The sequence below is a fragment of the Archangium violaceum Cb vi76 genome (assembly GCF_000733295.1).
GTDB classification, from domain to species: domain Bacteria; phylum Myxococcota; class Myxococcia; order Myxococcales; family Myxococcaceae; genus Archangium; species Archangium violaceum.
In genome coordinates, this window is sequence record NZ_JPMI01000046.1 from 1 (window position 1) to 81,674 (window position 81,674).

Here is an 81,674-nt window from a genome sequence, read left to right on the forward strand (position 1 = left end):
CTCTTATGGGGGCTATGCCGCCCTGGCCGCCGGTCGCGAACTGGTCCGCCGCCGCGAGGTCCCGGCCTGCCTCGTCGCCGGAGCCGAGTCGATGATGTGCGCGCGCACGTTGATTCGGCTGTATGAGCAGCGACGACTACTGACCGAGGACAACTCCGACGGTGTCATCCCCGGCGAGGCAGCCGCCTGCGTGCTTCTTGCAGCACAGAAGCAGGGACTGGCCGTCATTCGAGGCATGGGATTCGCTCAAGAGCCATCCTCTTTGGAGAACGATGTGCCGTTGCGCGCCGACGGGCTCACTGCCGCTGCACGGACCGCCCTGCAGGAGGCGAGACTCGCGCTCCACGACATCGACTTCCGCTTCTCCGATGCGGCGGGTGAGAGCTTCTATTTCAAGGAACAGACGCTGCTCGTTTCCCGGGTGCTGAGGGAGCGCAAGGAAGACTTCCCTCTCTGGCTGTGCGCCGAGGGGCTCGGCGACACCGGCGCGGCGGCGGGACTTTGCGGCATGGTATGGGCCATCGCGGGTTGGGCGCGTCACTATGCGCCAGGAACCCGAGCCATTGGCCTGGCTGGCAACGCACAGGGCGGACGTGCCGCGGTGATCATCGAAGCCATGGAGTAGGAGACATCATGGGCAAAAAGGTCTTCGCGAACGGGATGGAAATCGCCCACAAGGCAGGAGACGCCAAGGTCATCTCGGCGTTCCCTGACGTATGCCTGAGCCCACCCCCACCGCCGACGGGCCCGGTTCCAGTTCCCTATCCGAATACGTCCTTCGCCAGGGATTTGAAGCAGGGCAGCACCAGCGTCACCATCGGAGGCGAGCCGCTCGCGCTCAAGGGCAAGAGCTACTACCAGAGCTCACCGCTGGGAGACGAGGCCGCGACCCGTAATTTCGGCGGTAGCGTGCTGACACATACCATCACGGGCAAGACGTACTTCCAGGCCCACTCGATGGACGTCATGGTCGAGGGGAAGAACGTCTGCAGACACCTCGACATCACCACCAGCAACCACGCGAGCTACCCTGGAAGCACCCCTCCCATGCCGAATGCGGAGGAGATGATCCAGCTCGCATTGAAGCGAGCTGCCGAGAAGAAGTGTCCCTGCTGCGGGAAGACCAAGTGCAAGGCCGCCTTTCAGGAAAATGAGACACCGCAGAGCCTGGAAGACTTCTACGGGTTCAACGAAAAAGGGCCGGACGGCAATCCGACTCCTGAAGCAGCCGACAAAATGAAAGTCTATCAGACCCTACTCGGAATGAAGGCCAAGAACTGCACGTGCAATGGGCGTGTATTCCCGGAGGCCCCCTGTGATGTTTTCAGAGCGCCCAACCCAGGCCGGACCAAGAAAATCAAAGAACATTGGGAACAGCCCGAAGTGATGGCGAAGTTCTACACGCAATTCACCACCACCAATCCAAACACGATCTCTGACTTCCGCGCGGCCAACCCGGCAGAAGCGCCGCCCAGCGCAGGGCCAACCTTCAGCAAGACAAATCATCTGACACCCAAGGGAGCAGGTGGCTGCCCGGATAATCCGGGCAACCTACAGCCACACGACACCCTGTGTGCGACCTGCAAGGTTATTGACGATACATTTGGCAAATGGCAAGACCCAAACATCGAATGGCGTAACAAGAAGAACGGCTGGGCAGATTTTTGGAACAAGGCCTTCCGGGCATCTGGTATCAAACGACGGCGCGTGGCCGGATTTACTCCGGGGTGGTGGTAGACATGAACGAGATACCCATTGAAGCTCGCCCGACGCTGAAAGAAGCAGGCCTGGACTTCAATCACTTCGCCTACTTCACCCGGCCGATTGCGGCTGCTCTGCCATCGAGAACGCCCGGAGCCGCAGACATACACTGGATACAACTCGAAGCGCTGATCAACAAACTCAAGTCGGGAGATTTCTCGGCGGCGGAAGACATCTTACGCCTTTGCCGTGAGACCACGGATTGGCAAATGAAATTCGCCGCGACGCGAGTCCTGGGACACGCGGGCACCATCGATTGCTTCAAACGCATGCGGGAGGAACTTGAGCAGCACCCAATGCGCAAGCAAGAGAGTATCGATGTCCCGTCTCGCACACTCGTCCTGACCTATTGCCGCGCCTTTGCGCTATGGGGCCGTCTCGATGTGATACCAGTATTGATGGACCAGTACCTTGCTTTGCGACTGAAGCAGACGCCGGAGATCTCGTTACTTCCACTCTTGATGTCGGATTTGCTGGTCGATGACGACAGTACCATGATTGCGCACGATCCGCCGGAAGACGCCCTGGAAGATTATCTCAACCTGGTCATGAACCAGTACGACGCCGTCACCGCGAAGCACGGGTCCGACAAAGTGTTTGTCTTCCGTGGTGACCTCTACTCAGTGCGCGCAATCGCAGAGCGGATGCGACATCTCACCACGCCGTACCAGGCAGCGGACCTGACCACGCTGCGCGAGCGTTTCGAGCCTGCCACTGGAATCGATTGCAGCGTGATCTTCAGTGAGGAAGATGTATCGACACTGGCAGCGGCCACCATCGCGGAATCGTTCCTGGAATCGGATGATGGGAAGAAATTCGAGCCAGGTAGACGCTACTTCTTCGGCCATCCGATTCCCGAATAGAGCGCGACGCGCGTGCTACACGCTCCAGCCCCTTACAATCCGGTACGCATGGAACACATGAGCCACACGCTGATGGATGTGCTGGAGGAACACCTGGACGAGGCCGCCTTCCTCTGGCTGCAGTGGGAGCGAAGCCTCGTCGCCCCCACCTACGTGCTGAACGAAGTGGCCGGGCTCGAGGAGCGGCTGCTGGCCCATGTGGATGGCCTCGTCCTGGGTGGAACTTCCGCGACCGAGAAGCTGCTGATTCCAGCATTGGAAGCACACGAGGACGTGGAACGCGTCACCGCCGCGGCCTACACCCTGCTGGGCTCCGAGAACCCCTCGGGCGCCGAAGCGGTACGAACGGCCCTGGAGACCGCGGCTCCAGAGGCCCTCCCCGCCTTTCAGCGAGCGCTCGAGCTGAAAGGGTACGAGGCACTGCCCTCCTGGCTCTCCACACTGCTCAAGCAGGACGAGCCCCTCAAGCTGGCCCTCGCACTGGAAGTGCTCGCCTCCCATGGCGTGGATCCAGGCCCAGCGCTGCCGGACCTGCTCCGACACGAGGAGCCCCAGGTGGCGGCAGCTGCCCTGCGGGCGGCCGCTCGCCTCCGCGCTCCCCTGGAACGCCAGGTGCTCCAGGCGGGCCTGACGTCACCCGTCTCCGCCCTCCGGGATTCCGCCATCACAGCGGGGTTGCAGAAGGGCCATCGGGCCGCCTGGACCGCCTGCCAGGCAGCCGTCGACAGCGGGGCTCCCGGGTTGCGGCTGCCCGCCCTGGTGCTGGCTTTGAGTGGAGATGCTCGCGAGGTGGAGCGGTTGAAGCGCCTCCTCGAGGAGCCCCGTCACCGTCCGGATGCGCTCTGGGCCCTGGGCTTCAGTGGCCAACCCGCCGCCGCCGAGCTCTGCCTGCAATGGATGGAGGATGATGCCGTGTCCCACCTGGCGGCCGAGGCCTTCTGCGCCATCACCGGACTCAGCCTGGAGGGCCGTCTGGCCGCACCGCATGTCGAGGAAGAGCCCCTGCCTCCGCTGGAGGAGGAGGCCCTCGATGTCGATCTCACGCCCAAACCGGAGGATGACCTTCCCCGGCCGGTCGCGGCGGAAGTGCTCGCGTGGTGGAAGGAGTCACGCAAGAACTTCGAGCTGGACCGGCGCTACCTGCACGGAAGGCCCTTCGGAACCGAGGCCCTCCTCGAGTCGCTGATGACGGCTCCGATGCGCCGGCGCCATGCGCTGGCGCTCGACCTGGCGCTGCGCAGCCGGGGAGAACCGCGGGTGCCAACCCGGGCCTTCACCCCCTATCAACGGAAGGCCCTGGAGGCAGTGCGCACAACGGCTCCATCCGCGCTGAGCCGCCCCTTCACCGAAGGACTTCATTCCTCCTGACGCAAGGACGTGACAGCCCATCCCGATCGCACCGGCAGTACGTATCCCCCGGCCCCGTACGGACCCGCGGCCACACCCCGGGGGTTTTCACCGTCGCTTGATTGATAGATTCGCCGCCCTCCAGTTAGCTGATCGCCATGCTCAACCGAAGACTCGCCACATCACTGCTCACCACGGGTCTCCTGGGTGGAGCCTGGCCTCTCGCCGCGAACGCGAAGGACACGAAGGACACGTCCCTCCCGCCGCCTGCCGTCAGCTACAACATCCCCATCGACGTCGTCGCTCCGTTCCAGAGCCCCGAAGCCAACCTGCCCTACTTCGATGACTTCTCGTGGCGGGAGTTCATCGCGCTCACCTGGCCGGTCACCGTCAGCACCAGCGCGCCGTATTCCCGCGGTCTTCCGGACGTCAAGAAGAAGTACGGCGATGTCTCGGTGCCGGGTGTCTGGGAAACGTGGAAGGCGGACTACGAGCTCTTCCTTCCCGATGGCGCGGCCCCCGCGGAATGGAAGAGCTTCGCGACTCCCTCCCCCTGTGGCGGCCCTGGCACCCTCGTGCCGTACGAGAAGGTGCTCGGCTCGTTCAACACGTACCACGGCTTCAACCAGGCGAGCATGACGGACGCCGCCGGTCCCCTCGTGAGCCAGAACCGCCAGTACGTCCGCTACGAGACCCGGGTCAATCAGGCCGAATTCAATTACATCACCAACCCCGGCGCTTCCTATCCCGGCCCCTTGTACCTGCTGAAGAACCTCCCCGGGACTGGCTCGGCCAATCCCGCGCTGAAGTTCCCGAGCGGCTCGGTGGAGGTCAAGGCCTCCTGGCGCGTGATGACGGGCGTGCCCGCCAGGCAGCGCAAGCGCTACTACGTCACCAAGGCGAAGGTGCTCGATCCCGTGAGCGGCAAGTGCACCCTGACCGATGTCGGCCTCATCGGGCTGCACATCGTGAACAAGACCCCCTCCTTCCCCCAGTGGATCTGGTCGACCTTCGAGCACGTCGACAACGTGCCCGCCCTCCAGGATGAGCGCACCCGGAGCCGGCCTCCCTACTCGCTGAACGACAACGACCCGAAAACGCCGCCCTCGGAGATGGGCCAGCCCATCAGCCAGTGCAACCCGCCGCAGCGGAAGCCGGCTCCCACCCAGGTGGTGCGCAAGCGGCCCATCGCGGCCTCGACGCAGAAGACCAATCAGGTCTACCAGCAGGCCAACGGCGTGAAGGGGACCGTCTGGGAGAACTACCAGCTCGTGCTCACCCAGTGGCCCGTCAACGGCACGGACACCTTCCCCAACGTGACCCAGCCGCGGCCCCAGATCAATACCGCCAACGTGGCGACGGAGACCTGGGTCCAGGACTCCACGGCGACCTCGTGCATGAGCTGCCACAGCGTGTCGAACAGCCACCAGTATGATTTCGTCTGGTTCCTCCCGCTCGGCGCCTGGCCCCAGAGACAGACGCCCTGCGCGCCGCAGGTGGCCTCGGCTCCGCCGGCAGCCCAGCCGGCGGACAAGCTCGCCGCCCCACCTCCCGAGTCCACCGTCGCCGCCGAGCGCCGGGACAAAGCCATCCTCGACTTGCGCGACCTCCTGAAGCGGACACAGCAGGGCCAGGCCACGGTGGGGGAGTGAGCATCGCTTCCCAATTGCCGGGCTCTTGCCGATAATCCCTCACGTGACACGCGGCGTCAGCGACACCTCCCTCCGGAGGGCCGCGCACGCCCGGCCCTGGCAGGTGCCGTGCCGGTCGTCCGTGAAAGGAACGGAACGTGAGGGTCCCCGCGAAAGCCGACTTCATCGGCAATGAGCGCTTCCAGGTCCGCCGTCCCCTGGGCCAGGGCTCGTTCGGCCATGTCTACGAGGTCTTCGACACCCTCTACAACACGGTGGTGGCCCTCAAGCTCCTCCACGAGCCCCGGCCCATCGCCCTCTACCGCTTCAAGCAGGAGTTCCGGCTGTTGGGGGATCTCGTCCACCCCAACCTCGTGACGCTCTACGAGCTGCACTCGGAGGGAAACCAGTGGTTCTTCACCATGGAGTACGTGGAGGGCGCCCACTTCACCACGTACGTGCGCTCCATGAGCGCCTCCCTGTCCCTGAGTGACTCGCCCCAGGACAGGACCGAGACGGTGATTCCGAGCCCGCGGCCGAGCGACCCGGGCGCGAGCGGCCCTCACGACGCGACGGCCACCTTCTCCTCGGAGGAGCCCTCGAACGAAGTGCCCATCGCGCGCGAGCCCCGGCCCACGGCGTCGCCCTTCCTCGTCGACCCCGAGCGCCTGCGCGCCGCCTTCTACCATCTGGCCCAGGGCGTCCGGGCCCTCCACTCCGCCGGCATCGTCCACCGGGATCTCAAGCCGTCCAACGTCCTGGTCACCCCCACCGGCCGGGTCGTGCTGCTCGACTTCGGACTCGCCAAGGAGCTGGCTCCCGCGCCCCAGGACCAGGCCCCGGAGGGAGTCGCCGGCTCCCCCTCGTACATGGCGCCCGAGCAGTGGGCGGGCGAGGGCATCTCCGAGGCCACCGACTGGTACAGCGTCGGGGTGATGCTCTACGAGGCCCTCAGCGGCATCCGCCCCTTCTACGGAAACTCCTCCGAGCGGCGCGAGCAGCAGCAGCAGGGGCCCGCCCCCCTCTCCCAGGTGTCGCAGGACATTCCGAAGGATCTCTCGGAGCTGTGCATGCGCATGCTCGAGCCCGAGCCGAGCCGCCGGCCGGGATTCGAGGAGATCCTCGCCTGCTTCGCCCCGCGGGGTGGAGGCACCGGCGCGCGCGGGTCCGTGGCGCTGCCGGAGCGGGGACGCACGCTGGTGGGCCGAGAGGCGGAGCTGGCGGTGCTGGAGGAGTCCTTCCAGCGCAGCACGGCCGGAAAGCCCGGCATCGTGTACCTGCACGGACCGCCCGGCATGGGCAAGAGCACGCTCCTGCGCGGCTTCGTGGAGTCCGTCCACCAACGCGGGGCCATTGCCCTCATGGGCCGCTGCCACGAGCGCGAGTCCGTGCCCTACAAGGCCCTGGACAGCCTGTTCGACTCGCTCGTGCGCTTCCTGCTGCGGCTCCCCCCCGAGGAGGCCCGAGCGCTCCTCCCGGAGCGGTTCCATGAGCTGCTGCCGGTGTTTCCCGTGCTCCGGGTGGTGGCGGAGCGGCTCGACCCCACGCCGGCTCCGCCCGGGCCGCAGGAGCCCCTCCAGGCCCGCAGGCACGTGGACACCGTCCTCAAGGAGCTGCTGCGGCGCATCTCCGGGCGGGGACCGCTCGTGCTCTGCCTGGATGACCTGCAGTGGGGTGACGTGGACAGCGCGCAGTTGATGGCGGAGCTGCTCTCGCCGCCCGACATGCCCACGCTCCTGCTGGTGGCGAGCTACCGCAGCGGGGAGGCCCGGAACAGCCCCTTCCTGCGCGAGCTCGAACGGCTCCTGGCGCACTCGCTCGTGCTGGAGACGCCGCGCGAGCTCGTGTTGGGGCCACTGCCGGCGGAGGAGGCCACGCGGCTGGCGCTGTACCGGATGGGTGCCTCCTCGCACGAGGCCCGGCTCCAGGCCGAGCGCATCATCCGCGAGGCCGAGGGCAACCCGTTCTTCATCGAGGAGCTCGCCCGCGCCGAGCCGGGCGGCAACGCCATCGGCACGGAGCCCGGAGAGCACGTCACCCTGAACGGTGTCCTGGCGCGACGGCTCCGCCAGCTCCCCGAGGGCGCCCGCCTCCTGCTGGAAGTGGCGGCCGTGTCCGGCCGGCCCACGGAGGAGGCGGTGGTGCTCGAGGCGGCCCGCGTCGGGGACACCGCGCTCTCCTCTCTGGTACTCCTGCGCGCCCAACACCTGCTCCAGGGCCGCACCGGCGACTCCTCCCGCCTCGAGGTGGCCCATGACCGCATCCGCGAGAGCGTGCTGGCCCAGCTCGAGCCCACCACGCTCGCCCACCACCACCGGCGGCTCGCCGAGGTGTGGGTCCAGCGGCCCGAGCCAGACCCCGAGCTGCTCGCCCTGCACCTGCATGGCGCGGGAGAGCTGCGCGAGGCGGCCGTGCAGGCCTTCCGCGCGGCGGAGCGGGCCTGGAAGGCGCTGGCCTTCCACCGTGCCGCGGATCTCTTCGGCTCGGCGCTCGAGTGGAGTGGTGGCGCCGCGAACGCCGCCCTGCCCGAGCCACGCCTGCTGAAGCTGCGCCGCGCCGAGGCGCTCGCCAACGCGGGCCGGGGTGGCGAGGCGGGACCGCTCTTCCTCCAGGTGGCCGAGGAGGGACCCGAGGAGCACGGGTTGGACCTGCGGCGCCGGGCCATCGAGAGCCTGATGCTCAGCGGCCGGATCGACGAGGGGCTGACGCTGGTGCGGCCGGTGCTGACGCGCGTCGGCCTGTCCTACTCGGACTCCAACGCCGTGGCGCTCGGCGGAGTGGCGTGGAACATGATGCGCCTGATGGCGGGCGGCGCGAAGCTGCGCCAGCGGCCGGACCCCGTCCCCGACGCGCTGCGCGCGCGCATGGACGTGACGTGGGCCCTGGGCAAGTCCCTGGCGAGCATCGAGTCGCTGCGCGCCATGGGCTTCCAGATTCAAAGCCTGCGCATGGCGCTCGAGTCCGGAGACCGCGCCCGGGCGTCCCGCGCGCTGACGGCCTTCGGGGCGTTGTGGCTCTGGCAGGGCACCGCCGGCTCGGTGAAACGGGGCGCGCGCTACCAGGAGCAGGGCAAGGCACTCGCGCTCGAGCTGAACGATCCCGCCCTCATCGGCTTCGCGGAGGCGTACCAGAGCACCCACTCGTACGTGCTCGGCGAGTGGAGCACCGCCCTGGCGCAGGCGGACCACGGGATGAAGCTGCTGCGGGAGCACGGCCTGGACGTCATCTGGGAGACCAACGTCGGACGCACCCAGGCGTGTCTGGTGTTGCAGGCCACGCACGGCCTGCGAGAGCTGGGGCAGCGCGCCTCGGAGTGGTTCCGCGAGGCCAACGAGGTGGGAGACCTCTTCTCCCGCGTCACCGCGTCCTTCTCCACGGCCCTGTGCCTCATCTCCCAGGGCCAGACGGACGAGGCCCGCCAGCTCATGACCGAGATGATGGCGGGCTGGAGCCGGCTCGGCGCCATCCAGCACGGCTTCCAGGTGCTGCGCGAGACGCTGGCGGAGCTGTACGAGGGCAAGCTGGACCAGGCCCGGGAGCGGCTGGAGAAGGCCTGGCCCTCGCTGGTGGCCGGACAGTGGCTGCGCGGGCAGCTCGGCCGCTTCGAGCTGTATGGGCTGCGGGCCCGCCTCTCCCTGGCCCTGGCGGAGCGGGAGCCCCCACGGCGTCAGGAGCTCGTGCGGCTCGCGAACAAGGACATCGGCCTGCTCGCCCAGGAGCTCCGGCGCGACACGCCGTCCCTGGTGCACCTGCTCCAGGCGGGAGCGGCCCGGCTCGGTGACCAGCCCGAGCAGGCGCTCACGCACCTGTCGGCGGCCATCGACGGCTACGACGCGGCCGGGATGCCCACGCTGGCCGCCTGCGCCCGCCTGTGGAAGGGCGAGCTGGTGGGAGGAGACGCGGGCAAGGAGCTCGTCACCCGCGCCACCGACACCCTGCGGGGAGAGAACATCCGCGAGCCGCGCCGGTGGGCCGCGATCCTCGCCCCTGGCTTCGGCGCGTAGTTCAAGGTATCCCAGCACCACCCACGAGGGAGGGGACCGTGCTTCTACACTTCATTTCCGATCTGATCCGCAATCCGGAGTTGCAGCGGCAGTTCAGCAAGGATCCGGATGGCACGATGTCGAAGGCCAACCTGTCAGAGGCACAGCGGGAGGCCTTGCACAAGGGCCAGCTCGAATCGGTGATGAAGCTGCTCAAGACGGAGCTCGCCTCGCTGGAGATGTTCGCCGTGGTGTGGGTGAAGGCGGTCGTCCAGGTGAATTCGGCGACCCCGAGCACGGGCTCGTGCGGCAACACGGTCCAGCTGCGCGTGGCGGGGGACTTCTTCACCACGGGCACGTTCGCCGCCCTCAAGCTGAGCGGCATGGATGTGCCCGCGGTGACGCAGAGCGTGGAGAACCCCGGCGGCCGTGGCTCCGTCCTCCACTGCACGCTGAACCTCCCCGCCAACGCGCCCATCGGCGTGTACGACCTGGCCGTGGTCAACCCGGACGGGCACTACGGCATCCTCCCGCAGGCCTTCACCATCGATTGAGCGCGGCTCCAGGGCTTCCCGATGATCGTCCCCATCGATGAGTTGATGAGCCGCCTGAAGCCGTTCCTCTCCAAGGAGCTGGTGGGAGAGGAGGCGTTCGGCCACGTCAACGCGGTGGCCCGGCTGCTTCCGGAGGTCTCGGGAGGCTTCTGCTTCGAATGCCGCATGGAGGCGGGCGCCCCTCGGGTGGACTACATGGTCTGCTGCATGCGGACCGATGGAGGTCCCCAGGCGCTCGCGGACGCGCTCGCGAGGACGCGCGAGCAACTCACCGGGCCCCTCTGGGACGGCGTGCGCGAGTTCTCGCGGCAGTGGGTGGATCCGGGCTCGCCGTTGGCGCGCGTGCCCGTGCTCTGGCTCGAGTACGACGTGGAGGGTCCGACGTCCAACCCCAAGCCCTTCGCCTTCGCCTGCGTGCAGCCCGAGTTCGGGCAGAAGCCGCCCGGCTCGCGGCGGGAGACGGGAGCAACGGTGGACGAGTCGCTCCAGCTCACCTGGCGAGCGCTGGAGGCCTTCCAGGGTGCACCGGTGCGCCCGGCCATCGCGCGCACCGTGTCGCGCTGCTTCGAGCAGTTGCCCGACTTCGCGGAAGTGGAGCACGTGGCCTCGCTCGCCTGCCGCGGCTCGGACGCGGTGCGGATGATCATCGGCATGCCCCGCGAGGAGGTGGGCGGGTATCTCGAGCGCATCGGCTGGCCGGGTTCGCGGGCGCAGGTGGAGGAGCTCACGAAGACGTGGCTCGACTACCTGCACTTCGCGGAGGTGAACCTGGACGTGGGCGAGACGGTGGGCCCCACCATCGGGCTGGCGCTCCCCTTCCCCGAGAAGCCGCACGAGCCGTGGGCGAAGGAGTTCCTCCAGCGGATGGTGGACCTCGGGCTGTGCACCCCCGAGAAGCGCGAGGCCATCCTCCAGTGGCCCGGGCGCGAGCGCGTTCCGCTCACGGGGCACCGGTGGCCGAGCAACCTGTGCCGGACCGTTGGAGCCAAGCTGGTGGTCCGGCCGGACGCACCGGTCTCGGTGAAGGTGTATCCCTACTTCGAGTGCCGGTTCTCGCTCTGGAGCGACGTCTAACCGACGGTGAAGAGCTGCTGCAGCATGAAGGAGCTGGAGCCCAGGCTGGTCTGGACGTACCCGAAGACGATGGAGCGCACGGTGTTCCCGTGGGTCCTGGGGTCATAGAGGTACGTCTGGGAGAAGCCGGTCATCGCGTTGCCCGAGGGCGGGGAGCCAAGCGCGGTGACCGAACCCGAGCAGTAGAACCTGAACGAGTCCGTGGGGTTGGTGAGGCCCACGTACAGCTGGGTGATGGCGTCCGTCTGCGCGTTCTTCGGCGCGACCGTGCAGGAGACCGCGAGCTGGCCCTCCAGGAAGGTCACCGTCCAGTTGCTCGTCACGACCAGGTCGTTGTTGCCATAGCCGTAATCGGGATTGGTCTCGCTGATAGCCATGTCGTTCCCCTCCGTTCCGCTCTCGAGCCGATGATAGCCGGTTGAGTGCCCGCCCGGGATTAGACTGGGGCCATGCAACGCCGCGACTTCTTGTCCTTCTTCCTCGCCACCCCGAGCCTGGTGGATGTGCCACGAGCCGACCCCGGAGGCTCGGGCCAGGACGAAGAAGCGGAGTGGCTGGGAGCCATGAGCGGCCTGCTCGGACAGAACCGATGGGACGCCTTGCTGGAGCTTGCCCAGCGGCTCTACGAAACCGCCCCCCGCGGGGACGCACCGGGCAGCGCGAGGGAAGTGGCCTGCTACCTCATCTTCCAGGCCCATCTGGTGCTGGTCCACCGCGAAGAGGCCTTCCACGCCGGGGAGCGCTATCTGGAGGAGTACCCGGAGGGCATGCATGCCTTCGCGGTGCGCTTGAACCTCCAGGTCCAGCGAGAGCAGGAGTCCGCCCGGGAGGATGCGCTCGCGTCCGTCAGGGGGGAGCTGGACAGGATTGAACGGGAGCTCTCCGCCATGGACGCGCAATGGGCCACGGCTCGACTGGAAACACCGGAAGCCGCCGCACAGCTCCAGGAACAGTTCGCACTGCGGCGCGCGGTCACGGAGTTCCAGGTGTGCACGCTGCTGGCTTCCCACAAGCTCCACGCGCAAGCGGTTCGCGCGTGCACCCTGTTCGCCGAGAAGTACCACCGAAGCGAAGACGCGAATATCCCACTGCTCGCCCGGAGCGCGCTCCACATGGCGATGATGCAGGAGGCCGCGCAGGGACACTTCCAGGAAGCCCGGAAGCTGGGAGCCCGACTCCAGGCCTGGGCCCCTCAGTTCGCACACGAGCACGGCGTCACGACACTGATGCTCGTGTGGCCCCACTGAGCCCGCCCCATGAAGCCCCCCGCGTTCCCATGACCCCAAGGCCCCTCCGCGCATGGCTCCTGCCCGGGCTCACACTCGCCACGGCGGCGCTGCACCTGCTCTTCGCCCACCGCTATGGCTACTTCCGGGACGAGCTCTACTTCATCGCCTGTGGCCAGCGGCTCGACTGGGGCTACGTGGATCAGCCCCCCCTCATCGCCGTGGCCGCCCGGCTCGCCACCACGCTCTTCGGCCATTCCCTCACGGGACTGAGGGTGCTGCCCGCGCTCGCCTCCGCGGGGCTCGTGGCCCTCACCGGACACCTCGCGCGGCGCTTCGGGGGTGGAGGCTTCGCCGTGGCGCTCGCCGCACTCCCCGCCGCGCTCGCTCCCATCTTCCTCTTCGAGGGCCACACCCTCACCATGAATGCCTTCGAGCCCCTCCTCTGGACGGGCTGCGCCGCCCTGCTGGTGCACCTGGTACGCACGGAGCAGCCCCGGCCGTGGCTCGCCCTGGGAGCACTCGCGGGCGTGGGGATGCTCAACAAGTACTCCATGGCCTTCTTCACCGTGTGCCTCGTGGTCGGCGTGCTCCTCACGCCCGCGCGGAGGCTGCTGGCCAGCCGCTGGCTCGTGCTCGGCGTGCTGCTGGCCACCGCGCTCGTCCTGCCCAACCTCCTCTGGCAACACGGACACGGCTGGCCCATGCTCGAGCTGCTGCGCAACGGCCAGCTCTACAAGAACGCCCCCTTCCAGCTCGGCGACTTCGTGCGCGGGCAGTTCCTCCTGTTGCACCCGCTCTCCGCGCCCCTGTGGCTCACCGGGCTCGGCGTCCTCTTGTTCTCCCCCGCACTCCGGCCCTACCGCGCGCTCGGAATCGCCTACGTCCTGCTCTTCGGCCTGCTCGTCTTCCTGCGCGCCAAGGACTACTACCTGGCCCCCGCCTACCCCATGTTGCTCGCCGCGGGCGCGGTCCAGGCCGAGCGCCTCATCCAGCGCCCCGTGGCACGCGCCGCGGTGCTCGTCCCGGGCCTCGTGGGCTTCGCCGCCCTCGCGCCGCTCACCCTCCCCGTGCTGCCCGTGGACACCTTCATCTCCTGGCAACGCACGCTGGGCATCGAGCCCACCCAGCACGAGCGCCACGAGTACGGCGTCCTGCCCCAGCATTACGCGGACCAGCACGGCTGGGAGCAGCTCGTCGCCTCCGTGGCCGAGGTGTACCAGCGCCTGCCTCCAGAGCAGCGGACGCGCACTACCCTCTTCGCACAGAACTACGGAGAGGCCGGGGCGCTCGACTGGCTCGGCGCGGCCCACGGCCTTCCCCCCGCGCGCTCGGGCCACAACCACTACTTTCTCTGGGGGCCCGGGGACGCGGACGGGCCTCTCCTCGTGGTGGGGGGCAGCCTGGAGGACCTCCAGCCCGTGTGCGCGCGGGTCGAGCTCGCCGCGCGCGTGCCGCCCAGCCCCTACGTCATGCCCTACGAGAACAACCTACCCATCTATCTGTGCTCGGAGCTGAAGGTGCCGTTGGCCACCCTCTGGCCGCGCGTGAAGCACTACGAGTAGGCGCCCGGACGGCACCGGCACGGGACGGCCTAGGAGCCACCCATCCGTGGGTTCATCCAATCGACGATGCGGCTCAACGTGGCCGGGCGTGGGTTCTCCAGGGAGATCTGCCCGGTGTCGTCCCCCGTCACGGGAACCGGTGCTGGGAGGGACTCGATCCGGCCTTCCATCTTCAGGTAGGGCGACAGCCAGAGCCGGTACGAGAGCGGCATGAAACTGCTGAACGTCTTGTAGGCGATGATGTACTGCCGCCCCTTCCGCACCGGGTACTGGAGCACCGCCGTGCCGGTCTCGAGCGCGTTCTGGACGTAGTTGCCCCCTATCTGGGTGAGGTTCGCGCCATCCTCGATGGACGCGATGGTGAGCGGATACCCGTAGCCATGGACGTAGCCGCTCGGGCCCACCTCGATGACATCGGACATCATGGTCACCACGCCGCTCTCGCGCGCGGTCACCACGAAGGCGTCGTAATGGAAGTACTGAGGCGCCTGCAGGGAGCGGGTGGTGAGCACGCCACGGAAGGAGCGGTCCTCCTGCGGCAACACGCCGGCGGCTACCTCCTCCTCGGGAACCGCGGTCAGGGTATGGGAGGACGTTCCGGCCGGAGCAGGATGGGTCGGTACGGGATTCGGCTCGGTGGGTCCGGGATTCGGCTCGGTGGGTCCGGGCTCCGGCTGGCATCCGGTAACGACCACTTGCGCCAGGAGCAGGAACAGAACGACAGGACGCGACGACTGCGAGTATTCCATGGGTCTTTCCCCAGGTTGGCCGGCCCCTCCGGCATGTTCGGGGACGCGCACCGGGCGGTCAACAGGATGTTGGCGGTGTCCGTGAACGGGTGCGCATCGCTTCCCGACCCTCATCGAGCCAGACCGTACCCGGTCCGTGCACGCCCGGGCCCAGGGAGAACATGTTCACTGCCAGGGTGGTCCACGATGCGGCCACGCCTCCATTGGCCGCTGATGGCCCATCCCCCGACGAATGGGTTTCGCCATCAATCCCAGAAATTCCGTGAGCGGATGAAATCCAGACAGGAGATGGCCCTGGTCTGGTCCCCCCGTAGTTTTTGTGGACGAGGAGGACTTGGCCTTCAATCTGGGCTAAAGACAGTCCTCGCCCAGATGCTCCATTTCATGTGTGCCATGCTCCACAAGAGAATCATCCCCGCCCTGCTCCTTGCCAGCTGGACGCCATTCCCTTCCGCTCACGCGGCTGGGGGAGAGACTGCCTCCGTCACGGTGGCGCCTGTCGCCGGCAAGGAGGAGCCTGCCGCCGTCACGAAGGAGGGTGCCGCCGCTCCGAAGCCGGAGGTGGCTGTCCCCCCCAGGATCTCGATTGGCATGATCAGCCGTGCCTACAAGAACGGTGAGTACGAGCAGGCCCTCGAGCTCATCGGGCTCGCGCGTCAGCACCCGTTGGATACGCCCGAGCTGGTGGCCCTGTCCCTCTACGAGGGAATCCTCTTGTATCAGGTGGGAAGGTTCGTGGAATCCGGAGATGCCTTCGAGATGGCGCTGCTGATCCGGCCCGAGGCGAAGCTTCCCGTGCCGGTCTCGCCCAAGATCGAGAGCCACTTCGAGACGGTCCGGAAAAAGGCTCAGATGGATCCGAGCACCACCACTCCCCCGACTGGCAAGCAGAAGCCTTCTTCGGGGACTTCGTCGAACTGCCCGTCCGGACAAATCATCCCCCCTGGCAGGACCTTGAAAGCACAGCAGTTGTGGCGCCTGGCCATGATGGAACAGATGCTGTGCCTGCGAGATATCCGGGGTGGCGAGGTGGCCAGGAGCTTGTCGGAATTCAAGACCCTGATTTCACAGGCGGGCTCGACGACCGAATGGATCCGCGCCATTCAGGAGATCGACCAGTTCGCCAAGGAGTACTCGGTCTACCCGTTCAACTCGGACTGGCAGCACGTGAAGTCCCTCGTGCCAGAAGAGCGTTGGGAGCTCGGGGACGAGGATCAGGACGTGGCACTACCCGAGGCCCCCGAATCACCCGATGAAGAGCCGGCGAGTCTCTTCGGTTGCCGGGCGGCCGTTGCTGCCGACTGCGAGCGGCTCATGCGACGCCTGCTTCTGCTCCAGGGTCAACTCCCCGGGGTGGCGTCCGAGAACCGGTTCACCGCGAGGACGGAGTTGCTGCGCCTGGGAAGGAAGGTTCGGGAGGCCGGCACCCGCGAGAAATTGAACACCGCCGAGAGAGACATCGATGCCTGGCAGAGCAGGTGGCGGCATTGACGCCCCGCCCTCCACGGTTCCTGAGATGGAGCCGTGGAGTGGACGTGCTCTTCAATCCTCGAGCATATCGATCTTGAGGATGTTGTCCTGCCCGGGTTTGACGTCGAACTCGCGCACGATCGTCCTGCCCGCGTGGACGAACTTGATGACGTGGAGCCCCGCGGACAATTGCAGGGGCTTCATGGGGGTGTCCCCCCTATTCATGCCATCCACGAAGACGGTGGCGTAGGGATAGACGCGCAGTTCCAGGTTTCCGTTGCCCCTGACCTTGGGCGCAGGCGGAGCAGCGGGCGTGGGGTCAACGACAGGGCTCGGCGGGACAACGGGCAAGGATGGCTGAGGGGCGGGTGGTGTCTCCTCCACCTGCGCGGGTGGCGTCTGCACCACCAGCTTGGGCGAAGTCTCCTCCGCCTGCTCGGCTGCCGTCTTCACCACCTGCTCGGTCGAAGTATCCTTCGCCTGTTCGGCTGACGTCGCCTCCTGGCCGGACGCACCCTCGGCGTTCGGCACGTCCGGCATACAACTCCCCGTAGCGCCGAGCAGGAGCATCAACACGCCAAGCGCCCATGACGGCATCCACCGCTGGGGCTTCGTCAGCGCCTGCTGCTGCCAGGGACCTCCATTGGAGGCTGGGATCACGATGGGCCCGGACGGCCGTCGAGGCCTCCCCGGGGCCGTCTGCGGCTCGGACGCGGGGCGCCGGCTCGGGGCTGTGACAAGAGCCCTTGGTGCCTCCTGATTCGAGGCCTGAGGGCCGCGGTGATTCGCCGTCATCGCCTCGTTCGGCGGCGAGGCAGAGCGCTTCCTGGTGAGGCCCGGGGGCACAGGAGTGGGAGTCTTGAGCGGCTCCTTCACCACGGGGATGCCAAGCCCGGGGTCCGTGTTGGCCCGGTTGATGAGATGCGCCACCTGCTGCATCGTCACGGGCGCGCCAACGGAGACAATGAACTTCTCCAGGTCTGCCTGGAAGGCGTGGCAATCCGCGTAGCGTTGATCGCGGTCCTTGGAGAGCACCTTGTTGAGGATGCGCCGCAGCGGAAAGGGAAGATCCTGACGGATCTCCGCCGCCGGGGTGTGCGGCTCGAAGAGGATGGCCTGCATCAGCCCGGCCTCCGACTCCGAGGCATACGGCCGCTGACCCGTGAGCAGCTCGTAGAGCACCACGCCGAGCGCGTACACGTCCGCGCGCCGATCCAACGGCTTCGCGCGCAACTGTTCGGGCGGCATGTACGGGAGCTTGCCCTTGACGACACCGCTCTCCGTCTTGTGGCTCTGCCCGGCGGCCTTGGCGATGCCGAAATCCACCACCTTCACCGCGCCCTGCCGGGACAGCAGGATGTTGTCCGGGCTGATATCGCGGTGGATGAGGCTCTGTGCTTCACCCGTCTCGGGGTCGATGAAATCGTGGGCGAAGGCCAACCCCTCGCAGGCGAGGGCGATGATCCGGGCGCACACCGCGGGGGGAAGAAGCTGCCCCTGGGCCTCGGCACGCTTGATGAGCGTGCGCAGGCTCGGCCCGTCGATGTACTCCATGGCCAGGAAGTAGGTGCCCTCGGACTCGCCGAAGTCGAAGATCTGCACGATGTTCGGGTGCGTGAGCCGGGCGGCGAGCTTGGCCTCGGACAGGAACATCTGGACGAAATCGGGTTCCGCGGCCAGCTCGGGCAGGATGCGCTTGACGACCAGGGTCTTCTCGAAACCCATGGGCCCGGCGGCCTTGGCGAGGAACACCTCGGCCATGCCTCCGGCGGCGAGCTTCCGCACCAATTCGTATTTTCCCAGCCGTTGCTGTTGCGTCACGAGTCCCCTCTTTTTCCCAGCGGTTCCGACAATTCCATGCCGGACTCCCGCGAGGGCGCGCTCTCAAGTTCAGCGGGCGCCTAAATATCAGGCTGCATTCAACTTGTCGTGCTCTTGTCTGAACACAAACCGATCACGGTGCGTTTTAAATCAGTACAGGCCTGGAGATCGGGCAAGCATTGTCTGAGTCAAACAGACTTCAGCGGCTCGCGAGGATGTCAGGATTGCAGTGGCACAGAAGTGAGCTGCCCTCGCTGTAACCATCCCGCCCGCCCGCGGCCTCCACCACTTCACGTTCATCCGCCGCGGCCAGTAGGATCCCGTCCTCTTCGCGTCCAAGAAGGATCCGCCGCATGCACGAGCGTCTGCCTCCGCCCTCCGTCGCCCCCCAGATGTGGGAGACGCTCTCCGACGCAGAGCAGGTCTTCACCCTCTCGATGCCGCGCGGATGGCGGAACCGGGCCTGGGTCCAGAACAACGGGTCCCTCCCCCACCAGCTCGCGACGACCGAGAGCCCCACGGGAGCGAGCACGATGTTCCTGGGCGATCCGACCATCCCCATGTTCGTCGAGCCATCCACGACGATGTTCGGCCCGCCGCCAGGAGCGGTGGTGCGGCCCTACACCTCCATCGAGCACTTCCTGCCCGCCCATGCCCAGTACCGCTTCGGCGGGCTGCCCGGCTTCCGGTGGGGCTCCATGGTGCCGTCGCCGGAGCTGTTCCAGAGGGTCAGTCAGACGCTCCAGCGCTCGGGCGCGGCTCAGGTGTGGGTCACGGCCGGCCGGCTCTCCTTCTCGTTCGACGAGGGACCGCGCCGGGTGCAGGCGATCCTGTTCGGCTTCAGTGCGAACCTCGGCCAGGTCTGCTGGATGGCCGATGTGCTCGGCATCACCACGGTGGGCGACCCCGAGGCCTTCGTCCCGGCGCTGCTGGAGATGCTGGACTCGCGGCGGACGAACCCGGCCGTCCTGCAGCGCCAATTGCAGGAGCGCGAGCGCTCGGCCGCGCAGCACCGCGCCAACATGGCGATGATCGAGCAGGGTTCCGCCCGCCTCCGGGCCAACCACCAGCAGAACATGGCGACACTGCAGAACATGGCGGCGAGCCACCAGGCGCGCATGGCGTCGCTGCACGAGAGCCACGAGGCGCACAACGCGGCCTGGCGGAATCAGCAGATGGTGCAGGATGCGGCCCACCACGCGCGGATGCACACCTCTACCTCCGACGACTCGCACCGCCGCTTCGTCAACACCATCACCGAGGAGCGCACCGTGATCGACGGCGCGGGGAACACCTACCAGGTGGCCGACGGCTACGACCGCTATTTCCGCCGCCGCTCCGACGGTGCCTGGATCGGCACCCGGGACCACCGCGGCCTGAACGACATCCCCGGGGTGAATCCCGATGACTACGAAGAGGTGAAGATCAAGCTGTAGCCGCCGGGCACCCTCGCGAGGCCTGGAAGCAGATGAAGCGAAATGAACAATGAGCGAGGGGGCTCCGGGTGCGCTGGTGGCTCCGTGCCTATGCTCACGGGAAATCAGCGGCCAGAGGCTCCATGCCGAACCTCGACTCCTGTTATGCGCTTCTCGGGCTGAGCCGTGGAGCATCGCAAGAAGAGCTCCGCGATGCATTCCATCGGGTCGCGAAGCAGCTCTACACCGACCCGTCAGGGCCGGACACGACCGCCCGCCTCCAGACGATTGCCGAGGCGTACAGCCGTCTCGAGGTCGCCTCTTCCGGCCAGGACTCCGCCGTCAGCCCGGGCCCATCGCCCCGATGGCTGTGGCGCTTGTGCGGCCACATCTCGTCCGCCCTGGCATGTGGAGGAGTGCGGCTCCTCGGGGACGGGACCGTCGAGCTGTGTCTCCAGGAGGATGAAGCCCTGACAGGGGGCGTGGCGACCCTGTCATTCGATACCGACATCGTCTGCCGGCGCTGCTCCGCCACGCCCGGGGCCGGCTGCGAGCGGTGCGCCGGCACCGGCCGTGAGCGCGAACGGGTGTCCTTCTGGCTCAGCATTCCGGCGCGCGTCGCCAACGGAACGGTGCTGCACCCCTCCGTCGAGCCGCTCAAACTGGCGAAGCCCATCAGCTTCATCGTCCGGGTCTCCCGGACCCGGTGACGCACCGCCACATCTACCTCGTCTACCCGCACCGTCAGCTCACGCCTCCGAAGGTGCGGGCCTTAGCGGACTTCATCGCCCGCTACTTCCAGCGCATCCTGGGTCACGCTCCGGCGTGACCCCGATGCTTCGTCTCACCCCTGGAAGACCTTCGAGAAGAACTTCTCGACGCGCGACTTCTCGGGCTCCAGCGTGGCCGCGGGCGAGGCCACGGCGGTCGCGGCGCCGGCGCCGGGGCGCAGACCGGCCGCGATGCCCGGCTTGATGTGGTGGCGCAGGTCGACCGCCACGTCGCTCTTGAGGTGGGTGCCCACACCCGCCGCCGCGTTGACCTCCGCGGACTGCTTGAAGAAGCCGTTCTCCAGACCGAGCTTCCCGCCCGCCTGGGCCGCCGCGCCCGCCACCACGCCACCGGTGACCGAGCCGTGCAGCCGGCCCAGGTGCCCGCCCGCCGTGCCGTACGCGCCCGCCGTGGCGGCCGCGCCCACCTGGCCCGAGAGCAGCGCCGTGGCCGTCCTCGGGTCCAGGGAAGCCACGCCCTCGGCGTAGGCGGTGGCCGAGGCCTTGCCCTCGCCCTTGATGTAGGCACCCACGTGCCGGTTGAAGTCGTGGCTCGCGCTCGCCGCGACGCCCACGCCCGTCTCCGCCTTGCCCGTCAGCGCGGCCGTGTACGCGTGGCTGTTGGTATCCGCCGAGACACCCGCCTGGGCGCTCGCCTTGAAGGAGTTGGCCTCGGCCGAGAGGTTGCCGGTGGTCACGCCCAGACGGCCCGCGTGCACCTTCTGCAGCTGGTAGGCGGCGTTGGGACCGGCGAGCTCGGCCTGGGCCGAGTAGTGGTGCACGCCACCGCCGCTGTGGCTCGTGGTGGAGGCCTGCATCGAGCCCACGTTGCCGCTCAGCGTGCCCCCGAAGACGTCCTTCTGGAAGGGGTTGCCCGGCCTGTCGATGAACATGTTCTGCTTGGCGCCCGCGGGAGCGGTGAGCTTGTTGTCACCACCGCTCACCATCAGGTTCGAGGACTCGCCCGTGGTCTTCTCCCAGGGGCTGTACGTGGGGCCGCCCTCGGGCATCCCCGGGTGCTTCAGCGGCTTGAGCTCCGGGGCGGCTGGAGCGGCCGCGGCGGGCTTGCCGGCCACGGCGGGCTTGCCGACCTGCGAGTTGGCCGCCGTGGGCGGCAGCGTGGAGGCGCGGGCCGGAGGCGTGAACTGGGACGTCTTGGGCGTGGGGAACGTCGCGGAGCGGGGCAGCTTGGAGCCGATGCGGGCCATGGGATTCCTCGGAAGGTGCGGGGTGGGTTCGGACCAGCGATGTCCTGACCTTTTGCACCCGGCATGCCATGCCCGGATCGCCCTCCGTGAGGAGGGAGTCCAACGTGATTTCAGGGAGTTACGAGGCGGGAGAGCCCTGGAGGGTGGTGAGCACAGTCACCAGCCCCCAGACAGCAGTCACCAGTCCCCAGACAGCAGTCACCACCTCTCGCTCAGGAGTCGAGCAGGACCGAGAACCCGCCGAAGATCATGCGCTTGCCGTCGAACACCATGCCCGGCATGTCCTTCATGCGCGGGTCCTCCATCATCTTCTTGTTGCCCTCGTCGCGGGCGGCCTTGGACGGCCACTCGATCCACGAGAAGACCACCGTCTCACCGTTCTCCGCCTTCACGGCCCCCTTGAAGTCGGTGACCTTCCCGTCGGGCACATCGTCGCCCCAGCACTCGACGACACGGGTCGCGCCATATTCCTTGAACAGCGACAAGGTCTTGGTGGCCATCGCCCGGTAGGCGTCCTTGTTGACGGCGGGCACCGGAATAACAAACCCATCAATGTAACTCATGGCGTCTCTCCTTCTTCGTGGGGTCCACGTCCCGCCTTCGCCGGCGCTGCTCACGAGCCTGACGAGCCATGCCTCGCCCGCCTGTTCCTCCGACAGCGCCTCGGGTCTCACCGACCTGGAGGTATCCGAGTGGAGCGGTTCATCCGGAACCTTCGGTCTGGCGGCCCATGTCCGCAATGCATCGGGAGCGAACCTGGCCTGACGACCGGGAAGGAGGCTCTCCCCGGGCCTCCGTCCCTCCTATACTTCGTGCCAACGTGGGCCTGTGTGGCGGGACGCTCCAGGCCCTGCCCCAGGGAGAGGGAAACCGGTATGGGAATCACGATGTCGCCGCAGGACTACGCCACGGCATTCCGCATCCTCGCGGCCTCCGCCCGGCACCCCGAGAACATCGGGCAGGCCGTCGAGGAACGCATCCTCTCCCGGCTCCCGAGGCAGCCCGCGCTGCTGGACGTCGGCGCGGGCTCCGGCAAGGTGGCCGAACGGCTCGCGCCGCACTTCGGCTCGCTCACCCTGCTCGAACCCAATCAGAACCAGATCGCCGGGTTCAAACACGAGAAGGCGAGGATCTTCCTCGAGCCCCTGGAGCGCTACGAGTCGTCCGAGCAGTACGAGCTCGTCGTGTGCTCGCACGTCCTGTACCACGTGCCCCTCTCCGACTGGGGAGACTTCATCGACAGGCTGCTCACGTTCGTACGCCCTGGCGGATACTGCGTGATCGTCATGGCCGCCGGCCGGGGTCCGACCTTCCGGCTGTGCCGCGACTTCTCGGAGACGATGCTCTTCGGCGAGCAACTGCTCACCACCATGCAGCGGAAGCAGCTGCCGCACGAGGTGCTCGCGACGATGAGCGGGTTCGTGGCGAACACCTTCGAGGAGATGCACTCGCTCTGCCGCTTCTTCGTGCTCGAGGGCTGCTACACGGCGGAGCAGCTCGCGGCCCTGAGCGAGGACGAGGTACGCGCGATGAACGAGAAGATCCGCATGCACGCCGAGCGCTGCCGGGGCGACGACGGAGTGTATCGCCTGGAGCAGGATGAGGATCTGATCATCATTCCCAAGCCGTAACCCCTCCATCGAATGAACTCCCCTCCCCCTTCCCGTGGATTCGAGCAGGTCCCCGTCATCGACGTCCGAGCGCTCGTGGACCCCTCCTCGACGCTTGCCGAGCGCCAGGCCGTCGCGGAGCAGCTGGGCGCCGCCTGCCGGCAGAGCGGCTTCTTCTACGTCGTCGGCCACGGCGTGGACGAGGCCCTCCAGCGGCGCCTGGAGACCGCGAGCCGCCGCTTCTTCGCGCTGCCCGTGGAGGAGAAGCTCGCCATCCGCATGGCGCGTGGCGGAGCCGCCTGGCGGGGCTACTTCCCCGTGGGAGGAGAGCTGACCTCGGGCCGCCCCGACCGCAAGGAGGGCCTCTATTTCGGAACCGAGCTCGGCCCCGAGCACCCGCTCGTGCGCGCGGGCACGCCGCTCCACGGCCCCAACCTCTTTCCCCAGGAGCCGTCCAGCCTGCGCGAGGCCGTGCTCGACTACCTGGCCGCGCTCACGCGCCTCGGCCACTCGCTCATGGGCGGCATCGCGCTCAGCCTCGGCCTGGAGGAGGACCATTTCTCCGCGGGCGTCATGACCGATCCGCTCGTGCTCTTCCGCATCTTCAACTACCCGCCCGGACCCGAGACCGCCGGGGACGGGCAGCCCGCCTGGGGCGTGGGAGAACACACGGACTATGGCGTGCTCACCCTCCTCAAGCAGGACGAGGCCGGCGGCCTCCAGGTGAAGTCCCGCGCGGACGGCGAGGTGCGCTGGATCGATGCGCCCCCCATCCCGGGCTCGTTCGTCTGCAACATCGGCGACATGCTCGACCGGATGACCCGGGGCGTGTACCGCTCCACGCCGCACCGGGTGCTCAACCGCTCCGGGCGTGATCGCCTCTCCCTACCCTTCTTCTTCGACCCGGGATGGAACGCGGAGATCCGTCCGCTCGAGGCCCCTGCCCTTCGCGACACCACCACCGCCGAGGACGCCCACGAGCGATGGGATCAGCGGAGCGTCCACGCCTTCCAGGGCACCTATGGGGACTACCTGCTCGGCAAGGTCGGCAAGGTCTTCCCCGAGCTGCGCTCCGAGGTGCTCTCGAATGGATAGCGGAGCTTGCACTCCAAGGGAGACCCCCACCGCGTCCCTGCATTGAAGGGCGTGGCCACGCGCTTCGCGGGATGCCAGATTGAGGGGATGGAACATCCCGTGCTTGCGCGTCTGGTCGAAGCGCTCCGGCTTGTCCGAGGCCTGGCGGCGATTGTGCTCGGAGGTTCGCGCGCACGGGGCACGGCGGGCCCCGCTTCCGACTACGACATCGGCCTGTACTACGAGCCCGACGCGCCGCTCGATGTCGCGGCACTCCAGGCGGCCATTGCCCCGCTCGTCGATGAGCCCTCGTCGACGGTGACCCGGATCGGCGAGTGGGGGCCGTGGATCAACGGCGGCGGCTGGCTCACCCTCTCGGGTGTGGAGGTCGATCTCCTCTACCGGGATCTCGGACGGGTGCGCGAGGTCATCGCCGAGGCTCGGCAGGGCCGCTTCTCGATGAACTACCAGACGGGCCACCCGCACGGCTTCTGCTCGACCATCTGGATGGGGGAGGTCGCGATCTGCCAGCCGCTGCTCGACCCTTCTGGCCACATCGCGGAGCTGAAGGGCCAAACCTCGCCGTTCCCGGAGGCGCTCAGGGACGCGTTGATTGCCCGCTTCGGCTGGGAGGTGGGCTTCGCCATCGAGAATGCCGAGCTCGCGGCCAGGCGCGCCGAGCAGATGCACGTCGCGGGCTGCGCCTACCGCTCACTGAGTTGCGTGGCGCAGGTGCTGTTCGCCTTGAACGGCCGCTATCTCATCAACGAGAAGGGCGCCCTCACCGAAGCGGCGACCCATCCGCTCACAATCGCGGGGCTGGCCAACACACAGGCCGACATCTGGCGCGACATCGGCAATGCGGACCATGCGAGCGCGCTGCGCCGGCTGCACGGCGTGTCCGACGCTCTGCGCGCGCTCGTCGAACAGGCGGGGACGAAGGGATGAGCGCGGAGGCAAGCCTCCGCAGCGCTCCCTCGCGGATTCGATGACACTGGCAAACAGTGGCGCCGCCTACCGCCAGGTGACTTCGATAAAAATCATTGGACAGATGATGCTGGCGCTGGCCCATCTTGGCTTCCTGCTGTTCGCGGCCTCCCCTCCCGAGGGCGCCAGCGCGGCGACCCTCGAGGACGCCATGCGGCTCTTCCAGGAGCCGTGGACGGCGTTGGTCTGTTGGATTCACTACCTGGTGTTCGACCTGTTCGTCGGCGCGTGGGTGGTCCGAGACGCGCTCCGGCGCAAGGTGCCCCACCTGGCCGTCGCGCCCCGTGTCCTGCTGACGTATCTGTATGGCCCGCAGGGGATGCTGCTGTACTTCATCGTCCGGTTCATCACCCGGAGGGTCCTCACCATGGAGGAGGCAACCGGGCCCACGAGCGCCTCCTCTCTTCCCTCCGCAGAGACTCCGGCCTCGGAGCGCCTGGTGATTTCCCGTGCGTGACGTGACGCGTTAAAACCAGGCTGGCCCGAAAAAACCTTCGTCCACCGGGCGGGCCCGCGGCGTTGTGGGCCATAGAGTGATTTCCGCCTTCCGCCCCAGTCCGATGCGTCCGACCGCGCTCGCTCCCGAGGACACGCCACCCGACTGGCTCGCCCGCTTCCACGCGGGAGAGCCCTCTCTGCTCGGCGAGTGCTACCGGGCCCACTTCGACGTGGTGTCGCACGCGGTGGGCGCGGTGCTGACCGGGGCGGACCGCGAGACGGTGGTCCATGACGTCTTCCTGCGCCTCGTGTCGCAGCCGTCCATGCGCTCGGGGTTCCAGGGCGGTTCACTGGCGGCGTGGCTGAGCGTGGTGGCGCGGCGGCAGGCGCTCGACTTCGCCCGCTCGCGCGCCCGCGAGAACGCCGTGGTGGAACGCTTCGCGGATGAGACGAGCGGGGCGTTCAGCGGGCCGGACGCGGAGCGGCTCGAGCGCCGGCTCGAGGCACAGCGGCTGGTGGAGCGCTTCCGCCAGGAGCGGCTGCCCGCCAAATGGGCACCGGTGTTCGAGGCCATCTTCCTGCGCGGACTGAGCCAGCGCGAGGCCGCCGCCGAGCTCGGCCTGAGCCGCACCACGCTCGCCTACCAGGAGCTGCGCGTGCGGCACCTGCTCAAGAAGTACTTCCTGGCTCCGGAGGGTCCATGAGCTCCACCACTCCCTGTGACTCGACGCGCCTGGTGGACGCGCACTTCGGCCGCGGAGGCCTTCCCCCGAAACGCGAACGCGCGCTGCGCGAGCACCTGCCCGGGTGCGCCACCTGCCGCGCCCGCTACGAGCGGCACCTGCTGCTCGCCGAGGTGGACCGCTCCATCCCCGGCGCCCAGGAGCGGCTCGCGCGTGGGCTCGGACTCCCCGACGCGCCGCGCATCCGCGCCTGGCCCGTGCCACTCGGCTTCGCGCTCGCGCTGGGCCTCTGCGCGCTGGTGCTCGTGCCGCGGCTGGCCGCCCCGCCCACGGCCGACGAGGGCTTCACCCCACGCGGCGGCACCGAGGCCCACGGCCCGGCCGCCGAGCCACCACCCGTGCTCGAGGTGTACCGGGTGCGCGACGGCAAGGCCGAGCCCACCGACGGGAGCATGCGCGCCGACGACGAGCTCGCCTTCGCCTACCGCAACCCGGACGGGCTGCCCTTCCTCATGGTCTTCGCCACCGACATGGCCGGACAGGTGTACTGGTACTACCCGAGCTGGACGGACCCGGACACCTCGCCCACCTCGGTGCCCGCGCGGCAGGGCGAGCACCCCTTCGAGCTGCCCGACGCCATCCGCCACCCGCTGCCCCCGGGACAGTTCATCCTCCACGCGCTCTTCACCCGCGATCCCCTCTCCGTCCACGAGGTGGAAGCGCGGCTCGCCCAGCAGGCCTCGCTCGTCGGCGAGGGCGAACACCTGACCCACCTCCCCCTCCAGGTCCAGCCGTGACGCGCTCGCTCGCCCTCGCCCTCACCCTGGTGGCCGCGCTCGCCCGCGCGCAGCAGCCTCCTCCCCCGCCCACGGAGGGCGAGGCACCGCGCGTGGCCAGCTTCGCGCTCATCCTCGGCGTCAACCACAGCTACGACCGCGCCCAACCGCCCCTGCGCTTCGCGGACGACGACGCCGCACGCTACCTGGACTTGTTCCGCCTGCTGGGCGCACGCACCTATCTGCTCGCGCGCCTCGACGACAACACGCGAAGGCTGCACCCGCAGGCCGCCGCCGAGGCGCTCGAGCCCACGTTGCCCACCCTGCGCGCCCAGGTGCGCCAGCTCGCGCGGGACATCGCCCAGGCGCGCGCGCGTGGCGTGGCCTCCGAGCTGTACGTGGTCTACGCGGGCCACGGCGCGCTGCGCGACGGTGCGGGCACGGTGAGCCTGGAGGACGGGCCGTTGACCGGCACCGAGCTCTCGCGTGACGTGGTGGAGCCCGTGGGCGCCAGCCGCGTGCACGTCATCGTGGACGCGTGCGACTCGTACTACCTGGCCTACGGCCGAGGCCCCGGTGGCGAGCGCCGGGCCCTCAGCGGCTTCGCCCTGCCGAAGGGCCTGGCCGGTGCGGCCAACGTGGGGCTGCTGCTGTCCACCTCATCCGCGCGCGAGAGCCACGAGTGGGAGGGCGTACAGGCCGGCATCTTCCACCACGAGGTGCGCTCGGCGCTGATGGGCGCGGCGGACGCGGACCGCGACGGGCGCGTGTCCTACCGCGAGGTGGCCGCGTTCGTGGCACAGGCCAACGCCGCCATTCCCAACGAGCGTTTCCGCCCGCAGGTGCACGCACGGCCGCCCGCCGGTGGTGACGTGCTGCTCGACTTGCGGCCGGGCCTCGGCCGCCGGCTCGAGGTGGAAGGCGCGCTCGGCGGCCACTACCAGCTCGAGGACGGCAACGGCGTGCGGCTCGCCGAGTTCCACTCCGCCCCTGGCCAGCCGGTGCACCTGGTGCGGCCGGGTCCCACCGACACCCATTACCTGCGGCGTGTGGGCGAGAACGAGCAGGAGTACCGGCTCCCGGCGGGGGACGGTGTGGTGGAGCTCGCCGCGCTCGAGCCACGCCCCCCGCAGGTTGCCTGGCGTGGCGCCGCACACGAGGCCTTCACCCGCCTGTTCACGCTGCCCTTTGGCCCGGAAGAAGTGGCGCGCATGAAGCTGCCACCCGCGCCCATGGCGCCGCGCGTGCCGCCCCCCGCCAGCCCCGCCGTGACTGAACCGAACAGCCTCATCGAGGGCGGCGCGATGGCGCTCGTGGTGGGCGGCGGCGCACTCGTTGGGGCGGTGGGCACCGCCGTGCATGCGCACGGGCTCGCCAACGAGCTGCCGTCCACGGCCCCCCAGTGGATGGTGGCCGAGCAGAACGCCCGCATCCGCGCCGCCAACACCACCATGATGGTGCTCGGCGGAGTGGGGCTGGGGGCGAGTGTCCTCGGCGGGGTGCTGCTCCTGTCGTCGGGTGCGCCCGCCACCACCCCGCTCCCCACCGTCACCGTGGGCCCTGGCGCGGGCGCCCTGTCCTTCAGCGGAAAATGGTGAGTTCGTCCACCGTCACGCCGAGCGGCGTTCCTCTCTCGACATGACCCGAAACCACCTCCGACCCAGGCCATGGCTGGCGCTGTGCGCCGCCCTCACGATGACCGCCGCTGGCTGTACCAGGGAGCTGACCGAGGGCAACCGGCCCTGCCCCTGCTCCGAGGGCTGGACCTGCTGCGCCAACAAATGCGTGCCCGAGGGGCAGTCCTGCGCCGAGCCCAACCCGCCGTCCGACGACCCGCCGTCCGACGACCCGCCGCCCGACAACCTGCCGCCCGACAACCCGCCGCCCGACACCACGGCGCCCGCCGCGCCGCGATTCACCGAGCCGTCGACCGGGCTGCTCACGCGTCAGCGGACCATGACCATCAAGGGCACGGCCGAGGCGAACGCGACCGTGTCGCTGTACCTCAACGCCTCCTGCGGCGGCTTCGCGGCGAAGACGACGTCCGCGGACACGGAGGGGCGCTTCGAGCTGACCGTCACCGTCGGGACCAACTCGCGCACCTCCCTCAGCGCGAACGCGCGCGACGCGGCGGGAAACACCTCGCTCTGCACCTCGCCGGCGCTCACGGTGGACCACGACGACATGAGCCCGATGGTGTCGGGCTGGAGCCTGGAGGGCTCCTCCATCGGGCGCGCCACCTCCGTCACCCTCAGGGGAACGACCGAGGCAGCGGCGCGCGTGAGCCTCTTCCAGGGGGAACGCTGCGAGGGCACGCCCGTCGCGGAGCAGGCCGCGAGCGCGGCCGGAGGCTTCATCTTCGTCGCCGAGACACTTGCCAACCAGACCGCCCATTGGACCGTGCGCGCCACGGACGCGGCCGGCAATGAAGGCGCATGCTTCGGGTGGGTGGCGAGCTACACGCACGACGACGTGGCGCCCGCCGCCCCCGCGGTGACCTCCACACTGCCCGCTTCGGGGACGAGCCGGTCGTTGAGACTCGACGGCACGGCGGAGCCCGGCACCACCGTGATGGTGTGGATGAACGCCACGTGCTCCAGCGACCCGTCGAACAGCGTCCTCGTTCCATCAGGGGGAAGCTGGTCATCCTCTGTCTGGGTGGCGAGCAACACCACCACCCAGGCCTCGGTCCGTGCGAAGGACCCGGCGAACAATCTCTCGGAATGCTTGCCGCTCGGCGGCTACACCCACGATGAGTTGCCGCCCGCCATCCCCTCGCAGCTGGCCACCTCGCCCGCCTCGCCCAACAACGTGACCCGCACGCCGGAGCTGACGGGCCTCACCGAGCCGGGCGCGCGCGTGTTCATCAAGGGCAGCGAGTGCGGTACGGGCAACGGCCAGACGCTCGGCGAGACGCAGGCGGGCGAGAATGGGACATTCCGCATCACGCTCACGCTGCCCGCCGACGCGTGCACCCTGCTCGTGCACGCGCGCGACGCACTCGGCAACACGAGTGGGAGTGCCTCACTGCGCTACGTGTATGACATCACCCCGCCCCCGCCGCCCGAGCGGCTACGGCTCGCGGCACCCTCGCCCTCGGCGGTGGAGACCCGGGTGAGCGTATTCGGCACCGCTCCGCTCGACACGCGCGTGCAGGTCTTCTCCCAGGAGGAGTGCCAGGGGCCCGTGCGAGCCGAAGTCACCTCGGTGCGCGGTCCCACCGCGACCGACCCCACCTGGTTCGAGGCGCCGCTGGAGGCCGAGGCCGAGGCCACGACGCGCTACTCCGCGCGCACGGTGGACGGCGTGGGCAACCCGTCCGGCTGCGTGGCCGTGACCGGCGCCTTCGAGCACGCATCAGGCGCCCCCGGCTGGCGGGCACGCGAGGAGCTGACGTTCGGCCCGCGGCACCTCGCGCACGACGAGCAGGGGTTCACCTTCGCGTTCGATGACCAGAGCACGAGCGAAAGCCCGTACGCGCCCAAGCGTGTGAAGGTGGCACGGCGCGCGAGCGCCGGGGACGGCACGTCCTGGGGTACGCCGCGCGTGCTCACCTCGGGTGCCTCACACGGCGGCGAGCCGCGGCTCGCGCTGAACGCACGCGGCGACGCCGCCGTGGTGTGGGCGGAGGACCATGGCGTGGATCCGGTGCGGCTGGTCCGCTTCGACTCGCGGACGGGCACGTGGACCGAGCCGCTCGCACTCACGGTGCTCGGCAGCCCCACCGGCCAGGTGGCCGTGGCGCTCGACGCGGGTGGGAATGTGACGGCGTGCTGGCTCAGCCAGCACTCGGATGGCATCGAGCGCGTGTGGTGCGCGCGCGTGCCGTCATCCGGCCCCGTGGAAGCCTCGGAGACCCTCGCGAACGTGACCCCGAACGCCCGGCTCGAGGGGGCGCTCACGGCTGGGGGACAGGTGCTCCTGGTATGGAGCGAGGACATCGGTGACGAGAAGCGCACCTACCGCGCGCGGACCCTCGTACCGGGCGCGGGTTGGGGGGCCATTTCGGATCCCACGGAGGGTGCGACGGGCGCGCTACGGCTGGGGGCGACACGCCACGGGCTCGGCTGGGTCGCCTATAGCGGTGTGTTGGGGACCTTCCTGCGCCGGTTCGATCCAGCCGCGGGGGGCCTGCAGGCCGCGGAGCTGGTGGCGCCGCGCGAGTTCGAGCAGTTGAGCGTCCTGCTCGAACCCGAGGGGGACACCGTGATTGGCGCCGCCGGGTGGGGAATCACCACCGTGTGGGTGGGCCACCGGGCGCCCGGCGGCGCCTGGGCCTCGAGCACCCTGACCGTCCCAACGGTGTTCGGCTCCTACAGCGTGAAGCTGACCACGGCCGCCCCGGGCGAGGCCTGGGTGTTCTGGGATGACCGTTACGGCCCCCCCACCCAGGGCTTCAGGAGCAACTACTGGCGCGCGGGCATCTGGGCGCAGCGCTTCCGCGCGGGGACTGGCTGGGGCGAGGTGCGGTTGCTCGAGGTGGACCCGAGCTCGTACGTGCACCTGGAGGCAGCCGACGGTCAGCCTGACGGCCTCGTCACCCTCACCTGGCGGTACGTCAACACCTGGGGCGAGTACCCCAGCGCCCTGCGCATCTTCCGCTGACACGCGCCCGGCACGACGGCCCCCCACGACGGTGGGTGACGGTTCGCTCAGAAGAACGACACGCCCAGGGAGCCGCTGATGACGAAGCCCTCGTGCTGGAACAGGGAGAGGGCGGCCGCCGTGAGGAGATCCGGATCTCCGCCCCCTCGCATCTGGACGTTGTCCTGACGCAGCCGCCAGCTCCACCCCACGCGGGAGGAGATGAAGAACAGGCGGCCGAGAGCCCAGCGCGAGCCCACCGCCACGGTGCCCACGGGCGTGAGCAGCATGTCCGCGCAGGTCCGCACGCCGTCGATCTCCGACCAGGTCTCCCCTCCGAAGTTGAGGCTCATTCCCGCCTCGAGGAAGGGGCTCAAGACCACCTCGCCGAGCGGATGGAGACGCACCTGCGGGCCCACCCGCGTGCCCCATGCGCCCTGGCCGCCACTCAGGCGCAGGCCCAGGATCGGGTACATGCGGTACTCGACCTCCGCACCGTAGATGCCCGAGGGGCTGTTGAAGCCGACCGAGGCCCCGATATCGAGTTGGGTGGCTCCGGGCTTGGCCGAGTAACACCAGAGGCTCTTGCGGGTGGGAATGATCTCGGGAGCGGGCGGAGGGTGCGTCCGGACGATTATTCAAGGGATTGAAAAGCCCTCTTCCTTCGCGCGCCCATCGCTCCAGACGCGGCGTCCCGCACGATGCGGCGGAAGGTGGGGCATTCCATGTGGCTCGGCGCGGGGCAGGCAGCGGCGTGCCGCAGGCCGTCGCGCATGGCGCTGAGCTCGCGGATCGTCCTGTCCAGCTCCTCCGCCTTGGCCTCGAGCATCCGCCGGTCGATGCGCGGCAGCCCATCCGGCGCGAACATCAGCGCAATCTCATCGAGTGAGAAACCGGCGGCGCGTCCCAGAGCGATCAGTGCCAGCCGTTCCAGCACGCCGGGCTCGAACAAACGGCGCAGGCCCCGCCTGCCGATAGAGGCAATCAGCCCCTTTTCCTCATAGAACCGCAACGTCGAGGCAGGAACGCCGGACCGCCGCGCCACCTCGGTGATGTCCAGGTCTTTCATTCTCTTGACCTCAAGTCGACTTGAACTGGCACAGTACGGCTTTCGATTCCCGAAGGCACGCCAAAGGAGAAACGCATGAATGCCGCAAGCCAGACAGGTGACGAGCAGACGAAGTATTGGAATGGCATCGCTGGGCGCGCCTGGACCGAGGAGCAGGAGATGCTCGACCGGATGTACAAGCCGATCGAAGACCTGCTCGTGGCAGCGGTCCCCGCCAATTCCGGGCACCAGGTGCTCGACATCGGCTGCGGTACGGGCGGCATGACGCTCGCGGTCGCGCGGCGGCTCGGCGCGGAGGGCCGCTGCGTTGGCATCGACATTTCGGATCCAATGCTCGCCGCCGCCCGGGCCCGCGCCGAACAGGAAGGCGTGCCGGCAACATTCATCCGCGCCAACGCGCAAGACCACGCATTCGAACCCGCGAGCTTCGACATGCTCATTTCACGTTTCGGCGTCATGTTCTTCGACGACCCCGTCCGAGCCTTCGCGAACATGAGGCGTGCCGTGAAGGACGGCGCCCCATTGCGCTTCGTCGCCTGGCGAAGTCTTTCGGAGAATCCATTCATGACGACGGCCGAGCGCACCGCGGCGCCGCTCCTGCCGAAACTTCCCGCTCGCCGTCCGGACGCGCCTGGGCCGTTCGCCTTCGCGGACCAGCACCGGGTCCACCGCATCCTGGAGGAAAGCGGCTGGGCCGGGATCGACATCCAGCCAATCGATGTGGCCTGCACCCTGCCCGAGAAGGAGTTGGTCCGTTACCTGAGCCGATTCGGTCCCCTCGGCCTGATCCTTCACGAGGTGGACGATCGGCTTCGCACCCAGGTCATCGAAACGGTCCGCGCCGCTTTCGAGCCCTATGTGCACGGAACGGAAGTCCGCTTCAACGCCGCCTGCTGGATGATCCGCGCCCAAGCGCCGAACAAAGCCCTACGATAGGTCTCCTACCCGGAGTTCCCACCCCAGGAGACCGAGCATGAGCGCTGCATCACCGGAAGCGCCCACCGTCCACCCCACCGCGGCCATTGGTCAGGGTTACAATCCATTCGATCCGGCCTTCCAGAGCAATCCCTACCCCTTCTATGCCCGAGCACGGAGCGAGGCGCCCGTCGCCTTTTGCCCGCAGTTCAACGTCTGGCTCGTGACGAGCCAGGAGCTGATCAACCGCGTCCTGAAGAGTCCCACCCTCTTCTCCTCGCTCCACAACCTGGACAGCCCGGTGGTCCTGCCCGCGGAGATAGAGGCCGTGCTCGCCAAGGCCCATTACCCCCTCGCGCCGGGCTTGTTCAACAATGACCCACCGGGCCATACCCGTGTGCGTGCGCTCTGGAGGAGCAGCATGTCGCGGCCCAAAGCTGCGTCGACTACCAGAACTACTACGCTGGCCTGCTCGCGGACCGCGCCGCCCATCCCACCGGGGACCTGACGACGGCACTCGTCCAGGCCCGGGTGGACGGCGAGAAGCCCTTCACGACCGCGGAGATGATCTCACAGATGATGATTCTGCTGAGCGCGGGCCACGAGACGACCACGAGCCTCATCAGCGGCCTGCTGTACAACCTGTTGCGGAACCCCGAGCAATGGCAGGCGGTACGGGATGACCCGAAACTGCTCGAGGCGGCCATCGAGGAGACCGTGCGCTTCACCTCGCCGGTGCAGATGGAGCCCCGCGTCGCCAAGGAGGCCACCGAACTGGGCGGAGTCGCGATCCCCCAGGGCGCGCGCTTGAATATCGTCTACGGCGCGGGCAACCGCGATGAGCGAGCGTTCGCGGACCCGGAGACCTTCAACGTCCAACGTCCGCAGGTGGGCCGGCACCTCGGCTTCGGCTGGGGCATCCACTTCTGCATTGGCGCGCCCCTGGCCCGGCTCGAGGCCCGTGTCGCCTTCGAGGTGCTCCGCGAGCGGCTGCCCCACCTGCGCCTCGCGCCCGGCTTCGTCCCCGAGTACGAGCCCAGCTTCTACTTCCGTGCGCTGAAGAAGCTGGACCTCGTCTGGGACAGATAGGCCCGCCCGTCACTGCAGCAGGAACGTGTTCGACGTGGCCACGTGGCCGGCGAGGTCGGTGACGCGGATGGCCATGTCCGCCTGGGTGGAGTCGACCACGACCTGCTGCGTGAGGACCCCGTCCACGAAGGGCTCACTCACACGCGGGCCCACGGTGCTGCCAACCCCTGTCTCCAGACGCACGTTGCCGCGGAACGCCGCCGCGCCAGCGCCGGTCGCGCGCACCGTCAGCGTGAAGGGCACCAGGCGCCGCTGCGGGCCGATGGGGTCGATGCTGTAGCCCTCCGGCCACTCCCCCTCGACGACGGTGAGGCCGCCCGGGCGTACGGCGGTGCGGCCGTCCCCGAGCGTCACCTTCACGTCGTAGCTGCCGGGCGCGAGCACCGACGGAACGCGGGTGGAAACGACGCCCTCGGGCGAGACGGCGAGCGTGGGCACATCGAGCGACCCGACGCGCACCGACACCTGGGTGTCCACCTCGATGGTCCCCTTGCTGTAGTCGACCGCCGCGGGAAGGATCAGCTCGGCGTCGACGGCGAGCTCCGTGGCCTCGCTCGCGCGCATCTCCGGCGGCGAGACCGAGCGGATGACCGGCTCCGGCCAGTCCTGACAGGCCAGGAGCAACAACGGCGCGGCGATGGAGACGAGCTTTCTCATGGCAAGTGATACCTCACACCGAGGAGCCCCTGCACCCCCGTCGAGCGCCCGGTGACGAAGGGAATGTACGCCTCGCCGAACCCCACCCGCCCGTCGAGGAACGGCTCGATTGCCCCCAGGGGGAAGCGAAGCTGCGCCCCCGCGAGCAGCTCCCAACCGAGCGCCGAGCGCACGGAGCTCTCGGAGAAGTCGCTCGAGAGGTGATGCAGCGCCAGCGACGGCCCCACGCCGACGCGCACGTCCACGCCGAGGTATTTCATACTCACGAGGTTCATCCGCCCCACCGCGAGGAGTGGGAGGGAATGCATGGCGGAGACCCCCACTCCGGCGTCGGGGACATTCGCCTTGAAGCGCGCCAGCCGCCAGCCGAGCTCCACGTCGATGGAGAAGCGACCCCAGCCAGGGGGTGTCAGGGTGAGCTGCACCGAGCCCTGGGGACCGCGGTTGAAGCCACCGCCGTAGAACGCGCCACCCGCGAGCGCGAGGGAGTAACGCAGCTCCTTCTTCTCCTCCGCCGGCTTCGTTGGAGCCGGCCGGGGAGGAGGCTCGGGGCTCGCCTCCCGAGGAGGAGCCTTCGGCTTCTTGCGGGAGGTTCCGCGGGGGGGACGCTCGGGAGCAGCCACGGCTGCGGTAGAGCAGAGCAGGAAGAGGAGCGCGAACCAACGCATGGGGGCAGGCGGTCCGCGGGGGCCAGTGCCGCGGAGGCGGGAGAAGCGAACCCCAGCCAGCGGTGATTGTCGAGCCCCTTCCAACATCACCCTTTCACGCGGCTCCGGGCTCCCTCAGGAGGAGATCGGCGTACAGAGTTCCACGAGCACTCCGTCGAGGTCCCTCACGTAGGCCACCGTCTGCCCCCAGGGCTTCTGCTTGGGAGGCTGCGCGGCCCCGGCGCCCGCCTTCACGGCGCGCTCATAGGCGGCCTTGACATCTGACGTGACGAGCGCCACCTCCACCGCCGCCGCGTCCTCCTTCGGCCGGTTGAAGCGCACGGTGAGGCCATTGTCCTTCGCCATCTCCTCCGCGGCGAACGCCAGCGCCGTCGCACCGGTCTCCATCTCCGCGTACTGGCCACTCTCGTGGAGGAAGCGGCGTTGCAGGCCAAAAGCCTTCTCGTAGAAATCGACGGTGGCGGGCACGTTCGCGACGTAGAGGATGACGTAGCCGAGCTTCATGGTGGCGGACTCCAGTGCACAGGTGGAACAGCGTGCGGCGCTCTTCGCACGACCCGCCCCGGCTTGTCTTGAAGGAATCGGACAGCGCTCATCCCTCGAGCTGAAGCGCCGAGGGTGTGAGGCCCGCCAGGTCTCGGACTTCTCGTGAGAGATGCGCCTGGTCGGCGTAACCGCACGCGAGCGCCACGGCGCTCAGGTCCTCCCCCGCGCTGGAGCACAGCATCGCCACGGCTCGCTGGAAGCGCAGCACCCGGGCCAGCAGCTTCGGTGGCACTCCCGCCTCGTCCAGCACGTCCCGGTGCAGGGTGCGCTCGCTCACCCCCAGCGTCCGCGCCAGCGAGGACATTCGCACCTGTCCTCCCGAGGCCTGGAGCCAGCGCAGGGCCCGGGTGGCGCGGGGCCGCGGCGCCTGCCCGGAGGACGCCAGCCGCCGGGCGACGCTCTCCCGGAGGAGGGCCTGGGCCTCCGCGGATGAGCGGCAGTCCTCGAGCCGCCGCTGGAGCAGGACGAGCGCCGGCGAGCAGTCCGCGACGGGAACACTGAGCCCACGGAGCTCGCGGGGACTCACGCCGAGCAGCGCGAGCGCCCACCCTGGCTTGAATCGGATGCCCAGGCTCACCGAGCCGGGCTCGATGGAGACGAGGGCGAAGCGCTCCATGGGGCCGACCACCTCGAGGGACGGGTTGGCCATCCACACCGGGCTTCCCGTGTCCCGGTAGTGGAAGATGAGGTCGGTGCAGCCGTCCGGCAGTATCCGATGGAGCTCGGGCCCGGTTCCCGCGCTCCGAGGTGGCGCGGAGTAGCGCCAGAACGCATCCACCCCCTCCGCCATGCTGGCTGGGGGAGCCAGCTCCTCGTAGCCCTTCATCTCCGCACCGGCTGTCATCGCGACACCTTCCCCGCGCTACCGCCGCAGCTTCAGCGTGGGATCTCCCAGGACGACCGACGTCGCCATGTGAAACTCGCGCGCCTCGTTCCAGGGGTAGATGAGCGGGACGTTCACGTGGCTCCGGATCGCCGCCCCGAGGCTCTCGCCCCGCGAGAGCGCGGTCGCGATGTTGCGTCCGAAGTACCCATCCTGATTGGTGCCCATGCCACCGGAATTGTTGGTCGTTCCCTTGGCCACGAGCACACGGCTCGTCGGGCTGTAGAGGACTGAGCCCAGGAAATTCTCGCCGCGGTCCAGGTTCCCGACGGCGCAGCCATTGCTCCAGAAGAAGACCGTCTTGACGGGGTTGGACTCGACATGATCGATCGTCAGCTTGCCATGCGCGCCCGCCCATCCATGGGCGTCCCCAACGAAGAAATCGGCCGCGCCGCTGCTCAGAGCGGCATAGCCCTGATCGACGCTCAGGCCCCCCGGCGGGCTGTCGAAGTAGAGGCGGGCCGAGCTTTCCTCGCTGAAGGGTTGCCACGAATAGGTGCCCGAGCTCATGTCGGCCAGGATGCGCTCGTGCTCCTCGCTCGTCGTGGCCGTGAAGTGCTCGCTGACCTCGATGAAGGCGCGTGGCAGCGGATCGACGCCCGTGCGATAGGCGTGGTTCTTGTCGAAAAAGCGGACGAGCGCCGCTTCGGTGTCGCTCACGCTGCTCTGGTAGATGGGCAGCACGCCCACCCAGATCTCCCAATCGACGTCGCCCTCGTGCTGGTCGTATGAGTACGTCCGCCCTTCTGGAGAGTGATACCCCGGCGACGCCGTGAAGCGGCCATCGAGATCGGCGTAGAACTGGTAGGAGATCACCTCCTCGGAAAAGGGAGGGATGCTGGGGTTGGCCGACTCCTGGGTCACATACTGGTAGGCACGCGGGGCCTCGCCAACGAGGATGACGCCATCGAGGCGGCTCCCCAGCGCCGAGTGACGCGCCCGCAGGTGCTCACGCAGTTCCACCGGAGACTCGAACGAACGACGGGTCTCGGTCACCTCGTAGCCGTCCGTGCAGAGATCCTGGGCGAAGCGCTCGAGACCGGGCTCGATGGCGGAACCGAGCTCGGGGTTGACGATCAGCTCGACCGTCCGTTTGGCGGAGGGACAGACCGAGGGCGGCGCGCAGGCGCCGCACCCTGCGAGAACGATGAGGCCCGCGACGACGCCCGTGTGCCAGTGACCGCGCTCGCTTTTCAGTGTCATCACAGGGGCAACGTATCCACCCCGCCGAGCGCCAATCAAGCCCGCCTCCCCCCTCCACCCGTGTCCCCATTCGTCTGGCGCTTCGGGAAGGTGAACGCCCGCCCCTCTTCCGGGTGAGTCTTTCCTTGTCAGGAATAAACGAGACAAGACCATGCCCCAAAGCATCCGCAAGCCCCCACCATCCCTCGTCAAGCTCACGGGCAAGAAGACGTCTGGCATTCATCCGCCTCGTCTCCGGCGAGCTGAACGCGGGGGACACCCTCCTGCTGCTCGGTACCGGCACGGGAGCGAACCTCGCGTGCATGGCCGTGCGGATACTGCATCGGCCGCATTGGGCGGCAGTCGGAGACTCGAGGAGTGTGAGTCTGGGACACACCTAGAATTCACGAGAAGGCCACTTGGCTTTTCTCGCTAGGAATGGTTGTTTTCCCACTTTCTCTTCATCTGGAAAGGACGTCCTCCATGCGGAACTTCCTCGCGGTGTCTGTCTCGTTGATCTCGCTGGGCCTCGCGGCCTGTGGCAGCACGGCTCCCGAGCAGACCCCGTCGCTCGAGCGGCAGACGCAAAGCCTGAACGCCACGGGCACCGGCTGCAACGTCGATTCGGACTGTGCGTCCGGGCTGTGCTGGCACGAGATGGACTCGTATCCCACCTACAACCCGTATTGGATCAGCGCTGACCAGTGTGCCGAGGAGTGCGAGGGTTCGACGGACCACGCGTCCTGCCAGCAGCTCGCTCAGGACCTGAACGCCCCGTATCCGTCGAACGCGCGCTGCATCGCGGCCCGGGGCGTCTACGACAACAATCCCTACGACCACACCGTCTACGTGTGTGATCTCATCCCCGCCGGTCTGGGCAACATCAACTGGGTGGAGTAATCCGCACGGTGACTCGCACTGCCCGGGGAGACGCGAGCCCCCCGGGCGGTGTGGAGGGCCCGGCCGACTACTTGAGCCGGTAGGTCGCCACGACCGCGTCGTGGTCGGAGTGGAGACCGCGCTCGTACTTCGTCCGGACGTGCTCCAGCTCCCGGTCCCGGGTGTGCATGAGGTAATCGAGCGTGCTGCTGCCGTGGGTCCCGATGTGGAGCTTGTTGTCGTAGGCCACGTCGTTGCCGAGCACCTTGTAGTGGTTGCGGTTGAAGTCACCGCCCACCACGACCTTGAGCCCCTTCTTCTCGAAGCGCTCGACCATCGCGTCGAGCTGCTCCATGTGCTTCTTCCACATCTCCTGCCGCCAGGGGGTGGTCGGGCGGCCCAGCTTGGACTTCGTCCAGGCGCCGGAGACGAGGTGGGTGTTGATCCGCACGACCTCCTCACCGGTCTCCTTGTTCTTCAGCTTCGCCCAGGTGATGTACCGATGCGGCGACACCTTGGCCTTACCGTTGTGGGTGCGCTTGAAGCCCGCGTCCTGGAGGTCCCACTCGGACTTCTTCCAGGAGATGGGAACCGGGATGCGGAGGTTGCCATCCTTCGGCATGTAGTGGTCCCACTCCTTGCCGAGGCTCTTGATGGCGTCGAAGTACCGGGGAGGGCTGATCTCCTGCCAGCCGATCAAATCACCCTGCGCCGCGGCCTTGCGCACGTCGTGGAGGACCTGGGCCTGCGGCATCTCCGGGTTGGACTTGATGTTCGCGGTCACCGTCCGGAACGTCCCGGTCTTGCCGGTGTCACCCGCGTTGTCCGGCGCACGGGTTCCGTTGCCCGGGTTGCCGCCGTGCACTGAACCGCCGCCCTGGTTTCCCTTGGGCCCGTCGAAGCGATCGGCGAGCTGGAGCTTGTTGTAGATCCAGCTTCCGACCTTTCCGTCCACCTTGCGGTCGTTGTGGCGCTCGAAGCGCTTCACCGCTTCGGTCGTCCGCCGATCGTAGTGGCCGTCGACGGGGCCTTTGAGCAGCCCGCGCTCCTTCAACTCGTTCTCGAGTTTCCGCACCGCCGGACCGTGCGAACCGTCCTTCAGGACGACCGCTCTGGGACCAATCTTATTGGACATGAAGAATTCTCGGATTTTGGGGACAAAGGTTGCGTCCCCCCCCGAGCGGAGCGGTTTTCGTAGGAGTTCCAGCCACTTACGCCGCCCCCTGGCGCGAAGTAGCGCCCGTTGCGATGGGCGCGGTTCAGCTGAAGGTCGTGGACAGGTGCAGCGGGCCGGCGGGGACACCCACATCGCGGCCCGCGGGGTCATCCGAGGGCGTCTGCCATGCGTTGGCCTCTGTCACGGTGTGACCCGTGGCCTCGTTCGAGATGGACATCTTGCCGTTGTGGCCCGCGGGGCTGATCTGGCTGGTGTCGTAGCCGCTCCAGCCCGTGGCGCCGTTCGCGAACGTCGCCTCGCCCCAGGTCTGACCGGAGTTCGCGCCCGGCTTCGCCGTGCCATCCTTCGATGCGCACCACGCCACACTGCTGTTGGTGTCGAACGCCACCATTCGCGACTCGCCGGGCTGCAGCGTGAACGTCTTGGGCGTGCTCTTGTCGAAGTTCTGTCCGTCGTTCGGGTTGCCGTTCTCGCCCGTCTTGTTCCAGAGGGTGATGGTCTGCGGCTGGTTCGTGTTGTTGGTGAACGTGTTCGTGTACTTGTACTGGCTCTTCTGGCTCGGCTCGATGAGCAGCATGTTGCTGTTGTACGGTGAGCCGACGTTGTTCTTGGCCAGCCACGGCGTGCTCGGATCCACCTGCTCGGTGGACCCGGCGGACGGAGCTCCGAACCCGGGCCCCGCCTCGGAGCCAGGACCCAGGGGCTGGGTGTTGGCCGCACCGGTGGACGCCGAAGCCCTGGCGCCCGAGGGAGCCGCGCCCCCGCTCAGGTCGACGAGCGGGCGTCCCTGCTGTCCCTCCAGACCCTTCCGCAGCTGCATGAGCTCGCCGAGCACCTGAGACACCTGATTCAAGGTCTTCTCGAAGGCACCCAGGACCTCGCCTGGCCTGCGCGGGCCCTGCTCGAAGGAGTCTGTCATGAGCATCCGCCGCAGGTCATTGCCAGGCCGCGACGCCGGGGTGCTCTCCACCCGCTGGGCTGGCGAGGACACGGACTGGAGGTGGGGGGCGACGACGGGACGGTGGGAGACGGAGTGGATGGACATGGCGTGGCTGCTCAGAGCAGGAGGTATGCCAACCCCTGCCTCCACCGCCCGCGCGGGACCAGGCCCCTCTGCGCTCGGAAAATCAGCGGGTTGGGACGAGCACGGCCGTCCTCACGCTTCGCGCGGCATGGTGACGGCATTCACCACCTGGTGTCCGGGGTCACCACCCGCTGCGTCAGGGGAGTTGGCGCCGGGCGGTGCTATCGCTGAACCGGTTGGCGCGGCAGACGTACCGTGAAGGTGGTGCCCTCCTCCGGCGTGGAATGCACGTGGATGCTCCCGTCATGAGCGTGGACGATCTCCTGGGTGATGAAGAGCCCCAGACCGAGGCTGCCCTGACCCGCCCCGGCCTCGGCCCCCCGCCGGTAGGGTTCGAAGAGGTGCGACAAGACCTCTGGCGGGATGGAGTGCCCCGCGTTCTCATTGTGCACCTCGAGCAGGACGCTCGAGCCCTCGCTCCGGGTGGATACCCGCACGGAAGAGCCCTCCGGGCTGTGTTGGAGCGCATTGCCCACGAGGTTGGTCACCACCTGGGCCAACCGGTCCCCATCCCACTGGCCCCGCCCCTCTCCGCTGGCGTGGAACCCGATGTACCTGTCTGGATGGGCGACCCGCACCTCCCTCACCACCCGCAGGACATGAGCGTGGAAGTCCAGGGGCTCGCAATGGACGGGAAGACCCCGCGTGCGCGCCTGGTTGAAGTCGAGCAGGTCCCGGATCATCCGGCTGGCCCGGTCCGCCGCCGCGCGAATGCGGGTGGCGACCTTGGAGGTGCGCTCGTCCGCATCCTCGCGTTTGAGCAGGCTCGTGGCCGACAGGCTGATGGCATTGAGGGGAGTGCGCAGGTCGTGGCTGACGATGGCCACCACATCCTCACGCACCCGGATGGCCTCCTGAGCCTCCTGGTAGAGGCGCGCATTGTCGAGCGCCATGGCCGCGCGCTCGGCCACACCGCGGGCCACCTCCAGGTCCGTGGTGGAGCAGGTGGAGCGGGGCAGGCTCCAGGCGAAGGAGATGAGGCCCAGCTTGCGGTCACGGGCCATCAGCGGGACGAGGATGAGGGACTTCAGGCCAAGCGACTCCAGGAGGGATGGGTGCTGCTTCGTGTTGCCGGAGAGGGCATCCAGCCATTCTGGGGAGGGCTCTGGCTCGGCCACGGGCACGCCTCCCTCCAGGATGTACAGCAGGGCGCTGGCGTCCAGTTGAAGGGAAGGCGGCATGGAGCGGCGGATGAGCTGCTGGCGCTCGGGGTCCCGTGCCGCCACCTCCAGCCGTCGTAACTTCCCGTCCTCTCCCAACAGGTCCACCAGGCAGCAGTCAGCCAGATGGGTCACCACGAGGGAGGCGAGGCTCTTGAGCGTGGTGTGGACGTCGAGCGACTGGGACAACAGCGTGCCCACCTGGATGAACAGGGCCTGAGCCTCCTCGGCGAGCTTGCGCGCGCTGATGTCGCGCACGATGCAGGTGAAGAAGCGTCCCTGGGACAGTCGCGTTTCGCTGACGGAGAGCTCCAGGGGGAAGAGGCTCCCGTCCTCACGGCAGCCCATCACCTCGCGCCCACTGCCCAGCAGCTTGCGCCCTCCCGGCTCGATGTTGCCGCTCAGGTATGGCTCGGGCAGCAGGTGGAGGAAGTCGTGGCCCAGGAGCTGCTCGGGGGAACGGCCGAAGATGCATTCGGTGGCCGGGTTGATGCTCTGGATGCGGCCCCACTCGTCGATGGTGATGATTCCATCCACCGCCGTTTCCAGGATGGCCTGCAGCCGCTGGGTCGTCGCGCGCAGCGCCTCCTCGGTTTGACGGCGGGGGGAAATATCGCGGGTGATCATGGCGAAGCCACGCAGGTTCCCTCGCTCGTCGCGCAGGGCGGTGAGCAGGACATCCGCCCAGAACCGGCTGCCGTCCTTGCGCACCAGGGGCATCTCCGCGCGGTACTGCCCCTCGGTGGCGGCGAGCTGCAGGGTCTGCTCGGGAACGCCAGCCACCACGTCTCCGGGGAGGTAGAAGCGGGAGAGGGAGCGGCCGAGGACCTCCGACGCCTTCCAGCCCTTGATGCGCTCGGCTCCCGGATTCCAGCTCGTCACCCGGCCCTTGGGGTCGAGCATGAAGATGGCATAGTCCTCCACGCCCTCCACCAGGAGGCGGAATCGCTCCTCGGTGGCACTCTCGGCGCGTTTGCGCTCGGTGATGTCCAGCGCCACGCTGGCCACGAGGATGACCTCGCCGGCCCGGTTGCGCACCGGGGCGTGGTTGCAGAGCCAGTGGCGGATCTCTCCGCCCATCGCGGCGAGGGGACCCGTCAACTCCACTCCGAAGACCGGCTGTCCCGTTTCCAGCACCTGACGGCGATGGGGCGTGTGCTGGGAGGCGAAGGAGGGAGAGAGCTCCTCCAGCCGATGGCCCAGGATCCGTTCGATGGGAAGGCCGAGGACATCGGCCTGCATCTGGTTGACGCGCACGTAGCGCAGGTCGCGGTCGAGGAAGGACATCGCCACCGGAGCGGTGGTGAGCAGGGTATCCAGCAGGGCCAGCGCCTCTTCGGCCCTGCGGCGTTCGCGTACCAACTCCGTCACTTCCACCGCATGCACGAAGACGCCATCCACCTGGCCGTCCGACCCATGGGTGGGCGCGTAGACATAGTTGAAGAAGAGCTCCTCGGGCGCTCCCCCACCGGGTGCGTACATCCACACCGGGACCTCATTGTCCGCGATGGGCTTGCCCGTACGGTAGACGTTGTCGAGCAGCTCGCCGTAGCCCTGATCCACGAACTCCGGAAGCGCCTCGCGCATGGGCTTGCCGAGCATCTCCCGGCCACCGAGACGCTGTCTGGTCACGGGATTGACCAGGGTGATGAGGTGCTCGGGTCCCTGCATCACCAGGATGTAGGCCGGCAACTGTTGCTGGAGGATCGAGTCCAGGCGCTCGCGTTGGGCTTCGGCCTCGCGCAGCAGCCGGGCCCGAGCGGCCTCGCTCTCCTTGCGTTCGGTGATGTCCGTGGAGATGCCGCCAATGGCCGTGGGAGTGCCCCCGTTCCCGCCCAAGGGAAACTTCGTGGACAGGTACATGCGCGGTCCCAAGGATTGGTGAAACGATTCCTCCTCGAAGACACAGGTTTGACCGGCCAGGACCTGGGTGTCATGGGCCCGATACATGCCGGCGAGCTCCTTGGAGAAGAGGGCGAAGTCGTCCTGGCCGAGGATTTCCTCGAGCGAGTGCCCCATCAGCTCCTGCAGGTAACGGTTGGCGACGATGAAACGGCCCTCGGCGTCCTTGGCATAGATGGCGACGGGAGCATGGTCCAACAGCTCCTGGAGCTGGACCTCCTTGAGCCGCTGCGACGCATCTCGCTGGCGGGTGTACTCGTCGGCCGCATCGGCGATGCCGTGGATGATGAAGGTGGTAAGCGCCCGGAGCTCGGCCAGGGTGACGCGTGCCCCCGTCTGCTCGATCGAATCGAGAATGCACTCGTGCAGCACGCCGTATTCCCGCGCCAGCACCGCCAGGTCGAAGCCAGTGCACAGGCGCTGGCGGCCGTGCTCCCGGGCCACGTTGCGCTCCTCTGGGACGGCGGCGGCTCCGTCCTGCCCGGTCCGATGCAGCACCGTTGCCAATTCCTGGAGGTAGTCCCCCGCGTGACTCTCCAACACGCTCCGGGTACGAGGCTCCGTGACCAGTTCCTCGCGCAGCCTCTCCACCCAGTGATGGAGGATGTCGTCCCGCCGAGCCTCCAGCACGTCAGCCAGCGATGCAGGCGGTGACCCTGGAAGAGAGGAAGGCGAAGACCCTGGCCAGCGCGTCTCGAAACTCATGGTGGCATTCCTCACCTGACAATGGAGACAGCGGCTCCTTCAGATTGGAGTAATGACGCATGGAAAAGGAATCCCTCCCCGCGGGAGTGGGCAGGCAGACAAGAGCATTCCCGCTCGTAGGAGCCGCCCTCTTGTGTCACACGGGGCGCGGTCGCCACTCCGCCCACGCATGAGCACGAAGAACTCCGATCGTGGGGGTGCTCAGGCGCTCCCTGGTACACCGCCGCACTATCCGTTCGGGCCCGTCCGGGCCTTGGACCTCCACCCGCGGTACGCGGAGCTGTGCCGGGAGGAGCCGGTCACCCGCGTGAGGATGCCGTTCGGTGGTGAAGCGTGGCTGCTGACCGGCTACGCAGAGATCAAACAGTTCCTGGCCGACCCGAGGTTCAGCTCCCTGGAAGCCACGGAGCCGGATACCGCCCGGGTCACTCCATTGCCGCTGCGGCCGGGAAACCTGCTCACGATGGATCCACCGGAGCACTCCAGGATCCGCCGCGTCGTGGCGAAGGCCTTCTCGATGCGGCGGGTGGATCAGCTGCGCGACCGGATCCAGGATGTGGTGGACGAGCAACTCGATCTGCTCGTTGCGCGGGGACCGCCAGCGGACCTGGTCGCCAGTCTCGCGGTCCCGATGCCGGTCGTGATGATCTCCGAGCTGTTCGGCATCCCCGAGACGGATCGGGAGCGGTTCCGCCAGTACTCCGACGTCTTCATCGCCACCACGGCCCACGACGCCGCCGAGGTCGACCGGTCCCGGACGGCGCTGGAGGAGTACTTCCAGGAGTTGCTGGAACAGCGCCGCTCATGCCCCACGGACGACCTCGTCAGCACCTTGCTGGAGGCGATGAACACCGAGCGGCTGACACTGCCCGAGGCCGCTCGAACCGGTATCGGGATCCTCATGGCCGGCCACGAGACGTCGCTCAGCATGATCTCGAACAGCTTCTTCCTGTTGCTCTCCCACCGGGAGCTCTACGCCCGGCTGGTGGCCGAGCCCTCGCTGCTGCCGACGGCGATCGAGGAACTGCTGCGGTACATCCCGCTGCGCTCGACCGGGAGCTTCCCGCGGCGAGCGACGGAGGACGTCGAGCTGGGCGGCGTACTGATACGCAAGGGGGAGACGGTCATCTTCCAGCGCGCGTCCGCGGATCGTGACGAGCGCGTCTTCACGTGCCCCGAGAAGATCGACCTCGCCCGCCGACCCAACCCGCACCTCGGTTTCGGCCACGGGGCGCATTACTGCCTCGGGGCATCGCTGGCCAGGGTCGAGTTGAGCCTCGCGCTCGAGGGCCTGCTCCGGAGGTTTCCGGACCTGCGGCTCGCGGTCCCTGTCGACGAGGTGCCGTGGAAGCCTGGACTGATCGCCCGTTGCCCCGCCCGCCTTCCGGTGACGTGGTGAGCGGCAGCAGCCCTGCCCCTCCGCGTGCTGGCAGCGGCGGGAATCGAACCCGTGAACAAGGCGATAGAAAACCCTAAGCAGGACGCGCTGTTACCCACTATCGCCTTGATTCTCCTCAGGTTCGTCATCCCTCCCCGTCCCACCCCGTGCCCCGTCGCCTCCGCAGGTGCGGCAGTGGGCGTCGGACTCTGTGTCTTGGCGGCGCCGGAGATCATCGTGGGAGCAGTAATCGTCGCGGGCGTGGTGGTGGTGGGATTCGCCATCAAAGAGGCCCTGGATGCGTATGCGCTGGATATGGGCCCCCCCGAGGTAAGGCCCATGCCTGAAACGCGGCCCGTGCCTGAAACAGCGCCCGCCCCGCAGAAACCCTCGCCGGAAAAAGGCCCAAGCCGGAGCCCAAAGGGCCGGACTTCCCTCCCGTGGGGCCAACCGACATCTCTGAACGAGAGCGCCGTCGCAGGTGCGAGCCCATCCCGGAACCGCACGCGGGCGAGGATGACGCGCATAACAGGTGCGCCGATCAGTTTCCGCCCAACCGTTATCCCGGAATGGATGTGCTCGTGGGCGGTGTGAGCTTCGATGCACTGCAAGTCGGCGTGCGTGTGCTGTGGGAAATCAAGACCCATCGATTTGACGCATACCCTGATTTTGTTCAAGACAATGAAATCAAGAAGGAAATGATTCAAATAGAGAAGCAACGAGAAGCTGCGGCGGCATGTGGATATGGTTATGTCGTTGGGGTGAGCACCCAAGCACACAAAGACGCGCTGCTGCGAGAGGACCGAACCCTCAATATCGTCGTCACGGGGTGCAAACGATGACTACGCGAAAAAGACTCGGAATCGTCGTCTACGCGCCTGCGCTTGTGGGCAACGACCGCCGCGCGCTCGATAGCGTCCATGGAATGGAAAGGGCGCTCCCCGGCTTGCGCCTGGAGTGGAGAGTTACCGAGAGGCGACGGCTTGCCGCGTTGCCGCAGCGCGACGCGTGGCTCGTAGAAGGGATTGGGGACGGGGGATTCCCTCTCGTGTGCAATGGGGACGAGAGTTACCCCGTGACGGTTTGGGGAAGGGGAAGATCGGGACTCTTCAGCCCAGGCGGTCAGGCCCAGGTTGAAGTGCACGCAAAGCTGCCACTGGATAAGCCCGTGATCGCGGCAGCGGCGGCTGTGCTTGAGGGCGTGGCGGAGGGGGCGCGTGCGTTGTGGGGGGAGGCGACGCCAGACGACGCTGCGGTGGACATCGCGTATCAGACAGCACCCACGCCGCAAGGGCCACCGTCCCCACGCCGGGGGTTGCCCGCCCTGAAGCTCTTCGAGCACATCCGCTCGCCAGAGATTCCCTATTACCTCGGGTGGCTGAACTACTGGTCGCCCGCGGCCGCAGAAGCCATCGGGTTCCCGGACCCGGCCCGCGACGCGGAGCTGCTGTCACGCTCACGGCGTACCGCGACGGGTGGGTGGGTCGTGCAGCTCACCGATGCGCCGCTCGACCTGGACAACCCCGCTCACCTGGACGCGCTCAAACGTGCCTACGAGCGCTTCCCGGAGATCGGCGGGCGCGCAGCCCCTTCTTGAGCACGTCGGGCGGGCGCGGCTGCCGGAACACCTCCACCCGGCGCGTCCCTCTTGACGTATGACCCACAAGCCAAAAGCTCGCGCTCGCCGGTGCCGCGCCATCCGCGAAGCGCACCGTCACCTTTAAAATCAATAGGTTCGATGTTGGGAGTGCCATTGACCATGGCCAGAGATATGATGACGTCGCGTATTGGCGGATTCGCGGGAGAGAGCAGCAGTTGATTGATTCCCTGGGAGGCGCTCGCTCCGACACTGGAGAGCCCTATCGCACCGAGAATGCCGTACGCGGCGTGGCGAAGGACAATCCGCGAGGCCGACAGTTTCACGAAGCGACCACGGCGTTGTGGGGCCTACTTCACCCATACACGGGAGATTAGCAGATGCCGCGCCTCTACAAGCCCGGGTCGTTCTTGAGAATCCCTCTCGCAGACGGCTCCTTTGGCTACGGCCGGGTGCTGAACATGCCGCATGATGCCTATTACGATTATAGGACCGACACTCCAGATTCAGACTTGGAGCGGATTGCGTCCATGCCCATCCTCTTCAAGATGGCTGTCCGCCATATGGACGAGAGGGGGTGGGAAGTCATCGGGTGGAGGAAGCTGGAAGAGCAGTTTTCTCAACCCATCGTTCAGTTCATGCAGGACCGGGGGAACATCCGCGACTGCTTGATCTTCGACACCGCCGGCAATGAGAGACGTGCAGAACCGCAAGAGTGCATCGGGCTCGAGCGCGCCTCTGTTTGGGAAGAGGTGGGGGTGGAGGAACGCCTTCTCGACACCTTCATGGGACGGCCCAACGCCACGGCAGAGCGGCACAAAGTCCGCCTGGAGTAGGGAGGCCTCGTCATTGAAGAAGCGTGGAAGGCCGCAGCCGCACCTCGCCCCGGTAGGGCTCTCGCGGTGGGTAGAGCAACGTCTCGCGCAACGTGCCCTCCTCGTGCCGCAGCTCGACCAGCGGGTGGCGCACGGGCTCCAGGCTCTGGTCCGGATGCAACAGGGCCCCTCCCCCCGCCGGAATGCCAATCCCTCGAGCCCCCGGGCCGGCCTCCTTCATGGCCCGCTTCAACCCCGCCCACTCCGGCTGCTCGTGCGCTCCCACGATGAAGGGGGCCAGTCCGAGCACCGGGAACAACTCCGGCCCACCAGGCCCGGCCTCACTCCACGCCCGCTCTCCCAGCTGCATCGCCCCCGCGGAGATGCCCATGAGCACCGCGCCGTCCAGGTAGCGCTGCCGGAGCACGGGCTCCCATCCGTTCTTCCGGAAGCTCTCCCAGCCCAGCAGCGGATCTCCTCCCGCCAGCAGGATGACGTGCGCCCCCGCGAGCCACTCGCGGTCCTCGTCCGTGGGCCGCGAGGGAATCATCCGGCAGTGGGTGATGCCCGCCAGCTCCATCGCCGCGGTGAAGAGCTCGAAGAAGGCGGGCACGTCCCCGTTGGATGCGCCCAGGTAGGCCGCCTGGATGGGCGGCACCGCGAGGCCGGCCCCCGTCAGCACGCGAAGACAGTCCAGGAACGGCTTGTCCCCCACGCGCCAGAACAACAGCGAGCTGTCCGCGAGCAGGAACAGCGGCTTGAGCGGTGACTTCATGCGGAACTCTTCGCGGGTTGCAGGACGAAGATGCTGTCGAGCCGCATCTCCCCCCGCTTGCGCGGCGTCTCCACCTGGTAGTCGAAGTCGAAGACCTCCACCACCCGCAGTCCCGCCCGGCGGAACAGGCGCCGCGCCTGCGTCAGGTCGTACGTGCGGAAGTACCAGTGCGTCTCGATGAGCAGGTCATTCCCCGGCCCCGTGATTCTCAGCCGGTTGCGCATCTCCGAGCGTCTCAGGCGGCGCTCCGGCAACCCCTCGTGGGTGTTGCACACCACCGTGTCCTTCCCGAGCCGCTCCACCCAACGCTCATGCTCCGGCTTGCGCCGCGGGTAATGCGTGAGGTGGAAGCCGAGCACGTACAGGCCCTCGGGTTTCAGCAGCCGCCGTGTCCCCTCCAGGTGCGCGAGCGCCGCCGCCTCGCTGTCGAGGTAGCGGAACGTGGACACCAGGTTGAACGCCAGGTCCACCTGCCCCTCCAGCTCCGGCCGGTGGAACGTCTCCATGCGCGAGGCGTAGAGGCGCACCCGCCGGCGCTGCGCCGGAGTGAGGCGCTGGCGCGCGTGGGCCAGCATCTTCTCGGAGATGTCGTAGCCCACCACCTGGCAGCCCCGGCGCGCGGCCTCGGCCACCAGCCGGCCCGCTCCGCACGCGGGCTCCAGCAGCCGCTTGCCTCCCGTTCCGTAGCGGCGGCCCACTTCCAGCAGGAAATCCATCTCCCGCTCGGTGTCCGTGCCGAAGATGGCTTCGTAATACTCGGGATGATCGTACCAGTCGGAGAGTCGTTCCATGGGGCGGGAATGCCGCGCTGGCGGCGCCGCGCATCCTCTGCGCCCCGGGCCGAAAAGCAAGCATGGCCGCGCGCCTTGCTGCCAACCCTAGCGTCCACTATGTGGACGGCCCACAAGGGCCTCACGGCACATGTTCCATGAAGGCAGTGGAGTCGCGGGCCCACGGGTCCGCTCGCGTGGAGACAGCCATGATGGCCCAACCCATCCGCCGCATCCTGGTGGCCACCGACTTCTCGGAATATTCGCGGCGCGCCATGCAGTACGCCCTCTCGCTCGGTGAACGGATGGGCGCCTCCATCGATCTGCTTCACGTCTGGGAGCCGCCCCCGACCCTGGAAGCGGAGAGCCTGATGCTGGGGGCCGGAGCTCCGGGAGCTCCGCTGGAGCCGAGCGGCCTCGCCCACGCGGGCCGGCTGCTACACGCCTGGGCCGAGCGCTACCACGCCAGCGCCGTCCCCCTGCGGCTCCAGTTGGAGCGGGGGTCCGCCGCCGACACCATCCTCCGCCTCGCGAACACCGGGTATGACCTGGTGGTGATGGGGACCCATGGGCGCACCGGACTCGCCCGGCTCTTCATGGGCAGTGTCGCGCAGAAGGTCGTGGCCCGGGCCACCTGCCCCGTGCTGACGGTGCACGGAATGGAAGAAGAGCAGGAGGCCCTACCGGTGGGGTGAGGCGCGCTCGTCTCAGTGCCGCTCGTCCTTGTCCAGCAGGCGGCCCGCGAGCCGGATGAGATCCGTCTCCGTGAGGATGCCCACCAGCCGGTCCCCGTCCTCCACCACCGGCACGCAGCCGAACTTGCGGTCGAGCAGCTTGTGGATCGCCTCGCGCACCGAGCTCCGGGGCCTCAACGTCTCCGGCGCGCGCGTCATGATGTCCCGCACCTGCAGCGGCGGCGAGCCCGGGCTCCGCTCGTGGCGCGCCAGGGCCCGGATGAGGTCCCGATGGCTCACCAGCCCGACGAGCTTCCCGTCCTTCACCACGGGCAGATGGCGGATGTCGTACTCGGCCAGCAGGTCATCCCCCCGGACGATGTCATCGTCCTCCTTCAGGGTGACCAGCTCCCGGGTCATCAGTTCATCAACGGTGAGCATGGGGGTCCTCGCGGTCGCTCCGGGTCCACGACTCAGGGTGGGACTTCGGAAGGCCCCGTGCAGCCAGCGCATCCGCGGCCGGGCCAGGAGTGCGTCCGCTGGCTGCCCACCTGGCGGCCAGCCCACTCGCCCCACGCCCGGAGGGGCTCAGTGTCCGGGGTGCTCCGCCATCTGCGAGAGCGCCAGCATCAGCAGCAGACCCGCCGCCAGCGCCAGCAGATTGCGCCCCCGGTTCTCCTTGCCGTGCCGGTTCACGTGCGGCAGCAGATCCGACACCGCCACGTAGAGGAACGTGCCCGCCGAGAAGGCCAGCGCCCGGGGCGCCAGGGACTCGAAGCGCAGCACCGCGTCGAAGGCGAAGTACAGCACCGCCCCCACCGGCACCATCAGCCCGTACAGCACCGCGAAGCCCAGGATGCGTCCCGAGCTCTTCCCCTCGGCCTTGAGGATGGACGCCAGCGACAGCGACGACGGTATCTTGTGCGAGGTGATGGCCAGCAGCGCCATCACCCCCACGCCTTCCTTCACCGCCGAGCCCAGCGCGATGCCGTCGAACAGCGTGTGCGCCGACAGCCCCAGGAACGCCGTCAGCCCCAGCGTGTTCCCGTGCATGTGCTCCTCGCACTCCGGCGGCTCCTCGCACGCGTGCGTCAGCACGTACCGCTCGAGCACCAGCAGGAACACGAAGCCCGCGGGCACCAGCGCGAACGCCCAGAACCCGCCCCCGTGGTACGCCTCCGGCAACATGTGGAAGAAGGCCGCCCCGAACATCACCCCCGCCGCGAACGCCAGGAACGTCACCAGCCGCGTCGGCTTCCGGGTGAACACCACCGCCAGCGCGCCCGCGATGGCGCCCAGCAGGATGATCAACGAATAGGTGGAGAGGGCTACCGCGAGATGCATGGGGGGCCCGACACCTAGCACAGATTGGTGTCCGGAATGCCAGCCGCCCCTCACCCCAGCCCTCTCCCAGAGGGAGAGGGGGCATACGCGGAGTCGAATCCGAGGGCCCGGGACTCCCTCCGGGAAGTCTCGAAGAGTGGACCTTGCACGCAGAGGGTGGAGTGGTAGATGCCAGGGACATGGCCACCGCCGCCAACCTCGAGGAACACCGCACAGCACTGACCGGCCACTGCTACCGCATGCTGGGCTCCGCCGCCGAGGCCGATGACGCCGTCCAGGAGACGATGGTGCGCGCCTGGCGCAACCTGGACCGCTTCGAGGAGCGCTCGTCCATGCGCACCTGGCTGTACCGCATCGCCACCCGCGTGTGCCTCGATGTGCTGGGAGATCGCTCGCGCCGCGTGCGCCCGATGGAGCTCGGCCCCGTCGGCACGCCCGACGATACCCTCACCCAGTTGCCGGGTTCCGAGTGGCTCGAGCCCATCCCCGATGCGCTCGCCCTCCCCTCCGACGCGGATCCCTCCGAGCGGGTGGTGCTGCGCCAGAGCATCCGCCTCGCCTTCGTGGCCGCGCTCCAGCACCTGCCTCCCCGGCAGCGCGCGGTGCTGCTCCTCACCGAGGTCCTCGGCTGGTCCGCCGCCGAGGTCGCCGAGAGCCTCGAGACCTCGGCCGCCTCGGTCAACAGCGCCCTCCAGCGCGCCCGGGCCACGCTCGCCACCCGGGACCTCTCCCAGGCCCGCGCGCCGCTGTCCGACGCCCAGTCCACCCTGCTCGACCGGTACGTCGAGGCCTTCGAGCGGTACGACGTGACCGCGCTCACCGGGTTGCTCCACCAGGACGCGACCCTCTCGATGCCCCCCTTCTGTCTGTGGCTCCAGGGTCACGAGCCCATCAGCCAGTGGCTGCTGGGGCGGGGCTCGGGCTGCCGGGGCTCCCGGCTGGTGCCCACCTCGGCCTGCGGCTCGCCCGCCTTCGGGCAGTACCGGCCTCCCGCGGAACCGGGGGGTCCCCACAAGCCGTGGGCCCTCATCGTGCTCGAGCTGTCGGGGGACCGCATCGCCGCGATGAACTCGTTCCTCGATACCGCGACGTTGTTCCCGCGCTTCGGTCTCCCCCCGGAGCTCGCCCCCTAGCGATTTTTTTTCGGGAGGACCGATGAGTTTCCACGGGAGGGGCGGTCTATAGAGCAAAACCCCTCAACTGGAGACCCTCATGGCCGCGAGCAACTCCCGGAAACTCTTCGTCAACCTGCCCGTCAAGGACCTGAAGCGGTCGATCGCCTTCTTCACGAAGCTGGGCTTCTCGTTCAACCCGCAGTTCACGGACGAGAACGCGACCTGCATGATCATCAGCGACGAGGCCTTCGTGATGCTCCTCACCGAGAAGCGCTTCAAGGACTTCACCAAGAATCAGCTCTGCGACACCCGCAGCCACACCGAGGGCCTCTTCGCGCTGTCTTGCAACAGCAAGGCCGAGGTGGACCAGATGGTGAAGACGGCCATCGCCGAGGGCGGGAAGCACGCCATGGACTCGCAGGACCACGGCTTCATGTACGGCTGGAGCTTCTACGACCTCGACGGGCACCACTGGGAGGTGATGTGGATGGACCCGGCGGCGCTCACCAAGTGAGCTACTCGGCCGCGGCGCTCCCCGGCGCGGCCTTGGGCTCCGGAAGGGGAGGCGCGTGCAGGACCTCTTCGAAGGTCTCGCGGTCCAGCCCCCCTTCCCAGTTGGACACCACGACGGTGGCCACGGCGTTGCCGATGAAGTTGGTCAACGCGCGGCACTCGGACATGAAGCGATCGATGCCGAGGATGAGCGCCATGCCGGCGATGGGCACCGAGGGCACCACCGACAGGGTCGCCGCCAGGGTGATGAAGCCCGCGCCCGTCACGCCCGCCGCCCCCTTGGAGCTCACCATGGCCACCAGCAGCAGCAGCACCTGCTGGCTGATGCTCAATTCGGTGTTGGTCGCCTGGGCGATGAAGAGCGCCGCCAGCGTCATGTAGATGTTGGTGCCATCGAGGTTGAAGGAGTAGCCGGTGGGCACCACCAGGCCGACGATCTGCTTGGGACAGCCCGCCCGCTCCATCTTCTCCAGCAGGCTGGGCAGCGCGGCCTCGGACGAGCTGGTGCCGAGCACGAGCAGCAATTCCGCCTTGAGGTAGCGGATGAGCCGCAGGATGGAGAAGCCGTTGTAGCGGGCCACCAGCCCCAGCACCACGAGCACGAAGACGGCCGACGTCAGGTAGAAGGTGAGCACGAGCGCCGCCAGGTTCACCACCGAGCCGATGCCGTACTTGCCGATGGTGAAGGCGAAGGCGCCAAAGGCCCCGATGGGCGCGGCCTTCATGAGGATGCTCACCAGCCGGAAGAAGGCGTGGCTCAGCGACTCGAGCAGTTGCAGCGTGGGCCGGGCCTTCTCGCCGATCATCGCCAGGGCGATGCCGAACAGCACCGCGACGAACAGCACCTGGAGGATGTCTCCCTCGGAGAAGGCGCTCACCACCGTGTGGGGGATGATGTTGAGCAGGAACTTCACCAGCGACTGCTCATGCGCCTTGTCCGCGTAGGCGCTCACCTCGCTCGCGGAGGTGAGGGTGCTCGGGTCGATGTTCATCCCCTGCCCCGGCCTCACCACGTTGGCGATGAGCATGCCCACCACCAGGGCCAGTGACGAGAAGGTGAGGAAGTAGGCGAAGGCCTTCGCGGCCACCCGGCCCACCTTGTTCAGGTCCGTGGACCCCGCGATGCCCGTCACCACCGTGAGGAAGATGACGGGGGCGATCACCATCTTCACCAGCTTGATGAAGCCATCCCCCAGGGGCTTCAGCGACGCGCCGAAGTCCGGGAAGAAGTGGCCGAGCAGCGCGCCCAGGGCGATCGCCACGAGCACCTGCACGTAGAGGTGGCGATGGAGTCCGCGAGGGGCGGGCGCGGCCTGGAGGTCCTGGACGGCCATGAAGGGCGTTTCCTTGGGAAATGGGGCGCTGGAGCGTATCTCGCTTCGGGGATTGAACCACCCGGCGCGGGGTGACGCGGGGCGTCAGTCCCTCACCCCGCCCCTCTCCCAGAGGGAGAGGGAGGGAAGGAGCGCTCAGTCGCTACGCGCGAGGCGTGGCGGGAGGAGGCGGTTGTGCCTGCTCGCTCGCTGGGGTGGGAGCGGGCTGCGCGGCCGCCGAACGGGACTCGGTGCGCGTGGTGGGCAGCCACTCGGGCCGCGCGCGCAGGTACACCATCAGCTTCTCGCGCACCAGCGCTCGCAGGTCGAAGAGGTTCGACGGGTGGGCGCTCACCAGCGCGCGCACCTGCATCGTCCGGTCCAGCACCTCCAGTACCACCACCGTGGCCACCTTCCCGTCCCACAGCGCCTTGCCCTCGTTCTCCAGGATGCGCCGCAGCTCCTCCCGCAGCGCGTCCAGGTCCACGGTGAAGTCCACCAGCAGCAACACCGGGCCCAGCATGGTCTGCCCGCCCTTGCTCCAGTTCTGGAAGGGCTTGTCGAGGAAGTGCGGAATGGGGATGACCAGCCGCCGCTCGTCCCACACCTTCACCACCACGTACGTGAGGGTGATCTCCTCCACCGTTCCCCACTCGTTCTCCACGATGACGGTGTCCCCGATGCGGATGGGCTGGGTGATGGACAGCTGGATGCCGGCCAGCAACGAGGAGATGGACTTCTGCGCCGCCAGACCGATGACGAGGCCCGCGATACCGGCCGAGGCCAGCAGCGACACGCCCACGTTGCGCACCGTCTCGAACTGCATGAGCAGCAGCGCCGCCGCGATGAGGTAGGTGGCCGCCTCGAACACCGAGCGCAGCACCGCCAGCTGGGTGTGCAGCCCGCGCGCGCGCGCGGCGTCCTTGCCCTCCTTCGACACCGACTGCTGGACGAACTGCGCCGTCACCCGGAGGACGCGCAGGACGAACCACGCCACCGACACGATGAGCAGCGAGGTGAACAGGTGCGTCGCCAGGAACCGGGACGTGGGCGGCAACAGCAGCAGCGTCGCCCCGAGCGCCCCGAGCAGCGCGAAGTACAGCAACCGCATCGGCCCCTTGCACGCGGGCACCAGCGCGTCATCCCAGCCATTGCTCGTCCACTTCGCCAGCTGCCCCAGCACCCCCAGCGACAGCTTCTCCAGCACCACGCACAGCACCCCCGCCCCCACCAGCGTCAGCACCGCGCCCAGCCACTGCCACAGCTCCAGCCCCAGCACCGGCTTGTCGAAGAACCACGGCGGCAGCACCTCTCCCAGCGTGGATGGGCCGTACTCCTCGTACAGCGGATCAATCGCCCGCACCGTCGCCTCGCCGAACACCCACACCCGCCCACCCGCGGCGGGGACGCTGGCCAGGCGGATGGGGTAGGAGGCCTCGCCCACCGTGAGGACGCCAATCTGGTCGTAGCGCGCGCCCTCCGAGTTCCCCTGGGGCTCCTTGCTCAGGCTGGCCAGGGCGGTGGGCAGCTTGTGGTCCAGGACGAACTTGAGCCGCCGGGCCAGCACGGGGCCCCGGGCCTTCTGCTCGGCGGGGGGAATGAAGTCCAGGTCCAGGTAGTGCGCGGCCAGCGCGTAGTCCCCCCGGTGCACGGCGGCGGAGAACCCCTGGGCCGCGGCGTAGGGCGTCTGCCGGTCCAGCACCGGGGGCTCCCCGAGGCCCGCGTTGAGGGCCCAGGCCCTCGGCAGCAGGAGGACGGACAGCAGCAGACACAGTCCAGTCAGAGCGCGACGCATGGTGGCCTTAGTGCCCACACCCGCCCCTCCCGGCAACACCAATGTGCCGTTGACCGCTTGTCCTCCAAGGAAGCTGACGACTCGTGCTTCCGTGGATTCCACCCCCACGAGAAAGCCTTGGAGCCATCGGAGGCCTGGGCTAGAAAAGGCCGCCCAGGAAGAGGTTGCCGTGCAAGAGAAGCGAAAGATCCTCCTCATCGACGACAGCGAGATCACCCTCGCCATGGAGAAGGCCGTGCTGGAAGCGCGCGGCTACGAGGTCATCGCCACGTCGACATTGATGGAGTTCGAGAAGACCCTGCAGGCGTGGAAGCCGGACCTCATCCTCACGGACATCCACATGCCCGAGGCCAAGGGCACGGACATCTGCCGGACGCTGAAGAACGAGTACGGCACCCAGGACATCCCCATCATCCTCTTCTCCAGCCTCCCGGATGACGAGCTGAGCAAGCTGGCCGAGCAGGTCGGCGCCGACGGCAGCCTGTCCAAGGTGAACGGACTGGAGAAGATGGGTGAGAAGATCGACGAGCTGGTGCAGAGCATCATCTGGTGAAGTGGTGAGGCGGCTCGTCACCGGACTGGCCCTGCTGGCGGCGCTCTCGGGGTGCTCGCGCAAGGAGTCCCGGCCCGCCGAGCCAGCCGCCACCCCTGCGGGAAACACCACCGCCCGGGCGGATGCGCCGGGAGCCATCCTCTTCGTGTCCGCGGACGTGCGCGGCTACCTGGGCCCCTGCGGCTGCAGCGAGAACATGCGCGGAAGCATCGCGCGCGCGGCGGCGCAGGTGAAGGAGGCGCGCAAGGGCGCCCTGCCCGTCCTCTACGTGGATGGCGGTGACAGCCTCTTCGGCGAGCCGGAGCTGAAGCCGGAGCAGGTGCCGCAGGAGGAGCGCAAGGCGCGGGCGCTCGCCGAGGCCATGAAGGACATGGGCCTCGTGGTGCGCGCGACGGGCGAGCTGGACGACGCGCGCGGCGCCGCCTTCCGCCAGGGACTGGGACTTCCCGAGCTGGCACCCGGTGGAGAGAAGGTGCTGGCCGCCGGAGCGCGCAAGGTGGGCGTGGTGAGCGCCGCGGACGGGGCCGGGCTGAAGCAGGCCGCGGCGAAGGCCCGTGCCGGGGGAGCTCAGTTCGTGCTGGGCCTCTTCCATGGCACCGTGCAGCAGGCGCAGCAGGCCGCGGCCACGCCGGAGCTGGGAGTGGACCTGGTGGTGGCCACGCACACCGCCTCCGAGTTCGACGGCGAGGAGAACAAGCCAGCGCGTGACGTGCCCGTCGTCGCCCTGCAGAGCAAGGGCCGCTCGCTGCTGCGCGTGGACCTGGCCTACGGCGCGAAGCCGGGCGCCTTCGCCCTCCAGAAGACGGCGGCGGACACCGAGCGCGAGGCCGCCTCCATCGAGCGTCGCCTGGCGCTGATGGACAAGGAGATCAACCTCCCCGGTATCCTCCCGGAGCGCAAGCAACTGCTGCAGCAGAAGGTCGAGGAGCTGGTGGCGCGCCGGCAGGCCCTGCTCACCGCGCCGGTGGCCGCGGCCGGCGAGGGCGACAGCTTCTCGGTGCGCTTCGTCCCCCTGGAGTCCACCCTCCCCTCGGACCCCGAGGCCCTGAAGGTGGTGACCGCCTACGACGCGGACGTGGGGAAGATGAACCTGGAGTGGGCCAGGGCCCACGGCCAGGACTGCCCGGCCCCGGAGAAGGGCCAGGCCGCCTTCGTGGGCAACGCCTCCTGCGCCGAGTGCCACGAGGAGTCCTTCCCGGTGTGGGAGGCCTCCAAGCACCACCACGCCTGGAAGACGCTGGAGGACGCGGGCAAGCAGTTCCACCTCAACTGCACCGGCTGCCACGTCACCGGCTGGGAGAAGCCCGGCGGGGTGTGCCGCCTGGACAAGGTGGCCGGCCGCGAGAACGTGGGCTGCGAGAGCTGCCACGGCCCGGGCTCGCTCCACGCCGAGGACCCGTCCAGCACCAACATCATCGCCAAACCCGGTCAGGACGTGTGCGTCACCTGCCACAACCGGGAGAACTCGCCCCACTTCGACTTCGCCACCTACGTGCCGAAGATCCTCGGTCCCGGCCACGGCCAGCCACCGGCAGTGAAACCGAAGCCCTGAAACACATCCAGGCGGTGTGTTTCTTCCCGTTGGCACCATCCAAGGGGAAGATGGCCCGCCCGGATGCTTGTTTGAGTGAAGCGAAAAGCATCGAACACTCGAGCCACCCATCAACCCGGCCCCTCCAGCAGCCGGCTCCCAGGTGACCATGCAGTCCTTCAGCCTGATCTTCCTGGTCCTGACGTCCGTCCCGCCCGCCAAGGAGGCGGTGCCCATGCCTCCGCCGCCGCCCGGGATGCGGATGCTCAACGCGCAGGACAAGCAGTCGCGGGTGGGGGCCGCCATCACCAGGGCCCAGGAGCCCGGGGCGGAAGTCCCGGTCCAGTCCGCCGAGGAGGTGCTGGAGGACCTGCGCAACGAGGGCACCGAGGCCGCCGACGGCGACGACGAGCCCACGGAGGAGTCCACCGAGCTCGAGGAGATGCGGGCGCTGGAGGGCGCCACGCTGGACCCCGGGGCCCGGCCCAACGCCGAGGTGCTCCAGTCGCTGCGCCGGCTGGGCCTGGCCAACCCGCTGCGCCACCGCATGCTGGACGCGCTGGAGGAGCCCACCTTCCGCGAGGACGAGGAGCTGGACGAGCTGCCCCTCATCACCGACCTGTCCAACTTCGACGTGTCGGTGGTGCAGCCCAAGTACGACATCCCGGTGGAGATGCAGCCGCTGGTGGCCCAGTACATCCAGTTCTTCCAGGGCCCGGGCCGCAAGTGGTTCCGCAAGTGGGTCAGCCGCTCCACGCGCTACCTGCCGGTGATGCAGCCCATCCTCGAGGCCCAGGGACTGCCGCGCGACACGGTGTACCTGGCGATGATCGAGAGCGGCTTCTCCCCCACCGCCTATTCGTGGGCGCACGCCTCCGGGCCCTGGCAGTTCATCTCCAGCACCGGCCGCCAGTACGGCCTGCACCAGGACTTCTGGGTGGATGAGCGCAGGGATCCCATCAAGGCCACCTACGCGGCCGCGCGCTACCTGAAGGACCTCTACAAGGAGCTGGGCCACTGGTACCTGGCGTGGGCCGGCTACAACACGGGCAGCGGCCGGGTGCGCCGGCTGGTGGAGCGCCACGGCACGGATGACTTCTGGGTCATCTCCGCCGAGAAGGGGCTGGCCACGGAGACGAAGCACTACGTGCCCAAGCTCATCGCCGCCGCGCTCATCGCCAAGCACCCCGCGGCCTTCGGCTTCTCCGAGGACGAGTTCGTCTACGAGCAGGCGCTCAGCTTCGACGAGGTGAAGCTCACCGACGCCACGGATCTGGACGTCATCGCCCGGTCGGCGGGCGTGTCCGTGGTGGACATCCAGGAGCTCAACCCCGAGCTGCGGCGCTGGTGCACCCCGCCGGCGAGCGTGAAGAATCCCTACGTGCTGCGCCTGCCGCACGGCACGGCCCCGCGCTTCGCGGAGAACTTCCCCCGCATCGCGCCCAAGGATCGGCTCACCTTCCGCATCCACAAGGTGAAGCGCGGCGACACGCTGTCGCAGATCGCCCTCACCTACGGCACGGCGGCCGAGGCCATCCTGCAGATGAACCAGCTCAAGAGCGTGAAGACGCTCCGGCTGAACGCGGAGCTGGTGATTCCGGTGCCGGCCAGGCGTGGCGGGGGCAAGACGGACGGGGACAGCGCGCTGGCGCGCAAGGTGGCGCAGGCACGGCGCAGCGGCGTGACGGTGCTGCGCCCCGAGGACGAGGTGCCCGCCGGGACGCCGCGCGGCCCCGTGGCCACCGGCCCCATCAAGACGGAGACCATCAACGGCCGCAAGCGCATCACCTACGGCGTGCAGTCGGGAGACAGCCTGTGGGCCATCGCCCAGCGCTTCCAGGTGAACGTGGACGACGTGCGCAAGTGGAACAACCTCTCGGTGCGCGCCAGCAAGAGGGCCCTGAAGGTGGGCTCGGTGCTGTACGTGTGGCCGGACAGCGCGCCCAAGCAGGTGGTGGAGCGCGCCGGCACCGTCATCGCCCAGCGCGCCCCGGCCGCCAACGCGGGCCGCCCCGGCACCGTGCACGAGCTGGCCGCCGGTGAGTCCATCTGGAGCGTCGCCCAGCGCTACGGCGTGACGGTGGAGGACATCAAGCGCTGGAACAACATCAAGGACACCACGCGCCTGCCCACCGGTCTGCGGCTCGTGGTGAAGGCCCCGTAGGGAGGCGTCTCACCCCTCCTCGAGCAGCATCTTCAGCTCGCGGATGCGCCGGGTGACGTGGTCCCGGTCCAACCGGCGGAAGCTCTCGGGCAGCAGCTCGCGGCTGGTGCACTCCTGCACCGCCACCAGGTTCTGCAGCTCTATCTCCAGCGGGTAGCTCGGCGGCACGAAGTCCTCGAAGACGGCCTTGAGGTCTTCCACCGTGGCCTGCTCGCGCCCCTGCGACAGCGCCCGGAAGCGCGTGCGCACCAGCACCGCCTCCATGTCCGCGCCGCTCAGCTGCCGCGTCCCCGTCGGAATCAGCTCCGCGATGGACGTCACCTCCAGCTTCAGGCCCGTCTTCTTCTGCATCACCTTGAAGAGCTCCTCCCGCTCCGCTTCCGTCTCCGGATAGAAGAGCGCGAGGTGCTCCTCGGCGCGGCCCTGCCGCTTCAGGTCGATGGGCAGCAGGTCCGGCCGCGCCGTCAGCAGGAACCAGACAATCTTGCCGCGGTACACCGTGTTGCCCATGAACGAGGCGATGGAGCCGAAGATGCGGCTGCTCGTCCCCGAGTCCCCGCCCGAGTCGCGGTTGCCCAGGAAGGTGTCGGCCTCGTCCACCATCACCGCCACGGGCCACAGCGCCTTGAGCAGGTTGAAGATCTTCTCCAGGTTGGACTCGGTGACGCCCTGCCACTGGCTGCGGAAGTTGAGGAACTTCACCACCGGGATGCCAATCTCGCCGGCGAAGCAGGACACCATGAACGTCTTGCCGGTACCCACCGGACCACTCACGAGGTAGCCCATGGGCATCACCTCGATGCGCCCCTTCTTCAGGGCGTTGGCCGCGTGGCGCAGCATGTCCTTGGCCTTGCCGTGGCCCGCCACCGCGTCCAGCGTGTGCACCGGCTCGATGAATTCGAGCAGACCGTGGCACTCGGCCTGGATGAGCTCCTTCTTCTTCTCCTTGAGCAGATCCGTGGTGATGCGCACGTCGCGCTCGAGGGCCTCGGTGAGCACGCGGTCCAGGTTGATGCGGGACAGGCCCGCCGTCATCTTCGCCAGGCCCGCCAGCGGCACGTCCGACACCCCCGCCAGCTTCTTGCCCTCCAGCTTGTAGCGCACGTACTCCAGCCGCTCCTCCTCGGTGGGCAGGGGCAACTCGATGGCCGCCACGTACGGGTTGCGCGACAGGCGCTGGGATACGTCCGCCAGGTTCTCCGCCAGCAGCACCACCGACGCATCACCGCCGAGGAACTGCGGATCGTGCGCCCACTTCTCCAGCGTGGCCAGGACGAACCGGTCCTCCGCCGACAGGTGGCTCATCTCCCCGCCCGGCACCAGCGTCTCGGCGAAGTCGATGATGAGCGCCATCGACTTGCCCTCGCTCAGGCGCATCCGCAGGAAGTTCTCGAGAATCTGCAGCGCCCGGGCCGGATCCCTCGGCAGGCTCTTGGCGTAGTCCGTGCCGTAGAGCGCGTCGTAGCCCGCCATGGTCCGCTGGAAATCCTTCTGCGTCTCCGGAGACGCGGAGCGGATGCCCGACGAGCGGTCATAGAAGATGACGTGGTCGCGCCCACCGAAGAGCTCCTCGGACAGGAAGGTGCGCAGGGTGCCGAAGCTCCGGCTGCCGTCCTCCTGGGTGGTGGGCTGAAGGTCCCTCACCGCTCCGTAGAGCAGGAAGGTGCTGACGGTCTTCGTGTAGTACTTCTGGGCGAGCTTCTGGGCCCAAACCGGCAGCCCCGCGAGTGGATCCGCCGCCTCGGCCTTGCGTGACTTGGACACCGACACACCCCTCCCGCCCCGGATGGGGCGCACACGCCCGCCCCAGCCGGGCGGGCGCCTTTCTTTACCGCGCTACTTGCAGCCGCGCTGCTTCTTCAGGCGCCCCTTCACCTGGCCCGCGCTGGGAGACACGTCCAGGACCTCGTCCCCGTGGCAACGCAGCTTGAGGAGCACCTGCTTCACCCCGTTGGGGAGCCGCAGCGTCTTGGGCGTCTCGCCCCACTCCTTGCCACCCGCGAAGATGGTCGCGCCCGCCGGCGAGGACTCCACCTCCAACTCGAAGCCATCCGCCTCGAGCTTGAGGTCCATCGGCTTGCCGTCAACGGCCAGGGTGATGTTCTCCCGCCTGGGCTTGAAGCCCGGGGCACTGGCCTCCACCGTCACCTGGGTCCCCTCGGGCAGCTCATCCAGATGGGGGGAGCTGCTGCCCTTCTCGCGCACCACCTTGCCGTCCACCTTCAGCTCCGCGTCCGGCGGCTGGGTGGTGATCAGCAGGCGCGCCAACTGAACCTTGCGCTCGAGCTTCACGTCCAACTGCAGGGGCGTCATCCCCTCGGCGATCTCCACCTGCTTGGTGAACGGGTGGTACCCCTCGGCACTCACCATCACCAGGGCGGGACCGGCCTTCACCTGCTGCAGGACGGGCAGCTTGGACGTGTCCAACTCCTGGCCACCAAAGCTCACCCGGACCGGGGCCTTCACATCCGGCACGTTCACCATGATGTAGCCCGTGGGCGCCGGCCGCGACATGAAGAAGCCGGCCCCGCCCGCCAGCAGCAGCAACAGGATGGCGCCCCCCGCGATGATCGGCGGGAGGTTGCGTCCCCCCTTGCCCGGAGCCTGCGCTGGCGCGGGAGCGTTCACGGCAGCCAGTGCCGGAGGCGGAGGCGCCGCGGCCGGAGCGGCACGCTGGGCAGCGGCGGCCGCTCGCAACGGAGTGGCTGGCGTGAGTTCCATGGCGTCCGTGGACTCGTCGGGCTCGTCCAGGAGCGGAGGAGGTGGCGCCGCCGGAGGCCGCGGGCCCGCCACCGCCGGTATGGCCGACAGCGAGGCCCTCGGCACGATGGACTGCTCGGCCACCGGAGGCTCCGGCCGCACGGCGCGCAGTCCATCCATCGTGTTGCGGCCCTGACGGGCCACGGTGGTGCTCTCCGCGGACGGCGGAACGGGAGAGAGCGTCGGAATGGACGGCCGCGGCGGCGCCGCCAGACCCGGCGATCGCATGGCCGCCATGCGCTGGGCGGGCTGCTCGTCGATGACGGGCGGACGCGGCACCTCCACCGGCGTCACCGTGCGCCCGGGGCCCACGAGGCCCGGCTGCGTGGTGGGCTCGTCGAGGTACTCGGGGCTGCTGACCACCATGGTCGCGCCGGACTCCTCCTCGTCCGGCACCGGCGGCGCCGTGGGCGCGGGCGCCGTCAGCTTGGGCATGGCGCCCAGCGTGGGGGCCCGGCGCACGCCACCCAGCGAGGGGGTGGCGGGCATCGGAGGCGACATGGGCGCCTGGACCGGCACCGGCGCGCTGGCCGGTACCTGCACCTGCGGCGCCCCGTTGAAGCCCATCTCCAGGGCGGCCAGCATGCCCTCGGGAGGCTTGATGTCCGCGTACTCCTGAATCCGCTGCTTCTCGCGCTCCACGTCCTCGGCGAAGGTGGACTTCATGTACTGCATGAGGTCCTTGCGCCCGAAGATGGAGTCCGACGTCAGCAGGAAGCGCTGCAGGTCGTCACCCAGCTCGTTGGCGTACTGGTAGCGCTCGTCCACGTCGCGCGCGAGCGCCTTGAGGACGATCTTCTCCAGTGCCTCGGGGATGCGCCGGTTGTACGTGGAGGGCGGAGCCACCTCGGCCTTGCGCACCTTCTCCAGCACGCTGAAGTCGCTGTCACCCACGAAGAGCCGCTCACCGGTGAGCATCTCGTAGAGACACACGCCGATGGCGAAGACGTCCGAGCGCCGGTCCAGTGGCATGCCGCGGATCTGCTCCGGGCTCATGTAGCCGAACTTGCCCTTGAGGATGCCGGCCTGCGTCTTGGTGGCCTTGCCCGCCGCCTTCGCGATGCCGAAGTCGATGACTTTGACCTCGCCCTCGAAGGAAATGAGGATGTTCTGCGGCGAGATGTCGCGGTGGACGATGTTGAGGTCCTGGCCCTGGTTGTTCTTCTTGCGGTGGGCGTAGTCCAGGCCCTCGCACATCTTGGAGACCATATAGGCCACCAGCGGCACCGGAGCGGGCTCGCCCTTCTTCCGGCAGCGGTCGAAGATGGCCCGCATGTCCCGGCCGGGGATGTACTCCATCGCGATGAAGTAGCTGTTGGTGATCTGCCCCAGCTCGTAGATCTGCGCGATGTTGGCGTGGTTCAGCTGGACGCTGATCTTCGCCTCGTCGATGAACATCGAGATGAATTCATCGTCCTCGGCGATGTTCGGGAGGATGCGCTTGATGGCGACGAGGCGCTCGAATCCTCCCGCGCCGAACATCTTTCCGCGCCACACCTCCGCCATACCGCCGATGTTGATGCGGTCCAGGAGGAGATATTTCCCAAACGGGATGGGCTGCCGCTTCGGTTGAGTGGTCGTCACGTGGGTGCGTGGCTCGGTGTTTGAGAGCCGAGCCTATCGACCGCCCCTCCATAGGGTCAACCGCGCGCCGTCCCCCACCCCCAGAACGTCACAAGTCACCCTCAGGGCGTGGGGGCAGGTGCCAGGGCGCCGGCATCCGTTGCCTCGGGGTCCACAGCGGATTCCTCGGGGGAAGAAGCCAGCGGGAGCTCGAGCGGCGCTCCCTCTTCCTCCTCGGGGGGTGTGGGTTGCACGACCGCCACGTGTGGCTGGCCATCCACGGACAGCACCGCGGGCAGCCCGAAACGCTCGCCCGCTGGCAGGGCGACCAGGGAGACCCAGGCCGTCTTCCGATCCGGGGCCACGCAGTAGATGAGCGTTCCCACCGCGAGGCCCGGCGCCTCCCGGACGGGCCCCTCACACCCCGGGCGCACCTGGAGCGACCAGGCCGCCGCGCGCTGTCCCCGGACGAGGTACGGGGGCGGATCCAACTCCGCCAGCAGCGGCTGGAGGACCGCCGGATCCGACGGGACGGTGCGCCCATCGGACAGCGCCTCGGCCTTCGTCTCGATGTAGCGGAGCACCATGGCCGCCAGGTCCTCGGAGCGCCTGGGCACCTCGTTCTCGACGCGTATCAGGTCCACGAAGAGGGCGCACAGCAGGAGGATGGGCAACAGCCGGTACCCCTTGAAATCCTCGCCCCTGCCGCGCACCAGTCCCCACAGGACGACGCCCAGCACGCCCACGGTCGCGGCCAGCACCCCGGCGGGCCACACCACCAGGGGAGGCTCCAGGAAGGCGGACACCTCGGCGCTCCGGGCCCGCAGAGCATCCAGCAGGTCGCCCCCGTAGAGCCACGCGAGGGCCCCCAGGCTGGCGGCGTTGCCGAGGAGCGTCTTGAGGGAGGGCCGATTCATCCGGCGAGCGTGCGGGCGGGGTCCGTGGCGGCGGCCCGATGGCTGGGGAACCAGGCGCCGGCCACCGCGGCCAGCAGTCCGAGCAGCACGCCTCCCACCACCACGGGCCAGGGGAAGGAGAAGAAGCTCTCGGGCTTGAAGGGGAACTGCGGCAGGTAGGAGACGGCGAGCCGGTCGATGAGCAGCGCCAGCAGGAGCGCGGAGATGGTGCCCAGGAAGCCACCCGCCACGCCCACCACGCCGGCCTCGGCCAGGACGATGTTGCGCACGTCCGAGCGCGAGGCGCCCACCGCCTGCATGACGCCGATCTCCTTGGCCCGCGCGCGCACCGAGGCACTCAGCGCATGGGCGATGTTCACCGCCGCGAGCACGCAGATGAGGATGGACAGCAGCGCCAGCGCGGACGTGGTGAGCGTGACGGCCGCGCCCACGTTCTCCGCGAGCCGCCGCTCCTGGTCGTCGATCTCCAGGCCCATCTCCCGCACCGCCGCCATGATGCCCGGCACCGCGCCGGGGCTGGTGGCCACCAGGGTGATGCCCGAGTACGTCTCCGCGTCCTGACCCATCTCGCGGTTGAGGCGGATGGCGGCGTCCAGGGGAATGGTGACACCCGCGAGCAGCGCCCGATCGGACGCGCCCACCACCTGCACCTGGGACGAGATGACGGCGACGTTGGGCAGCGGGGCGGTCACATAGGAGCGGTTGAAGTCCACCGGGAGGGTGAAGCCCACGAGCAGGCTCGGGGTGAGTGTGGGCAGCTTGCGGGCCGGGGCGAAGGTGTTGTTGTAGATCTCCAACAGCCGCGTGGAGATGAGGCCCGGCAGCGGCTGGCCCGGCCCCGGGTCCACGAACTTGCCGAGCTGGACGTCCCCCTCGACGAGGCCGGGCTCCACGCCCACCGCGAGGACGTCCATGCCCATGCGCATCTTCCGGCCGAAGAAGTCGCCGTTGTAGAGGCTCGCCGCGGGGGCGCGCACGCTCATCTTCCGGTAGAGCGTCTCCACACCGGGCAGCGCCTGGAGCCGCTCCACCATGGGGGTGTCCAGCTTGCCGCCCCCGAGGAACGAGCCGAGCGACACCGCGGGAGGCACCACGTCCACCAGCCGCGCGTCGTTGGGGAAGATGCGCTCGCGGATGACGCGGCCCACGCCGAGGCCCAGGCCCACGAAGAAGACGAGCGCCCCCACGCCCATGGCCACGCCGAAGGCGGAGAAGAACGCGCCCCGCCGCTCGCGCGCGAGGCTCAGCCGCACCAGTTGGGACAGCGCCGCCAGCCTCATGACACACCTCCCGCCAGCGCGGGCCGGGTCTCCTCGACGAGCCGGCCCTCCTTGAGGCGCAGCACCCGCCGGGCCGCCGAGCTCATGCGGTCCTCGTGGGTGACGGCGAGCAGGGTGATGCCCTCGCGGTTCAGCTCCTCGAAGAGCGTGATGACCCCTGCGCCCGTGGCGGCATCGAGGTTGCCGGTGGGCTCGTCACACAGGAGCAGCCGGGGACCGGTGAAGAGGGCCCGGGCGATGGCCACGCGCTGCCGCTCGCCGCCGGAGAGCCGCACCGGGGCACGGTCCTTCTTGGCCAGCAGGCCCACCCGGTCGAGCAGGGACTCGGCGCGCTTGCGGGCCTCGGGGGACGCGGCGCCGAAGTGCGAGGGCATCAGCACGTTCTCCACCGCGGACAGGTTGGGGATGAGGTGGAAGGACTGGAAGACGAAGCCCACGTGCTGGTTGCGGAAGCGCGCGAGCTCCTTGTCCTTCAGGCCGGACAGCTTGACGCCGGCCACCTCCACGTCGCCCTGGTAGTGCACGTCCAGGCCGCCCAGCAGGTGCAGCAGCGTGGACTTGCCACTGCCGGACGGGCCCACCACGGCGACGAAATCACCGTCCGCCACGTCGAGCGAGAGCCCATCCAGGACGCGCACCTCGGTGCCGTCCCCGTCCCGGTACTGTTTGACGATGTCGCGTGCGCGTATCAATGGGGTGCCAACCAGAGGGTGAGCTCGGCCTGCAGGGCCTTCTCCTTCTCGGAGAGGCCCAGCGTGACCGCGCGGAGGTCATCCGTGGCGTCCAGCCAGCGCACCGTGGTCGCCTTGATGGCGAAGCCGCCAATGCCCCAGGCCTCGGAGGGAAGCGCCTTCACCGCCTCGGCGAGGCGCCGCAGGTCCAACACCGCCCCCAGCACCGGCTCCTGGAGCGCCGGGCGCAGGTCCTCGGCCACGGGGCTGGTCGCCGCGGGGCCCTTGAGCCGGGTGAGCGCCGTCTCGAGACGCGACTGCGGCGCGGCGAGCACCACCTTGTCGCCCACCGAGGCGAAGTGCGCACCCTCTCCCTGCCGGTACGAAGTGAGGTAGACGCGCTGGCCACCCACGTCCGTGGGCTTCACCTCGGCGCCAAAGCGCTGGGCGATGGGCGGCACCTTCTCCAACGTGGAGGCGAGGGCCGCCGGGTCCTTCCCCTCCCCCACCACCACCATGTGCACGAAGCGGAAGGGATTGGTGCGCCGCAGGTCCAACGACGGCACGCCCGCCCCGAGCTGCGCGGTGGGAGCCAGGGACACGCCCGCGACGAGGCCGGGCTTCAGCTTGTCCAGCACCTCGCCCTTCAGGTCGAAGCCACTCTCCTGCACCGCGCGGGTGACGTAGGGGCCGACGAGGTAGGGCCAGACGCCGCCGAGCTGCGCGGGGTCTCCCCGGTAGCGGGCCACGAGGAAGCTGTCCTCCGGGAGGTAGCCGCTCAGGTCCGTGGCCTGCTGCGGCACGAGCGCGGCGAGCGAGGCCTGCGTGTCCGGCCACGGCGTGTCCAGGCGCAGCGTCACCGCGCGCTCGCCCAGCGAGCCCGCCAGCGTGACGGCCTGGGTAGTGCCGGGCGGAATGAGGAAGCCCGTGCCGCCCGGGAGGAAGGCGTAGAAGTCGCGCTCCGCGGGCAGCCGCTCGAGGGAGGCATTGAGGAGCGGCTCCTCGACGAGCGACTTCTCCACGGGCAGCGTGGCGTAGCCGGAGAGCTGGGACACCATGGCGCCCGCGCCCAGCAGGGCGTAGTCGCCGGTGAAGAGGAGCCCCAGCGCGGGCTGCTGCGAACCGGGCCGGGTGAAGGTGACGAGCGTGCCGCCGGCGACCTTCTGCTCGGCGGTCTGAGAGGCACCGAGCCGGTCCCGGGCGAGCTTGGAGAAGGTCTCCCGGAGGGTCTTCTCGTCCTTCACGCCGAGCACGGAGAAGGCCTGGTTGCCACCGAGCAGGGCCGCGCCCGCGCCCCGGCCCGGGGCGATTCCGGCGGCCTCCATGGCCGCGCGGCTGCGCAGGTCCACGCCCACCTGACGCATGATGGCGGAGACGTAGGCCTCGGCGGACGAGGCGTTCTGGAGCTGGGCGACGAAGTTGGCCAGCTTGAGCTTCTGGAAGCGGGCGAGCCGCTCGCCGAAGGTGCCGAGATCGGGGACGACGAGGGCGGCCTGGGCGCCTCGGGGGAGGAAGCGGGCGGGGTTGTTCGTCTTCACGCCCTGAGTGCCCTGCTTGTCGCCGCAACGGGAGCAACCGGCGAACACGAGCAGGACGAGCAGGAGCCAGGGCGAGGCGCGGCGGAGCATAGGAACGGGAGTGCAGACGGCCCCGGGCCCGGAGTCAAATTCTTCCTGCGGAAGCTTTGCCACGGCCGTCCGGGGGGAGACCTTGCCCTACCCTGAAGCGCACTGGGAGAGTGGGTGATCAACCCGCGCCCCGGCGAGTCCAGGAGGCGGCGATCCCCACGAACAGGCGAGCACTCCCATGTCCGATTCCCTCAGGCGCAAGGCAGGCACGCTGGCGGCGATGTTGCTGCTGGCCATGAGCACGGCGGCCGAGGCCACCACCGTCCGGGTCTTCTACGACGTCGGCTACGGCAACCGCATCACCCTCCGGGGCAGCAAGGCGCCCCTGTCGTGGACCACGGGCACGAACGCCACGTGGACCACGGGCAACGCCTGGACGCTGTCCTGGTCCAACACCGTGGGCGACGTGGAGGTGAAGCCCCTCATCAACGACGTGACCTGGTCCACCGGCGCCAACTACCGCATCAAGGCCGGCGCCACGGTGGACATCTACCCGTTCTTCGGCCCGGCCTCGGGTCAGTTGCAGACCGTCTCCAACTTCTACTCACCACAGTTCGGCAACTCGCGGACACTCACCATCTACCTGCCCCCGAGCTACTCGGCGAACCCGCTCAAGCGCTATCCGGTGCTGTACGCGCATGATGGGCAGAACCTCTTCAGCGCCACCCGGGCCACCTACGGCGTCGAGTGGCGCATGGACGAGACGGCCAACTCGCTCATCGGCAACGGCTCGATGGACGAGGTCATCATCGTGGGCATCGACCACGGCGACGCCAACCGTATCTACGAGTACACGCCCTGCTGCGATCCCCAGTACGGCGGCGGGGGCGCGAACAAGCACGAGCGGTTCCTCCTCGACACGGTGAAGCCGTTCATCGACCAGAACTACCGGACCCTGTCGACGAAGGCGAACACGGCGCTGATCGGCTCGTCCTTGGGCGGGCTGGTGTCGTTCTACATGGGGCGGCGCAACCCGGCCGTCTTCGGGAAGCTGGCGGCGCTGTCGAGCTCGTTCTGGTGGAACAACCAGGCGCTGACGAAGCAGGTGGAGACCGAGACCGCGAAGGTGGCGGTGAAGTTCTACATCGACGCGGGGACGAGCAGCGACGGGCTGACCGAGACGACGCGGATGCGGGACGCGCTGGTGGCGGACGGGTACGTGCAGGGCAACGACCTGTACTACTACGTGGCCCAGGGCGCGGGGCACAACGAGTCCTCGTGGGCGGCACGGCTCAACGTCCCACTGACGTACCTCTTCCCCTGGCAGAGCACCGTCTACTGAGCGCATGAGGTGAGGGTGCCGCGCCACTCAAGCCGCGAGCACCCTCACCAGATGTCGTCAGTGAAGAGGCAGTGGAGGAGTTTCACCTCTTCGAAGCCCGTGTTGCCGACCTGGAGGTCCGGCACAGGGGTGAAGAGAACGTCGTTGGACAACCGGACGGTCCCGAACGACTCGCGAACGAGCGCATCCAGCCTGGCTTCATACGGCAGGTACTCGGGCGGAAGAGGAGGAAACCAACTCTGGTAGCTCGACCGCTCCTCGTCCAAATCCAATTCCCGAGAAGCATGCAGGATGTGTATCGGGGCCAGGATACTCGTGAGCACCACAACGGCTTTCCGCTCCCCCGCGGGAACCTGGGAATCCGGCAGGTAGATACGAACACGGCGGCTCGGGTCGTAGAGAAGACCAGGCAGCTCCCACTGCTTGCATTCAGGAAGCTGCTCACGAACGCGCTGCCGAAAGGTCTTCCAGCCCGCGTCCTCCTTCTGCGCAGCAAGCCGCGCAGCGGTCAACCGCTTGTACTCCTCACTCTCCCTGTGTCGCGGATCGTCCCCATGAATGCCCGATGGATAATAGTGGTGCACGAGTTCAACGAGTGCGTCCGCAGAGAAGCGCTCATCCATAGCTGTCTTGAACCTCAATCATCAGGGAAGGATTTCGGCTCGAGGCCTGGGGTCATGAACTTCGTCACCCTGACCCCACCGATGTGTTCTCTCAGCAGAAGCCTCATCTCATCCCTGAACTGCTTGCAGGCCATGGCGGATACAGTCTCGTTCCCCAGCAAGACCATGCGAGCGGCCCCATTGGCGGATTCCGCTGATCTCCGCTGTGCGGTCTCAGTGGAGATGGGTCGCTTGCCAGTGATACGGGGTACCCCGACCTCGACATCACACCAGGCCTGCAACGGCCTGCGCCGAGAAATCCGGGATAACAAGATGTTCACCTGAGCCACCTTCCATCCACCCGCCTCCGGCCCCTGCTCGGGTACGATGTCGTGGAACTCGAAGGCGGACGGTGGGATGCTCCCACCGGAGACGGTCGCGCAGGCCTCCAGCAGAAGCGCCATCGTCCCTAGCAGGAACGCACGCACCAGCAATGACCGAATCATGCTCCTCCCGTGGGCCATGGGCCCTCGGTGGCATGACACAGGAAGCACCCGAGACACGAAACGGCTCACGCCACGCGCTGTCTGGAATCCCTCACCGCACCCGCGTCCCGTGCGGCAGCGGCCCCGAGGTCTCCTCGCTGAAGTCGAGGAAGCGCTCCATATCGCGCACCGTCTCGTCCGTCGCCTGCGCCTCCGCGCTGAGCGCGTCGAGTTGCCGGTTGACGCCCTCGGGGTCCCGGATGGCGATGGACTGCTCGTGCGTCAACCGCATCAGGTCCTCGATGCTCGCCAACTGGTGACTCACCATCTCGCGGCTCTCCCCCGCCTGCTCGAAGCGCGCCAGCCGCCGCTTGAGGAGCTCCAGCCGCTTCTCCTTCACGTCCTTCAGCCGCGGATTCGTCTCCTGCCCCAGCTCCGACTCCAGCGCGCGCACGTCCTTCTCCAGCGACAGCCGCTCCGAGGAGTTCAGGTACGTGCGGTACTGGTTCAGCGTGGAAATCAGCCGCAGGAACGAGGTCAGCAGCGCATCCAACCGCTGCTCGCTGCTGGCCGCCAGCACCCGCCCACCGGGCAGCTTCGCGTAGTTGGCGAGGATCTTCTCCTTCAGCCCCACCAGCACCTGGTAGTGCTCGCGCTGCGAGGCGGCCAGCTCCGACAGCAACGAGTCCACCTGCTGCCGCGCGGCCTCGTCATCCTGCGCCCCCGGCGTACTCGCGCGCACCGCCCGCTGGAAGCGCTTCGAGAAGGGCACCACGCCCAGGTAGAGCGTCTCCACTCCGAGCGCCACCAGCATCGGCAATGGCTCGCCGGTGAGCGCCGACGAGGCCCCCGCGGTCAACAGCCCGACCAGGTTGGCGGGCAACAGGAGGGCAGCCTTGAAGAAGTTGGGAGTGCGGGCCACGGAAGTCCTCGCCAGGGAGGCGCCTCGCGGACAGAGGGCTCAGGGCCCTCGCGCCTCCGACACGTATTTCAGCGCGCCGAGGTCGCGAGTGTCCTCGGCTGGCGGGGCCGCCGCCGTGCGCCTGATCTTCCGGTAGAGCGCCGAGGCGCTCTGGAAGAGCTCGTCATAGGTGACAGGCGCCTCGCCGGAAAGCCCGAAGAAGGCCCGATTGTCCGCCAACGTGGCCGGAGGGGCACTGCGGATGGCCTCGGTGGGGTCTCCCAGGTAGGGGGCCACCTCGCCCAAGAGCCGCGCCCCGGGCCCCGGGTCCTTCTGCACACTGGCCCCCGCGTCCAGCAGCCCGCGGATGACACGGCGGACCGCGTCCGGGTAACGCGCGGCGTAATCCCCTCGGGCCACCAGCACCGTGGCCACCAGGTGGGGCGCGTCCGCCGTGGTGGCCAGCACCGCGCCGCCCCGGTCCCTCGCCGCCAGCTCCACGTCGCCCCACAGCCCCGCCACCGCGTCCGCCCGGCCCTCGCGCAGGGCCCGGCCCGCGTCCAGCGTGGAGGGCAGCTCCACCCACCGCACGTCCGTCATGCGCAGGCCCGCGCGCGACAGCACCCACAACGCGAAGTAGTACGAGGAGCCCGAGGTATACACCCCCACCCGCTTGCCCCGCAGCGAGGCCAGGTCCGGCACCCCCACCGCCGCCAACGCCTCCTGACCGCGGCTCCGTCCCAGCAACATCACCGTGCGCGGCGCCGCGTCCCGCAGCGACGGCAGCCACGCCGCCAGCCGGTCCACGGAAATGGCCGCCATGTCCACCCCACCGTGCTCCGCGCCCACCGCCAACGCTTGCCGCAGCTCCTCGTCCGTGGGGAAGACGACGGCCCGCGCGTCCATGGCGTAGGCCGTCTTCAGCAGGCCCTGCGCCGCGCCCGCCGGAGCCACGGGGTTGTCCAGTGACGAGGCCCCACCGGTGGCCAGCAGCAGCGCCGCCGCCGAGCCTCGCGCGGTGAAGCCGATGAGCGTGGGCCTCAGGGGCACCGAGGCCAGATCCGCCACCGGTGCCGCCACCCCCGCGGGGAAGTCTCCCGGAGACAGGCGCACCGCCTCCTTGGCCGCCGGGAAGAAACGCGCCTGGAGGCGGTCCAGGTACCCCAGCCGCGAGGCCAGCAGGTACAGCGCCCCCAGGACACACAACGCCAGGAACGGATAGAGGCCGGGTCCGCGTCGCAACGCCATCAGCTCGGCCTCCTCCGTTCCACGGGACTACTTGATCTCCACCTTCTTGCCGATGGTCTTCTCCGTGCCACCACCCACCTCGGACACCGGCGCGGGGCTCTGGAGACCCATCTCCATCTTCATCTGCTTCACCAGGTCCATCGCCTGCAGACGCTCGGCGTCCTCCTCGATCTGCACGGCCTGGTGGTCCACCGACTCGAGCGCCATCTGCATGCGCGCCTCGTTGACGGCGGCCTTCTCGTTGACCTTGCGCACCATCTCGTCGTGCGTGGCGTCGATGCCGGCCACCTGGAAGGACTCCATGGCGTCGGCCACCTTGGACTGCCACTGCGCACGCCGCGCGTCGCGGATGGCGTTCATCGCCTCCTGCGTCTTGCGGTCCTTCTCGCGCATGAAGGCCTTCTTCAGGTTCAGCGACTTCTCGTACGCCTGCTTCGCCGTCTCGAGCTGCTGCTCGTTGCGCTCCAGCGCCGCCTTCTCCGTCTGCAGCTTGGTGGCGTACTGCGCCGCCAGGTCATCACGCCCCGCCTGGATGGCCGCCTTCACCTTCGCCGTCAGGTCGCGGATGTCGTTCTTGTACTTGACGTTCTCCTTCTCCAGGAGCGTCAGGTTCGCCCGCACCATGGCGATGGACTCGTTCATCTTCGGGACCTGATCGTTCAGGTCACGGATGTTCTGCTCGAGAATGAGCTCCGGGTCCTCGATGGAGGAGACGAAGAAGCCGAAGAAGCTGCGCATTGCCCTTGTGAACCGGTTCCACATGGCCGGGGTCTACCTCCTGCGAATTCGAGTCTTGTGGGGACCTTACACCATCCCACCGTATTCCACGTATGACGAATGCCTGGGGCCTACGCTCGGCGAACAGTGCCCATTGCCAGAGAACACTCGCCGGGCCCCGCTGGTTCGCTCGGAGTGCGAGCAGGCCCTACCCGTGACGGATTCGTGGCTCAGCGGACCCGGGCGGTGACGCGGGCGGAGTGCTGACGGGCGTTCGAGGCCACGGAGGCCGCGTCCAGGGTCAGGAGGGCGCGGTCCTTGAGGACGGGCTTGCCGTCGATGAGGACGTGGACCACGTCGGTGGAGCGGGCGGCGTAGACGAGCGGGGAGAGCACATCCCGGGGGTCCGCCGGGGTGGCGTGGAGGCCGGAGAGGTCCACCACGGTGATGTCCGCGCGCTTGCCCTCCTCGAGCGAGCCCAGCTCCGCCTCCATGCCAATGGCCCGGGCCCCGCCGAGCGTGGCCATCTCCAGCACGCGCTCGGGAGGCATGCTCCGGGGGCCCACCCGCGGCTTGTGCAGCAGCGCCGCCAGCCGCATCTCCATGAACATGTCCAGGTTGTTGTTGCAGGGCGCGCCATCGGCACCGAGGCACACGGTCACGCCCGCGTCCAACAGCTCGGGCACCGGGGCGAAACCCGAGGCCAGCTTGAGGTTGGAGCCGGGGCAGTGGCACACCACCGTGCGCGTGTCGCGCAGCACCTTCTGCTCCGCCTCGGACAGCCAGACACAGTGGGCCAGCGTCACGTGCGGGCCGGTGAGACCCAGCTCGTGGAACCAGGCCACGTTGTCCCGGCCGGTGAGGTCGCGCACCGCCTGGACCTCCGAGCGGTTCTCGCTGGCGTGGGTGTGGATGCGCACGCCCTTCTCCCGGGCCAGGCGCCCCACCTCGCGCATCAGCTTCTCCGTGCACGAGAGGACGAAGCGCGGCGCGAAGGCGTAGCGCAGCCGGTCCCCGTGGGTGCCATGCCAGCGCTCCAGCAGCGCGAGGCTCTCGGCCAGCGAGGCCTCGGTGGACTCGTGCAGCCCGCCAGGCACGTCGGGCGCGTCCATCATCGCCTTGCCGCCGGTGAGCCGGAAGCCACAGTCGCGGGCGGACTCGAAGACGGCGTCGTAGTGACGCACCGAGCCCATGTCGAGCGCCGCCGTGGCCCCCGAGCGGATGAGCTCCGCGAAGGTCAGGTCCGCCGAGGCGCGCATGGAGTCCGCGTCGTGCGCGGCCTCGAAGGGCCAGATGCGCTCGCGCAGCCAGTCCAGCAGCTCCAGCCCGTCCGCCCGGTTGCGGAAAAGCGTCTGACAGGCGTGCAGGTGGCCGTGGATGAGGCCAGGCAGCACCACCTTGCCGGAGACGTCCAGCACGCGCAGACCGGCGCCCCGGGTCCGGATGTTGCGTCCCACCCGGGCGATGCGCCCATCCTGGATGAGGACATCTGCCTCCGCGAGCACCTCGCGCTCGCGGTTCATGGTCACGACGGTGCCGTTGGTGAGGAGCAGATCCACGGACCGCACTCTAGAGGAAATCGCTGGTGAAGGCGTGGGGGAGAAGCTCTCCGAGGGAGTAACGCGCCTCATCCCCCTCGAGGTTGCGGCTGCGCACGGGCAGCTCCTTGGGGGCGAACTCCAGCATCACCTGCCGGCACATGCCGCAGGGAGGGCAGGGGGTGGGCGTGTCCACCACGATGGCCACCGCCACCGGCTTGCTCCGGCCCTGGGCCACTCCGGCCGCGAACGCACCGCGCTCGGCACACACGGAGAGTCCGTAGGAGGAGTTCTCCACGTTGCAGCCCGTCACCACCGAGCCATCCGCGTAGAGCACCGCCGCGCCCACCGGGAATTTCGAGTACGGGGCATGGGCACGCTCCCGGACCTTCTTCGCCGCCTCGAACAGCTGTTCCCAGGGAATGTCCACGCTCATGAACCGCCTCCCCCTCTGGACTCCGCCAGCTCGAGGTCATCGAGGTAGCGGGCGATGAGCATCTCGGTCTCCATGGGCAGATCCAGGAAGCGTACGTGCGCCGAGGAGCCGCGCGAGCCGTGGGCCACGTGGAGGACCTGGCCGCGGACCTGGAGCTCCTCGGTGGAGCCGGGCAGCGTGAAGCGAGCCTCCACGTTCATGCCCACCGACAGGGACGTGCCGAACCAGGCGAAGCCCCCGAGCGAGATGTTGCCCTCGCGAGAGTCGAACGCCTGGGACGAGCCCTCACGCCGCACGCGGATGCGCATGGGAACCCGGGGAGATTCCCGCCGCTCATCCGCCCGCCGCTGGCCATCGTCCTTGGACTGCTCACTCATGCCCCCCATCATACCTACACTCGCGCCCTTCGCACGGACTCACGTGAGCAGGTGTGGAATGGGCGACCCCTGGACAGTCCGCCCCCTGGGGGGAAACGACAGGGCCGGGAGAGCGCCGGTGGTCCCACAGCCAGGGGTTGGGCATGCTGCCCGGCACATGAGCACAGCCCCTTCGCTTCCGCGTATGGCCCTGGTCTTGGGCTTCGCCCTTCTCTCCGCTTGCGCCACCCCGCGGGTTCAGGCGCTCAATGAAGGGCAGCGGCCAGTACAAGCCCCGGCGGTCAGCCCCCCGCACTCGCAACCGCCCGCGGACGTCCGCCAGCAGGCAACGGCCCTGGCCGGTGGACCCCTCGGGGCGGAGCTCCTCCCCGTGCTCATCCATACGCCACCAGGAGGCCCCTGGCGGTTGTCCTTCTCTGTCCTGGCACCTCATTCCAGCCTCGAGACACTGACCGTGACGGAGATACGCCCGCTGCTTGGGGCATTCGACTCCATCCGGCCTCGTTCCACCCCTCGGCTGCGGCTGATGGAATTCCCGGGAGCCACGAACCCAACCCAGGGAGCCGCGACCGCATGGGAGCAGCGGCTGCGCGAGGAGTTCTTCTCCCTTTATGGGCCCGCGCTCCTTCCGGTGCCCGAGTCCCTGGAATCGAGCCGGCTCTCCCTCGCCCTCAAACTCTCCACCCGGTACATGGGTGACGGCATCCGCGAGGCAGCCCAGGAACTCTTCAATGCCCCGGCCTTCCTGACCAGCGTCTCGCTGTCGATACTGGTGTACTTCGCCGCCTGGCTGGCACCGGAGCCCTTCTTCTCCAAGGCCTTCGTCGCCACGCTCACGGTACGGCTGGCCCTGCTGGTGGGGTTGGTGGAGTTGGGGCGCCTGGCCCTGGCGTGCTTGCGCCTCCATCAGGAGGCCGAGGCCGCCACCACGCATCAGGAGTTGGAAGCAGCGGCCGAGCGCTTTGGCAGATCTGTCGGGGGCACGGCCCTCCGGGTGCTGGTGGTGGTGGCCAGTCTCGGAGTGCCCCAGGTTCTTCCCAAAATACCCGAGGGAGGCCTGTGGACACTCTTGAGCCCTCTTCGTCATGCGCCAGCAGGCGGGCCGGCGATGGAGTCCATCACCACGGTGCAGGTCGTGGCCGACGGGACGCTTGTCGTCACGGGGGTGGCCACGGGCACCTCCGCCACCTCCCTCTGTGGTGAGCTTGCTTTCTGCGCCACGATGAATGGCTCGGGCAGTGTTGCCAGACTCTCCACCCGATATGGAAAGCCCCACACCCGGCAGAACCCTCCCCACAACGAGGCCATCGAAGAGGAACTGGCCAGACGTGAGGCCGCCGGACACACCGGTTTGCGGAAGAACAAGGCGCAGCGGACGGCTCAGGGGGACCGTGTCTACGATTCGGAGCCCGTCCAGGGTATCCGCTCCCGAAAGCCGGATGTCACCTCGGTCCGGCCCGATGGCGTACGGCACAACACCAACTACGTCTCCAACGCTCGGGATGTGCAACGGGAGCTGACGGCCTTCGAGTCCATGATTCGTGCGGACCCACTGGCCATCCACGAGTTGTACCTGCTCGACGGGACCCTGCTCAGGCGGTATGTCCCGCGAGGCGTGAACTTCCCCTGAGCAGGCCAGGACACGAGATGACGCCCAGACCAGACGTCATGCAGTGGCGGCAGGAGTTGGTGGACGCATGCAGATTCGGGGAAGAGGCTCGGGCGGGCGTCCTCGTCACACAACTGGGCGCACGCAAAGCCAAGCCCCTGCTGGAAGAGATGCTGACCCATCCGGATGCACTCGTACGTCAAGCCGCGGCATTCGGCCTGGGAGTGCTTGGCGGAGCAGCCAGCGCCAGACGTCTGGAGCAGCAGCTCGCCATCGAGGAGGCGCGAGGAGATACCGACGGGGAATCCGTCGTGGAAGCCATCATCCAGGCGCTTGGACACATCACGGAATCCGGAGCACGGACGACCCTGGTACGGAGGTTGGCGCGGCTGGTGACACGCAAGCCGGATCCTGGAGACGTGAGCGAGCTGGCTCATGCGCTCTGGAGGAGGCGTCATCCAGACCTGATTCCTTCCGTCCGGCACAACCTGGAGCGGCTCGGCCCACCGGCATCCAGACCCTTGCACGGCCTGTTGATGCTCCTGGAGAAGTCTCCGGAAGAGCTTCGCCAATGGGCCCTCGACCCCTCCATCCCAGTGGTTCACAAGACGGGCGTCCTCACCGTGCTCGAAGAGGAATTGCCAGAGTCCCTCGTCTCCGCACTTCCCTCGTTCATCTCCGTGGCCCATTCCCTGTCCGGGGCCGCTGCTCGCCAACAGGGAGAGGCCTCGTACTACTGCGATCGCCTGCTCATCCTGCTGCTCCTCCATGAGGAACGGGTCCTCCCTGCCCTCCCGTCCGAATCCCGCGCCGAACTGCGCGACCTGGCCCGGACTCTCGTCGCGGCGACCGCTCTCAATTGTTCCCTGCGAGCGGCGAGCCTGCTCAAGTTCGTGGGACAGCCGGAAGACGCCGACATCATCGAAGCCCATCGCCCGACGGAACCAGTCCTGGCCAAGGTCTTCGATGATGCCTCGCGAGCGCTTCGTAACCATGCAAGCAGCGGCGAGCGCGGCACGCCCTGAGCACTCTCGGTGCTGCTCACCCGCATGGGCAGAGGAAAGTAGCCATGCAAGCAAAAACCGCACTGCCCGGCCTGGAGCGCTTGGTGGAAGTGTGCCGGAAACACGGTTTTCCTCTGGAGACACCATCCCCGGAGCCAACCGCGCCAGCCGCAGGAGAGCCCTTTCTAGGCTCCCCCTTCGATCCCCTGCTCGCTGCCGCCTATACGCGTCTGGGAGGCGCGATGTTGGGAGAGTTCCTGCTCTACAGGCCCGGTCCACACGAGTACGGCCTCGCCAAGATCAATGAAGGCATGCGCCAGAACGACGCGGAGGCATTCCATTCATCCCTCGTTTTCGGGCAAGAGCCCAACCTAGCCTATTACTACGGCACTGTCCCCGAGTTGGCAGACCCACAGGGCGTACAGCCGGTCGTCTATATCGACGCTCACGACCAGCCGCTCATCCTGCCCGTCGCTTCCAGCATTGACCGCTTCTTCGACCTATTCTCAAGGTACCTCGAAGCCATGGCGGAGGACCCCCTGTACGTGGAAGAGCACCATTCCAGCATCGCATTTCCATGGGATGTTCCCGAGCTTGTTGCCCGGGATGAGCCCCTGGTCCGAATGGTGGAAGCCAACCACTTCGACATCCTGCTGAAAGACGACGAGCACTCCCGGAACTGGCTCGCCCGGATACGTCAATACGTGCGGCACGGGGGAGAGTGACGACTCACCTTCACGCTCTCCGAAGGGAGTACTTTCCTACATCATGCAAGCGGCATCCACCACATCCCCGTAGTCCTGGGTCAGGACTC

At 68.3% G+C, this 81,674-nt stretch carries 76 protein-coding genes; 40 read left to right on the forward strand and 36 right to left on the reverse strand.

Annotated elements, in window-relative coordinates; genetic code table 11:
• The 8 genes from Q664_RS07920 to Q664_RS07950 all read left to right on the forward strand — a co-directional run.
• Window positions 1–625 (forward strand): beta-ketoacyl synthase N-terminal-like domain-containing protein (locus Q664_RS07920; protein WP_200883676.1); only part of this gene is annotated, 625 nt, incomplete at its 5' end.
• 8 nt (window positions 626–633) lie between these two features.
• Window positions 634–1,737 carry a DUF4150 domain-containing protein gene (locus Q664_RS54620; protein ID WP_075207375.1) on the forward strand — a complete coding sequence of 368 codons (1,104 nt, stop codon included), beginning with the start codon at window positions 634–636 and terminating at the stop codon, window positions 1,735–1,737.
• 2 nt (window positions 1,738–1,739) lie between these two features.
• Window positions 1,740–2,624, forward strand: a complete 885-nt coding sequence (locus Q664_RS07925; RefSeq protein WP_043391730.1) for a hypothetical protein — start codon at window positions 1,740–1,742, stop codon at window positions 2,622–2,624.
• Between the two features lie 57 nt (window positions 2,625–2,681).
• Window positions 2,682–3,992, forward strand: coding sequence for a TIGR02270 family protein (locus Q664_RS07930; protein ID WP_043391733.1), 1,311 nt, complete (start codon window positions 2,682–2,684; stop codon window positions 3,990–3,992).
• 137 nt (window positions 3,993–4,129) lie between these two features.
• The gene (locus Q664_RS07935; protein ID WP_043391736.1) at window positions 4,130–5,623 is read left to right on the forward strand and encodes a hypothetical protein; all 1,494 of its coding nucleotides are present in this window, start codon (window positions 4,130–4,132) and stop codon (window positions 5,621–5,623) included.
• Window positions 5,624–5,760: 137 nt separating this feature from the next.
• Window positions 5,761–9,606 carry a serine/threonine-protein kinase gene (locus Q664_RS07940; RefSeq protein ID WP_043391738.1) on the forward strand — a complete coding sequence of 1,282 codons (3,846 nt, stop codon included), beginning with the start codon at window positions 5,761–5,763 and terminating at the stop codon, window positions 9,604–9,606.
• Between the two features lie 38 nt (window positions 9,607–9,644).
• Window positions 9,645–10,139: a hypothetical protein gene (locus Q664_RS07945; RefSeq protein WP_043391741.1), complete on the forward strand. Its 495-nt coding sequence runs from the start codon at window positions 9,645–9,647 to the stop codon at window positions 10,137–10,139.
• Window positions 10,140–10,160: 21 nt separating this feature from the next.
• Window positions 10,161–11,213 (forward strand): hypothetical protein, encoded by a 1,053-nt coding sequence (locus Q664_RS07950; RefSeq protein ID WP_043391744.1) that lies wholly within the window; start codon window positions 10,161–10,163, stop codon window positions 11,211–11,213.
• Here Q664_RS07950 and Q664_RS57475 read toward each other — a convergent pair.
• Entirely contained in the window at window positions 11,210–11,590 is a 381-nt protein-coding gene (locus tag Q664_RS57475) for a hypothetical protein (protein ID WP_043391747.1), read from the reverse strand. The genes Q664_RS07950 and Q664_RS57475 overlap by 4 nt on opposite strands.
• Window positions 11,591–11,662: 72 nt before the next feature.
• Between Q664_RS57475 and Q664_RS58890 the strand changes: the two genes are divergently transcribed.
• On the forward strand, window positions 11,663–12,460 hold the full coding sequence (locus Q664_RS58890; protein ID WP_043391748.1) for a hypothetical protein: 798 nt from the start codon (window positions 11,663–11,665) through the stop codon (window positions 12,458–12,460).
• Window positions 12,461–12,489: 29 nt separating this feature from the next.
• Window positions 12,490–14,004, forward strand: a complete 1,515-nt coding sequence (locus Q664_RS07965; RefSeq protein ID WP_052517821.1) for an ArnT family glycosyltransferase — start codon at window positions 12,490–12,492, stop codon at window positions 14,002–14,004.
• Between the two features lie 29 nt (window positions 14,005–14,033).
• On the opposite strand, the gene Q664_RS07970 is transcribed toward Q664_RS07965, so the two are convergent.
• Window positions 14,034–14,549 (reverse strand): hypothetical protein, encoded by a 516-nt coding sequence (locus Q664_RS07970; RefSeq protein ID WP_052517822.1) that lies wholly within the window; start codon window positions 14,547–14,549, stop codon window positions 14,034–14,036.
• A 795-nt stretch (window positions 14,550–15,344) separates the two neighbouring features.
• Here Q664_RS07970 and Q664_RS51735 point away from each other — a divergent pair.
• Complete coding sequence (locus Q664_RS51735; RefSeq protein WP_152621981.1) at window positions 15,345–16,244, forward strand: tetratricopeptide repeat protein; 900 nt, start codon at window positions 15,345–15,347, stop codon at window positions 16,242–16,244.
• 51 nt (window positions 16,245–16,295) lie between these two features.
• Here the strand turns inward: Q664_RS51735 and Q664_RS07980 are convergent, their stop codons facing one another.
• The gene (locus Q664_RS07980; protein WP_043391752.1) at window positions 16,296–18,044 is read right to left on the reverse strand and encodes a serine/threonine protein kinase; all 1,749 of its coding nucleotides are present in this window, start codon (window positions 18,042–18,044) and stop codon (window positions 16,296–16,298) included.
• Between the two features lie 353 nt (window positions 18,045–18,397).
• Here Q664_RS07980 and Q664_RS07985 point away from each other — a divergent pair, with 353 nt between their 5' ends.
• From Q664_RS07985 to Q664_RS62090, 3 genes are all read left to right on the forward strand, one after another.
• Entirely contained in the window at window positions 18,398–19,480 is a 1,083-nt protein-coding gene (locus Q664_RS07985; RefSeq protein ID WP_043391755.1) for a hypothetical protein, read from the forward strand.
• A 122-nt stretch (window positions 19,481–19,602) separates the two neighbouring features.
• Window positions 19,603–20,169 carry a DnaJ domain-containing protein gene (locus Q664_RS57480; protein WP_152621982.1) on the forward strand — a complete coding sequence of 189 codons (567 nt, stop codon included), beginning with the start codon at window positions 19,603–19,605 and terminating at the stop codon, window positions 20,167–20,169.
• Window positions 20,166–20,288: a hypothetical protein gene (locus tag Q664_RS62090; RefSeq protein ID WP_268811379.1), complete on the forward strand. Its 123-nt coding sequence runs from the start codon at window positions 20,166–20,168 to the stop codon at window positions 20,286–20,288. Before Q664_RS57480 ends, Q664_RS62090 begins: the two co-directional genes overlap by 4 nt.
• Before the next feature lie 15 nt (window positions 20,289–20,303).
• On the opposite strand, the gene Q664_RS07995 is transcribed toward Q664_RS62090, so the two are convergent.
• The gene (locus Q664_RS07995; RefSeq protein WP_043391758.1) at window positions 20,304–21,437 is read right to left on the reverse strand and encodes a hypothetical protein; all 1,134 of its coding nucleotides are present in this window, start codon (window positions 21,435–21,437) and stop codon (window positions 20,304–20,306) included.
• Window positions 21,438–21,649: 212 nt separating this feature from the next.
• Window positions 21,650–22,000, reverse strand: a complete 351-nt coding sequence (locus tag Q664_RS08000; RefSeq protein ID WP_043391761.1) for a DUF1428 domain-containing protein — start codon at window positions 21,998–22,000, stop codon at window positions 21,650–21,652.
• A 312-nt stretch (window positions 22,001–22,312) separates the two neighbouring features.
• On the opposite strand from Q664_RS08000, the gene Q664_RS08005 reads away from it, so the two are divergent.
• From Q664_RS08005 to Q664_RS08045, 8 genes are all read left to right on the forward strand, one after another.
• Window positions 22,313–23,068 (forward strand): class I SAM-dependent methyltransferase, encoded by a 756-nt coding sequence (locus tag Q664_RS08005; protein ID WP_043391764.1) that lies wholly within the window; start codon window positions 22,313–22,315, stop codon window positions 23,066–23,068.
• A gap of 12 nt (window positions 23,069–23,080) precedes the next feature.
• Window positions 23,081–24,142: an isopenicillin N synthase family dioxygenase gene (locus Q664_RS08010; protein WP_043391766.1), complete on the forward strand. Its 1,062-nt coding sequence runs from the start codon at window positions 23,081–23,083 to the stop codon at window positions 24,140–24,142.
• A 51-nt stretch (window positions 24,143–24,193) separates the two neighbouring features.
• A complete protein-coding gene (locus Q664_RS08015) occupies window positions 24,194–25,069 on the forward strand; it encodes a nucleotidyltransferase domain-containing protein (protein ID WP_235216606.1) in 876 nt (291 codons plus the stop codon).
• A gap of 40 nt (window positions 25,070–25,109) precedes the next feature.
• Window positions 25,110–25,565, forward strand: coding sequence for an ABA4-like family protein (locus tag Q664_RS08020; RefSeq protein WP_084609607.1), 456 nt, complete (start codon window positions 25,110–25,112; stop codon window positions 25,563–25,565).
• 103 nt (window positions 25,566–25,668) lie between these two features.
• Window positions 25,669–26,250, forward strand: a complete 582-nt coding sequence (locus tag Q664_RS08025; RefSeq protein WP_043391767.1) for an RNA polymerase sigma factor — start codon at window positions 25,669–25,671, stop codon at window positions 26,248–26,250.
• Window positions 26,247–27,026 carry an anti-sigma factor gene (locus Q664_RS08030; RefSeq protein WP_043391769.1) on the forward strand — a complete coding sequence of 260 codons (780 nt, stop codon included), beginning with the start codon at window positions 26,247–26,249 and terminating at the stop codon, window positions 27,024–27,026. The genes Q664_RS08025 and Q664_RS08030 overlap by 4 nt, the downstream gene beginning before the upstream one ends.
• The gene (locus tag Q664_RS08035; protein ID WP_200883677.1) at window positions 27,023–28,603 is read left to right on the forward strand and encodes a caspase family protein; all 1,581 of its coding nucleotides are present in this window, start codon (window positions 27,023–27,025) and stop codon (window positions 28,601–28,603) included. The genes Q664_RS08030 and Q664_RS08035 overlap by 4 nt, the downstream gene beginning before the upstream one ends.
• Before the next feature lie 40 nt (window positions 28,604–28,643).
• Complete coding sequence (locus tag Q664_RS08045; RefSeq protein ID WP_152621984.1) at window positions 28,644–31,610, forward strand: Ig-like domain-containing protein; 2,967 nt, start codon at window positions 28,644–28,646, stop codon at window positions 31,608–31,610.
• A 47-nt stretch (window positions 31,611–31,657) separates the two neighbouring features.
• Here Q664_RS08045 and Q664_RS08050 read toward each other — a convergent pair whose 3' ends face one another.
• Window positions 31,658–32,065 (reverse strand): hypothetical protein, encoded by a 408-nt coding sequence (locus Q664_RS08050; RefSeq protein ID WP_043391776.1) that lies wholly within the window; start codon window positions 32,063–32,065, stop codon window positions 31,658–31,660.
• A gap of 158 nt (window positions 32,066–32,223) precedes the next feature.
• Window positions 32,224–32,658 carry a helix-turn-helix domain-containing protein gene (locus tag Q664_RS08055; protein WP_043391777.1) on the reverse strand — a complete coding sequence of 145 codons (435 nt, stop codon included), beginning with the start codon at window positions 32,656–32,658 and terminating at the stop codon, window positions 32,224–32,226.
• Window positions 32,659–32,733: 75 nt separating this feature from the next.
• On the opposite strand from Q664_RS08055, the gene Q664_RS08060 reads away from it, so the two are divergent.
• From Q664_RS08060 to Q664_RS08070, 3 genes are read left to right on the forward strand one after another with little or no spacing between them, the layout of a single operon-like run.
• Window positions 32,734–33,594 (forward strand): class I SAM-dependent methyltransferase, encoded by an 861-nt coding sequence (locus tag Q664_RS08060; protein ID WP_043391779.1) that lies wholly within the window; start codon window positions 32,734–32,736, stop codon window positions 33,592–33,594.
• Between the two features lie 37 nt (window positions 33,595–33,631).
• Entirely contained in the window at window positions 33,632–34,081 is a 450-nt protein-coding gene (locus Q664_RS08065; protein WP_043391780.1) for a cytochrome P450 family protein, read from the forward strand.
• Window positions 34,082–34,104: 23 nt separating this feature from the next.
• Window positions 34,105–34,662, forward strand: coding sequence for a cytochrome P450 (locus Q664_RS08070; protein ID WP_052517825.1), 558 nt, complete (start codon window positions 34,105–34,107; stop codon window positions 34,660–34,662).
• Between the two features lie 9 nt (window positions 34,663–34,671).
• Here Q664_RS08070 and Q664_RS08075 read toward each other — a convergent pair whose 3' ends face one another.
• From Q664_RS08075 to Q664_RS08095, 5 genes are all read right to left on the reverse strand, one after another.
• On the reverse strand, window positions 34,672–35,319 hold the full coding sequence (locus tag Q664_RS08075; protein WP_043391781.1) for a hypothetical protein: 648 nt from the start codon (window positions 35,317–35,319) through the stop codon (window positions 34,672–34,674).
• Window positions 35,316–35,987 (reverse strand): hypothetical protein, encoded by a 672-nt coding sequence (locus tag Q664_RS08080; protein ID WP_043391783.1) that lies wholly within the window; start codon window positions 35,985–35,987, stop codon window positions 35,316–35,318. The genes Q664_RS08075 and Q664_RS08080 overlap by 4 nt, the downstream gene beginning before the upstream one ends.
• 114 nt (window positions 35,988–36,101) lie before the next feature.
• Window positions 36,102–36,491, reverse strand: a complete 390-nt coding sequence (locus Q664_RS08085) for a VOC family protein (RefSeq protein WP_043391788.1) — start codon at window positions 36,489–36,491, stop codon at window positions 36,102–36,104.
• Between the two features lie 88 nt (window positions 36,492–36,579).
• Window positions 36,580–37,377, reverse strand: a complete 798-nt coding sequence (locus Q664_RS08090; RefSeq protein WP_052517826.1) for an AraC family transcriptional regulator — start codon at window positions 37,375–37,377, stop codon at window positions 36,580–36,582.
• Between the two features lie 18 nt (window positions 37,378–37,395).
• Window positions 37,396–38,619 (reverse strand): hypothetical protein, encoded by a 1,224-nt coding sequence (locus tag Q664_RS08095; protein WP_043391790.1) that lies wholly within the window; start codon window positions 38,617–38,619, stop codon window positions 37,396–37,398.
• Between the two features lie 462 nt (window positions 38,620–39,081).
• On the opposite strand from Q664_RS08095, the gene Q664_RS08100 reads away from it, so the two are divergent.
• Entirely contained in the window at window positions 39,082–39,498 is a 417-nt protein-coding gene (locus tag Q664_RS08100) for a hypothetical protein (protein WP_043391792.1), read from the forward strand.
• A 67-nt stretch (window positions 39,499–39,565) separates the two neighbouring features.
• On the opposite strand, the gene Q664_RS51740 is transcribed toward Q664_RS08100, so the two are convergent.
• The 3 genes from Q664_RS51740 to Q664_RS51745 form a co-directional block, all read right to left on the reverse strand.
• Window positions 39,566–40,612: a peptidoglycan-binding protein gene (locus Q664_RS51740; RefSeq protein WP_052517827.1), complete on the reverse strand. Its 1,047-nt coding sequence runs from the start codon at window positions 40,610–40,612 to the stop codon at window positions 39,566–39,568.
• A 124-nt stretch (window positions 40,613–40,736) separates the two neighbouring features.
• The gene (locus tag Q664_RS08110; RefSeq protein WP_043391795.1) at window positions 40,737–41,699 is read right to left on the reverse strand and encodes a hypothetical protein; all 963 of its coding nucleotides are present in this window, start codon (window positions 41,697–41,699) and stop codon (window positions 40,737–40,739) included.
• A gap of 200 nt (window positions 41,700–41,899) precedes the next feature.
• Window positions 41,900–45,430, reverse strand: a complete 3,531-nt coding sequence (locus Q664_RS51745) for a PAS domain-containing protein (protein ID WP_160174360.1) — start codon at window positions 45,428–45,430, stop codon at window positions 41,900–41,902.
• Between the two features lie 388 nt (window positions 45,431–45,818).
• Between Q664_RS51745 and Q664_RS08120 the strand changes: the two genes are divergently transcribed.
• From Q664_RS08120 to Q664_RS08125, 3 genes are all read left to right on the forward strand, one after another.
• Window positions 45,819–46,904 (forward strand): cytochrome P450, encoded by a 1,086-nt coding sequence (locus Q664_RS08120; RefSeq protein ID WP_235216608.1) that lies wholly within the window; start codon window positions 45,819–45,821, stop codon window positions 46,902–46,904.
• Window positions 46,905–47,323: 419 nt separating this feature from the next.
• Window positions 47,324–47,725: a DUF6310 domain-containing protein gene (locus Q664_RS57490; RefSeq protein WP_235216607.1), complete on the forward strand. Its 402-nt coding sequence runs from the start codon at window positions 47,324–47,326 to the stop codon at window positions 47,723–47,725.
• Entirely contained in the window at window positions 47,722–48,480 is a 759-nt protein-coding gene (locus Q664_RS08125; protein ID WP_043391886.1) for a DUF5953 family protein, read from the forward strand. The genes Q664_RS57490 and Q664_RS08125 overlap by 4 nt, the downstream gene beginning before the upstream one ends.
• Here Q664_RS08125 and Q664_RS54635 read toward each other — a convergent pair.
• Entirely contained in the window at window positions 48,425–48,637 is a 213-nt protein-coding gene (locus Q664_RS54635) for a DUF2381 family protein (RefSeq protein WP_084609615.1), read from the reverse strand. The two genes, Q664_RS08125 and Q664_RS54635, sit on opposite strands and share 56 nt — an antisense overlap.
• A gap of 223 nt (window positions 48,638–48,860) precedes the next feature.
• Between Q664_RS54635 and Q664_RS08130 the strand changes: the two genes are divergently transcribed.
• Window positions 48,861–49,316, forward strand: a complete 456-nt coding sequence (locus Q664_RS08130) for an immunity 26/phosphotriesterase HocA family protein (RefSeq protein ID WP_043391797.1) — start codon at window positions 48,861–48,863, stop codon at window positions 49,314–49,316.
• Between the two features lie 10 nt (window positions 49,317–49,326).
• Here Q664_RS08130 and Q664_RS08135 read toward each other — a convergent pair whose 3' ends face one another.
• Both Q664_RS08135 and Q664_RS08140 read right to left on the reverse strand, forming a co-directional pair.
• Entirely contained in the window at window positions 49,327–50,070 is a 744-nt protein-coding gene (locus tag Q664_RS08135; RefSeq protein ID WP_052517830.1) for a Type 1 glutamine amidotransferase-like domain-containing protein, read from the reverse strand.
• Window positions 50,067–50,861 (reverse strand): class I SAM-dependent methyltransferase, encoded by a 795-nt coding sequence (locus tag Q664_RS08140; RefSeq protein ID WP_043391799.1) that lies wholly within the window; start codon window positions 50,859–50,861, stop codon window positions 50,067–50,069. Before Q664_RS08140 ends, Q664_RS08135 begins: the two co-directional genes overlap by 4 nt.
• Before the next feature lie 188 nt (window positions 50,862–51,049).
• Between Q664_RS08140 and Q664_RS08145 the strand changes: the two genes are divergently transcribed.
• Window positions 51,050–51,535: a universal stress protein gene (locus Q664_RS08145; protein ID WP_052517831.1), complete on the forward strand. Its 486-nt coding sequence runs from the start codon at window positions 51,050–51,052 to the stop codon at window positions 51,533–51,535.
• Between the two features lie 12 nt (window positions 51,536–51,547).
• Here the strand turns inward: Q664_RS08145 and Q664_RS08150 are convergent, their stop codons facing one another.
• Window positions 51,548–51,955 carry a CBS domain-containing protein gene (locus Q664_RS08150; RefSeq protein WP_043391802.1) on the reverse strand — a complete coding sequence of 136 codons (408 nt, stop codon included), beginning with the start codon at window positions 51,953–51,955 and terminating at the stop codon, window positions 51,548–51,550.
• 147 nt (window positions 51,956–52,102) lie between these two features.
• Window positions 52,103–52,858: a ZIP family metal transporter gene (locus Q664_RS08155; protein ID WP_043391804.1), complete on the reverse strand. Its 756-nt coding sequence runs from the start codon at window positions 52,856–52,858 to the stop codon at window positions 52,103–52,105.
• A gap of 179 nt (window positions 52,859–53,037) precedes the next feature.
• Between Q664_RS08155 and Q664_RS08160 the strand changes: the two genes are divergently transcribed.
• Both Q664_RS08160 and Q664_RS08165 read left to right on the forward strand, forming a co-directional pair.
• On the forward strand, window positions 53,038–53,991 hold the full coding sequence (locus Q664_RS08160; protein WP_043391806.1) for a sigma-70 family RNA polymerase sigma factor: 954 nt from the start codon (window positions 53,038–53,040) through the stop codon (window positions 53,989–53,991).
• A gap of 79 nt (window positions 53,992–54,070) precedes the next feature.
• Window positions 54,071–54,487: a VOC family protein gene (locus tag Q664_RS08165; RefSeq protein WP_043391808.1), complete on the forward strand. Its 417-nt coding sequence runs from the start codon at window positions 54,071–54,073 to the stop codon at window positions 54,485–54,487.
• A gap of 1 nt (window position 54,488) precedes the next feature.
• Here the strand turns inward: Q664_RS08165 and Q664_RS08170 are convergent, their stop codons facing one another.
• Window positions 54,489–55,820, reverse strand: a complete 1,332-nt coding sequence (locus Q664_RS08170) for a dicarboxylate/amino acid:cation symporter (protein ID WP_043391811.1) — start codon at window positions 55,818–55,820, stop codon at window positions 54,489–54,491.
• A gap of 142 nt (window positions 55,821–55,962) precedes the next feature.
• Window positions 55,963–57,594 carry a mechanosensitive ion channel family protein gene (locus Q664_RS08175; RefSeq protein WP_043391814.1) on the reverse strand — a complete coding sequence of 544 codons (1,632 nt, stop codon included), beginning with the start codon at window positions 57,592–57,594 and terminating at the stop codon, window positions 55,963–55,965.
• A gap of 169 nt (window positions 57,595–57,763) precedes the next feature.
• Between Q664_RS08175 and Q664_RS08180 the strand changes: the two genes are divergently transcribed.
• From Q664_RS08180 to Q664_RS08190, 3 genes are all read left to right on the forward strand, one after another.
• A complete protein-coding gene (locus Q664_RS08180) occupies window positions 57,764–58,147 on the forward strand; it encodes a response regulator (RefSeq protein ID WP_043391817.1) in 384 nt (127 codons plus the stop codon).
• Window positions 58,148–58,151: 4 nt separating this feature from the next.
• The gene (locus Q664_RS08185; protein WP_043391892.1) at window positions 58,152–59,699 is read left to right on the forward strand and encodes a cytochrome c family protein; all 1,548 of its coding nucleotides are present in this window, start codon (window positions 58,152–58,154) and stop codon (window positions 59,697–59,699) included.
• A 148-nt stretch (window positions 59,700–59,847) separates the two neighbouring features.
• Window positions 59,848–61,842, forward strand: a complete 1,995-nt coding sequence (locus Q664_RS08190) for a LysM peptidoglycan-binding domain-containing protein (RefSeq protein ID WP_043391820.1) — start codon at window positions 59,848–59,850, stop codon at window positions 61,840–61,842.
• A gap of 9 nt (window positions 61,843–61,851) precedes the next feature.
• Here Q664_RS08190 and Q664_RS08195 read toward each other — a convergent pair whose 3' ends face one another.
• The 6 genes from Q664_RS08195 to Q664_RS08220 all read right to left on the reverse strand — a co-directional run bounded on the left by Q664_RS08195 (window position 61,852) and on the right by Q664_RS08220 (window position 70,661).
• Window positions 61,852–63,606, reverse strand: coding sequence for an ATP-binding protein (locus Q664_RS08195; RefSeq protein ID WP_043391894.1), 1,755 nt, complete (start codon window positions 63,604–63,606; stop codon window positions 61,852–61,854).
• A gap of 72 nt (window positions 63,607–63,678) precedes the next feature.
• The gene (locus Q664_RS08200) at window positions 63,679–66,186 is read right to left on the reverse strand and encodes a serine/threonine protein kinase (protein WP_043391822.1); all 2,508 of its coding nucleotides are present in this window, start codon (window positions 66,184–66,186) and stop codon (window positions 63,679–63,681) included.
• A 101-nt stretch (window positions 66,187–66,287) separates the two neighbouring features.
• On the reverse strand, window positions 66,288–67,082 hold the full coding sequence (locus Q664_RS08205; RefSeq protein WP_043391825.1) for a hypothetical protein: 795 nt from the start codon (window positions 67,080–67,082) through the stop codon (window positions 66,288–66,290).
• Entirely contained in the window at window positions 67,079–68,362 is a 1,284-nt protein-coding gene (locus Q664_RS08210) for an ABC transporter permease (protein WP_043391826.1), read from the reverse strand. Before Q664_RS08210 ends, Q664_RS08205 begins: the two co-directional genes overlap by 4 nt.
• Window positions 68,359–69,054: an ABC transporter ATP-binding protein gene (locus Q664_RS08215; RefSeq protein ID WP_043391829.1), complete on the reverse strand. Its 696-nt coding sequence runs from the start codon at window positions 69,052–69,054 to the stop codon at window positions 68,359–68,361. The genes Q664_RS08210 and Q664_RS08215 overlap by 4 nt, the downstream gene beginning before the upstream one ends.
• Entirely contained in the window at window positions 69,051–70,661 is a 1,611-nt protein-coding gene (locus Q664_RS08220; protein ID WP_043391831.1) for a hypothetical protein, read from the reverse strand. Before Q664_RS08220 ends, Q664_RS08215 begins: the two co-directional genes overlap by 4 nt.
• 178 nt (window positions 70,662–70,839) lie before the next feature.
• On the opposite strand from Q664_RS08220, the gene Q664_RS08225 reads away from it, so the two are divergent.
• The gene (locus Q664_RS08225; RefSeq protein WP_052517832.1) at window positions 70,840–71,943 is read left to right on the forward strand and encodes an alpha/beta hydrolase; all 1,104 of its coding nucleotides are present in this window, start codon (window positions 70,840–70,842) and stop codon (window positions 71,941–71,943) included.
• Between the two features lie 44 nt (window positions 71,944–71,987).
• Here Q664_RS08225 and Q664_RS08230 read toward each other — a convergent pair whose 3' ends face one another.
• The 8 genes from Q664_RS08230 to Q664_RS08265 form a co-directional block, all read right to left on the reverse strand.
• Window positions 71,988–72,566 carry a hypothetical protein gene (locus Q664_RS08230; protein ID WP_043391834.1) on the reverse strand — a complete coding sequence of 193 codons (579 nt, stop codon included), beginning with the start codon at window positions 72,564–72,566 and terminating at the stop codon, window positions 71,988–71,990.
• A gap of 14 nt (window positions 72,567–72,580) precedes the next feature.
• On the reverse strand, window positions 72,581–73,051 hold the full coding sequence (locus Q664_RS08235; RefSeq protein ID WP_152621987.1) for a hypothetical protein: 471 nt from the start codon (window positions 73,049–73,051) through the stop codon (window positions 72,581–72,583).
• A gap of 91 nt (window positions 73,052–73,142) precedes the next feature.
• Window positions 73,143–73,952 (reverse strand): magnesium transporter CorA family protein, encoded by an 810-nt coding sequence (locus tag Q664_RS08240; RefSeq protein ID WP_043391839.1) that lies wholly within the window; start codon window positions 73,950–73,952, stop codon window positions 73,143–73,145.
• A gap of 39 nt (window positions 73,953–73,991) precedes the next feature.
• Window positions 73,992–75,179, reverse strand: a complete 1,188-nt coding sequence (locus Q664_RS08245; protein ID WP_043391841.1) for an ABC transporter substrate-binding protein — start codon at window positions 75,177–75,179, stop codon at window positions 73,992–73,994.
• 27 nt (window positions 75,180–75,206) lie between these two features.
• Window positions 75,207–75,941, reverse strand: a complete 735-nt coding sequence (locus Q664_RS08250; RefSeq protein ID WP_043391843.1) for a PspA/IM30 family protein — start codon at window positions 75,939–75,941, stop codon at window positions 75,207–75,209.
• A gap of 185 nt (window positions 75,942–76,126) precedes the next feature.
• The gene (locus tag Q664_RS08255; RefSeq protein ID WP_043391845.1) at window positions 76,127–77,455 is read right to left on the reverse strand and encodes a 5'-deoxyadenosine deaminase; all 1,329 of its coding nucleotides are present in this window, start codon (window positions 77,453–77,455) and stop codon (window positions 76,127–76,129) included.
• 10 nt (window positions 77,456–77,465) lie between these two features.
• The gene (locus Q664_RS08260; protein ID WP_043391848.1) at window positions 77,466–77,870 is read right to left on the reverse strand and encodes a cytidine deaminase; all 405 of its coding nucleotides are present in this window, start codon (window positions 77,868–77,870) and stop codon (window positions 77,466–77,468) included.
• Entirely contained in the window at window positions 77,867–78,247 is a 381-nt protein-coding gene (locus Q664_RS08265) for a PilZ domain-containing protein (protein ID WP_052517835.1), read from the reverse strand. The genes Q664_RS08260 and Q664_RS08265 overlap by 4 nt, the downstream gene beginning before the upstream one ends.
• A 406-nt stretch (window positions 78,248–78,653) precedes the next feature.
• Between Q664_RS08265 and Q664_RS08270 the strand changes: the two genes are divergently transcribed.
• The 3 genes from Q664_RS08270 to Q664_RS08280 are packed head-to-tail and all read left to right on the forward strand — an operon-like array spanning window position 78,654 to window position 81,585.
• The gene (locus Q664_RS08270) at window positions 78,654–79,877 is read left to right on the forward strand and encodes a hypothetical protein (protein WP_043391851.1); all 1,224 of its coding nucleotides are present in this window, start codon (window positions 78,654–78,656) and stop codon (window positions 79,875–79,877) included.
• Window positions 79,878–79,894: 17 nt separating this feature from the next.
• Window positions 79,895–80,881, forward strand: a complete 987-nt coding sequence (locus tag Q664_RS08275) for a HEAT repeat domain-containing protein (protein ID WP_084609619.1) — start codon at window positions 79,895–79,897, stop codon at window positions 80,879–80,881.
• Between the two features lie 44 nt (window positions 80,882–80,925).
• A complete protein-coding gene (locus Q664_RS08280; protein ID WP_152621988.1) occupies window positions 80,926–81,585 on the forward strand; it encodes a hypothetical protein in 660 nt (219 codons plus the stop codon).
• The last annotated feature ends 89 nt before the right edge of the window (window positions 81,586–81,674 follow it).

What these genes read in the sequence shown, in the direction of transcription:
- Q664_RS08210 (WP_043391826.1), bottom strand. Translation starts at nt 68,362, where the DNA reads ATGAGGCTGGCGGCGCTGTCCCAACTGGTGCGGCTGAGCCTCGCGCGC.
- Q664_RS54635 (WP_084609615.1), bottom strand. Translation starts at nt 48,637, where the DNA reads ATGGCACTCCCAACATCGAACCTATTGATTTTAAAGGTGACGGTGCGC.
- Q664_RS08160 (WP_043391806.1), top strand. Translation starts at nt 53,038, where the DNA reads ATGGCCACCGCCGCCAACCTCGAGGAACACCGCACAGCACTGACCGGC.
- Q664_RS08000 (WP_043391761.1), bottom strand. Translation starts at nt 22,000, where the DNA reads ATGAGTTACATTGATGGGTTTGTTATTCCGGTGCCCGCCGTCAACAAG.
- Q664_RS08050 (WP_043391776.1), bottom strand. Translation starts at nt 32,065, where the DNA reads ATGTACCCGATCCTGGGCCTGCGCCTGAGTGGCGGCCAGGGCGCATGG.
- Q664_RS08155 (WP_043391804.1), bottom strand. Translation starts at nt 52,858, where the DNA reads ATGCATCTCGCGGTAGCCCTCTCCACCTATTCGTTGATCATCCTGCTG.
- Q664_RS08220 (WP_043391831.1), bottom strand. Translation starts at nt 70,661, where the DNA reads ATGCTCCGCCGCGCCTCGCCCTGGCTCCTGCTCGTCCTGCTCGTGTTC.
- Q664_RS08095 (WP_043391790.1), bottom strand. Translation starts at nt 38,619, where the DNA reads ATGACACTGAAAAGCGAGCGCGGTCACTGGCACACGGGCGTCGTCGCG.
- Q664_RS51735 (WP_152621981.1), top strand. Translation starts at nt 15,345, where the DNA reads ATGATCAGCCGTGCCTACAAGAACGGTGAGTACGAGCAGGCCCTCGAG.
- Q664_RS08055 (WP_043391777.1), bottom strand. Translation starts at nt 32,658, where the DNA reads ATGAAAGACCTGGACATCACCGAGGTGGCGCGGCGGTCCGGCGTTCCT.
- Q664_RS08075 (WP_043391781.1), bottom strand. Translation starts at nt 35,319, where the DNA reads ATGAGAAAGCTCGTCTCCATCGCCGCGCCGTTGTTGCTCCTGGCCTGT.
- Q664_RS08145 (WP_052517831.1), top strand. Translation starts at nt 51,050, where the DNA reads ATGATGGCCCAACCCATCCGCCGCATCCTGGTGGCCACCGACTTCTCG.
- Q664_RS08190 (WP_043391820.1), top strand. Translation starts at nt 59,848, where the DNA reads ATGCAGTCCTTCAGCCTGATCTTCCTGGTCCTGACGTCCGTCCCGCCC.
- Q664_RS58890 (WP_043391748.1), top strand. Translation starts at nt 11,663, where the DNA reads ATGCAACGCCGCGACTTCTTGTCCTTCTTCCTCGCCACCCCGAGCCTG.
- Q664_RS08030 (WP_043391769.1), top strand. Translation starts at nt 26,247, where the DNA reads ATGAGCTCCACCACTCCCTGTGACTCGACGCGCCTGGTGGACGCGCAC.
- Q664_RS08140 (WP_043391799.1), bottom strand. Translation starts at nt 50,861, where the DNA reads ATGGAACGACTCTCCGACTGGTACGATCATCCCGAGTATTACGAAGCC.
- Q664_RS07950 (WP_043391744.1), top strand. Translation starts at nt 10,161, where the DNA reads ATGATCGTCCCCATCGATGAGTTGATGAGCCGCCTGAAGCCGTTCCTC.
- Q664_RS08230 (WP_043391834.1), bottom strand. Translation starts at nt 72,566, where the DNA reads ATGGATGAGCGCTTCTCTGCGGACGCACTCGTTGAACTCGTGCACCAC.
- Q664_RS07925 (WP_043391730.1), top strand. Translation starts at nt 1,740, where the DNA reads ATGAACGAGATACCCATTGAAGCTCGCCCGACGCTGAAAGAAGCAGGC.
- Q664_RS57480 (WP_152621982.1), top strand. Translation starts at nt 19,603, where the DNA reads ATGCCGAACCTCGACTCCTGTTATGCGCTTCTCGGGCTGAGCCGTGGA.
- Q664_RS08130 (WP_043391797.1), top strand. Translation starts at nt 48,861, where the DNA reads ATGCCGCGCCTCTACAAGCCCGGGTCGTTCTTGAGAATCCCTCTCGCA.
- Q664_RS07935 (WP_043391736.1), top strand. Translation starts at nt 4,130, where the DNA reads ATGCTCAACCGAAGACTCGCCACATCACTGCTCACCACGGGTCTCCTG.
- Q664_RS08100 (WP_043391792.1), top strand. Translation starts at nt 39,082, where the DNA reads ATGCGGAACTTCCTCGCGGTGTCTGTCTCGTTGATCTCGCTGGGCCTC.
- Q664_RS07985 (WP_043391755.1), top strand. Translation starts at nt 18,398, where the DNA reads ATGCACGAGCGTCTGCCTCCGCCCTCCGTCGCCCCCCAGATGTGGGAG.
- Q664_RS08025 (WP_043391767.1), top strand. Translation starts at nt 25,669, where the DNA reads ATGCGTCCGACCGCGCTCGCTCCCGAGGACACGCCACCCGACTGGCTC.
- Q664_RS54620 (WP_075207375.1), top strand. Translation starts at nt 634, where the DNA reads ATGGGCAAAAAGGTCTTCGCGAACGGGATGGAAATCGCCCACAAGGCA.
- Q664_RS08150 (WP_043391802.1), bottom strand. Translation starts at nt 51,955, where the DNA reads ATGCTCACCGTTGATGAACTGATGACCCGGGAGCTGGTCACCCTGAAG.
- Q664_RS08265 (WP_052517835.1), bottom strand. Translation starts at nt 78,247, where the DNA reads ATGAGTGAGCAGTCCAAGGACGATGGCCAGCGGCGGGCGGATGAGCGG.
- Q664_RS57475 (WP_043391747.1), bottom strand. Translation starts at nt 11,590, where the DNA reads ATGGCTATCAGCGAGACCAATCCCGATTACGGCTATGGCAACAACGAC.
- Q664_RS08165 (WP_043391808.1), top strand. Translation starts at nt 54,071, where the DNA reads ATGGCCGCGAGCAACTCCCGGAAACTCTTCGTCAACCTGCCCGTCAAG.
- Q664_RS07965 (WP_052517821.1), top strand. Translation starts at nt 12,490, where the DNA reads ATGACCCCAAGGCCCCTCCGCGCATGGCTCCTGCCCGGGCTCACACTC.
- Q664_RS08245 (WP_043391841.1), bottom strand. Translation starts at nt 75,179, where the DNA reads ATGGCGTTGCGACGCGGACCCGGCCTCTATCCGTTCCTGGCGTTGTGT.
- Q664_RS08175 (WP_043391814.1), bottom strand. Translation starts at nt 57,594, where the DNA reads ATGCGTCGCGCTCTGACTGGACTGTGTCTGCTGCTGTCCGTCCTCCTG.
- Q664_RS08065 (WP_043391780.1), top strand. Translation starts at nt 33,632, where the DNA reads ATGAGCGCTGCATCACCGGAAGCGCCCACCGTCCACCCCACCGCGGCC.
- Q664_RS08225 (WP_052517832.1), top strand. Translation starts at nt 70,840, where the DNA reads ATGTCCGATTCCCTCAGGCGCAAGGCAGGCACGCTGGCGGCGATGTTG.
- Q664_RS08170 (WP_043391811.1), bottom strand. Translation starts at nt 55,820, where the DNA reads ATGGCCGTCCAGGACCTCCAGGCCGCGCCCGCCCCTCGCGGACTCCAT.
- Q664_RS08110 (WP_043391795.1), bottom strand. Translation starts at nt 41,699, where the DNA reads ATGTCCATCCACTCCGTCTCCCACCGTCCCGTCGTCGCCCCCCACCTC.
- Q664_RS08005 (WP_043391764.1), top strand. Translation starts at nt 22,313, where the DNA reads ATGGGAATCACGATGTCGCCGCAGGACTACGCCACGGCATTCCGCATC.
- Q664_RS08060 (WP_043391779.1), top strand. Translation starts at nt 32,734, where the DNA reads ATGAATGCCGCAAGCCAGACAGGTGACGAGCAGACGAAGTATTGGAAT.
- Q664_RS08280 (WP_152621988.1), top strand. Translation starts at nt 80,926, where the DNA reads ATGCAAGCAAAAACCGCACTGCCCGGCCTGGAGCGCTTGGTGGAAGTG.
- Q664_RS07995 (WP_043391758.1), bottom strand. Translation starts at nt 21,437, where the DNA reads ATGGCCCGCATCGGCTCCAAGCTGCCCCGCTCCGCGACGTTCCCCACG.
- Q664_RS08090 (WP_052517826.1), bottom strand. Translation starts at nt 37,377, where the DNA reads ATGACAGCCGGTGCGGAGATGAAGGGCTACGAGGAGCTGGCTCCCCCA.
- Q664_RS08125 (WP_043391886.1), top strand. Translation starts at nt 47,722, where the DNA reads ATGACTACGCGAAAAAGACTCGGAATCGTCGTCTACGCGCCTGCGCTT.
- Q664_RS08085 (WP_043391788.1), bottom strand. Translation starts at nt 36,491, where the DNA reads ATGAAGCTCGGCTACGTCATCCTCTACGTCGCGAACGTGCCCGCCACC.
- Q664_RS08010 (WP_043391766.1), top strand. Translation starts at nt 23,081, where the DNA reads ATGAACTCCCCTCCCCCTTCCCGTGGATTCGAGCAGGTCCCCGTCATC.
- Q664_RS51740 (WP_052517827.1), bottom strand. Translation starts at nt 40,612, where the DNA reads ATGTCCAATAAGATTGGTCCCAGAGCGGTCGTCCTGAAGGACGGTTCG.
- Q664_RS08250 (WP_043391843.1), bottom strand. Translation starts at nt 75,941, where the DNA reads ATGTGGAACCGGTTCACAAGGGCAATGCGCAGCTTCTTCGGCTTCTTC.
- Q664_RS08080 (WP_043391783.1), bottom strand. Translation starts at nt 35,987, where the DNA reads ATGCGTTGGTTCGCGCTCCTCTTCCTGCTCTGCTCTACCGCAGCCGTG.
- Q664_RS08260 (WP_043391848.1), bottom strand. Translation starts at nt 77,870, where the DNA reads ATGAGCGTGGACATTCCCTGGGAACAGCTGTTCGAGGCGGCGAAGAAG.
- Q664_RS08135 (WP_052517830.1), bottom strand. Translation starts at nt 50,070, where the DNA reads ATGAAGTCACCGCTCAAGCCGCTGTTCCTGCTCGCGGACAGCTCGCTG.
- Q664_RS08275 (WP_084609619.1), top strand. Translation starts at nt 79,895, where the DNA reads ATGACGCCCAGACCAGACGTCATGCAGTGGCGGCAGGAGTTGGTGGAC.
- Q664_RS08235 (WP_152621987.1), bottom strand. Translation starts at nt 73,051, where the DNA reads ATGATTCGGTCATTGCTGGTGCGTGCGTTCCTGCTAGGGACGATGGCG.
- Q664_RS08205 (WP_043391825.1), bottom strand. Translation starts at nt 67,082, where the DNA reads ATGAATCGGCCCTCCCTCAAGACGCTCCTCGGCAACGCCGCCAGCCTG.
- Q664_RS08020 (WP_084609607.1), top strand. Translation starts at nt 25,110, where the DNA reads ATGACACTGGCAAACAGTGGCGCCGCCTACCGCCAGGTGACTTCGATA.
- Q664_RS08120 (WP_235216608.1), top strand. Translation starts at nt 45,819, where the DNA reads ATGCCGTTCGGTGGTGAAGCGTGGCTGCTGACCGGCTACGCAGAGATC.
- Q664_RS07930 (WP_043391733.1), top strand. Translation starts at nt 2,682, where the DNA reads ATGAGCCACACGCTGATGGATGTGCTGGAGGAACACCTGGACGAGGCC.
- Q664_RS08045 (WP_152621984.1), top strand. Translation starts at nt 28,644, where the DNA reads ATGACCCGAAACCACCTCCGACCCAGGCCATGGCTGGCGCTGTGCGCC.